We start from the raw sequence: 112,784 nt of genomic DNA on the forward strand, positions 1-112,784 counted from the left end.
TGGAGTGACTCACCTCAATACCGGAACTCCGCTTCTGTTTGCCTGAGCGACACACCCCTCGACAGCCGCCACAACGCCTTAACCGAGCGACGTTGAGGCTAGCCCCGGCGTGCCAGCGGGCGGCTCGCGGGCGAGCCGAGCCGACAGAGGTTGACGTGCGCCGATCTTGCACTTCAGGCCATCGATATGCGCGTCTTGCCACCTTCGCCGGGGGCCAAAAGTGCAAGATCGCGAGGGGTGGGGTGGGGTGGGTCAGGTTGTTGGGGGGCGGACCGGGGGGGCGGTCAGTGAGTCCACCGGGCGCGGCGGCTGAGCGGCGCCCGGTCCGGTGTCGGACGGCGGGGCGAGCGGGTCGGGCCGGGCGACCCCGCCGAGGCCGGACCGCTCGGCGGCGATCTTCTCCTGGAGGCGCAGGATGCCGTGCAGCAGCGCCTCCGGCCGGGGCGGGCAGCCGGGCACGTAGACGTCGACGGGGATGAGCTGGTCGACGCCCTTGGTCACCGAGTACGAGTCCCAGTACGGGCCGCCGCAGTTGGAGCAGGCGCCGAACGAGATGACGTACTTCGGCTCGGGCATCTGGTCGTAGAGCCGCTTGATCGCCGGGGCCATCTTGTCGGTGACCGTGCCGGAGACCACCATCAGGTCGGCCTGCCGCGGGCCGTGGGCGAACGGGATCACGCCGAGCCGCATGAAGTCGTGCCGGCCCATGCTGGTGGCGATGAACTCGATCGCACAGCAGGCCAGGCCGAAGTTGAACACCCACAGCGAGTAGCGGCGGCCCCAGTTCAGCACGAACCGGATCGGCTCCCCCAGCACTGCCGGCAGCTGCACGACCGTCCCCTTCCGCTCCCCCGCCAGTCAACCACAGCCGCCGCCGGTGCCGGCCGGGGCGACCCTTCGGTGCGCCGGCCGGCGCGGCAGGCCCTCAGGACACCGGGCGTAACAGCAGGTCCTCAGTACGCCGGGCGTTGCAGCAGGCCGACGAACTCGACCAGCAGCCGCTCCCGCACCGCCGGCGGGGCGGCGTTCAGCAGGGCGTTCACCGGCGCCATCCGGTCCGGCGCCCCGCCCCCGCCGACCAGGCCCAGGCCGGCGGCGAGTCCGGCGACCAGTTCCGGGGTGAGCGCATCGGGGGTGAGCGCGGCCGCGAGGGCGGCCAGCTCCCCGGGCAGTTCGAGCGGGCCGGCTGCCCGGGCCGCCGCCACCGCCTCGGCCAGGTCCGCGCGGAACTCCGCCACCCGGGGGGCCACCGCGGCGGTCACCGTGAGGTGCACGCTGGCCGGCAGGTCGCCGTGCGGTCGGAGATCCGGCCGACGACGGGGTTGATCAGTACGTCCCACGCCTTCGGCAGGAGCACCAGCAGGGCGCCGAGCCCCGCCGCGACGCCGAGCGTGTCGGTCAGGTACGGCAGGAGCAGCAGCCCCGGCACGGTGTTGAAGGCCCCGGTCGCCAGCGAGCCCAGCGCGAACCCGGTGTGCACCCGGCGCGGCAGCCGCCCAGACCCGTCCATGGGGCCGAATCGTACTCACGTTGTGTGCCGGGTCACACCCCCTCGTTCGGGGACCAGCAGGCTGCCGACATGTCCACCCTGGACGGGCGCAGCGGGCAGCCCTCCGCCCGCAGTCGGGCCCGCGCCTCGACCTCGTGCCCGGGCGGCAGCCGGCCCGCCGCGTTCACCACCCGGTGCCACGGCACCCCACCGCCGTGCCGGGCCATGATCGACCCGACCAGCCGGGCGGACGCCCGGCCGGAGCGCTCGGCGAGCGCGTCGGCGACCGCCCCGTACGACATCACCCGGCCCGGCGGGATGCGCTCGACGAGTTCCAGCACCGCCTCGACGTACTCATCAGGTGTCATGAGCTGCCACGATATGGGAACGCCACGGGGCCCGACGGACCCGAGCGCGCAGAATGGGCGGGTGCGCGAAGCAGTCACCTCAGCCCGGAGGATCGTCGTCAAGGTCGGCTCGTCCTCGCTGACCACCGCGGCCGGGGGGCTGGACGACGCGCGGGTCGACGCGCTGGTCGACACGCTGGCCGCACTCGCCGCCGACGGCCGCGAGGTGGTGCTGGTGTCCTCCGGGGCCATCGCCGCCGGGCTCGCGCCGCTCGGGCTCACCCGGCGCCCGCGCGACCTGGCCACCCAGCAGGCCGCCGCCAGCGTCGGCCAGGGCCTGCTGATCGGGCGGTACGCGGCCGGCTTCGCCCGGCACCGGCTGACCGTCGGGCAGGTGCTGCTCACCGTCGACGACGTGACCCGGCGGGCGCACTACCGCAACGCGTACCGGACCCTGCGCAAGCTGCTCGACCTGCGCGCGGTGCCGATCGTCAACGAGAACGACACGGTGGCCACCGAGGAGATCCGCTTCGGCGACAACGACCGGCTCGCCGCCCTGGTGGCGGCGCTGGTGCACGCCGACCTGCTGGTGCTCCTGTCGGACGTCGACGCGCTGTGGACCGGCGACCCGGCCCGGCCGGAGTCCACCCGGATCGCCGAGGTCCGCGACGCACGCGACCTGGCCGGGGTCGAGATCGGCGGCGCCGGCCGGGCCGGGGTCGGCACCGGCGGCATGGTCACCAAGGTCGAGGCGGCCCGGATCGCCACCGGCTTCGGCATCCCGGTGGTGCTCACCGCCGCGTCCCTGGCCGCCGGGGCGCTGGCCGGCAAGGGCGTCGGGACCCTGTTCCACGCCGAGCGGCAGCGGCCCGCCGCCCGGCTGTTCTGGCTGGCCCACGCCACCACGCCGCGCGGCCGGCTGCACCTCGACGAGGGCGCCGTCGCGGCGGTGGTACGCCGGCGCAAGTCCCTGCTGCCGGCCGGCATCACCGCCGTGGACGGGGCGTTCACCGCGGGCGACCCCGTCGACCTGGTCGACGCCGGGGGCGCGCCGGTCGCCCGGGGACTGGTCAACTACGACGCGGTGGAGCTGCCCGGGCTGCTCGGCCGCTCGACGGGCGAACTGGCCGCGGCCCTCGGCCCGGCGTACGAACGTGAGGTCGTCCACCGCGACGACCTGGTGCTGCTGTAGGAGGAGTGCAGGATGAGCGTGGTGGAGCAGGCGCGCCGGGCGCGGGACGCGGCGGAGGCACTGGCCGTCGCCACCCGTACGGTGAAGGACGCCGCACTGGTGGCGATGGCGGACGCGCTCGTGGCGCGTACCCCGGAGATCCTCGCCGCGAACGCGACGGACCTGGCGGCCGGGCGCGAGGCCGGGCTGAGCGCGGCCGTGCTGGACCGGCTCGCCCTCGACGCGGGCCGGGTGGCCGGCATCGCCGACGCGCTGCGCGAGATGGCCGCGCTGCCCGACCCGGTGGGCGAGGTGGTCCGCGGTTCGACCCTGCCCAACGGGCTGGAGCTGCGGCAGGTCCGGGTGCCGTTCGGGGTGGTCGGCATCATCTACGAGGCCCGCCCCAACGTGACCGTGGACGCCGCCGGGATCTGCCTGAAGTCCGGCAACGCGGCGCTGCTGCGCGGCTCCTCCTCGGCTGCCGGCTCCAACGCCGCGCTGGTGGCGGTGCTGCGGGACGCGGTCGCCTCGGCCGGCCTGCCGGCGGACGCGGTGCAGCTGCTCGACGCCTCCTCCCGCGACTCGGTCAAGGAGCTGATGCGGGCCCGGGGCCTGGTGGACGTGCTGATCCCGCGCGGCGGGGCGTCGCTGATCCGCACGGTGGTCGAGGAGTCGACCGTGCCGGTGATCGAGACGGGGGTGGGCAACTGCCACGTGTACGTCGACGCCGCCGCCGAGGTGACCAAGGCCGTCGCGATCACCCTGAACGCCAAGACGCAGCGCCTGTCGACCTGCAACACGGCCGAGTCGCTGCTGGTGCACGCGGGAGTCGCGGACGCCTTCCTGCCGCCGGTGCTGGCGGCGTTCGCCGAGGCCGGGGTGACGGTGCACGGCGACGCCCGGGTGGCGGCGTACTCGGACGCGGTGGTGCCGGCCACCGAGGAGGACTTCGCCGCCGAGTACCTGTCGGCCGACATCTCGGTCGCCGTCGTCGACTCGCTCGACGCGGCGGTCACCCACATCCGCCGGTACGGCACCGGCCACACCGAGGCCATCGTCACCGACTCGGCCGGCGCGGCCCGGGAGTTCGTGGCCCGGGTGGACGCGGCGGCCGTCATGGTCAACGCCTCGACCCGCTTCACCGACGGCGGCGAGTTCGGCTTCGGCGCGGAGATCGGCATCTCCACCCAGAAGCTGCACGCCCGGGGCCCGATGGGTCTGCCCGAGCTGACCTCCACGAAGTACGTGGTGACCGGCGACGGTCACCTGCGGGGGTAAGGAAGGCGGGCGGGCAGCCCGGTCAGCGGCAGGCGCGGATGGCGGCGAGGGTCGTGTGCACGTCGAACTGGGGCCCCTCGTCGCTCTCCCAGCCGCCGTCGCTGCGCTGGGTCTCGGCCAGCCGGCGGCGCGCGGCGACCAGCGTCCAGTGCTGCTCGTCCACGCCGACGCGGCGCAGGGTGGCGGCCAGCCAGGCGGCGTTGGCGGGGGAGATCCCCGGCAGCCGGTCGGCCAGCACCACCTGGATCCGGGCCGACTCGTAGAACATCTCCTGCCGGTGCAGCACCGCCGCGCTCAGCCAGCCCGTCGCCAGGTACGACGGCCAGCTCCCGTCCGGGTGCAGCTGGCCGGCGAGCGCCTGGGCGGCGGCGTGCACCACGCCCGCGTACGCGCCGCCGACCCGGTGGTCGAGCGGCCCGGCGGCCCGCGCGTCCAGGCCGGCGACGGTCAGCCAGAAGCCGGCGTTTGCGGTCAGGTAGAGGCGGGCCTCCGGGTCGCCCGGCCGGGCCCACTCGGGGGCGGCGTCGGCGAGGGCCGGGTCCTCCTCCCAGCCGCCGTCGGGCTGCTGGCGGGCGGCCAGCCAGTCCAGCGCCCGGCGGGCGGCCGGGCGGCCGAGGGCGCCCAGGTCGTCCAGCTCCGCGAGGCGGAAGCAGGTGGCGTCGACCGAGGCGACGTCGCCGGCCCAGACCGCCGGCCAGCCGCCGCCGGGCAGCTGGCCGACCTCGACGGTGTCGAGCAGTTCCGGGGGCGGCGCGGCACCCGTGCGCAGCCAGGAGAGCCGGGCGCGGTCCACCGCGTCGCCGTGCGCCACCACGAAGCCGATAGCGGCGTCCAAGTCGACCACGGCGGTCACGCTACCGGCGCAAACGCGTCCCCACCTCGGACGGTCGGACGACCGACAGCTGCGAAGAGGGGCCCCTCCCGTACCGGAAGGGGCCCCTTTCGGGTCAGTACGCGGGCAGGGAGGGATCGACCTGCTTGATCCAGGACAGCACGCCGCCCTGGACGTGCACCGCGTCCCGGAAGCCGGCCGCCTTGACGGCGGCGAGCGCCTCGGCGGAGCGGACCCCGGACTTGCAGTGCAGCACGATCTGCCGGTCCTGCGGCAGCCGCGACAGCGCGGCGCCGGAGAGGATCTCGCCCTTGGGGATCAGCGTGGCGCCCGGGATCCGGACGATCTCGTACTCGGCGGGCTCGCGGACGTCGACCAGGAAGATGTCCTTGCCGGCGTCCTGCCAGTCCTTGAGCTCCAGCGCGGTGATGGTCGCGTCGACCACCGCCTCCTGGGCCTCCTCGGAGACGGCGCCGCAGAAGTCCTCGTAGTCCTCCAGCAGGTCCGTGACCGTCGGGTTCTCGCCGCAGAGCGCGCAGTTCGGGTCCTTACGTACCTTGATCTTGCGGTACGTCATCTCCAGGGCGTCGTAGACCATGAGCCGGCCGACCAGCGGCTCGCCGATGCCGGCGAGCAGCTTGATCGCCTCGTTCACCTGGATCGAACCGATCGACGCGCAGAGCACGCCGAGCACGCCGCCCTCGGCGCAGGAGGGGACCATGCCGGGCGGCGGGGGCTCCGGGTAGAGGCAGCGGTAGCAGGGGCCGTGCTCCGCCCAGAACACCGACGCCTGGCCGTCGAACCGGTAGATCGACCCCCAGACGTACGGCTTGCCGAGCAGCACCGCCGCGTCGTTGACCATGTACCGGGTGGCGAAGTTGTCGGTGCCGTCGACGATCAGGTCGTACTGGGAGAAGATCTCCCGCACGTTGTCGCGGTCCAGCGCGGTGTTGTGGATCTCGACGTTGACCAGCGGGTTGATCTCACGGATCGACGCGGCGGCGGACTCCGCCTTGGACCGGCCGACGTCGGAGACGCCGTGGATGATCTGGCGCTGGAGGTTCGACTCGTCGACGGTGTCGAAGTCGATGATGCCCAGCGCCCCCACGCCGGCGGCGGCCAGGTACATCAGGGCCGGCGAGCCGAGGCCGCCGGCGCCGACACACAGCACCCGGGCGTTCTTCAGCCGCTTCTGCCCCTCGACACCCACGTCGGGGATGATCAGGTGGCGCGAGTATCGGCGGATCTCGTCTACGGTCAGCTCGGCGGCGGGCTCGACGAGCGGGGGCAGCGACACGGTGGGACTCCCCGGGATCGACGGACGGTGAACCGCGCCATTGTCACTCGTCGGGGGGCCTGTCGGCCATGAGCAGAGACACGTCGACCGACATGCGGGAGCGGGAATACGTCAGATCCCGCCGACCGGCTCGCCCTCGTACCGCCGTCCGTCGAGGTAGGGCCAGGGATTGGCGACACAGCCGTCCAGCCCGTACGTCTGCTGCTGCATCACCGGCGCGGGCGCCCCGGGCCCGGGGCAGGCCTGGTGCACCTCGCCGAGTTCGTGGCCCACCTCGTGGTTGACCACGTAGGTCCGGTAGACGTCCAGCGGGGCGCCGTAGTCGGGGACGGCCTCCATCCACCTGGCCAGATTGATGATCACCTGGCCGGGCAGCCGGCAGGAGGTGTACCCGTCGGTGGTCAGCCCGCCCAGCGCGCACATCCGCTCGGAGGTGGCCGGGGTGGCCAGGTAGACCGTGAAGTCGGCCGCCCGGTCGGCCACCCGCTGCAACCGCAGCTCGCCGGAGGCGATCCAGCTGCGCGGGTCGCCCAGCACCTCGTCGACCGTGGCCGCGAACGCGTCCGCGTCCTGCCCGACGCCGTTCTCGACGGCCACCCGGTAGCGGCGCAGCGGCCCGCCGCCGCCCCGGACCGGCGACTCCCCCTCCGCCCCGGCGAACTGCCCGGCCCCGCTGCTCGGCCAGCCGCGCGACGCCGCCCGGTCGGTCGCCCCGGCCGGGCCGCTCGCCCCGGACTGCCGCGCGACGTGGGTCGCGTGGGGGCCGGCCGGGCCGGACGCCGGCCCGCCGCCGAGGACCAGGGCCGCGCCGGCGCCGACCGCCACCAGCGCCGCGAGGCCGCCGAGCAACGTACGCCGGCCCGGCCGCCGCGCGCGGGTGCCGCCGTCCGGGGACGGACGGGCGGGACCGGACGGGCCGGGATGGGACGAGAGGCTCATGCCCTCAGCGTGCCAGGCGAACCGGGACGTATCAGGGCCGTTCCGACGCATACCGCGAAAATCACTCGGATTGGCGGCGGCCGGTGAGAGCGGGTGACCGGTCAGAGCGGCGGGCCGGTCAGAGCGGCGGGCCGGCGTACCGGCGGCCGTCCAGGTACGGCCACGGGTTGGCCACGCAGCCGTTGAGGAACAGCGTCTGCTGCATCATCACCGGCGCCGGCCGGCCCCGCTTCGGGCAGCGCTCGTGCCGGTGCCCCAACTGGTGCCCCACCTCGTGGTTCACCACGTACGTCCGGTAGACCGACAACGGCACCTTCGCCGACACGTAGTGCGGCACGGAGCTCCGCCAGCGGTCCAGGTTGATGATCACCTTGCCCGGCCCCCGGCACGACGTGTACCACCGGCCGCCGACCCGGACGTCCACCCCGACGGCCAGGCACATCCGGCCGGCCGTGCGGGCGGTGGCGAGGTAGACGGTGAAGTCGTGCCGGGCGTCGCCGGGCACCCGCTGCAACCGCAGCCGGCCGCTGTCCACCCAACTGCCCGGCCCGGTCAGCGCCTCCTCCACCGCCGTGCCGAAGGCGTGCACGTCCTCGTCCGAGCCCTCCTCGACGGCCACCCGGTAGTGCTGCAGCGTCCCCGACTCGCCCAACACCGCGCCGGCCCGGTCGTCGTACCGGAAGCGGCCCGAACCGGCCGAGGGCACCGGGCCGGGCAGCCGGAGCACCGGCGACGGTTCCACCGGGTCGGGGCTCACGGACGGCGACGCGGCGGGGGTCGGTTCCAGCGACGGGTCGCCGAACTGGTCCGCCGCGGCCACCACCTCGTTCTCGGCCGGCGGACGGTCCGCCGCTCCGGCGTCCAGCGCCGGACGGGCCAGCAGCAGCGCGGCACCGGCCAGCAGAGCCGCGGCGAGCGCAACCAGTGGAAGCACGGTCCGACGCCGCCGTCGGGCGGCCGGCCTGGTCGGTTGGTAGGTGGCCGTCGGACAGCCGTGACGGCGGCGGGGCGCGGACATCCCGGTCAGCCTGTCACGTCGCTCCGCACGGCGCTGTCCTCCGTTCCGGCGAGCTGCGTCACGCTCCCCTCCACCCCGGCGAGCCGCGCCATGCTGCCTTCCGCCCCGGCGAGCCGCGCCATGCTGCCTTCCGCCCCGGCGAGCCGCGCCATGCTGTCCTCGACTGGTTGTCCGGCGGCCTCGGCGAGCAGCCCGAGCACCGCCCGGGCCACCGTGCGGGGCACCTCGAGCTGGGCCACGTGCCCGACCCCGTCGAGCATCAGCAGCCGGCTGTCCGGGATCATCCGGGCGGCCTGCGGGGCGACGCGCACGTCGACCAGCCGGTCGTGCGTACCGCCGATCACCAGCGTCGGCACGCGCACCGCCGCGGCGAGCCGCCACAGCGACCCCGACCCGGGCAGGTACGCGCGCAGGAAGCTGGAGACCAGACCCCGGAAGGTGCGGACGTACGCGGCGGCGTGGTGGGCGGCCTGGTGGCGCACCCGGATCTCCTCCAGCACCTCCTGCCGGCGCTGCTCGCTGATCCGGGTCAGGTCGGCCACGCAGGACTCCATCACCTGCTGCGCCATCACCTCCGGGTCGAGCCGGGCCAGGTGCCACGCGGCCAGGCGTTCACCCCGCGGCACGGCCAGCAGCGGCAGCATCCGGCCCTGCAGCGAGCGGCGGAAGTCGAGGAACGGCAGCGCCGGGGAGACCAGCGTCAGGGTGCGCACCAGGTCGGGGCGCAGCGCCGCCACCCGTACGGAGATCGCCCCGCCCAGCGAGTTGCCGAACAGGTGCACCGGCCCGCGGCCGGAGTGCTCGATCCAGCGGACCACCCGGTCGGCGAAGGCCGGGACGGTGTACCGCTGCCCCGGCTCGCTGTGCCCGAACCCGGGCAGGTCGATGGCCTGGCCGTCGAGCCGGCCGGCGAGCAGCCCCGCGAGGTCGGTCCAGTTCTGCGACGACCCGCCGAGGCCGTGCACGTAGAGCGCCGGCTCCGCCCCGGCGGCGGTGGCCGGGGTGTCCCGGACGTAGGTGACCGTGCCGTCGAGGCGTACCTCCCGGCCGGGCCAGGGCGGTGGGGTGCCGTGCTCCGGAAGGAGATGCTCCGGCCCGAGGGTGGCGCGCTTCATGCCCCCAGTCTGCCCGGGCGCGACCGGCCCGGCAGGCCGCCGCTCCCGCCGCGACCCCGCCATGCTCACAGTCAGGCGAGCAGCGCCTCCAGCCGCCGGTTCACCGCCGACAGGGTGGCCCGGACGATCGCCTGCCGCGGGTCCCCGGCGACCAGCGCCGACCCGGCGAGCTGCTCGACCCAGCCGTGGCAGACCAGCAGCACCACCACGGTCGCGACCTCGCAGTTGCCGAACGGCAGCACCGCCGCGTGCTCGACGAAGCACCGACCCCGGTCGGCCACCGGCTCCCCGCCGCGCAGCAGCTGGTCCACCGCCGCCGCGGCGGCGACCGCGCAGAGCCGCAGCACGTAGCCGTCGACCGCCGGCCCGGTGGCGTACCCGGCCGCGTTCTCCGTCCCGGCGAGGAGGCGGACCTCCACGTTGGCGTCCAGGCCGAACGTGCTCACCTGGACGTGGTCGATCACCACGCGGGGCCCGGGCACGCCGCCGGTGTCCAGCGGTCGCGACGGCGCGGTCTCCGTCGTGGTCAGCTGCCCGCCCGAGTACGAGGCGGCGAGCGTCGCCGGGCTGCCGGTGGCGGCCCCGGCCGGGGCGGTCGCGACGGCGGGCGGGAGCTGACCCGGCTCCTCCACAGCGGCCCGGCCCCTGGGCACGACCCCCTGGCGGCGCCGGCGCGGCGGGTCCCCCGGGGTGTCGGCACGGCGCTCGACGCGGGTGGGCGCGTCGGTGCCCGTACGGCCCTCCCGGCTCCCGGTCCGGGCCTCGGGGCCTCGGTTGTCGGCCCGCGGCTCGGCGGTGCGCCGACGCACGGGCGGGGGCGGGCCGCTGGGCCGCCCGGGGACGTTCTGCGGGGCGGCGGCCAGCCCCATCCGCTCCTGGAGCAGTCGGGCCACCAGCCGGCTGACCTCGGCCGCGTCCGCGCCGTCGGCGAGGTCGAGCCGGAGGCTGTGCGCGCCGGCCGGCGTACGCCGCAGCGAGGCGTCCCGCACACCGGCCACGCCCCGGACGGCGTCGAGGATCGCGTTGACGTCGAACCCCTCCGGCCGCTCCTGCGGCGGGGCGGGCTCGTCGTCGCGCCGCAGGTGGGTGGCGATGCGGGCGAGTTGGGGGGCTTCGGCCGGAGGTTGCCCGGCTGACGGCTCCGGCCCGACGGGCACGTCCGGCTCGGCGGGGACGCGCTGCGGCAACGCCGCCTGGGCCAGGTCCCGCCGCTGGTCCTCCTCCGCCGGCGTGACCGGGGCGGTCGGGTCGGGCGCGGACCGGCGGGCCGCGTACGGGGGTGTGCTCGTCGGGGCGGACGCGGGGAAGCCCCGGTCGGGCCGGCCGGGGACGGGTTCGGCGGCCGGCCCGGCACCCGTGAGGGTCGGCGGGTTGCCGGACAGGTCGGTGGGCGGCGTGTCCTCGGGAACCCGGCGCAGGCGGAACGGCCGCACGGCGGGCACGTCGGCCGGGTCGACCGCGGCGGCCGGGTCGCGCACGGGCGGGGGCGGGCCGGCCGGAGCCGACGGGATGCGCCTTCCGGCCCAGGCCGGCCGGTCGACCGGCTCCGGGTCGGGCTGGGCGGCGGGCTCGTACCCGGGCCGCGAGTCGGGCTCGGTGCGGCCGACTTCGTACCCGGGCCGCGGGTCGGGCTCGGTGCGGCCGACTTCGTACGGCCGGGCGGCCTCGGCGCGCAGCGGCTGGTACGGCCGCGTCGGCTCGCCCCGGTGCGGCTCGCTCCGGGTCGGCTCGCCGCGTGCCGGTTCGTATCCCCGGCCCGGCTCGGGCTCATATGCCCGGTCCGGCTGGGATTCGTGCCCCCGGCCCGGCTCCGGCCCGTACGCCCGGTTCGGCTCCGGCTCGTACGCCCGGCCCGGCTCCGGCTCGTACGCCCGGTTCGGCTCCGGCCCGTACGCCCGGTTCGGCTCCGGCCCGTACGCCCGGTTCGGCTCCGGGGCCCACCCGGGAACCCGGTCCTCGCGGGACCGCCGGCCGACCGGCTCGCCCTCGTCGCGGGACCGCCGACCGACCGGCTCATCCCCGTCGCGGGACCGCCGACCGACCGGCTCATCCTCGTCACGGGACCGCCAGCCAACCGGCTCGTCCGCACGGGACCACCGGCTCGCCTCGTCGTCGCGGGACCGCCGGCCGACGGGCTCGTCCTCGTCGCGGGACCGCCGGCCGACGGGTGTGGCCTCCTCGCGGGACCAGGGCGGCGCCCAGGCTCCGCCCCAGCTCGGCCGGTTCCAGTCCGGGCCGGCCCAGCCCGGCTCCGGCGGCGTCGCGCGCTCGTCGGCGGCGGGCGGGTACCCGGCGCGGTCCTCCCCGGCGGGATAGGCCGGGCGGTCGTGAAGGGACGGGTAGGCGGACTCGGCGGGCGGACCGACGCGCGGGTCCGGCTCGTCGGGCGGCAGCCGGTCCGTCCAGCCGGACGCGGCGCCGGCGGACGGCCCGGGCTCCTGGCCGGACCGTTCGGCGACGGGGGCGTGCAGGCCGGGCGGCACCTCGAAGCCGGACGCGGCGGTGCCGACCGGCGGTACCTGCACGGCGGGCGGCGCGGAGGACGGGATACCCGGGTCCGACCAGCGGCCGGCACGGGACGCCGGCGGCTCCTCGGAGGCGTGTCGGGCGGGACCGTCCGCCTCGGCGACGCCGTGTGGCGGGCCGGCCGAGCGTTCCACGGCCGGGGCGGGCCGCTGGGCCGGGACGGCCAGCCGGTCGCCGTCGGTCTCGCGGACCGGCGGCGCGCTGACGGGGGTCTGGCGGACCGGCGGCGCGCTGACGGGGGTCTGGCGGACCGGCGGCGCGCTGACGGGGGTCTGGCGGACCACGGACGGCTCCTGACCGGCCCGGCTCACGCCGTTGTCGTGCGGGTGGCCGTTGATCCGGGTCGGCGGCTCCGCGTCCGGGGCGGGCAGCGGAGCGGGCAGGTCACCGTGGCGCGGCGACGAGGCCGCCCAGCCGGAGGCCGCCTCGGCCCGCCGCCACGGCAGGCCCTCCCGCGGCCCGGCGGCGTCGCCGTCGCTGGCCCACTCGGCCGCCGAGGGCGCCCACCCGTTGCCGGAACGGGCCAGGTCATCCTGCTGACCCGTCCCGTCGCCGTGCTCTCCCGGGGTGGCGGCACCGGGTTGCCCTGTTTCACTCACCGCGCGCTCCTTGGTCGCCCCCGCTGAGGCTACCGTGTGGTGACAGTGGCGATAAGTTACAGCGGCGGGCCAATTCCGGCCGGGCTCCACCGACCCCGACCGGTTCGTGGGAAAAGTGCCGGCTCGTACGAACAAACTCGGAGGTTCCCAATGTCGGCTGTGGGGAACGGCGCTCAGACCGCCGGCCGGCCCACGCGCCTGCCCCGTTCGGCGCGGCGCAAGCAGCTGCTCGCGGCGGCGCAGGAGGTGTTCGTCGCGCAGGGCTACCACGCGGCCGCGATGGATGACATCGCCGAGCGGGCGGGAGTCTCCAAGCCGGTGCTCTACCAGCACTTCCCGGGCAAGATGGAGCTCTACCTGGCGCTGCTGGACACGCACTGCGACGCGATCGTGGCCAAGGTCCACGACGCGATGCGCGGCACCAACGACAACAAGGAGCGGGTGAGCGCCTCGGTCCGGGCGTACTTCGACTTCGTCGACCACGAGAGCGAGGCGTTCCGCCTGGTGTTCGAGTCCGACCTGCGCAACGATCCGGCCGTCCGGCAGCGGGTGGAACGGGTGGAACAGGGCTGCATCGCGGCGATCACCGACACGATCATCTCCGACACCGGGGTCAGCCGGGCACACGCCGAGCTGCTCGCCTCCGGGCTCGTCGGGGCGGCGGAGACGGCGGCGCAGTTCTGGCTGGCCGGCGGGCGGCAGGTGCCCAAGGCCGAGGCCGAGGCGCTGGTCGCCGCCCTGTCCTGGCGCGGGATCGCCAGCTTCCCGCTGCAAGGTGAGTCAGCCTGAACATCCGGCCCCGAGATCGGATAGCCTTCCCACGGCGGCTTTTTCGCCCCAGTTGAGGAGGCACCGTGGAGGTCAAGATCGGCGTGCAGTACGCGCCGCGCGAGCTGGTTCTGGAAAGCGCGCAGTCGCCGGCCGAGATCGAGCAGATCGTGACCGACGCCCTCGCCAACGGGGAGGGGACGCTCTCCCTCACGGACGAGAAGGGCCGTCGGGTCGTCGTGCCGGTCGGCAAGGTCGCGTACGTCGAGATCGCCGAGGCGGCGCCGCGGGCGGTCGGCTTCACCGTCCGCTGATCCGTCCAGTGTCCGGGGCGGGCGGTCCGGACGCACCCGCCCCGGACACCGCCGCCTCGGCCGGCCCGTGCGGACACGGCGTCACACCCGCCCCCGGGTCGCCCGGTCGCCGGCGACCAGGCACCACCGTCGACCCCGGCACCACCGCCGACCCCGGCACCACCGCCGACTACCGGGCAGCAGCGACGGTCAGTTGTTGAGGCCGACGGCGGTAATCCGCTCGGTGTGCGCGGCGGTCAACCGCCCGAACAACTCCTGCGCGTCGACCCGGCCGCCCCGGGCGACGAGCGCCGTGAGCGCGCCCCGGTCGGCGGCGGCGACCCGCCCGGCCTGCGAGAGCGCCTCCCCGACCAGCCGCCGCGCCCACATCGAGAGCCGGTTCGCCGCCCGCGGGTCCGCCCGCAGCGCGGCCCTGATCTCTGCGGCCGCGAACTCGACGTACCGGGACTCGTGCAGCACGTCGAGCACCAGCCGCCGGTCCGGCTCGTCGAGCGCGTCGGCGACCTCCCGTAGGAAGTCGTCGCTGATCGCGTCCCCGACGTACGCCTTGGTGACCGCTTCCAACCAGTCCTTCGGCTCGGTCGAGTCGTGGTACGACTGCAGCGGCTCGACGTACGGCGTCATCGCCTCCTCTGGCGGCACGCCGAGCGCGGCGAGCCGGTCGGCGAGGCGCCGGAAGGTGCCGATCTCGGCGGCGGCCATCTCGCTGAGCGTGGCCCGGCGGCGCAGGTCGGGTGCGAGCCGGGCGTCGGCGGCCAGCCGGTCGAAGGCCAGCAGCTGACCGAAGGCGACCAGACCGAGCAGGTCGACCACGGCGGGGCGGTGCGCGTGGGGGTCGGACACGAGCGCAGGCTACCGCCTGCAGCAGATCCCCGAACCCGACAGCGGAGAGTGACGCAGCTCACGATCGACGGCCCGGGTCGCCGGGGCCGATCCCCGGAACAGGGACGACGTCCACGTGGTTCAGGTAGTATGTAGCAGTTGCCGTGGGCCAACGACCTGGTCGAAGTACCGATCGAAGTCCCGCTCACGGCGCGCGTGCGGCCCGGTCCGGCTCGGCGATCCCCGCCCCCGACCGTGTGGCCCGCGCCATTACCGATCGCGCCCTGAGGACAGAAGGGGCGCACCACGAGAGGGCACCCCTAAATCCATATGAGCGAGCAGATTTCCGATCGTACAGGCGGCCAGGCCCTGGCCCCGACCGCTCCGGTCCGTCCGGAGGCTCCCACCTTCGCCGCGCTCGGCGCCCGCCCCGAGACCGTCGAGGCGCTGGCCGCGGCCGGCATCACCCGCGCCTTCGCCATCCAGGAGTACGCGCTGCCGATCGCGCTGCGCGGCAGCGACCTGATCGGCCAGGCGCCGACCGGCACCGGCAAGACCCTCGGCTTCGGCGTACCGCTGCTGGAGCGGGTCTTCGCGCCGTCCGAGGGCGGCGACGGCCTGCCCCAGGCGCTGGTCGTCGTCCCCACCCGCGAGCTGGGCCTGCAGGTCGCCAAGGACCTGGACACCGCAGGCCGGACCCGGGGCGTCCGGGTGCTGCCGATCTACGGCGGCGTCGCGTACGAGCCGCAGATCGAGGCCCTGCGCAGGGGCGTCGAGATCCTGGTCGGCACGCCCGGCCGGCTGCTCGACCTGGCCAAGCAGAAACACCTGCGGCTCGACCGGGTGCACGCGCTGGTCCTGGACGAGGCCGACCGCATGCTCGACCTGGGCTTCCTCGACGACGTCGAGAAGATCCTGGCGATGCTGCCGGAGGACCGGCAGACCATGCTCTTCTCGGCGACCATGCCGGACCCGATCGTCGCGCTGTCCCGGCGCTTCCTGCGCCGCCCGGTGACGATCCACGCCGGGCACACGGCCGAGACCGGCCCGTCGCCGCAGACCACGCAGCTGGTCTACCGCACCCACTCGATGAACAAGTCGGAGATCGTGGCCCGCATCCTGCAGGCGCAGGGCCGCGGCCTCACGATGATCTTCACCCGGACGAAGCGGGCCGCCGACCGACTGGCCGAGGACCTCGACTTCCGGGGTTTCGCGGTGGCCGCGGTGCACGGCGACCTGGGCCAGGGTGCCCGCGAGCGGGCGCTGCGCGCGTTCCGGGCCGGCAAGATCGACACCCTGGTGGCCACCGACGTGGCCGCCCGCGGCATCGACGTCGGCGGCGTCACCCACGTCATCAACTACGACTGCCCCGAGGACCAGGACACCTACACGCACCGGATCGGCCGCACCGGCCGGGCCGGCGCCACGGGCGTCGCGGTGACCTTCGTCGACTGGGACGACATGCCCCGCTGGCGGATCATCGACAAGACGCTCGGCCTGGACATGCCCGAGCCGCCGGAGACGTACCACACGTCGGCGCACCTCTACACCGACCTCGGCATCTCCCGCGACGTCACCGGCACGCTGCCGACGGCGGAGCGTACCCGGGCCGGGCTGGCGGCCGAGGTCGAGGAGGACCTCGGCGGCCGGTCGCGGCACGGCGAGGGTGGCGGCCGGGGCTCCCGGCGTGGGGGACGCCGCCGGGAGCGGTCCGGCGGGACCACGGGGCCGGACGCCGAGGCGCCGGCCGAGGCGGCGGAGGGCACCCGCACGCCGCGCCGCCGGCGTCGCCGCCGGGCCGGCGACGTCGTGGCCGACGGCGAGCCGACCGCGGTGATCGCCGAGCCCGCCGCGAGCGAGGCGGCTACGGCCACGGTTGAGGGCGAGCCGGCGAAGCCGCGCCGCCGCCGGCGCCGCCGGGGTGCCGGATCCGGCGCCGGTACGCCCGCCGGAGCGACCGCCGACTGACGACCGCGCAGCACGCGTCGACATCCCCCGTCCCGGGCCACCCGGGGCGGGGGATGTCCCGTTCCCGGGGTCGGATGCCCTGGCGCTGCCGGTCCACCTGAACCCGGGAGTCGCTACGGCCCGGAGAATCCCCGCGTCGTCCCGGCCGCACGGCGGACCGGGCGGGTCCCGGCACGGGGGCGGCGCCGCGGACGGCCCGCGCGGGGCGCTCAGTGGCGGTCGCCGTTGCCGCCCCGGTCCGCCCGCCCGCTGGGGGTCCTCCGGTCGAACACCGACACCCGCTCCCCCGCGCCCCGGGTCGGCGACGGTTCGGCCTCGGGGGACACCGTCGGGAAGGGCACGATCTTGCCCGGGGCCCCCACGTCGCCGGTGCCGCCCGCGTTGCCGGCCGCGGCGAAGGCGTTCCAGGAGATGCCCACCAGCAGCCGCCTCAGTTCGGCGTGCCGGATCGCCGCGTTGTGTTGCAGGGCCAGCCGGACGCCGAGCACCACGCCCACCAGCGTCGTGGTGGCCGCGCCGGTGGCGGCGAGGACGTGCGCTCCGCCGACGTCGGCGGAGCCGACCACGAGGACCAGGAGCCAGGCCCAGAAGCCGGCGGCGAAGACGCCGGCCTTGGCCACGAAGAAGAGGCTGACCGCACCCGGACGGTACGGCACCGGACGGCGCGCGTCGGCCATGGTGCTCCTCATCGGCGCGCCCGGCACGACGGACGGCCACGGACGGTTGAGGGACGGGCACCGAGCCTAGTTGACGTACGGCAAGCACCGGCAGTGGCCGATCCGGCACCCAGGGGAGGGTCCGGCGCCCGCCCGCGTTGCCGATCGGGCGGCCGGCACGGGCGGGACGGACGCTCGCTTGCATCCGCCACCCGTGGTACTACCCTCGAAGGGCACCGCCCGGAAGGAAGACCCAGCAGGGATGACTTCGCCAAAGGTTTCGCCGCAGATGGCCTTCGCGCGTTTCGTACGACGCGCCATCGACGACGCCCGCGAGGAGCGCGGCTGGACCGTCAGCGACCTGGCGACGCACACGGGGGTGGGCCGGTCCACCGTCTTCCGGTGGCTGGCCGGCGACTGGCACGACTACCCCGAACTGGCCAAGGTGCGCGGCTTCTGCACCGCCCTCGACCTGCCGGTGACGGCCGCCTTCCGGGCGCTCGGCCTGCCCGACACGAGCCACGCGCCGCGTCGGCCCGCCGACGAGACGCCGGTCGAGGCCGACGTCCGGGTGATCCTCCAGCGGCTGGCCGACCCGGCCGTGCCGGCCGAGGAGAAGCACCACATCCGCGACCTGCTGCGGTACCTGGCCCGCCGCCCGATCCGCCGCGCCGGCTGACCCGCATTCCGGTCGGCCCGATCCCGACCCGCAGCGCAAACCCGGCGGAGGGGCCACCTCGCGCGACGGGATCGCCGGCTCGTTCGGAATGGCGAGAATGATGCGCTCGGGCGAGGGCAGTCCGTGCTGCTCGGTCGCGGTCCGCTCGATCACGCGTCGGCCGCTGCCCAAAACAGCTATGAAGAGAACATACGGAGCGAATCAACCCGCCCGGCTTAGGATGGTCCATTCCATGCCGCCGACGTGGCGGGGCAAGCCGGAGATCTTGGTAAGAATCGGCCCCTCCAGGGGCCATTTGGCACCAAGATCTGGAAGAGCCCGGAGCGCGCGGATCGAACGGCCGAAGCCGATCTCGGAAAGTCGAAGCGGGGTTGCACCCATGTCGCCGACCGGGACGGACCGGGTGGGGCCCGCCCCCACCGCAACCCACCCCCACCGTGCCTTTGTCGCGGCGCCGGAACCATGCACAAGACCGACAGCCGGTCAGGGCACGGCTAGGGTGAACTCGGCGGTCCGCACCACCCCGTCGACCTGGAAGTCCAGGTAGAGCCGGTACCGGCCCGGCCCCGGCACGGTCAGCTGGAACGTGATCCCGTCCCCGGGCGGCCCCGCCTCCGGGTGGACGTGCAGGTAGCCCAGGTCCCCCTCGCGCAGCGCCACCAGGTGCCCGTACGCGCCCAGGTAGCGCTCCAGGGTCGGGGTGGAGTCGCCGGCGCGCACCTGGAAGCGCAGCGGCCGGGTCACCCCGATCCGGGGCTCGCCGGACCAGTTCACCGTGAACCCGTCCACGGTCGTCGTCGTGGCGGGCGCCGGCAGCGGCCGGGGCGTGTATCCGCCCGGGACGGCCAGGTCGACGCCGAGGGTGAGCGCGGTCTGCCCGCCGTCGTCGGTGACCACGGTGAAGTCCGCGTACGCCCGCCAGGCCCCGCCCTGCGGCAGGGTCAACGGGATCGACCAGGTGCCGTCGGCCGCCATCGTCGGGTGCAGGTGCCGGTAGCCGGTGAGGTCCCGGCGCACCACGATCAGGTGCATCGGCTTGTCGTGCACGACCGCGAACCGGGTCACCGGCCGGCCCTGGACGTCGCGGACCTGGAACCGGAACTCGCCCGGCCGCCCGGCGGCGAAGCCGTCCGACAGCGGGGCCAGTGTCCAGCCCCCCGAACTGACCGCGAGGCCGCCGACGTCGGTCGCGCCGCCTGCGCCGGCGGGGGAGCCGTGATCGTGCGCCCCGGTGCCCGGCGCGTGGGTGTGGTCGTCGGCCGCGACGGCCATCGTGGCGGGGTCGGCCGGCGGCGGGTTGAGCCGCCCGAGCCCGAACCCGAGCAGCACGGCGAGCACCAGCCCGCCCACCACCAGCGCGAGTCGCAGCGTGCCCCGGTCCACCAGCAGCCCGGGCGCGTCCGGCGCGGGGACGGCATCGGGCGCCGCGCCCGGTCCCGCGTCCGGCGCGGAGTCCGGTCCGCGGGCCGCGTCCGGCGCGGGGGCGGTACGCGGCGCGGGGGCGGCCTCCGGTGCCGACGGGTCAGGCACCGCCGCCGCCCTGCTGATCGGTCATGGGGCCCACGGTACCGCCGGACCGCCCGCCGCCCGGGCCGCGCCGGCGGACCGTGGCGACGGTCGCAATCCGCCCGCCCCGGGAACTTTCCGGCCATCCCCGCCTCGCCCGGACGGGCCGCCCCGGAGCTTTCCCGCCCGCCCGCGCCGAGCGGCCGAGCCGGTCAGCCGGCGACGGCCAGGGCGAGCGGGAGCACGTCGGGCGCGCCGGCCCGGCGCAGCAGCCGGGCCACCATGGTCAGCGTCCAGCCGGTGTCGACCAGGTCGTCGACGAGTAGCACCGGGCCGTCGAGCCCGGCGAGGGCGTCGGCCAGCTCGTCCGGCAGGGTGAAGGCGTCGTGCAGGGCGCGTACCCGCTGGGCGCTGTTGCCGCGCGGCCCGCCGGGCCCCGCCGCGCGGGTGGGGACGACCCGGCCGAGCAACGGCAGCCGGCCGACGGCCGCGATCCGCGCGGCGAGCGAGCCGACCAGCTCGGGCCGCCGCCGGGAGCCGACCGCGACCACGCCGACGGGCCGGCGCGGCCACGGGTCGTCGCCGTGCGCCCAGGCCTTGAGCACCTCGACCACCGCCGCCGCCACGTCGTCGGGGACCGCCGCGTCGGGCGCGTCCGGCCCGACCAGCTCGCGCAGCCGGCCGCCCCAGCCCAGGTCGGACAGCCGCCCCACGGCCCGGCCGGCCAGCGCCTGCTCCGCCGGGGGTATGCGCCCCTTCAGCGGTACGCCCACCGCCTCCAGCCCGGTCGGCCACAGCTTCTTCGGCGCGATCTGGACCCCGGGCCGGCCCAGGTACGCCTGCGCGGCGGCGAGCGCCGGCCCGGACACCTCCCCGGAGAACAGGGGACCGGCGCAGCGGTCGCACCGGCCGCAGTCGCCCGCCCCGGCGTCGTCCAGGCACTCGCGCAGGTACCGCATCCGGCAGCCGGGCGTGGTCGCGTACTCCCGCATGGCCTGCTGCTCGGCGGTGCGCGCCTGCGCGACGCGGCGCAACCGGGCCTCGTCGTAGCTCCAGGGCTCGCCCGTGGCGAGCCAGCCGCCGCGCACCCGGCGCACCGCGCCGTCCACGTCGAGCACCTTGAGCATCAGTTCCAGCCGGGCCCGGCGCAGGTCGACGATCGGTTCGAGGGCCTGGGTGGACAGCGGCCGGTCGGTGTGCAGGGCGGCCAGCACGGCGCGGACCTGATCCTCGGGCGGGAAGGCGAGCGAGGCGAAGTACCGCCAGATCGCCGCGTCCTCCGCGCCGGGCAGGAGCAGCACCTCGGCGTGCTCGACCGCCCGGCCGGCCCGGCCGACCTGCTGGTAGTACGCGATCGGCGACGGCGGGGCGCCCAGGTGCACGACGAAGCCGAGGTCGGGCTTGTCGAAGCCCATGCCCAGCGCGCTCGTCGCGACCAGCGCCTTGATCTTGTTGTCCAGCAGGTCCTGCTCGGCGGCCCGCCGGTCGGCGTCCTCCGCCTGCCCGGTGTACGAGGCGACCGGGTACCCCCGGGAGCGCAGGAACTCGGCGGTCTCCCCCGCCCCGGCGACGGTCAGCGTGTAGATGATGCCCGAGCCGGGCAGCCGGTCCAGGTGGTCGGCGAGCCAGCCGAGCCGGTGCGCCGGGCTGGGCAGGTCGAGTACGCCGAGCCGCAGCGACTCCCGGTCCAGGCTGCCGCGCAGCACCAGGGCGTCCCCCAGTTGCTCGGCGACGTCCTGGGTGACCCGGGCGTTGGCGGTGGCGGTGGTGGCGAGCACCGGGGTCCGGCCGGGCAGGTTGCCGAGGAACGTGCGCAGCCGCCGGTAGTCGGGCCGGAAGTCGTGCCCCCAGTCCGAGACGCAGTGCGCCTCGTCGACGACCAGCAGGCCGGTCGTGGCCGCCAGCCTCGGCAGCACGGAGTCCCGGAAGTCCGGGTTGTTGAGCCGCTCCGGGCTGATCAGCAGGACGTCCACCGCGCCGGTGTGGATCTCGGCGGTGATCTCGTCCCACTCGTCGAGGTTGGCCGAGTTGATGGTGCGGGCCCGGATGCCGGCCCGGGCCGCCGCCTCCACCTGGTTACGCATCAGCGCGAGCAGCGGCGACACGATCACGGTCGGCCCGGCGGCTGGGCCGGTGTCTTCGGGCCTCTCCCGCAGCAGCGCGGTCGCCACGAAGTAGACCGCGGACTTGCCCCACCCGGTGCGCTGCACGCACAGCACCCGGCGCCGATCCACCACCAGCGCCTCGATGGCCCGCCACTGGTCCTCGCGGAGCCTGGCGTGCTCGCCGGCCAGCCGCCGCAGCACCGCCTCGGCCCGCTCCCGCACCACCGCACGATCCTGGCTCATCCGGCATTTCTACCAGGCGCCGGCGGGCCCACCTGTCACGAGCCGGCGGGGGCCGGCGGCAGGAAGATCAGGATGTCGCGGAGATGGTCGGTCACCGCCTGCGGAAGCAGACACCCTTCCTTGTCGATCAAGAGGGTTGCGTCATCCCGGGCGAGCGGAGTTGGCGCAAACCTCTTGATCAACATGAGCTCAGCGGCGGCCGGGGAGGGCGCGGAGGAGGGGGGACAGGCGGGACCTCAGGCTGGCCAGGCCGCCGGGGAAGAAGTACACCGCCAGGATGAAGACCGTGCCCAGGACGAACAGGGGCTGGCTCAGCGGGCGGCTGAGCACCGCCGGCAGGCTTTCCACCGCGTCGCTGGTGCCGAAGGCGGTGAGGCGGTGGTCCAGGTACATGTACAGGAGGCCGCCGAGCACCGGGCCCCACCGGGTACCCGGCCCGCCGAGCACCACCATGACCAGCAGCGACAGGGTCAGCTCACTGGACGTGATGTGCGGCGACGCGCCGCCGACGATCAGGCAGTAGACCGCTCCCCCGCTCGCCGCCAGCCCGCCGGACAGGGTGAACGCGACCAGCTTGAACCGGTACGGGTCGAGCCCGAGCACCCCGATCCGCCGCTCGTCGTCGCGCAGCCCGGCCAGCACCCGCCCGGTCGGCGAGCCGGAGACCCGGTGCACGATGAACACCACCAGCGCGAGGTACGCCAGCGCCAGCCAGTACAGGTTGACCGTGTTCGCGACCCCGACCAGCCCGGCGGGCAGCCCGGAGACGTCCAGCGGCAGCCCCTCCTCGCCGCCGGTCAGCCCGCCGAAGTCCCGGGCCACCAGGATCGCCCCGACCTGGGCGAAGGCGAGGGTCACCATGGCGAACGCGATGCCGGTGGTGCGCAGCGCCACCGCGCCGAGCAGCCCGGCCAGGATCGTGCCGCCGGTGATCGTGAGCAGCGCGGCCTGCCACAGCGGCAGTCCGGCCCGGGTGACCAGGATGTCGGTGCCGTACACCCCGGCGGCGAAGTAGAGCGCGTGCCCGAAGGACAGCATCCCGGTCCGGCCGAACAGCAGGTCGTACCCGGCGGCGAGGCCGCCGAAGACCAGGCAGACGGCGAGGGTTTGCAGGGTGCCGGGCGAGTTCAGCGGCCCCTCGAACACCCCGGGCAGCTCCACGGTCGAGTACGGCAGGATCGCCGCGACGACCAGCGCGACCAGCGGCAGGTACGGCCGCAGCCCGTGCCAGGCCCGCCGGCGCGGGGCCAGCTCGGCCGGCACCGCGGCGGGCGGGGCGGCGACGTCGGGGCTCTTGACCTCGGTCATGCGTGAGCCACCTTTCCGGCGATGCCCTGGGGGCGCAGCAGCAGCACCACGGCCAGCAGCGCGACGACGCACAGGTCGCCCACGCCGGAGGCGCCGTAGTAGTTGACGAACTGTTGCAGCAGGCCGACGGCGACCGCCGCGTACGCGGAACCGACCACCGAGCCCATGCCGCCGATCACCACCACGATGAACGCGAAGATCAGCAGCGATCCGCCCTGGCCGGGCGAGACGGTGCCGAAGTAGACGCCGCCGAGCGCGCCGGCCAGCGCGGCGGCGGCCCCGCCGATGGCGAAGACCAGGGTGAACGCCTTGCGCACGTCGATGCCGAGGGCGGTCACCATCTCCCGGTTCTCGACGCCGGCCCGGATGATCAGGCCGTACCGGGTCCAGCGCAGGAACGCCAGCAGCGCGGCCAGCACCAGCGCCGCGGCGACGATCAGCAGCAGGCCGCCGTTGGGCACCTGCGCGCCGAGCATGCCGGTGACGTCCCGCGTCCACCCGGGGCGGGGGAACGGCCGGGCGTCCGCGCCCCAGGTGGCCTGGAGCAGCGCCACCCCGGCCAGCGACAGGCCGACGGTGACCAGCACCTGCTCGATGGTGCGCGAGTACAGCGGCCGGATCAGCACCAGTTCGACGAGTACGGCCACCACCGTGCCGGCGGCCACCCCGAAGGCGACGGCGAGCACGAAGCCCAGGCCCTCCGCGCCGGCGCCGGGCAGGTTACCGGCCGCCCACCACGTCGCGTACGCGCCGACGCCGAGGAACAGCCCGTGCGCGAAGTTGAGCACGTCGGCGAGGCCGAAGACCAGCGACAGCCCGGAGGCGACGAGGAAGTACAGCGCGGCCAGGCCGAGCCCGGTCAGCGTCAGCAGCACGATCGTGCTCATTGGTGCACCTCCCCCGAGCCGACGCCGAGCAGGGACTTCGTCAGGGCCTGCTCCGACAGCAGCTCCCGGGCGTCACCGGCCCAGGCGACCCGGCCGGCGGAGAGCACCACCGCGTCCCGGGCCAGCCGGCGGACCACGGCCAGGTTCTGCTCGACCAGCAGCACCGGCACGGACTCCGCGACCCGCTCCAGCACCTCGGCCACCTCGGTCACCACCTTCGGCGCCAACCCCTTGGTCGGCTCGTCCACCAGCAGCAGCCGGTTGTCGTTGAGCAGCACCCGGCCGATCGCGAGCATCTGCTGCTGCCCGCCGGAGAGCGAGCCGGCCCGCTGCCGCCCGCGCCGGTCCAGCTCCGGGAAGAGCGAGTAGACCCGGTCGTACGCCGGGGTGGTGCCCCGCTGCTCGGCGAGCCGCAGGTTCTCCGCGACGGTGAGCCCGGCGAAGACGCAGCGGTCCTCCGGCACGTAGCCGAGCCCGCCGCGGACCAACCGGTGGGTGGGGCGGGCGAGCAGGCTCTGCCCGCCCATCCGCACGGTGCCGCGCGCCTCGCCGTTGCGGGGCGTCAGGCCGACGACGGCGCGCAGCGTCGTCGTCTTGCCGACGCCGTTGCGCCCGAGCAGCACGGTGACCCCGGTCGGCGCGACGCTGAACGACACCCCCTGGAGGATGTGCAGCCCCGCGATCCGCACCGACAGATCCTCGACGGTGAGAATGGGTTCACTCATAGCGACTCCCCCAGGTATGCCTCCTGGACGGTGGCGTTGGCCATCACGGTCTCCGGGGTGTCGCAGGCGAGCAGCGCGCCGTGGTGCATCACGGCGATCCGGTCGGCCAGCTCCAGGATCACGTCCATGTGGTGCTCGACCATCAGCACCGACCGGCCGCTGTCGCCGGTCAGCGACTTGATCACCGCGACCAGTTCGGGCACGTCCTCGGCGCTGACCCCGGCCATCGGCTCGTCCAGCAGCGTCACCCGGGGTTCCCCGGCCAGCAGCAGCGCGATCTCCAGCTTGCGCTTCTCGCCGTGGGCGAGGGTGCCGGCGAGCGCCGTACCCCGGTGGGCGAGGCCGACCCGGTCGAGCGCCGCGTCGGCGGCGGCGGCCACCTCCCGGTCGGCCGCCGCCCGCCGCCACAGCTTCATCGAGCCACCCCGGTGCGCCTGTACGGCGAGCCGGACGTTCTCCCGCACCGAGAGCGAACCGAAGACCGAGGACGACTGGAAGGTACGCCCGAGGCCGAGCCGGGCCCGCTTGTGCGGCGGGAGCCCGGTGATGTCCTCGGAGTCCAGCGTGATCCGGCCGCCGGTCGGCGGTCGCAGGCCGGTGATCAGGTTGAACAGGGAGGTCTTGCCGGCGCCGTTCGGCCCGATGACGCCGAGGAACTCCCCGGGCGCCAGGTCGAGGTCGACGCCGTCGACGATGGCGACCTCACCGATCCGCCAGGTCAGACCGCGGGTGGCGAGCACTGGTCAGCCTTTCATCTGGGCGACCGGCGGCGCCGTCTCGTCGCCGGTCAGGGTCTTCTGGGCCGTCGCCGTGTACGCGGTGCCGCCGCCGGTGAGCTTCGCCTGGAACATCGGCTGGAGCAGGGCGTGGTCCTCGGCGCGAACGGTCATCTTGCCCTTGACCCCGTCGAAGCTCCAGCCCTCCAGGGCCTTGACCATCTTGTCCACGTCGTCGCCGCCCTCCTGCACGGCGCGGACGACCATCTGCGCGGCGGCGAAGCCGTCCGGGTGGAACAGGTCGAGGGTGCCGCCGGGGATCTTCGCCTTGGCGGCCTTGGCGGCCTCGGTGTCGGCGGCGCCGTCGAACCAGTGCGACAGGAAGGAGATCTTGCTGCCCGCCGCGCCGAAGGTCGGCCAGGAGGCGCGGATGTCCAGGCCGGTGACGACCGTGGTGGAGGCGAGCACGCCCTGCTGGTCGAGGGTCTGCCACATCGCGGGGGCGGTGGTGCCGGCCCAGGCGACGAAGATCAGGTCGGGCTTGGCGGCCTTGATCTGGCTGGCGAACGGGGTGAACTCCGTGGCGCTGGCCGGCGCGCGGGCGCTGCTCACGGTCGCCCCGGCGCCGCCGATGACGGCCTTCACGGCCGCCTCGTTCGCGTCACCGAACGCGCCGTCCTGGGCGAAGACGACCACCTTCTTGCCGGTCGGGTCGCCGATGAACGACTTCGCGGTCACCACGTCCTGGTACGACTGCCGCCCGGACCGGAAGGTGTACTTGTTCGCGGCGGTCACCGCGTCGGTCGCGGCCGGGCCGGAGATGAACAGGACCTTGTTCTGGGCGGCGATCGGGGCCACCTGGAGGGCCACGCCCGACGAGGTCGAGCCGGCGATGATCTTCGTGCCCTTGCCGATCAGGTCCTTGGCCGCGGAGACCGCCTTGGCCGGGTCGCCCGCGTCGTCGACCTCGGTGACCTCGATCTTCCGGTCGCCGACCTTGCCCGTGCCGTTCGTGGCGAAGTCCAGGCCGGCCTTGAACCCTTCAATGTACTGCTTGCCGTAGCTGGCCAGGGCTCCCGACTCGGAGTAGACCAGGCCGACCTTGACCGGGGCGGCGTCGCCGCCCCCGGAGGCGGTGTCCTGCGGGCTGCCACAGGCCGTGGCGGCGAGCGCCGCGGCCATCATCGTGGCGGACAGGAACGCCCGCCGCGTCGTCCGGACCGTCATTGCGACTCCACGTGAGGACTCGGAGGGGGAACTTCATGTGTCGGCTCAACCTAGAAGTGACGTCACTCACGGGCCATGTGGCCGGAACACATAAGTAACAGTGATGGGGTGGCCCGACGGGACAACACTCGCGCGGAAGTCCCTCCGCCCGTCACCCCCGGTGGCCGATCTTCCCACCGACCGCCCCGCCCGTGTGTCCCCGCCAGCCACCGCCGCCGGCCACGTCAGGTGGGGGTCAGCGGCGGCCGGCGGGGTGGGCGCATGGGCGGGGCAGCTCCACAGGCAGCGGAACGACATGTCCGAGCCGCCAGCCCGCCACGCCCGACCCCTCCAATCCCGAGCGGCCCGCCACCCACGAGGTGGGTGGCGGGCCGGCGAGGGTGAGGAATCAGGTCTGGTCAGCGGGTGGCGAGGCCCGGGCGGGCGGCGACGTCGGTCGTACCGGAGATCTCGTTCTCGCCTCCAGGGTGTGCTCCGGCCGGTAGCCGCTGCGCTCACGGCCGGCACCACCACGGCCGCCGCGAGCAGCGCGCCGGCCAGGCAGAAGGCGAAAGGGTACGTCGCAACGCCGGGCGTTTCGGCCCCGGCGTTCGGCTGGAAAAGGAAGATTGTCCCGTGCGCCGGTTTCTTCGTCACCCCGTGCGGCTGGTGCCGTTCGGCTTCCTGGCGGCGATCCTGCTCGGCACCGGCCTGCTCATGCTGCCGGCCGCGACCAGCGAGCACCGGTTCACCCCGTTGTCCACCGCGCTGTTCACGGCGACGTCGGCGATCTCGGTGACGGGCATGGCGATCAACGACACCCCGAACTACTGGAACGGCTTCGGGCTGGTGATGATCACCGTGCTCACCCAGGTCGGCGGCCTGGGCATCCTGACCGGCGCCGCCCTGGTCAGCCTGGCGGTGTCCCGGCGGCTTGGACTGCGCAACCGGCTGCTGGTGCAGGCGGAGACCGTCGAGTTCGGCATCGGCGACGTCGGCTGGCTGCTGGTACGGATCGCGGGCACCGCGCTGGCCTGCGAGACGGTGATGACGGCGATCCTCACCGCCCGGCTCTGGTGGGCGTACCACTACCCGCCCGGGCGGGCACTCTGGTACGGCCTCTTCCACGCCGTGCAGGCGTTCAACAACAACGGCTTCACCCTCTACTCGGACGGGCTGCGTCCCTTCGCCCTCGATCCCTGGGTGACGCTGCCGCTGGCGCTGGGCGCGATCGTCGGCGGCCTCGGATATCCGGCGCTGTTCGAGGCGGTACGCCGGTGGCGGCGGCCGACCGCGTGGCAGATCGCCACCAAGCTGACCATCTGGGGCAGCGCCGTGCTGCTGGGGGTCGGCTTCGTCTACCTGCTGTTCGCCGAGTGGGGCAACCCGCGCACCATCGGCGCGTACGACGTGGCCGGAAAGGCGCTGGCCGCGTTCACCCAGATCGCGCTGAGCCGGACGGGAGGCTTCGACGTGATCGACGTGGCGCACCTGACCGAGGAGAGTTATCCGCTGCTGATCGTGCTGATGTTCGTCGGCGGCGGCGCCGCCAGCACGGCCGGCGGGATCAAGGTGTCGACGTTCTTCCTGCTCGCCTTCGTCATGTGGGCCGAGCTGCGCGGCGAGCCGGACGTCACGGTCGGCCGCCGGCGGGTGGCCGAGGCCAGCCAGCGGCAGGCGCTGACCGTGGCGCTGTTGAGCGTGGCGCTGGTGGCCGCCGGCACGCTCGGGGTGGTCCTGGTCACCACCGGAGAACGCTTCTACCAGGCGCTCTTCGAGGTGACCTCGGCGTTCAGCACCACCGGGCTGACGATCGGGCTCGTCCAGCGACTGCCCGAGCCCGGCGTGTACCTGATGACCCTCCTGATGTACATCGGCCGGGTCGGGCCGCTCACCCTCGGGTCGGCGATCGCGTTGAACACCCGGCGAAGGTTGTACCGCTATCCGAAGGAGCAACCCATTGTCGGCTAGGGGCGACCGCTACGACGGAATCGTGGTGATCGGGTTGGGCCGCTTCGGCTCCCACCTCGCGGGTTCGCTGGTCCACCTCGGCCACGAGGTGCTGGGCATGGACCGCGACGCCGAGCGCGTGCAGCGGTGGTCGTCCCGGCTCGACCGGGTGGTCCAGACGGACCCCACCGAGGAGGGGGCGCTGCGCCAGCTCGGGGTGGCCGACTTCCGGCGGGCGGTGGTCGCCATCGGCGCCTCGGTCGAGGCGAGCGTGCTGACCGTGCTGGCCCTGGCCGAGCTGGGCCTGCCGCAGATCTGGGCGCGGGCGACCTCGGAGAAGCACGCGAAGATCCTGGACTCCGTCGGCGCCCACCACGTGATCTTCCCGGAGGCGGAGACGGGCGAGCGGGTGGCGCACCTGATCGTCAGCAAGATGCTGGACTTCATCGAGTTCGGCGACGACTTCGCCATCGCGAAGATACGGGTGCCCGCACCGCTGGTCGGGCGGTCGCTGCGCGAGCTGGCGCCGGCCGACCGCTACGGGGTGCAGGTGGTCGGGGCGAAGCTGCCCGGGGAGCCGTTCCGGTACGCGGGCCAGGACATGGTGCTCACGGCCGGGAGCGTGCTGATCGTGGAGGGCAGCATCGCCCAGGTGCAGGGCTTCGCGGCGCTGAGCTGAGCCCCGTCACCGTCCCTTCCCCTTGCCGCCGCCGGACTTGCCGGTCTTCGCCTTGGACCCGCTGGAGGAGCCGACGGCCTTCGCGGTCGACGTCTTCTTCGCGGTGGGCTTCGACGGGGGCTTGCTGGGCGGGGCGGTCGTCGGCACCGATCCGGCCACCCCGGAGACCTGCACCCCGCAGGTGGCGCCGCCGAGGCGGAACTCCACCGGCAGCGGGTTGGGACCCGTGTACGTGCCGGTCAGCGCGACCTTCTGGGACGCGCCCGGCGCCAGCGCACCCGGTTGGGCGGCCGGTCGCACCTCCACGGTCCGGCCCTGCTGGCGTACCGCGGGGTCGGCCTTCGTGACGGTCTGCCGGCCGGGGAAGGTGAAGCTCATCGTCCAGTCCCGCAAGTCCCGGTCGCCGGTGTTGGTGAGGGTCAGCTCGGCGGTGAAGTCCTTGCCGGAGTCCCTGCGCAGCGCGTAGTCCACGGCGCACGGGGCGGGCTGCGGCAGCCCCATCCGGGCCTCGACGGGCCGGTCGACCCCGCCGCTGGCCGGGCTGCGGGACGTCACCCCCCACATCGCGGCGGTCACCGCGACGAGGCCGGCCGCCGCCACGCCCGCCTCGACCGTGCGCCGCCGGGCCGCCCGCCGGCGGCGGGTACGGCCGGAGAACGGCAGCGCGTCGGTGTCCGACGACCAGGGCAGGATCGTGGTGCCGGCGTTCGCCACGGCCGCCGCGTCGGGCTCCGTCCCGTCGTACGACGCGGGCGCCGGCGAGACCGGCATGATGGCCAGCATCCCGGCCGCCGCGGCGAGGGTACGGGCCACCTCGGCGGTGGTGGGCCGGTCCTCGGGGCGCTTGGCGAGGCAGCGGCGGACCAGCTCGGCGACCTCGGCGGGGAGCCCGGTGACCTCGGGCATCGGCTCGGGGTCGTTGTACATGTGCGCGCGGAGCATCTGCGTGGTCGTGCTCGCCTGCCAGGGCAGCCGGCCGACGAGCATCCGGTACAGCAGCAGGCCGACGGCGTACCCGTCCGTGGCCGGGCTGACCTGGCCGTTGTCCAGCCGCTCCGGGGCCAGGTACGCGGGCGTGCCGAGCAGGGCGCCGTCCGGGCCCTTCTCGCTCTCCCCCACCAGCGCCGAGATGCCGAAGTCGACCACCTTCACCCCGGTCGGGGTGAGCATGACGTTGCCCGGGGTCACGTCCCGGTGCACGACGCCGCGGGCGTGCGCGGTGGCCAGCGCCGAGGCCACCTCGGTGCCGATCGTCACCGCCTCCCGCCAGGGCAGCGCCCCGCCCCGGCCCAGCCGGGCGCTCAGCGAGTCGCCGTCGAGCAGCTCCATGACGACGTACGGCACGGTCAGCCCGGCCTGCTCGGACTCGCCGTAGTCGTACACGTTGGTGATGTTGGGGTGGCAGAGCCTGGCGGAGGCCTGCGCCTCGATCCGGATCCGGTGCCGGAACGCCTTGTCGCTGGCCAGCCGGGAGGCGAGCACCTTCACCGCCACCTGCCGGCCGAGCACCTCGTCGTAGCCCCGCCACACGACGGACATGCCGCCCGCGCCCAGCTGCTCGATCAGCCGGTACCGCCCACCGAGCAGCTGCGCGCCCCTACCGACCCCTGCGCCCATGGTCGGAGTTGTTGCCCGGGCCGCCCGGTCCTACACCTCGCAGGTCAGAATCGGTCAGCGAAGTCACCCGTTCAGGCGGTGGCGAGCAGCTGGTCCACCGGGGCGTAGTCGTCGGTGAGCACCAGCGCGTCCCCGACGAAGCCGGCCAGCGCGTCCCCGGAGAGCAGGCTGGCCGGCTCGGGCAGCGCCGCCACCCGCTGCCCCAGCGCGTCCAGCGGCAGCGGCGCGTCGGACGCGACGATGAGGAAGTTGGCCCCCCGCTCGCCCGCGATGGCGGCCGGCGGGGCGACCAGGGCGACGTGCCGGAACGCGGCGGCGACCGTGGCCAGCTCGCTGCGGACGAAGCGGCCGGGCGGGTAGTCGATGACGTTCTGCACGTACGTCCCGCCGGGGCGGAGCACCCGGTTGATCTCGACGGCCATCTCCCGCGTCGCCAGGTGCCAGGGCACCACGAGGTGCCCGAAGGCGTCCCCGACCACCAGGTCACGGCTGTCGGCGGCCTCCCCGCCGAGCAGCACGCGGGCGTCGCCGACGACCGCCCGCAGCTCCGGCCCGGTGCGCACCCCCAGCTCCCGGCGGTCCAGCTCGACCAGGCCGCCGTCGATCTCGAAGACCAGGTTGCCGGTGCCGGGTCGGGTGGCGGTCAGGTACCGGGGCATGGTGAAGCCGCCGCCGCCCAGGTGCAGGGCGTCCAGCCGCCGCCCGGCCGGCGCGACGACGTCGGCGGCCGCGCCGATCCACTGCGTGTACGCGTACTCCAGGTGGGTCGGGTCGGTCAGGTCGACGTACGAGTGCTGGGCGGAGTTCAGCAGCAGCGTCCGCCCGCCCGGCCGGTGCGGGTCGGCCTCGACGCTGGCGCAGTGGTACGCCGTCTCCACGTCGCACGGGTTCGGGGCGACCGTGGTCAGCCCCGCGCCGGCCAGGCCGAGCACGGCGAGGGCGGCCCTGGTCCGGGCCGGACCGCCGAGCCCGGCCGGACCCCGCCGGCGCAGGTACGCCCCGAGCGCCAGCCCGGTGAGCCCGAGCAGCGCCGCCAGGGCGAGCACGATGGCGGTGCTGGGCAGGGCCGCCACCAGCACGAACCCGGTCAGCAGGGTGGCGGTGATGCCGCCGAGGGTGCCGATCCCGGAGAGCCGGCCGACCACCTGCCCGGTGCGGCGCAGGTCGGCGAGCTGGAGCTTCACCACGAGCGGGGTGACGGCCGCGAGCAGCGCCGCCGGCACGAACACGGCGAGCACGGTGAGCAGCAGGACGGCGGTGGCCGCCCCGCCGCGTAGCACCTCCCCGGCGTACCGGACGACCGGCAGGGTGACCGCGGTGGCGATGCCGGCGAGCACCAGCGCGGGGGCGATCAGGGTGCGCGGGTCCCGCCGGTCCGCCAGCCAGCCGCCCGTCCACGCCCCGTACGCGATGGCGGCGAGCGCGATGCCGATGACCGCGCTGGTCACCTGGAGGGTGACCCCGACGTACGGGCCGACCAGGCGCAGCGAGACGGTCTCCAGCACCAGCACGGCGCCGCTGGAGAGGAAGACCAGGAACGCGGCGAGCCCGTTGGGCAGCGCACGGACGGGCGGCGGCGCGGGCCGCGGGGACTCCGTCACGACGTCGGACGATGAACTGCTCACCGTCGCGATGGTACGCAGCGGACCTGGGCGTCCAGGTCAGTACATCGACAGATGAACGTGGTTCGTGTGGTCGGCGGCGGGGCTGCCGCTGCCGCTGTACGCCCGCCACCCGGTGTTCGGCATCCAGATCTGCCGGTACCAGATCACGTAGAGCACCCCGAGCCGGCTGGCGTTGTTCTTGAAGTAGTTCGCCAGGCTGTCGCCGTACGCCTTGTCCCCGCCCGTCGCCGTCTCGTCCTTGAAGCCGTTGGTGGCGGCGGAGAAGTCGCAGGCCCGGCCCTTGGGATGCTCGCCGCTGCCGCCGCTGCGGTAGCAGGAGACGTACCGCTTGTAGCCGGCGGCCTGGGCCTGCTGGAGCGCGTGCAGGGTGCGCGGGGTGATGCAGCCGGAGGTGGTGGGGTCGTTCACGGAGCAGGACTCCGACGGCCAGGAGCCGTCCGCGTTGCGCGGGGCCGGGCGGGCCGAGGCGGAGCCGCCGCTGAACCCGGCGCCGGCGCCGGAGCTGACCCTGGCCAGCGCCAGCTCCGCCTCCCGCTTCTTCTTGGCCAGCACCGCGACCTGCTTCTGCTGCTCGCGGACCTCGATGTCGATGGCGATCTTGGCCTGGTCGGCCTCGGCGCGGGCGGCGGTCAGCTCGCGCAGCTTGCGGCCGTCCCGCTGGGCCATCACGTCCAGCTCCACCGCGCGTTGCAGGAACGCCTCCGGGGAGGCGCTCTGGATCAGCAGGGCCGGCGCGGTCACCCGCCCCAGCCGGTACGACTGCACGGCCACCTCGCCGACCTGCGCGGTCAGCCCCACCAGCCGCTCCTCGACCGCCGTCAGCTGGGCGGCCAGCGCCGTCTGCCGGCGCTTGGAGTTGTCGAGCTTCGCCTTGGCCTCGATGTGCCCCTTGGCGGCGGCCTCCAGCGCCTCGCGGAGCTGCTTGGTGCCGCCCTCGTTGGGCTCGGCGGAGGCGGGCGCCGCCGCGAAGCCGAGCACCAGCGCCACGGCGACGAGCAGCGCGGTCAGCGGCCCGGCGGGGCGACGCCGGATGAGGCTGGTCCTGGGCACTCCTGGGTCCCTTCCCTCGGCCGCCGTCCCCCGGTCGTCCACGGCGCGGCGGCGGTCCCGCCGGCGCCGGACGGCGGCCTGCTGGCGGACCGCGGGTCAGGATACCGGACCGCACGGTGTCGGCCAGGGCCCGCGAACTGGCGGAACGTCGATGTCGGCGGACGGTAGCCGGGCTGTCGCCGACCGTCGGCCGTGCCGTCCCGGCTGGAGGCGGGGCCGGTGGGCGCACCCGGACCCGGCGGCGCCCCCCTTTCAGGGCGTCAGCAGCGCCTCGTGGACCTCGGCCCAGACCTGCTCGTTCGCCGCCACCAGCAGCCCCTCGCCCTCGTCGGCCGGATGGTACTCGCGGCCGTCGAACCGCCGGGCCACCCCGCCCGCCCCACGAACCAGCAGCACCCCGGGGACGTGGTCCCAGGGCAGCGTGCGCCAGAACAGCACGAACTGCTGGTCGCCGGCGAGCATGTCCAGGTACTCCCGGCCGGCGCAGTGCTGGCCCGGCAGCAGCTCGCCGATCCGCCGCCCACCGGCCTCGGCGGCCCGGCAGGCCTCGGGCGGCAGGAACCGGGTCATCGCCGTCCCCCGCAGCTCGCCCAGCGACGGCACCCGGTCGGCGGTCCGCACCGGCCGGCCGGCCAGCAGGGCGCCCTCCCCGACGCGGGCGACGCCCAGCGTCTCCGCCAGCGGGTCGAGCACCCACCCGGCGACCGGCTCGCCGTCGGTGAGCAGCGCGACCATCAGCGCGAACGGCCGCCGGCCGGCGGCGAAGTTGGCGGTGCCGTCGACCGGGTCCACCAGCCACACGTCCCCGGCCCCGCGCAGGTGACGCAGCAGGTCCGGGTCCTGCGCGACCGCCTCCTCGCCGACCACCACCGAGCCGGGGCGCAGCCGCCGCAGCCCGGCGCCGATCAGCTCCTCGGCCCGCCGGTCGGCGACGGTGACCAGGTCGCCCGGCCCCTTCTCGCTGACGTCGGCGTCGTCCAGCCTGCGGAACAGCGGCAGCACCGCCTCCGCCGCGGCCCGGTGCAGCAGCTCGGCGACGTCGTCCAGGAGGGTGTCAGGCACGCGGCGGCAGCTTCACCACGCTGACGAAGAACTCGTCGATCTGCCGGACCACCGAGATGAACCGCTCGAAGTCGACCGGCTTGGTCACGTACGCGTTGGCGTGCAGCTGGTAGCTGCGCAGGATGTCCTCGTCGGCCTGGGACGTGGTGAGCACCACCACCGGGATGCGGCAGAGCTCCTCGTCCTTCTTGATCTCCGCCAGCACCTCCCGGCCGTCCCGGCGGGGCAGGTTCAGGTCGAGCAGGATCAGGTCGGGCAGGACGACGTCCGCGTACTGGCCCTCCCGGCGCAGGTACGCCAGCGCCTCGGCGCCGTCGGAGACGACGGTCAGCCGGTTGCGCAGCTTGTGCTCCTCGAACGCCTCCTGGGTCATCAGGACGTCGCCCGGGTCGTCCTCCACCAGCAGGACCTCGATCGGGCTCCTGCCGTCCGCCGGCGAGGTCATGCCACCGTCTCCTTCACGTCACCCACGCTGTCGCTGTCCGGGGCCCCGTCGGCCCCCTCCTCCGCCCGCGGCCCGGCCTGGCGGGGCGGCTCGGCCCCGTTCCCGCCGTCCCCGGTCGACTCGCCGTCCCCGGCCGGCTCCGTGCCGTCGCCCGACTCCGCGGCAGCCGCGGCCTCCTCGGCCGCCCGCGCCGCCTCGACGTCCTCGGGCAGGGCGGGCAGGGTGAACCGGATCGTGGTGCCCTCGGTGGCCTCGGTGTCCACCCAGACCCGGCCGCCGTGGTACTCGACGATCTTCTTGGCGATCGCCAGGCCGATGCCGGTGCCCGGGTACGCGTCCTTGGAGTGCAGCCGCTGGAAGATGACGAAGATCTTGTCGGCGAACTCCGGCTCGATCCCGATGCCGTTGTCCCGGCAACTGACCTCCCACTCGTCGCCGACCAGCCGGGCGGAGACGTGCACCCGGGGCGGGACGTCGGGGCGACGGAACTTGACGGAGTTGCTGACCAGGTTGGCCAGCAGGTTGGTCAGCAGCGGCTCCTCGCCGCGGATCACCGGCAGCTCGCCCCACGTCAGCTCCGCGTCGGCGTACTGCCGGGCGGACTCGGTCTGCCCGGCCACGTCGCCCATCACCCGGTTCAGGTCGACCTCGCTGAACCCGCTGGTGAGCCGGCCGATCCGGGAGAACGCCAGCAGATCGTTGATCAGCCGCTGCATCCGCTGCGCGCCGTCCACGGCGAAGGCGATGTACTGGTCGGCCCGCTCGTCGAGCCGCCCCGCGTACCGGCGCTGGAGCAGCTGGCAGAAGCTGGCCACCTTACGCAGCGGCTCCTGCAGGTCGTGCGAGGCCACGTACGCGAACTGCTCCAGGTCCCGGTTGGAGCGGGTCAGCTCCTCGGCCTGCTTCTGGAGCTGGCCGTTGACCCACTCGATGCTTTCCCGGGCTTCGCGGACCTCGGCCAGCTCCTTGGCGATCTTCTGGCGCATCGCGTCCACATCGCCGGCGAGCTGCTCCAGCTCCGGCGGGCCGGACCCGGTGATCCGGTGCTGGTAGTCGCCCTCGGCGACCTCGCGGACCTGCTCGGCGAGGCGGGTGAGCGGCCGCACCACGATCCGGTCCAGCGAGACCAGCAGCACCCCGCCGGCGACCACGACGACCAGCGCCGCCACGATCAGCAGCACCACCAGCAGCGTGCTGGTGCGGTAGATGGCCGCCGCGCCCTTCTCGCGCTCGTCGAGGATGCCCTGCTGAAGGCTGGTCAGCGAGGCGCGGATCACCTCGAAGCGCTGGCTCGACTCCTCGGTGATCAGCGCCCGCCCCGCCGCCGTGCCGTCCTCGGCGGTCGTCCGGATCACCGGCTCGGCGACCGCCGTGCGCCACCGCGCGGCCTCCGTCTTCACCGCGTCGAGCCGTGGGACCAGGGCGGGGTACGCGTCGAGCAGGCCGCCCATCGACCGGTACAGCTCCTGCTCCCGCGCGGTGCCCTGCGTGTACGGCTCCAGCTCCCGCCGGTCGCCGGTCAGCGTGTACCCGCGGATGGCCGTCTCCTGGTCGATCAGCACGCTGAGCAGTTCCTGCGACTGGTCGCGCAGCGGGCCGGTGCGGTCCAGCACCGCGTGGGTGTGCTCCCGGTTCTGCGCCGCCACCGTGATCTCGGCCGCCACCAGGGCGCCGAGCAGCACGCCGACGACGGCCAGCAGCGTCACGACCCGGCGGCGCAGCGTCCAGTTGTCGGGCTGCGGCGTCACCGGCCACCGCCCCGACTGGACCGTCACCGGCCACCTCCCCGCGTGACCAGGAGCATGGCCACGTCGTCGGCCAGCGGGCCGCCGTTGGCCTGCTCCGCCCGCCCGACCAGCCAGCCGGGCAGCTGGGCCAGCGGCACGGCGGCGGTGGCCGGGTCGTGCAGCAGCGCGGTCAGGCCGGGCACGTCGAGCCGCTCGTCGCCGTCGCCCACCCGGCCCTCGATCAGGCCGTCGGTGTACATCAGCAGGGACCAGTCATGGGTGTCGAGCTCCAGGTCGAAGGCCACGGGCCGGCGCGGCCGGACGCCGAGCAGCAGGCCGGCCGGCGCCGGCACCGGGGCGACCCTACCCCCGCTGAGCAGCAGAGGCGGCGGATGCCCGGCGAGCCGCACGGTCACGGCGTTGCGGGTCAGGTCGAGCCGGGCGCTCGCCACCGTGGCGAAGATCTCCTGCAGCCGCCGCTCGCTCATCAGCACCTGCTCCAGGGCGGGCAGCACCTCGTCGTCGGGCACCCCGGCCAGCACCAGCGCGCGCCAGGCGACCCGCAGCTCGACGCCGAGCGCCGCCTCGTCCGCCCCGTGGCCGCAGACGTCCCCGACGATCAGGTCGACCCGGTCCGGCCGGGTCTGCACCACGTCGAAGAAGTCCCCGCCGATCAGCGCGGCGTGCCGGCCGGGGCGGTAGAGCGTGTGCACGGCGATCTCGTCGGTCGACATCAGCGGCTGGGGCAGCAGGCCCCGCTCCAGGCGGGCCGACTCGGCCTGGCGCAGCTCCACCTCGCGCAGCCGCCGGGCGTTCTCGTCGGCCCGCTTGCGCTCCACCGCGTACCGCAGCGCCCGGGCCAGCAGCACGCCGTCCACCTGGCCCTTGACCAGGTAGTCCTGCGCGCCCTCGGCGACCGCGGCGATGCCCAGGTGCCCGTCGGAGCGGCCCGTCAACACGCAGACCGCGGCGCCGCCGGCCATGTCCAGCACCCGGCGCAGCCCGTCCAGCCCCTGGGCGTCGGGCAGGCCCAGGTCGAGCAGGACGCAGTCCACGCCCGCCACCCGCTGCCGAGCCTCCCGCAGGCTGGCCGCGACCAGCAGGTCGATCGTCGAGTTGGTCTCGGCGAGCAGCTCGCCGACCAGGAACGCGTCGCCCTCGTCGTCCTCGACCAGCAGCACCCGCAGCCGCTCGCCGGGCGGCAGCACGGCATGCGGCTCGAACCCACCGGCCGGGTGAGCCTGCGGCACGATGGCGGGGCCAGCCGGACCGGTCCCCCGGTTCGGCCTGGTCACCGCAGCGAGGCGCGGGAATTCGCTGGTGATGTCGGGCTCCTTCCAAGTGCCCTGCTGATCCTGTATCAGACAACGGTCGCACACAAACCGACGGTTCCAGCGCGGGCGGCACGCCCGGCTCACCGCCTGGCAACCAACAAAAACTACAGCGTCCAGGGGTGTCCCGCTTCCGGCCGCGGCGGTGCAGGATGGTGCCCACCCTCCGGCCCCACCCCCGAGGAGTTCCCGTGGGCGCACCGCTTCCCACCCGCGCCGCCGACCGGGCGCTGGCCCGGCCCCGCCGCCGGCCACTGGCCGCCGTCGCCGCGCTCGCCGCCCTGCTCACGGTCGCCGCCACCGTCTCGTACGACCTGGCCACCCCCGGCCCGCGCCCGACCGACGCGCGGTAACACCGGCCGTCAGCTCGGGTGCGGGGCCACCCCCGACCCGCGCCCGACCGACGCGCCCACGGGCGAGTTCAGCGCCGGCCGGGCGTACGAGAACGTGCGGGCCCTGGCCACCCGGCCGCACCCGGCGGGCAGCCCGGCGAACGACCAGGTCCGCGCCCACGTCGAGGGCGTGCTGCGCGGCCTGGGCCTGGAGACCTCGGTGCAGGACACCGTCGCCGAGGAGGCCGGCCAGCTCAGCGGGGCCGCCGCCGGCGCGACCCTGGCCCGGGTCCGCAACGTGGTCGCCCGGCTCCCCGGCACCGACCCGACCGGCCGGGTGTTCCTGGTCGCCCACTACGACTCGGTGCAGTCCGGGCCGGGCGGCAACGACGACGCCGCCGGCACGTCCACGGTCCTGGAGGTGGCCCGGGCGCTGGCGGCCGGCCCCCGGCCCCGCAACGACATCGTGTTCGTGCTCACCGACGCCGAGGAGGCGTGCCTGTGCGGGGCGTCGGCGTTCGCCTCGGCGCACCCGCTGGCCGCCGACGGCGGGGTGGTGCTCAACCTGGAGGCGCGCGGCTCCACCGGGCCGGTGATCATGTTCGAGACGTCCCGGGACAACGCCGGGCTGGTGGACGTCTTCGGCCGGGCCGCCCCGCACCCGGTGGGCACGTCGTTCGCCGTGGAGATCTACCGCGCGCTGCCCAACGACACCGACTTCACCGCGTTCCTGGACCGGGGCTTCGCCGGGCTGAACTCGGCGTACATCGACGGGGGCGCGATCTACCACACGCCGCTGGACACCCCGGTCGCCATGGACCGGGCGAGCCTCCAGCAGCACGGCGACAACGCGCTGGGCCTGGCCCGCGAGTTCGGCCGCGCCGACCTGACGGCGCTACGCTCGGGGCACGACGCCACCTACTTCCCCGTCCCCGGCGGCCTGGCCCGCTACCCGGGGTGGCTGGTCCTGCCGCTGGCGCTGCTCGCGCCGGCCGCCGTTGCGGCGCTCGGCTGGCTGGCCCGGCGGCGGGGCCGGACGACGTACGGGCGACTCGCCGCCGGGTTCGGCCTGGCCCTGGCGCCGATCGTCGTCGCGCCGCTGGCCGCGCAACTGCTCTGGGCGGGGATCACCGCCGTCCGGCCCGGCTACGCCGAGCTGCTCGACCCGTACCGGCCGACGTGGTACCGGCTCGCCGTGGTGGCGCTGGCCGCCGCCGTCCTGCTCACCTGGTACGCGCTGAGCCGCCGCCGGGTCGGCCCGGCCGCCCTGGCGATCGGCGGGCTGGGCTGGCTGGCCGTACTCGGGGTGGTGCTCGCGCTGCTGGTGCCCGGCGGGGCGTACCTGACCACCCTGCCGGCCCTGGCCGGCGCGCTGGCCGGACTGGCCGCGCTCGGCCTGCGGCTCGACGGCCCCGGCCCGGTGGTCGCGGTGACCCTGGCCGGCGCGGTCGCCGTGGTCGTCCTGCTGCCGACCGTGGTGCTGCTGTTCCCCGCGCTCGGCATGGCGATGGGCGGGGTGGCCGCCCTGTTCGCGGCGCTGCTCGGGCTGGCCGCGCTGCCGGTGGTCGACCTGCTGCACCCCGAGGCGGGCGGGCAGCGCGGGCTGGTCGCCCTGCGCGCCCGCCGGGCCGGCGCGCTGCCGGCCGTCGCCGCCGGGCTCGCGGCGGCGGTGTTCGCCGCGGTCGGGCTCTCCGTCGACCGGTTCGACGCCGCCCACCCCGTGCCCACCCATCTGATGTACGCCCTCGACGCCGGCACCGGGCAGGCCCGCTGGCTCAGCGGGGAGACCGACCCCCAGCCGTGGACCGCGCAGTACGTCGACGGCTTCGCCGACGTCGCGGACTTCCCCTTGCTCGGCGAGGCGAAGGTGCGGGTCGGGCCGGCCCAGGCGGCGAACCTGCCCGCGCCCCGGTTGGCGATCCTCTCGGACACCCCGTCCGGGGAGCGGCGGACCCTGCGGGTGCGGGTCACCCCGCAGCGGCCGGTCCGGCTCGCGTCGCTGCACGTCGACGGGGCGACCGCGGTCGAGTCGGCGACGGTGAACGGGCGGCAGGTGGCGGGCGGCCCGGCCGCCGAGAATCGCCCGTGGGGGTTCGGGGTGGTGTTCCACGCCCCGCCGCCGGAGGGGATCGACGTCACGCTGGTGCTGCGGGCCGGGAGCCGACCTATGCTGCGGGTGATGGACGCCAGCGACGGCCTGGACGCGGTGCGGGGCTTCCATCCCCGCCCGGCGGACGTCGGCGTGGTCGGCTCGCACAGCTCGGAGATGCTCGCGGTGGCCCGCACGTACCCGCTGTGAGGCGGGCGTGCCCGCCCTGCTACCCCGTCGGCCGCGAACGCCGACTAGTCAGTGCTGGTCGACTCCCCGACGACATACACACCCTTGCCCTGATGACCTTCGACCAACCCTTCCGCCTGCAGAATCAGCAGGGCGGATCGGACGGGCTCGGCGGATACGCCGTAGTGCGCGGACATCTCACGTATCGAGGGCAGCTTTGCGCCCGGGCCGTACTCACCCGACGCAACCTTGTCACGAATGTCCTGGGCGATGCGCTGACGGTCTGAGATTCGGGGCATGGCAACTCCTGGTAGGCCCCAAGATCCTCCCACGCCAACGCTCCGTCGGCCAAGACTTCGCCTGCTTAGCATGCTTGGTTCTTGCACTTTGCATGCTTTGCATTGTAGGTTTCCACCAGATGCCCGGCATCGGATCGCCTGGTAGGCAACCGGCTTCCCGGTTGGGCGTCCACCACCCGCTGGCACGGCTGGCTTCCCTGGTCAGCCGTGCCAGCACCTGACCGATCCGACCACCAACCAGAGCAGCCCTGCTGCCGTACTCGCCGAACAAGGCTGCGGTGGCAGGGCGGGGCGGTCTCCGCCGACCGGCAAGCGGCGGAGACCGCCCCCTCCACCACCACCGACGCGATCCGACGAAGGGCGGTCACCTCGTGCGCGACCTGATCCGGCGGCTGACAGGCCGACGCGAAACACCACGTCCAACACAACGCGCCAGACCACCACAGATACGGCGGCCCCTGCGACCCTCCCAGATCCGCCATCGGCACTTCAACGAACGCCGGCGCGGCCTCGACCCCGTCGAGATCCGATCGTTCCTGCACGAGGTGGCCGACGAACTGGCCGTCGCGCAGCGGGCGCTGGTCGCGGTGCAGGAGGAGAACGTACGGATCAAGAATGCCCTGCGCTCCTGGCAGAGCGCCCAGGCGGCAAACCGCCGGTACCGATGACCGACCGCTGGGTGATCCACCTGCCGATCACCGCGCCCGATCTGCTCTGGGCGCGGATCTTCGCCCGTACCGCCGCCCGGGTGCTGGCCCGGCTCAGCGCCCGCGTCGAGCCCGGCGGGGTGACCGTGTCGGCCGAGGACGAGCAGCAGCACGTACGCCACTGGGTCTTCTGCGACCGGCTCCTACCCGGCGGCGGCCGGTGTGCCCTGCCGGTCGACCACACCGCGCCCTGCTCACGGCTGCCCAAGATCCGCACAACTTCAGGGAATCTGTCCCCTGAACACGCAAGATGGCGACTTTTTCCCTGAAGTTGCTGGCCCGGCCAGCGAGGGTCGGGCCGCCGCTAATCCTACTTCCAGCGGAAGTGGACGAAGAGGCGGCCGAAGTTCTTCGAGTCCTTCTCGACGCGGTGGTAGAGCTGCTTGACGTCCTTCTGGTCGAGGAAGCGCAGCACCCGCTTCTTGAGCTGGCCGGAGCCCTTACCGGGGATGATCTCGACGAGGGTGGCCTTCTTCGCCACCGCCTCGTCCATGATCCCGCGCAGCGCGCGGTCGATGTCGTGGCCCTTGTTGAAGATGTCGTGCAGGTCCAGCTTGAGCTTCATCGTGCCTCCACCACCTGCGCAGCTCCCATGGCAGCCCATGCTAGGCGGTCCACCGCCGGCCCGGCCGACCCGCGCCACCGCGCGGGCCGGCCCAGTTCCGTCTCAATGGCCGTTGCTGACGCGGCTCTCCACCCGGCGCAGCGCCTCGGCGTAGTCGGCGTTCGTCGAGTGCATGGCCGCCGCGATGCGCAGGTGCCGCAGGGCGTCCGCCGGGCGGTTCAGGCGCTCCAGCGTACGGCCGAGCACGTGGTGCGCGTAGTGGTCGCTGGGGTCGCGGGCCACCAGCTCCCGCAACTGCTCCTCCGCCCGGTTGAGCTGGGCGGACTGGAAGTACGCCCGGGCCAGCAGCTGCCGTACGGAGGAGTTGGAGGGCTCGGCCTCGATGATCGGCTCCAGCAGCCGGGCCGCCCCGGACGGGTCGCCCATCTCGAAGTACATGGTCGCCCGTCGGTACTCCGCCAGAAGATCCATGGAGCCGCCTCCTCGTCTCGCGCCGGCACTGATCCGACGCTGACACAACACCGCGCGGACCGCGAGTGTTCCTTCGCCTACCGCAGCTCCCAGGCGCGGACGCCGCCCACTATGCCGGCGCTGTTGGGCACCACCACCACGTCGTCGCCCATCCGGGCCAGCTGGTCCGGGCGGATCAGCCGGGAGTTGCCCCCGCCCAGGTAGAGCCGGTCCCAGCGGAACACCGGGCGCAGCCCCTCCACCACCTGCCGGACCCGGCGGGACCAGAACCCGTCCCCGAGGCGGCGGCGTTCCACCTCCCCCACGTACGTGTCGTAGGTCGTGCCCCAGCGCACCGGCGCGTGCGACAGCTCCAGGTGCGGGGCGAGCACCCCGCCGTCGAACAGGGCGCTGCCCAGGCCCGTGCCCAGGGTGAGCACCAGCTCCAGCCCGGTGCCGGCGACCACCCCGGCGCCGTGCACCTCGGCGTCGTTGAGCACCAGCGCGGGCAGCCCGAACGCCTCCGCGAGGGCCGTGCGCGCGTCGTACCCGGACCACTCGGCGAGCAGGTCGGGGTCGACCCTGCTGCGCGGGCCGGACCGGGTCACGTAGTGCGGGGTGGCCACGACCACGCCGTGCCGGACCATGCCGGGTATCCCGACGGTCACCCGGTCCGGCGGGGGCAGCCGCCCGGCGAGATCCAGCAGCGTCTTGACGAACAGCGTCGGCGGCAGGGGGTACGGGGTGGGCACCCGCAGCGGCTGCGCCCGCATCGTCCCCGCCTCGTCGAGCACGGACGCCTTGATCCCGCCGCCGCCGCAGTCGATCGCGAGTGTGGTCATCACGCCCGTGAGTGTGCCTCGCTGCGGAGTGACGCACGCGACCGGTTGCCAAAAACCGGTGGACGCGGCGGATACGCTCGGCACCTCATGAGCGCCACACTGGTTGTCAAGGATCTCGCCGCCGGCCACGGCGACCGGCTGCTGTTCTCCGGGCTCGATCTGGTGGTCGCCCCCGGGGACGTGATCGGGCTGGTCGGGGTGAACGGGGCCGGCAAGTCGACGCTGCTGCGTACCCTCGCCGGGCTGCTGCCCGTCGAGGCCGGCGGTGTCACGCTGAGCCCGCCCACCGCGACGGTCGGGCACCTGCCGCAGGAGCCGGAGCGCCGGCCGGGCGAGACGGTGCGGGGCTTCCTGGCCCGGCGCACGGGCGTGGCGGCGGCCCAGGCGGCGCTGGACGCGGCGACGGAGGCGCTCACCGCCGGGGCGGACGGCGCCGACGACGCGTACGCCGAGGCGCTGGAGCGCTGGCTCGACCTCGGCGGGGCGGACCTGGACGAGCGCGCCGAGCAGGTCGCCGACGAGCTGGGGCTCGGCGTCGACCTCGACCACCCGATGACCGGCCTCTCCGGCGGCCAGGCGGCCCGGGCCGGGCTGGCCTCGCTGCTGGTGAGCCGGTACGACGTCTTCCTGCTCGACGAGCCGACCAACGACCTGGACCTGGCCGGGCTGGACCGGCTGGAGCGCTTCGTCACGGGGCTGCGGGCCGGCACGGTGCTGGTCAGCCACGACCGGGAGTTCCTGACCCGCACGGTGACCCGGGTGCTGGAGCTGGACCTGCACCAGCAGCAGGTGCGCCACTACGGCGGCGGCTACGCGGCGTACCTGGAGGAGCGGGAGGTGGCCCGCCGCCAGGCCCGCGCCGAGTACGAGGAGTACGCCGACACCCGCGCCGGCCTGGAGGCGCGCGCCCGCACGCAGCGCGCCTGGATGGAGAAGGGCGTGCGCAACGCCCGGCGCAAGGCCACCGACCCGGACAAGCACGTCAAGCACTTCCGCGGCGAGACCTCGGAGAAGCAGGCGGCGAAGGCCCGGCAGACGGAGCGGCTGATCGAGCGGCTGGAGGTGGTCGAGGAGCCGCGCAGGGAGTGGGAGCTGCGGATGGAGATCGCCGCCGCGCCCCGCGCCGGCGCCGTCGTGGCCTCGCTCCGCGACGCCGTGGTACGCCGGGGCGGTTTCACCCTCGGCCCGGTGAACCTCCAGATCGACTGGGCCGACCGGGTGGCGATCACCGGGGCGAACGGCTCCGGCAAGACGACCCTGCTCGCCGCCCTGCTGGGCCGGCTGCCGCTGGACGCCGGGCACGCCGCGCTCGGCCCCGGCGTGGTGGTCGGCGAGGTGGACCAGGCCCGGGGGCTGTTCCTCGGCGGGCAGCCGCTGCTGGACGCGTTCCGGCTGGCCGTACCGGAGATGTCGCCGGCGGACGCGCGGACGCTGCTGGCCAAGTTCGGCCTGCGGGCGGATCATGTGCTGCGGCCCGCGGCGTCGCTGTCCCCGGGCGAGCGCACCCGGGCGGCGCTGGCGCTGCTGCAGGGCCGCGGGGTGAACCTGCTGGTGCTGGACGAGCCGACCAACCACCTCGACCTGCCGGCCATCGAGCAACTGGAGTCGGCGCTGGCCGGGTACCCGGGGACGCTGCTGCTGGTCACCCACGACCGGCGGATGCTGGCCGCGGTCGAGACGACCCGCCGGCTACACGTGGACGCGGGGCGGATCGCCGAGGAGTGACGCCGTGCCGACCGGCGCCGGCGGGGTGACAATGACTCCATGCTCAAGTGGGAGTACGCGCTGTTGGTCCGCCGCCGCCAGGCGGCCAGCACCGACATCGGCTGGGAGATCGTCTTCATCTGGTACGGCCCGGACGGCTCGATGGTCGACGTCACCCCGTACGGCGACACGGCGCTGGCCCACCTGAACCGGGCCGGCGACCAGGGCTGGGAGCTGGTCGCGATGAGCGAGGATCCGTCCCTGCCGGGCAGCAGCGAGCTGCACCGGTACCACCTCAAGCGGCCGAAGATGGCGGTCGCGCCGCCCCGGCAGCGGATTCGGGGCGCCGGCCGGGCGGCCCGGCGCCTCCCCCGCTGAGGCGTTCCGTCAAGCGGCGGCCTCCCCCGCTGAGGCGTTCCGTCAAGCGGCGGCCGGCCGCGCGTCCGACGGTGACGGGCGGCGGGGGGCATACCGCGCGCGGGAGCGGGTAACGGGCGCACCGGAGGTGGCCCATGGTCGCGCTGGCCCAGACGCCGCCCTCGGCCGAGCGGCTGCGGGCGGTCGACGACTTCCTCGCCGAGGCGTGGGCGGACCAGGCGTCGCACGACGACCGGCTGCGCGACCTGGCGGTCCAGGTGCGCTTCGACCGGGGGGTCGCGCACCTGACCGGCGAGGTCGCCGACGCCGGGCAGTCGCGGCTGCTGCGGGACCGGGTCGGCCGGCTCGCCGGGGTGTTCGGCGTCTGGAGCCGGGTCCGGGTGGCCGGCCGGGACCCGGTCGTGGTGGACCTGGGCTGCGGTGGCACCAAGCAGTACCCGGGCAACCTGGGCCTGGACATCCTCCCCGCCCCCGGGGTGGACGCCGTGGCCGACCTGTCCGGCTCGCTGCCGCTGGCCGACGACTCGGTGGACGTGCTGTTCGCGGTGCACATCCTGGAGCACCTGATCGACTTCCTGCCGCTGGTGGACGAGTGCCACCGGGTGCTCCGGCCGGGCGGCGTGCTGCACGTGATGAGCCCCTGGTGGGGGCACGTGAACGCGGTCGCGGACCCGACCCACGTCCGGCTGCTGGACGTCCAGACGGTCAAGGGGATCTGCCTCCAGCGGCCGCCGGGCGCCCCGCGCTGGTACCCGCTGCACGTCGGCTGCGACGGCGCCAGCATCTTCGCGGACCTGACCCCGCTCCCACCCGACGCCACCCCACCCCCCAGCGCCCACCTCTCCCGCTTCTTCGCCTGACGGGGAGGCCGGGGGTCAGGGGGTGGTGCTCTCGCGGGGGGCCAGGCGGTAGGGGGCCGAGAGTTCCCGCGGGGGGGCCTGGCGGTCGCCGTCGAGGCGGTTGGCGAGCAGCTCGACGGCGAGCCGCGCGATCCGCTCCTTGTCGGGGGCGATGGTGGTCAGGGTGGGGATCGAGAAGCGGCCGTCCTCGATGTCGTCGAAGCCGGCCACAGCGACGTCGGCGGGTACGCGCAGTCCCGCCTCGTGCAGCGCGCGCAGGGCACCGAGGGCGAGCGTGTCGTTGAAGCAGAAGACGGCGTCGGGGCGTACCCCGGTGGCGAGCAGGTCGCGCATGGCGGCGGCACCGTCCGCGCGGTGCCAGCCCCGCGCGGGCGCGACGAGGCGCTCGTCGTACCCGATGCCGGCGTCGTCGAGGGCGGCGGCGTAGCCGGCCAGCCGGAGCCGGGCGCTGGCGCCCTCGGGGTTGCGCTGTGCGCCGATCGCGGCGATCCGGCGGCGGCCGAGAGCGACCAGGTGGGCGGTGACCTCCCGGGCCGCGGCCACGTTGTCGATCACCACGTGGTCGGCCGGGCCGTGGTCGACGCGCTCGCCGAGCAGCACCAGCGGGGTGCCGTCCAGGTCGGCCAGGTCCTCGGCGGTGAGCGCCAGCGGGTTGAGGATCAGACCGTCGATGAGGTGGTCGCCGATGCCGGAGGCGGCCTTGTGTTCCTGTTCGCGCCCGCCGCCGGTCTGGTCGATGAGCACCGTCCAGCCCAGCTCGGCGGCGGCGGTGACGACGTGCCGGGCCAGCTCCGCGAAGTACGGAATGTCCAGCTCGGGCACGGCGAGCGCGATGACCCCGGTGCGCCCCTTGCGCAGGTTGCGGGCGGACAGGTTGGGCCGGTAGTTGAGCTCGGCGATCGCCCGCTCGACCCGGGCCCGGGTGTCCGGCCGTACGTGCTGGTAGCCGTTGACCACGTTGGAGACGGTCTTCACCGAGACGCCGGCACGCTCCGCCACGTCCTTCAGCCTGTGTCGCACTTTCGCCCTCCCCGCTGGCCTGCCGGCACTTTACCGCGCCCCGGCGCTGGCGCAGCCCCTTTACAACGTTGGTTACAACGTTGTAGAAACCAGGGGCGCGGAGTGACGGTGATCACTCGGAGCACCGCACCGACAGCAGCACCACCGGGTCGCCGGCCCGGCCCGACCTCCGCCGGCGACCCGGGCCGGCCGGCGTACCCGGTCGGCGGCCCCAGCCCTGGGCGGCGCGCCGCCGCCCGGCCGACGCGACGAGAAAGGTGGCACCCCTTGCGGACCGCGCAGCTCACCATCGACCCGGCCTTCGCGATCGGGCCGGCCGACCGCCGGCTCTTCGGCTCCTTCGTCGAACACATGGGCCGCTGCGTGTACGGCGGGGTCTACGAGCCGGGCCACCCCACCGCCGACCCGCTCGGCCTGCGCGGCGACGTGCTGGGGCTGGCCCGGGAACTGGGCGTGACCGTGGTGCGCTACCCCGGCGGGAACTTCGTCTCCGGCTACCGCTGGGAGGACGGCGTCGGCCCGGCCGGCGATCGGCCGCGCCGGCTCGACCTGGCCTGGAAGACGATCGAGACCAACGCGTTCGGGCTGGACGAGTTCATGACGTGGGCCGCCGCGGCCGGCGTCGAGCCGATGATGGCGGTCAACCTCGGCACCCGGGGCGTGCAGGAGGCGTGCGACCTGCTGGAGTACGCCAACCACCCCGGCGGCACCCGGCTGTCGGACCTGCGCCGCAAGCACGGCGCCGAGCAGCCGTACGGGGTGCGGCTGTGGTGCCTCGGCAACGAGTTGGACGGCCCGTGGCAGGTCGGCCACAAGACCGCCGACGAGTACGGGCGGCTCGCCGCCGAGACGGCCCGGGCGATGAAGCTGGTCGACCCCTCGATCAGCCTGGTCGCCTGCGGCAGCTCCAACCGGGAGATGCCGACGTTCGCCTCCTGGGAGGCGACGGTGCTGGAGCACACCTACGAGCACGTGGACTACATCTCCGCGCACACCTACTACGACCCGTCCGACGGCGACCGGGCCAGCATCCTGGCCTCCGCCGTGGACATGGACAACTTCATCACCGACGTGGTGGCCACCGCCGACCACGTCGCCGCGAAGCAGCGGCACCGCCGCAGGCTGAAGATCTCCTTCGACGAGTGGAACGTCTGGTACCAGTCCCGCCTCCAGGCCGACCTGGACCGGCGCGGCTGGGTCGAGGCGCCCGCCCTGATCGAGGACGGCTTCACCGCCGTCGACGCGGTGGTCGTCGGCGACCTGCTGATCACGCTGCTCCGGCACGCCGACCGGGTCGGGGTCGCCTGCCAGGCGCAGCTGGCCAACGTCATCGCCCCGATCCGCACCCGCACCGGCGGCCCCGCCTGGCGGCAGAGCATCTTCCACCCGTTCGCCCTCACCGCCCGGTACGCCCGCGGCACGGTGCTGCGCACCGAGCCGGTCTCCCCGACGTACGAGACGAAGCGGTACGGCGACGTGCCGGTGCTGGACACGGTGGCCGTGCACGACGGGGAGAGCGGGGAACTGGCCGTCTTCGCGGTCAACCGGGGCTCGGCCGACCTCCCGGTGGACCTGGACCTGCGCGGCCTGCCGGGCCTGTCCGCCGTCGCCCACACCACCCTGGCCGCCGGCGACGACCCGACGGCGACGAACACCGAGGCCGAGCCCGACCGGGTGACGCCCCGGGAGCTGCCCGCCCCCACCGTCGACGGCGGCCGGTGCTCCGTGCGCCTGCCGGCCGTCTCCTGGAACCTGCTGCGCTTCGCGCCCGCACCGGCACAACGGCCGGGGGCCGCCGGGGCGTAGCGGCGCGAAGTCGCGACGCCGACGGCGTCCAGCGCACCGGCCCTCGAACAGGCACACTCATCCCGTCCCCAAGGAGTGATCCAGCATGATGCACAGCGAAATGAGCCGGCGCCGCCTGCTCGGCCTCGGCGTCGGGCTCGGAGCCGCGGCCACGTTGACCCTCGCCGGGTGCGGCGGCGGCAGCGACGACAAGGGCGCCGCCGCGGGCAACGGCGGCAAGGCGTACGCGGGCCCCAAGGTCGACCTGAAGCTGTGGAACGGTTTCACGGGCGGCGACGGCGACATCTTCAAGAAGCTGGTCGAGCAGTTCAACGGCGAGCACCAGAACATCGCCGTGGCGGTCACCACCTACCGGTGGGACGACTACTACAGCAAGCTGCCCGGGGCCGTCTCCAGCGGCAACGGCCCGGACATCGCCGTCATGCACATGGACCAGCTGGCCACGTTCGCCGCCCGCGGCATCATCGCCGAGCTGGACGACGTGGCGAAGGCGCTGGAACTCAGCGAGGCCGACTTCGCCCCCACGGTGTGGAAGGGCGGCCTCTACCACGACAAGCGGTACGGCATCCCGCTGGACATGCACCCGCTCGGCTTCTACTACAACAAGGCGGTCATGCAGAAGGCGGGCCTGGACCCGGCCAAGCCGCCGACGACGCGCGACGAGTACACCGCCGCGCTGACCGAGCTGAAGAAGTCCGGGGTGCAGGGCTTCTGGGTCAGCCCGTTCCAGTACACCGGCGGCATGACCTTCTACTCGCTGCTGTACCAGTGGGGCGGCACCCTCTTCGACGCCGAGGTCGCGAAGGCCACCTTCAACTCCGACCAGGCGGTCGAGGCGTGCACCTGGCTGGTCGACATGATCAAGCAGGGGCACTCGCCGGCCAACGTCGGGCAGGACGCCGACTACCTGGCCTTCAAGAGCGGGAAGAACGCCTTCAACTGGAACGGCATCTGGCAGGTCAACGACCTGAAGAAGAGCCCGGACGTGCGGTGGGGCGTCGCCCCGCTGCCCCGGATCGGCAGCCAGCCCGCCGCCTGGGCGAACTCGCACAACTTCACGATCGTCAAGCAGCGCGGCGGCGACAGCAACAAGGCCGCCGGCGCCAAGGTGTTCATCAACTGGCTCGGCCAGCACTCGCTGGACTGGGCGGCCGGCGGGCAGGTGCCCGCCCGCAAGGCGGTACGCGACAGCGCCGAGTTCACGGCGCTCACCGAGGTCAACGCGCTCGCCCCCGAGCTGGAGTACGCCGCGTTCCCGCCCGCCGCGCCGGGCCTGGGCGAGGTGATGACCACCTTCTTCACGTCCTTCAACGAGGCGGCGTTGGGCAAGAAGTCGCCGAAGCAGGCGCTCGACGACGGGGTGGCCAAGGCGAACAAGCAGCTCGAGGACAACCGCAAGAAGTACGGGAGCTGATCCCCGGTGGCGGACGTGATCGAGGTCGGGGCGGCGCGCGGTGACGCGCCGCCCCCGGCGGCCGGGCGGCGACGCCGGGCGGCGAGCCGGCGCGGGCACGCCGCCACCCCGTACCTCTTCCTCGCGCCGTACCTGGTCCTGTTCGGACTGTTCGGGGTGGCGCCGATCCTGTTCGGCGTCTGGCTCAGCGTGCACCAGTGGGACCTGCAACTGCCCAACCGGCCCTTCGTCGGGCTGGAGAACTACCGGGACCTGTTCTCCAGCGACTCGGCGGCCTACGGGGACTGGTGGTCCAGCGTGCGGGCCACCGCGACCTTCACGGTCCTGTCGGTGCCGCTGCTGCTGGTCGTGCCGCTGGGCCTGGCCCTGCTGCTGAACCGCGAGTTCCCCGGCCGGACGTTCTTCCGGACCGTCTACTTCGCCCCGTACGTGCTCGGCGTGGCGGTGATCGGCCTGCTCTGGCGGTTCCTGCTCGACGCCAACCTGGGACTGGTCAACCGGCTGCTCGGGGCGGTCGGGCTGCCGGCGGACACCCCGTGGGTGACCGACGTGCCGTGGGCGTGGGTGTCGCTGGTCGGGGTGACCGTCTGGTGGACCTCCGGCTTCAACGCGGTGATCTACCTGGCCGGCCTTCAGGACATCCCGGCGGAGCTGTACGAGGCGGCGCGCATCGACGGCGCGACCGCCTGGGACCGGTTCCGCCACGTCACGCTGCCCGGGCTGCGCCCGGTGCTGCTGTTCGTGCTGACCACCACGATCCTCGCCTCGGCGAACGTCTTCGGCCAGTCGTTCCTGATCACCCTCGGCGCGCCCGGCGAGCAGACCCGCACGGTGGTGTGGCGGATCGTGGACGAGGGGCTGCGGTACAACGACGCCGGTCAGGCCGCCGCGATGAGCATCCTGTTCGCGCTGGCGCTGGCCGTGGTCAGCATCGTGAACTTCCGCCTCCTGCGCTACCGGGAAGACTGAGGGGCCGACCATGACCACACTCCGCCGCGCCGGCCGCTACACGGTCCTGGTGCTCCTGGCCCTGGTGTTCGTGGTGCCGCTGCTCTGGATGATCCTGACGTCGCTGAAGACGTACGGCGGCGCGCAGCGGATCCCGCCGGACTGGCTGCCGAACCCGTTCTCCGGGTACGGCTACGAACGGATCCTGAACAACGCCGAGAGCCCGGTGCTGCGCTGGTTCCTCAACAGCATGCTGGCCGCCACGCTGCACGCGCTGCTGGTGCTGGCCACCGCCTCGACGGCCGCGTACGCCCTGGCCCGGCTGCGCTTTCGCGGGCGCGGGGTGGGCTTCGCCCTGATCGTGGGCACCCTGTTCGTCCCGCCCACCTCGTTGATCATCCCGAACTTCGTGATCGTGGAGCGGCTGGGCTGGCTCGACACCCTCGCCGCGGTCGTCGTGCCGAGTGCGGCGAGCGCGTTCGGGGTGTTCTTCCTGCGCCAGTTCTTCCTGTCCATCCCCGGCGAGCTGGAGGAGGCGGCCGTCCTCGACGGGGCGAACCACTGGCAGATCTTCGTCCGGGTGCTGCTCCCGCTGTCGAAGCCGGCCCTGGCCACGCTCGCGGTGCTGTCGTTCCTCACCAACTGGAACGACTTCCTCTGGCCGGTCTACGTGCTGTTCAGCCCGGAGCAGCTGACCCTGCCGCCGGGGCTGGGCCTGCTCCAGCGCGTACATCACGGACTACCCGGTGGTGATGGCGGGCGCGGTGCTGGCCAGCGTGCCGGTGCTGCTGCTGTTCGTCCTCGCCCAGCGGCACATCATCCAGGGCGTCTCGCGCAGCGGGCTGAAGGGATGACGGCCCGCTCGTGGCGGCGCGGTGCGGCGGCCCGCGCCGCCGCACCGCTCGCCGCCGTGCTGCTGGCCGCCGGGTGCGCCGGCCCGACCCCTTCGACCCCCCGGAGTGACGCCCGCATGTTCACCAACCCCGTGGTACGCACCAACGCCCCCGACCCGCAGGCGATCCGGGTCGGACAGACCTGGTACCTGTTCCACACCAACGGCGGCGGGCGCAACGTGCCCGTGCTCACCTCCCCCGACCTGGTCGACTGGGCCGCGGCCGGGGACGCGCTGCCGGAGCTGCCGGGCTGGGCGGATGCGGGGAAGACCTGGGCCCCGGAGGCGATCCAGCTCGCCCCCGGCCGCTTCGTGCTCTACTACACCGCCGCCGGGCGGGAGTCGGGGCGGCAGTGCGTCGGGCGGGCGGTGGCGAGCGCCCCGGAGGGGCCGTACCGGGACGACTCGGCGAGCCCGCTCGTCTGCCAGGCGGAGCTGGGCGGGTCGATCGACGCCAGCCCGTACCGGGACGACGACGGCAGCCTCTGGCTGCTGTGGAAGAACGACGGCAACGCCGTCGGAGTGGACACCTGGATCTGGGTGCAGCGCCTGTCGACCGACGGGCTGCGGCTGGTGGGCGAGCCGACGCTGCTGCTGAAGCAGACCGAGCCCTGGGAGGGCGCGCTGGTGGAGGGGCCGTTCTTCCACCGCCGGGACGGCCGGCTGTACCTCTTCTTCGCCGCGAACGCCTACAACCGGAAGGTGTACGCCGAGGGGTACGCGGTCTGCGAGTCGCCCACGGGGCCGTGCGTCAAGGCCGCCGAGAACCCGATCCTGCGGAGCAACGCGGTCGCGTCCGGCCCCGGGCACGCCTCGATGGTCGTCAAGGACGGCCGGACGTGGCTGCTGTACCACGCCTGGCCGCCCGGGCAGGAGGGCACGACCGACCCGGGGCGCCAGGTCTGGCTGGACGAGGTCACCTGGGTCGACGGCCGACCCGTCGTCCACGGCCCGACGGGCACCCCCCAGCCGCGCCCGTAGGGGGTGGCGGGAGGGGCGGATCTTGCGAGAACACTTGCGCCACCCCCGCCCGATGTGAAAATTTCCTACCAGCGACAGACAGTCTGCGGCGAATCTTGCCGGATATGCCCCGGTGTCCGTCGCCTCTCCCCCTGCCACGCCGAGCCCCAACGAAGGGACGCACCGGATGAAGGCAACTCGGCTCAGAGCCGCCGGGCTGGCCGTAGCCCTCCTCGGCGCGCTCGTCGCCGCCTCCCCCACCGCCGCCAGCGCGGCGGAGACCGACGCGACCGCGACCGCCCCCACCTGCACGACCGACCCGGCCACGCCGAAGCGGCAGTTCCGGGCCCTGTGGATCGCGTCGGTGACGAACATCGACTGGCCCACCAAGGCGTCGCAGACCGCGCCCGACCAGATCGCCAAGCAGAAGGCGGAGTACCTGGCCTGGCTCGACCTGGCGCAGCGGCTCAACCACAACGCCGTCGTGGTCCAGGTCCGCCCCACCGCCGACGCGTTCTGGCCCTCGCAGGTCGAGCCGTGGTCGGAGTACCTGACCGGCGTGCGCGGGCAGGACCCGGGCTGGGACCCGCTGGCGTTCGTCGTCGAGGAGGCGCACAAGCGAAACCTGGAGTTCCACGCCTGGATGAACCCGTACCGGGTCTCCATGCCGGCCCCGGGCGGCGCCGGCGCGGACATCTCGAAGCTCGCGCCCAACCACCCGGTCCGGCAGCACCCGGACTGGGTGTTCGCGTACCCGCCGGCCGGCGTCGCCGGCAGCCGGCTCTACTACAACCCCGGCATCCCCGAGGTCCGCGAGTTCGTCCAGACCGCGATGATGGACGCCGTCGAGCGGTACGACATCGACGGCGTGCACTTCGACGACTACTTCTACCCGTACCCGAGCGGCACCCACCAGGTGCCGGACGACGCGACCTTCGCGGCGTACAACCGGGGCTTCACCAACAAGGCCGACTGGCGGCGGGACAACATCAACCTGCTGGTCCAGGAGATGAACGCCAAGATCAAGGCGGTCAAGCCGTGGGTGAAGTTCGGCGTCAGCCCGTTCGGCATCTGGCGCAACAAGTCGGCCGACCCGCTGGGCTCGGACACCACCGGCAGCCAGTCGTACGACATCATCTCGGCCGACACCCGTACGTGGATCAAGGAAGAGTGGATCGACTACGTCGTTCCGCAGCTGTACTGGTACATCGGGCAGTACCCGGCGGCCGACTACGCCCGCCTGGTGCCGTGGTGGGCCGAGCAGGTCCGCGGCACCCGCGTGCAGCTCTACATCGGCCAGGCCGACTACAAGAGCGGTGAGCCGGTCTACGGGTCGTTCTGGATGAACCCGCGCGAGCTGTCGGACCACCTGACGCTCAACCGGGCGTACCCGGAGGTGCTCGGCAACGTGCACTTCTCGGCCGTCCAGGTGCGGGCGAACCGGCTCGGGGCCACCGACATCTACGCCGCCGAGCACTACTCCCGCCCGGCCCTGGTGCCGGCGATGCCGCACCTGCCGGCCGAGCCGCTGCTGGCGCCGGTCGTCACCGACGTCGAGCGGCAGGACGACGGCGTACGGCTGAGCTGGCGCCACCCCGCCGACGGGGCGGGGCCGCTCGGCACGGCCACCTCGTACGCGATCTACCGGCTCGACGGGAACAGCCCGGTCGGCGCGTGTGACCTGGCCGACGCATCCCACCTGGTCGCCACGGTCCGGGCCACCCCCGGCGCCGTGCAGTCCTGGGTGGACACCACCGCCGGGGCGGGCCAGCGGCACACCTACCACGTGACCGCGCTGGACCGGCTGTACAACGAGAGCCAGGCGAGCCCGCCGCGCTTCGTGCACTGACGCCCACGGTGAGAGGGCCCCGGGACGCCGCGTCGTCCCGGGGCTTTCGTCTGTTTCGACACATGCCCCCAAACGCTGTCCGGCGGAGCCCCTTCGACGCGGTAGGGTCGCCCGGCTCAGGCCCGCTCCGTACGGCCGGCCGGCCGTCGCCCCGACTCCGCGCGCCGGCGGAGGACGGCAGCGCCGGCCGCGCCGAACCGCGTCGAGTCCGCGCCCAGGTCGGGGTGCTCCACGCCCAGCGCCAGCGCCGCCGCCTCCTCCAGGCCCAGCTCGCTGCCCTCGCCGTACGCGACGTCGAAGGCCGCGTCGCCCAGCGTGCCGCGCAGCTCCGCCTGCTGCTCCGCCCAGTAGGGGCCGTAGATGCCCGGCGTCGAGCGCAGGCTCGCCCGGGTCGCCTCGGCCGCGCCGAACAGCCGGGCGGCGGTGCACGGGTCTCCCCCGTCGGCGCAGCGCACCGCGACCGCGTTGAGCGTGTCGCAGGCCCGCCGGTGGAAGCCGTGGGTCATCCGGGACCGCAGCGCGACCAGCAGGTGCTCGTGCGCCGCGACGAGATCGCCCCGGGCCAGCGCCACCATGCCGAGCAGCATGTCGACCGACCGGCGGCCCCGGTCCGCCGGGCGGGTCGCCTCGATCGGTCGCGCCGCGCCGAGCAGTTCCGCCGCCTCCGCCAGCGCGCCGCGCCGCCACAGCAGCTCGGCGAGGCGGAGTACGGCGAACAGCGCGTCGGACGCCACGCCCCGCTCGTGCGCCCAGTCGATGACCTCACGGCAGACCCGCTCGGCCTCGGCGAGCTGCCCCATGTCGATCAGCGGGGCGGCCCGCCCGGCCAGCACCCGGGCCAGCAGCCCCGCGTCGCCGGCCTGCCGGGCCGCCGCCTCGGCCTGCTGGGAGAAGCGCAGCTCCTCGGTGAACTCGCCGTCCGCGCCGGCGTGCAGCGAGTGCATGTGGTACGCCGCCGCCAGCTCGGCGTCCGGAATGGACTCGCCGGTCTCGGCGATGCGGCCGTAGAGCCGGAACAGCCAGAGTCGCCCCTCCCGGGCCAGCCCGCGCTCCCGCCACCACTGGTCCAGCGCGCCGGCCAGGCGCAGCCCGGCGCGGGCGCTGCCGCCGGTGGCGCACCAGCGCAGGGCGGCGCGCAACTCCTTCGCGAGGGGGTCGAGGGCGTACAGCGAGAGCGTGGCCGGACGGCCGTCCGGCCCCAGCCGGGCGCGCGTCAGCGCGTGCGTCGCCCAGGCCAGGTGCCGGTCCCGGGCCGCCCGCTCCTCGCCCGCCTGCACCAGCTGGCGGGCCGCGTACGCCCGGATCGGGTCGAGCATCCGGTAGGTGCTGCCCGAGGCGTGCGGCTCGGCCAGGATCATCGACTTGTCCACCAGCACGGACAGCGGGTCGAGCGGATCGTCGTCGAGCAGCCACTCCACCGTCGGCAGGTCGACCGGCCCGGCGAAGACCGCCAGCCAGCGCAGCAGCCGCGCCGCCCGCGCCCCCAATGTCCGGTACGACCACGTGACGGTGGCCTGCAAGGTGAGGTGCCGCTCGCTGGCCGGTCGCCGCGCCACCGGGGCGTCCGCGGCATCGCCGGACGCGGCCTCCACCAGGTCGACGGATGCCTGCGGGTCGCCCGTCCAGCCGCTCCCGGGCGGCGGGACCGGTTCCTGCCGGCCCGCGTCCAGCGTGCCGAGGACGTCGTCGAGGCGTTCCGCGAGCTGCCCGACGGAGAGCACCCGCAGCCGGGCGGCGGCCAACTCGATGGCGAGCGGCAGCCCGTCGAGGCGCCGCACCACCCGCCGCAGGTCGGCCGACTCGGCCGGGTCCGGCGCCCGCCCGCCCCGGGCCGCCGCCGTCCGGTCGAGCAGCAGCGCCACGGCGTCGCTCTCCGCGCCGTCCGGCCGGGGTTCCACGGACAGCGGCGGGATCCGCCACACCACCTCCCCCGGCAGCCCGAAGGACTCACGGCTGGTCGCCAGCACCCGCACGCCACCGCCGCCGGCGAGCAGTCGGGAGATCACCTCCGCCGACGCGGCCGGCTGGGCGTCGCAGGTGTCCAGCAGGACCAGCATCCGGCGTACGGCGGCGTACTCGACGAGGGTGTCCACCATGGGCCGGCCTGGCTCCGGGCGCAGCCCCAGCACGGCGGCGACCGCGAACGCCACGAGCCCCGGGTCGGTCACCGCGGCCACGTCGACGAACCAGATTCCGTCCGGATACTCGTCGACCAGCCCACCGGCCAGCTCGACGGCCAGCCGGGTCTTGCCGGCCCCGCCCGCGCCGAGCACGGTGACCAGCCGGTGCTCCCGCACCAGCCGCCGCAGTTCGGCCCGCTCGGCTTCCCGGCCGACGAACGAGGTGACCTGGGTCGGCAGGTTGTGCGCCGCCGCGTCGGCGGTACGCGGGCGCGGGAACTGCCGTTCCAGGCCGGGCGCGACGAGCTGGAACAGCCGTTCCCGGTCGTCGAAGCCGCGCAGCCGGTGCAGGCCGAGGTCGAGCAGGGACGCGCCCTCCGGCAACGACTCGGCGTGCCGGGCGGTGGCCCCCGAGCAGAGCACCTGCCCGCCGTGCGCCGCGGCGGCGACCCGGGCGGCGCGGTGCACCTCCGCGCTGGCGTACTCGCCGTCGCGCGGCTCGGCCCAGCCCGTGTGCAGTCCCATCCGGACCCGGGGCACGGCCTCCGGAGCCGGCCACTCGTGGGTGGCCAGCGCACGCTGCGCCGTCAGGCAGGCGGTCAGCGCCGCGGCGGCGTCCGGGAACGCGATGAAGAACGAGTCGCCCTCGGTCAGCAGCTCCGCGCCCTGCGTACCGGCCAGAGTGCGGCGCAGCAGGCGGCGGTGTTCCCACAACACCGGCCGGTACCCCGGGCCGAGCAGCTGGGCCAGACGCGTCGAGCCTTCGATGTCGGTGAACACGAAGGTCACCCAGCCCGTCGGGAGGTGGATACCTGGCGACATGCGTCGAACCTCCGCCCGTGACGTTCGATACATGCTGCACTATGGTCGCCCGGTCACGCATCGTGAGAACGGTCGGGCAGACGCCGACCCAAAGGTGCCAGTGGAGTCTGGCCCGGCGTCGCCGGCGTCGCCGGCGTCGTCATACGCCGGCGGGGTCGAACGGGCACGATGACGGACCGGCCGGGGCCCGGAGCCCCGCCGGAGGCCACCGCGTCAGGAGGCGGCGAGGGTGGGGGTCAGCAGCCGCAGCCGCCGCCGCAGCAGCCCCCGCCGGACGGGGCCGGGGCGGCGCCCGGGCCGCCGCGACCGGTCACGGCCACCGTGGACAGCAGCTTGACCGTGTCGGCGTGCCCCTGAGGGCAGGGCGCCGGCTCGCCGGCCTGCGCCATCGGACGGTTGACCTCGAAGGTGTCGCCGCAGGCGCGGCAGCGGAACTCGTACCGGGGCATGACACAAGGGTACGACCGGTCCTGACGCCGGGCGGGACATGGGCGATACTCGACGGGTGGTGGACGGCGAGGAGAGCGCGACGGATCGACCCCTGCGTCCGGCCGCGCCCCCCGAGGAACCGGGCGGCGGCCCGGCGCACGATCGGCTGCCCCGACCCCGCCGGCCGTGGCTGAGGTCGGAGCAGCCGACCGAGACGCCCGCGCCCGCCGGGGGGCCGGACGCCGCCGACGCAGCCGCGAAGCCCGAGAAGCCGGGGGACGCGGCCGTAAAGGTCAAGGCGGACGGCGTCGAGGGCACCACGGCGGACGAGACCGGGGGCGTCAAGGCGGACGCAGCCGAGGGTGCCAAGGCGGACGCCACCGGGGATGCCAAGGCGGAGGAAGCCGAGGGCGTCAAGGGGGACGAGGCAGGAGACGCCGGGACGGACGGCGTCGACGGCGGGGAGTCGGCCGGGGGCCGGCGGCGCCGGGTGCCGTTCGCCCACGCCGTACGCATGCCTCCGCCGCGGCAGGCGGTGGCCGCCGCCGCGCGGGCCACCCGGGCGTGGTCGCGCCGGCCGGCCGGGCGCCTCACGATGTCCGGGCTGTTCCTGCTCGCCCTGGTCGGGGCGACAGCGGCGGCCGGAGCGCTCGTGGTGCCGGCCACCGCGCCGAAGCCCCGCCCGGCCGCGGTCGACGCCACCGGCACCCCGGGCGGAGCCCTGCCCGGGATCTCCGGCGCGCCGGCGCCGACCGGGCTGCCCGGGTTCCCGGGCGCGACCGCCACGCCGGGCGGGCTGCCCGGCGTTCCGGCGGCGACCGGCCGGCCCGCCGACGCCCTCGCCGCGTGGGCCCAGCAGACCGGGGCGAAGGTGGGCATCTCGCCGATCGCGATGCAGGCGTACGGCTACGCGGAGCTGGTGCTCGCGGAGACCAACCGCAGCTGCCAGCTCAGCTGGACCACACTGGCCGCGATCGGGTACGTCGAGTCCCGGCACGGGCAGGCCAACGGCGCGACCCTCGGGCCGGACGCGCGGGCGCTGCCGGAGATCATCGGCGACCCGCTCGACGGCAAGGGCGGCCGGTCGCTGATCAGGGACACCGACCGGGGGCTGCACGACCGGGACACCACCTACGACCGGGCGATCGGCCCGATGCAGTTCATCCCGACGACCTGGCAGGAGATCGGGGCGGACGCGGACAACGACGGCCGGAAGGATCCGCACGACCTGGACGACGCCGCCCTGGCCGCCGGCAACTACCTGTGCAAGGGCGGCCGGAACATGACGATCCCGGGCGACTGGTGGGGCGCCATCCTGTCATACAACGACGTCCGCCGATACGCGCAGGACGTCTTCGACAAGGCCAACGAGTACGGGGTCGCCAGCCGGCGTACGTGACGTGATCGTCTGCGTACATTGGAGAACTGGACACTTCCCCCGCGCTGCCGTTGACGGCAAGCTAGACGGGTGATGGTGCGCGAGTGGGATCCCCGGACCGCGTCGTCCGTCGAGATCGCGTCGCTACTGGACACGCTGAACGCGGTGTTCGCGGCCGACCTTCCGCAGGATCCGCCCTGGCGGCAGAGTTCGCTGCGGGAGTACCTCTCCGAGGTGATGCCCGGCGAGCGGCGGATCTCATGGGTGGCCCAGGCGGGGGCGGGCGCCGAGGGCGAGCCCGGCGCGATCCTCGGCCACGTCCAGGTGCTCATGCTCGGCGACATCGGCGTCCTGGAGGTGCTGGTCCACCCGTCGGTGCGCCGCAGCGGCCTGGGCCGGGACCTGGTCCGGCTGGCCGCCCGCCGGGTCTACCAGGAGGGCTTCCAGTCCATCGGCGTCGAGGTCGTCGGCGACACTCCGGCCGTGGCCTTCTACGAGGCGCTCGGCTTCAACCGGGAGTACGTGGAGACGCGCAGCGTGCTGGACCTGTCCGCGGTGGACTGGTCGGCGCTGGCCGCCATGGCCACGGGAGTCGGCGCGGGCTACCGCGTGGAGTTCTGCCCGGGCGGTCCGCCGGACGACCTGATCGAGGCGTACGCGCGGGCGAAGGCCGAGGTGCGCGACCTCGGTGACGGCGAACTGCGCCCCAGCTCGTACGACCCGGAGCGGCTGCGGGACAGCATCGACACACTGCACCGCCGGGGCATGAAGCCGTACATCGTGCTCGCCACCCACGACCGGACCGGCGAGGTGGCCGGGCTGACCGAGCTGGTCGTGCCGGCGCAGCACCCGACCCGGGCCGACCAGTACGACACGATCGTGGTGCAGGACCACCGGGGCTACGGGATCGACCGGGCGATCAAGGCGCGGATGCTGCTGGAGCTGCGCTCGGCCGAGCCGGAGCTGACCGAGGTGCAGACCTGGAACGCCCAGGCCAACGAGGCGATGCTCAAGGTCAACGCCGAGCTGGGCTACCGCCCCGACCGGGAGTGGTGCGAGTACAGCGTGGACGTGGCGGAGCTGGTGCACCGCCTCGACGCGGGCCGCTGACGCGCGAACGGGCCGTCACCCGGTCGGCGGAACGCGCGGCGGTGGCGGCACGTGCCGGTACTTGGCCACCCGTACCTCCCACTGGCTGCGCCGGCGCATCGCGTCCCGCACCGCCCGGTTCCGGTAGAAGGTCTCCGGCGGGCGGGCCAGCCCGTAGATGTCGGCCCACCACTCCCCCGGCTCCGGGTCGAGGATGGTGTCGAGGTGCGACGGGTAGCGCCGCCCCGCCCCGTCCCGCGCGTCGTCGCGGTCGCGCATCGGCTTGAGCACCCGGCCGAACTCGTCCACGACGGCGAGCCGGAAGCCCGCCACCGCGATGAGCCGCCGCAGCATGGCGATGCTGGGCACCAGCGCGCCCGCCTCGATCCGTCCGATGGTGGACGGATGCACCCCCGCCCACCGGGCCAGCTCCCGCTGGCTGGCGTCGGCGCGGCGGCGGACGGCCCGTACGATCCCAGCCGCCGGCCAGGGAATGTCGAACGGCTCGCTCAACATCGTCGGCCGCTCGTCGCCGCCGACATCGCCTCCCGGCGCGTCAGGCCCGTCGGGCTCGTCGGGTCCGCCGGGCTCGTCGGGTCCGCCGGTTTGGTCAGGCCCGCCGGGTCTATCCGGTCCGTCCGGTCCGTCAGGCGTGAAACGCTCCGGGTGCTGTCGCCCGTCTGACTGGTCGAGCCGCTCCGGCTGGTCAGGCTCGTGGTCGAAGGCTGCCATGAGGTCCAGCCTTCCGCCGGCCGCCGGTCGTCCGCAATCCCGCCGGCCGCGCCTGTGGACAACCCGGCATCCTGTGGAAACCGCGGCAGCCGGACCCTCGGTCAACGCCCTGGCCCGCCCGGGCCCTCATGGCGCCCGGGCCCTCATGGCTCGCCCGGCCAACACATGTCTTTCACGGCCCTTTGCTCTGCACCCACCGGCGCAACCGTCACTGTCCGTGAGCTGTGCGCGGGCAGGTGCAGAGCAAAGGGGGAAAAGTCGAGTGTGGGTGGGAGGCGAGGAGAGGCAGCGCCGGACAGGCCCGCCGCTGGACGCGACCCAGGACCCGCCACCGGACCGGCCCGGACCCGCCGACAAACGCGACGCGAGGCCGCCGCCGAACCGGCCCGGACCCGCCGACAAACGCGACGCGAGGCCGCCGCCGGACCGGCCCGGACCCGCCGACAAACGCGACGCGAGGCCGCCGCCGAACCGGCCCGGACCCGCCGACAAACGCGACGCGAGGCCGCCGCCGAACCGGCCCGGACCCGCCGACGGACGCGACCGGGGCCGTCGAGCGCACCGGCCGGGACGTCGCCGGCCGCGGTCAGTAGCGCTGACGCAGGAGCTGGGCGGCCTCGACCGCCCAGTAGGTGAGGATGATCTGGGCGCCGGCCCGGCGGATCGAGGTGAGCGTCTCCAGCATGACCCGCTCCCGGTCGAGCCAGCCGTTCACGGCGGCCGCCTCGACCATCGCGTACTCGCCGGAGACCTGGTAGGCCGCGACCGGGACGTCCACCGCGGCCCGGACCGCCGCCACCACGTCGAGGTAGGGCAGGGCCGGCTTGACCATCACCATGTCGGCGCCCTCGGCGACGTCCAGCTCCACCTCGCGCAGGGACTCGCGCAGGTTCGCCGGGTCCTGCTGGTAGGTGCGCCGGTCGCCCTCCAGGGCCGACTCCACCGCGTCCCGGAACGGTCCGTAGAACGCGGAGGCGTACTTCACGGCGTACGCGAGCACGGCGACGTCGGTGTAACCGGCGGCGTCGAGGGCCCGCCGGACGACGCCGACCTGGCCGTCCATCATCCCGGACGGCCCGACCACGTGGACCCCGGCGGCGGCCTGGGCGACCGCCATCTCGGCGTACGCGGCCAGGGTGGCGTCGTTGTCCACGCCGCCGTCGGGGGTGAGCAGCCCGCAGTGCCCGTGCGAGGTGAACTCGTCCAGGCAGAGGTCGCTCATGACCACGGTGGCGTCGCCGACCTCGGAGACCACGTCCCGGATGGCGACGTTGAGGATGCCGTTCGGGTCGATCCCGCCGGAGCCGCGCTCGTCACGCGACGCCGGCACCCCGAACAGCATGATCCCGCCCACGCCGGCCTGCACCGCCTCCGCGGCCGCCTTGCGCAGCGAGTCCCGGGAGTGCTGGAGCACCCCCGGCAGCGAGGCGATCGGCCGTGGCTCGGTCAGCCCCTCCTTCACGAACATCGGCACGACCAGCTCGGCCGGGTCGACGCGGGTCTCGGTGACCAGCCGCCGCACGGCCGCGTTGCGGCGCAGCCGGCGGGGCCGGATCTCGGGGTACGGCACGGGGGCCTCCTGTCAGCGGAACCTGAGGGCGGTGGGGCCCTGCACCTTCGAGCCGCGGCGCTGCTTGGCCGGCATGGCGGCGAGCTTCTCGCGCAGCTCGACGGCGTAGGCGGCGAGCGCCTCCACCAGGTCGGGCACCGAGGCGTTCTGCGGCTGCACATCGACCCGCAGGCCGAACTCCGTCGCCGTCTCCGCCGTCTTGGGCCCGATGACGGCGACAACGGTACGCGTGTGCGGCTTCCCGGCGATGCCGACCAGGTTCCGCACGGTGGAGGACGACGTGAAGAGCACCGCGTCGAACCCGCCCGATTTGATCGCGTCCCGGATCTCGGCGGGCGGCGGGGCCGCCCGGACGGTCCGGTACGCGGTCACGTCGTCGACCTCCCAGCCGCGCTCGGTGAGCCCGGCGGCGAGGGTCTCGGTGGCGATGTCGGCGCGCGGCAGCAGCACCCGGCCCACCGGGTCGAGGATCTCGTCGTGCGGCGAGAACTCGGCCAGCAGCCCCTCGGACGACTGCTCGCCGGACGGGATCAGCTCCGGTTGGATGCCGAACGCGCGGACGGCGTCGGCGGTCGCCTCGCCGATACAGGCGATCTTGACACCACCGAAGTGCCGGGCGTCCAGGCCGTGCTCGGCGAACTTCTCCCACACCGCGCGCACCGCGTTGACGGAGGTGAAGACCACCCAGGCGTACCGGCCGTCGACCAGGCCCTTGACCGCCCGCTCCATCTGGGCGGGGGTGCGCGGCGGCTCGACCGCGATGGTCGGCACCTCGCACGGGATGGCCCCGTACGCGCGCAGCCGGGCGCTCATCACGCCGGCCTGTTCCTTGGTCCGGGGTACGAGCACCTTCCAGCCGTACAGCGGCCGGTTCTCCCACCAGCTCAGCGTGTCCCGCTCGCCGACGCCCGCGCCGACGGTGAGCACGACGCGGCCGGTGAAGCCGAGTGCCGCCGCGACGAAGGAGTCCACGGTCGACGTGGTCGTGTACTGGGTCTCCCCCGTGCCGTCGCCGGTCACGCCCACGGCGGTGGTGCCGTCCACCCCGGCGGCGAGCAGGCCGTCGCGCACGGCGGCCAGGTCGCCGGCGTCCACGGCGATCGCCAGCGAGCCCCGGTTGACGGCCGCGGCCAGCGCCTCGAAGTCCAGCGTGGTGACGTCCTCGACGTCGGCGGCGGTACGCACGCCGGGCAGCGGCAGGCCCGCGTACGTGGCCACGCCCTCGGCCTGGCCGATGCCCGGCACCACCTCGAAGTGCGCCGCGGTACGCGCGACCGCCTGTACCTCCTTGACCACCGAATCGTGGCCGAACGGGTCGCCGGCGACCAGGTGCACCGCGTTCTGGCCGGACCGGGCGGCCGAGATCAGCACCTTCGCCACGTCCCCGGGCACGCCCTCGGCGGGGGTGAATTCGGCGTCGGGCTTGGCCTGGGCGCGGACGGCGTCGAGCAGCGACTCGGGGATGCCCCGGTCGTACACCACCTGGTCGGCGTCGACCAGGGCGTCGTGCGCCCGGCGGGTCAGCAGGCCCGGGTCGCCGGGGCCGGCCCCGACGAACGCGATGCGGCCTACGGGCTTACGGGTGCGGGTCATTCTGTGCTCCCAAATTGCTGGGTCCCCGGGCCGGCGTGTCCTTCTTGGCCGAGGATCGAGTCGGCGCCGAGTTCGAGGAGTTCGGCGGCGAGTGCCTTGCCGATCTCCGCCGCGTCGGCGGGCGTTCCGGTGCGGGACAGCCGGAGGTCTCGGGTACCGTCCGGGCTGATCACCGCCCCGCGCAGGTAAATCTCATCGCCGGCGTCGCCCTCCGCGAGTTCGGCGTAGGCGGCGACGGGTGCGCTGCACCCGGCCTCCAGGGTGGCCAGCAGCGCCCGTTCCGCGCTGACCGCGGCCCGGGACGGTGCGTGGTCGAGCACCGCGAGCAGCTCGACCAGGTCCGCGTCGTCGACGCGGCACTCCACGGCCAGCGCGCCCTGGGCGGGCGCGGGCAGCATGAGCATCGGGTCGAGCGTCTCGGTGATCACGTCGAGCCGGCCGATCCGGGCCAGCCCGGCCCGGGCCAGGACGACCGCGTCGAGGTCGGCGTCCGGGCCGAGCACCCGCGCGAGGCGGGTGTCGATGTTGCCGCGGATCGGGGTGATCTCCAGCCCCATCCCGAGCGCGTGCAGTTGCGCGATGCGGCGCAGCGCGCCGGTGCCGACCAGGGCACCGGGCGGCAGTTCCGCGAGCGTCCGCCCGCCCCTGGCCACCAGCGCGTCGCGCGGGTCCTGCCGGACGGGCACGGCCGCGATGTGCAGCCCGGGGGCCGCCGCGGTGGGCAGGTCCTTGTAGGAGTGCACCGCGAAGTCGATCGTCCGGGCGGTCAGGGCGTCGCGCAGCGCGGAGACGAACACGCCGACGCCGAGCCGGTGCACGGGGGCGGCCGAGCGGTCGCCCGCGGTGACCACCTCGACAAGTTCGACCTCGCGGCCGGTCGCGGCCGTGAGCGCGGCGGCGACCTGGCCGGACTGGGCCATCGCCAGCGCGCTGCCCCGGGTGCCGAGGCGCAGGGGGGCGATCATCTCTCACCTCCGGGGTACGGGGTGGTCTCGGTGTCGACCACATCGGGGACGGTGTCGACCGGGGACGTCTGCGGAACCTGGAGGTCGAACAGCTCGCGCAGCAGCGCGGCGTACTGGTCGCCGCCCGACTCGGCGGCGAGCTGGCGGACCCGCACGGTGGGCTGGTGCAGCAGCCGCTGCACCACCCGGTGCACCGTCCGGGCGACCTCCGCGCGCTGCTCCTCGGTGAGGTCGGGGCGGCGCTGGGCCAGCCGGCGCAGCTCGGCGCTGACCACGTCCTCGGCCCGACCGCGCAGCGCGGCCACGGTCGGGGCCACGTCGGCGCCGCGCAGCCAGGTGAGGAAGGAGTCGACCTCGGCGGCCACGATCCGCTCGACGGCGGCCGCGTCGGTGGCGGCCGGCCCGTCGGCGAGCAGCGCCGCCATCCGGTCGATGTCGATCACCTCGACACCGCCCAGCTCGGCCACGCCCGCCTCCACGTCGCGCGGAACGGCGAGGTCGAGCAGGACCAGCGGACCCCGCCCGGGGTAGCGGCCGGCGAGCCCGCGGGCCACCACCTCGCGGGTGAGGACCGGTTCGGTGCTCGCCGTGGCGGCCACTACGATGTCCACTGTGGAGAGCACGTTGGTCAGCTCGGCCATCGGCGCCGCGCTGGCTCCGTACGACTCGGCCAGCCGCACGGCCCGGTCGGTCCCCCGGTTGGTCACGGTGAGTGGCCCCGCGCCGAGCCGGGAGAGCGTCGCCACGCCCAGCGCGCCCATCGCGCCGGCCCCGACCACCAGGGCGGGACGGCCGGCGAGGTCGCCGTCGAGCAGCGCGGCGGCCAGGTCGAGCGCGGCGGTGACCACGCTCTGGCCGGCCCGGTCGATGCCGGTCTCCGCGTGCGCCCGTTTCCCCACCCGCAGCGCCTGCTGCATCAGCTCGTGCAGCAGCCGGCCGGCGGCGTCGGCCCCGGTGGCCCAGTGGTACGCGTCACGGAGCTGGCCGAGGATCTGCGCCTCGCCGACGACCATCGAGTCCAGCCCGGCGGCGACCCGGAAGACGTGGTCGACGGCGGCGGCGTCGTAATGCACGTAGAGGTGGTTGGCCAGGGCGGCCGGTGGCGTCCCGGCGTGCTCGCCGAGGACGGCGCAGATGTCGCCGAGCCCGCCGTGGAAACCGGACACGGCGGCGTAGACCTCCACCCGGTTGCAGGTGGAGACCAGCACCGCCTCGCTCACGTACGGCCGGGCGATCAGGCGGTCCAGGGTGCGGGTGAGGTCGGCGGGGGCGACCGCCAGCTGCTCCAGGGCGGCGACCGGAGCGGTGCGGTAGGACGTGCCGACGACGAGGAGTTTCACGTGCCGGTCGCCTCCTGGGTGTCGGTGTCCGCAAGCCCGCCGGGCAGGGCGGTGAGGGCGGACCCGCCGGTGGCGGGCAACGCGGTCAGCGACGCCTTGCGGTGCTCGTGGAAGGACAGGATCTGCAGCTCGATGGCGAGGTCGACCTTGCGCACGTCGACGCCCTCCGGCACCGAGAGTACGCACGGCGCGAAGTTGAGGATGCTCGTCACCCCGACCTCGACCAGCTGGTCGGCGACGGCCTGGGCGGCGCCGGCCGGGGTGGCGATCACGCCGATCGCGATCGACTCCTCGGCGGCGATCCGGGGCAGCTCGTCGACGTGCCGGACGACCAGGCCGTTGATCTCCTCGCCCACCCGGGACGGGTCCGCGTCGAGCAGCGCGGCGATCCGGAAGCCGCGGCTGGCGAAGCCGTCGTAGCCGGCCAGGGCGTGACCGAGGTTACCCACGCCGACCAGCGCGACGGCCCGCCGCTGGGTGAGCCCGAGCACGAACTCGATCTGGTCGACCAGCAGGGCGACGTCGTAGCCGACGCCGCGGGTGCCGTACGAGCCGAGGTGGGAGAGGTCCTTGCGGAGCTTCGCGGAGTTGACCCCGGCGGCGCCGGCCAGGCCCTCGCTGGAAATGGTCTCGTGCCCGGACTCGGCGAGGTTGTGCAGGGCGCGGAGGTACTCGGGGAGCCGCGCGACGGTCGCCTCGGGCAGGTCCGGAAGCGCCGGTACGGCACCGGCGCGACCGGGCGCGCCAGGGTGACGGTGCTGACTCATGAGACTCCGTGCGGTGCGATCCTCGGCCAGCTCCAGTGGCCGGCCGTGTCGGGACTCCCGCTGGCGACCGAGATTGCCGGCTGAGCTAGCAGGACGCGTCGGAATTACAGAGTAGGCGCTTGTGAAGAGACGCACAAATCGCGATCTTGAAGACCGGCGACCCGCCCCCACCTGCCCCTCCGTCCCACAAGATCGTTATGCGGACCCCTGTTCGGCCGCGCGCCGATTATTGCTCAATCCCGACTTCTTTCACCAATCACACGCCCCGATGGCCGGCCCGCGGTAGGGCTGGCACCACCCGGAACGGGTGGCCGGCGGGATGGGACACGGGGCGCCGCGCTACCTAGCCTCGGACCATGACCGCCGCCACCGTGGACGACCCGCCCGCCGCCGCGCCCGCCGCCTCCCGCCAACTGCTCCGCGACTCCGGGTACGTCCTGCTCGGTTTCCCCCTGGCGCTGGCCAGCTTCGTGGTGCTGCTGGTGGGGCTGGCGCTCGGCGTGGGGCTCAGTCCTGGCTCGACCTGGCCCACGGGATCCTCAAGCTCCCCGTGGCCATCGTCACCTTCGTGGTGACCGTCACCTGGTGGGCCGGCGCCCCGGCCCGGCCCGGCCCGGTGATCATGGACCTGGCGGCGCGACACGCCGGGGCGGAGGCCGTCAACTCCATGATCACGCCGACCAGGGGCGCGTCAGGCGAGGGTGGCGGCCAGGGTCACCGCCTCCGTGAGGGTGTCCGCGACCGGGTGGCCGGAGGCGCGCAGCCGGTCCGGGTCGGTGAAGCCGCCGGTGTAGAGGACGGCCCGGCCGCCGACCGACAGGGCGGCATCGGCGTCGTCGAGCGAGTCGCCGATCAGCACCACCTCGCGGCCGTCCACCCCCAGCTCGGTAAGGTGGCGCGCCAGCGACTCCGCCTTGCGGTCCCCGCCGGTCGTGGCGCGCAGCCCGTCCACCCGGGTGAACCGGCCCGTCAGCCCGTAGGTGCGCACGGCCGGCACCAGCTCGTCGTGGAACCACATGGACAGCAGCGACTGGCTGCCGGGCCAGGCGGCCATCGCCACCGCCGCGTCGTCGGCCAGCGCGCAGGTGGTCAACCCCTCCCGGTACGCGTCGTGAAAGATCCGGTCCAGCCGGCCGAACTCCTCGTCGTCGACGGCCCGCGCCAGCACCTCGGCGTAGTAGTGGGCGACCGGCCGGCGGAACCGCACCCGGTGCTCGGCGGCGGTCACGCTCGGCCCGCCCACGCTGGCGAACGCGGCGTTGGTGGCGGTCACCACCAGGCTGAGGTCGTTGAGCAGGGTGCCGTTCCAGTCCCACACCAGATGGGGGCGCGCAGGGGTCATGGGCAGCACCATAGGGCCCGCCCGCCACCGCCCCGGGCACGGGGCGCGGGCCTGGGCGCGCTCAGAGCTGCGGGGTCGTCAGGTCCCGCAGCAGCCGGTCCTCCTCCACCCGCCAGTAGCCGTGCTCCTTGCCGTCGAGCAGCACCACCGGCAGCCGGTCGCCGTACTCGCGCTCCAGCTCGACGTCGTCGGTCACGTCCCACTCCACCCACCGGTCCCCGGTGACCGCCACCACCCGGTCGAGCGCCGCCTTGGCGTCGTCGCACAGGTGGCAGCCGGGCCGGGTGATCAGGGTGAGCCGGGCGTCAGTGGCCATCGGGTACCTCCGTGCTGGTGTCGGCCGGGAACGGCACCGGCCTGAGCTGGGTCTTGCGCACCTTCCCGATCGCCGAGTGCGGCAGCGTGTCGACGAACTCGACGGCGGTCGGGCACTTGAACCGGGCCAGGTTACGGGCGCAGTGGGCGAGCAGCTCCTCGCCGGTCACCGGACGTCCCGGCGCCGGCACCACGTACGCCCGGACAGTCTCCCCGGTCCGCGGGTGCGGCACACCCAGTACGGCCGACTCGGCCACGCCGGGATGCGCGGCGAGCACCAGCTCGACCTCGTGCGGGTAGACGTTGAAGCCGTTGACCAGGATCAGCTCGCCGAGCCGGTCGACCAGGAACAGGTCCCCGTCGGCGTCGGCGTACGCGACGTCGCCCGTGGCCCACCAGCCGTCCGCGTCCGGGCCGCCCCGGCCGTCCGGCCAGTACCCGGCGAACAGGTTCGCCCCGCGTACCACGATCTCGCCGGGGTCGGTGCCCGGCGAGCCGACGGTCAGGTCCAGCTCGTCGGCGTCGTCGTCCGGCTCGGCCACCCCGTCGCGCCACAGGTCGGCCCCGTCCGCGCCGACGAGGCGCAGCTCGACGCCGGGCAGCGGGCGGCCGATCGAGCCGGCCTTCGGCGCCCCGCCGACCAGGGTGGAGGTGAGCACCGGGGCGGTCTCGGTCAGGCCGTACCCGACGTGCACCGCGCGGCCGGTCGCCTCGGTGAAGCGCGCGGCGACGGCGGGCTCCAGCGGGGCCGCGCCGCAGACCGCCAGCCGGACCGATGCCATGGCCGCCGTCACCGCGTCCCGGTCCGCCGTTGCCCAGGCCAGGAACATCGACGGTACGCCGACGAGCACGCTCACCCGGTGCCGGGCGATCTCGGCGAGCGCGCCGGGCGACGCGACGTCCTCGACCAGCACCCCGGTCGCGCCGTGGTGGACGACGGCCCCCAGCCCCGAGTTCAGCCCGTACGCGTGGAACAGCGGCAGGGCCAGCAGCACGGTGTCCTCGGGCCCGACCACCGGCGGGGAGATCCGCGCCACCTGCGCGTGGTTGGCGGCGAGCGCCCGGTGCGGCAGCATCGCCCCCTTCGGCAGTCCCTCCGTGCCCGAGGTGTAGAGCAGGGTGGCCAGGTCGTCGCCGCCGCGTCGCGGGAACTCCGCGTCGGCGGCCCGCTCCCCGGCGCCCGCGTCCCGGGTCGGCTCTTGGCCGCCCGCGGCGGTCGGCGGGGCGGTGTGCACCGCGGCGAGCGCGGGCAGCTCCCCGGCGCAGCCGGCGACCAGGCCCCGGACCCGGTCGGTGCAGATCAGCACGGTGGCGCTGGAGTCGGCCAGGACGTGCCGCAGCTCCGGGCCGGTGAAGCCGGGGTTCACCGGCACCGCGACCAGGCCGGCGCGCAGCGTGCCCAGATAGCTGATCACGAAGTCGGGCGTGTTGGGCAGGGCGATCGCGACCCGCGCCGGGTGCCCCGCGCCGCCGGTCGGCGGGGCCGGCCGGGTGCCCGGGGCAGCCGCCGGTGGGACCCGCCCGGTCACGGAGGGTGTGTGGCCGTCCGGCGCGGCGGCGGCCAGGGCCCACGCGACGGCGGTGACGGCGGCGTCCAGTTCGGACCAGGTCAGGGTGGTGTCCCGCCAGTGCAGCGCGGGGCGGTCGCCGTGGTCGACGGCCGCCCGGCGCAGCCGGTCGGCGAGGTTCGGGGCGGAGCTGTCAGCTGCGTCCTGCACGGTCGCTGAGTCTGGCACAGCGCCGGGCCGCCGACCATGCCCGAGCGCGTCGCCGTCGGGAACAGAGCGCCGTCGCGCCCCTGGGGAGGCGGCGAAACCTCCCCCGCCGCCGTGCGCGAGGGCCGCCGGCGGGCCGGTCGACGGGCCCGGCCCGGCGCCCTGACCTGGGACTGGAACCGAACCACCCGCCGCGCCGAAAGTCAATCGCACACGACGGACAACCGGTCCGCCATCGGTGCGACGGAGCGGGAAATACTTCCGCTCTGTGTAACGGACTTGCCACGCGCGGGTGACGTTGGCCCTATCATCACTCGGGTCGGCTCACCCCATTTGCCGTGAGTCGACACCCCTCAGCCCGAGGAGGCCCCCGTGCCTGTGAGCGCATTGGACCAGCACCTCAAGGGGATCTGCCGCGCGTCGGCACGTCCCGGACGAGCCCTGCCCGACCACCGTGGACGCGCCCGCACCACGGCGTCCCGGCGGCCGGCGTCGCGCGGGACCGGGGAGGCACGATGACCAGCTACGGCTACGTTGAGCGACTGAACGGACTGACCGCGGCCGCGCGGGCCGCCCTCAACGAACGGCTCGCCGCCGGGGGCCCAGCCGACGACCTGTCGAGGCTCGCGGTGCGCGGCGACGGGACGTCCCGGCGGCTGCGCAACCGGTCGCACCACAACGAGGCACCGGCCCGCCCTACCACGCCCGGCGGCAACGGCGGCCGGGTCGCACTGCCCGGCCGGCCGACCATGCCGGCCCAGGGCCGGCGCAGCGCCGACACCCCGTCGGCCGCCGATCCGTCCACCACGGAGACGGCGGTGCTGCCGGCGGTGCCGGCGGCCGGGGCGACGGGCGGCGGGCCGACCGGCTACCCCAGCCGTCCCGACCCCTCCGACCCGGCGACCGAGGTCTGGGCCCTCGTCGAGCGCGCCCAGGCCGGCGAGGCCGAGGCGTTCGGCCTGCTCTACGACCGGTACGTCGACACCGTCTTCCGGTTCGTCTACTTCCGGGTCGGCAACCGCCAACTTGCCGAGGACCTCACGTCGGACACGTTCCTGCGGGCCCTCAAGCGGATCGGCAGCTTCACCTGGCAGGGCCGCGACCTCGGCGCCTGGCTCGTGACGATCGCCCGGAACCTGGTCGCCGACCACTTCAAGTCCGGCCGCTACCGGTTGGAGGTGACCACCGGCGACGTGCTGGACGCCGACCGCGAGGACCGCGGTCCGGAGGGCAGCCCGGAGGCCGCGGTGGTCGAGCACATCACCAACGTCGCCCTGCTCACCGCCGTCAAGCAGCTCAACCCGGAGCAGCAGGAGTGCATCGTGCTGCGGTTCCTCCAGGGCTTCTCGGTGGCCGAGACCGCCCGGGCGATGGGCAAGAACGAGGGCGCGATCAAGGCCCTGCAGTACCGCGCGGTCCGGGCCCTGGCACGGCTGCTGCCCGACGGTTTCCAACCCTGACCCCATGGCCGGCCGGGCCGGCCACCGCTTTCGTCGGCGGGGACTCGACGCCGCCGTGGGCCGCCCACCGACGCGGCGGTCACCGCCCGCACCGGCCGGCCGCCGCTCGCCGAGGTTCGGCGCGGACCGTACGCCCTTCCCCGCCGTTCGGCGCTCAGCCTCCCGCGCCGATCACTCTTCGTGATTTCGGCTCCGCCGGCCCCGTAACCGGTGCCCGGCGCGGAGCGTTGCTCCGGATGCGACCGGTGGTTGCCCCGCATCTCCCGGGTCCCACGGTCCGGGCAGCGCGCCCGCCACGGCACCACGCCCGTCGGCACACGCGCCACCGGTCGCCGGTGACGACAGCGGCCGACCGGCCGCGACCAGCGAGAGGAGGTGCCTGCGGTGGACAGCAACCTCTTCTCCCGCCGGCGCGCCGAGCGCTTCGCGCAGCTTCTCGACGAAGCCAACGGCGGCCGGCGTCACCACGTCCGGTCCCGCGGCGACGACCAGCTCGCCGCGCTCGTCGCGGTCGCCCGCCAGCTCGGCACCGATCCGCCGGCCGGGGAGGTGGACCCGGACTTCCGCGCCGGGCTGCGCGCGATGCTGCTCGCCACGGCCGAGCGGGAGGGCGTGGGCGCCGCCGCCGTGCCGGGCGGGCCCGAGCCGGCCGGCCAGCGGGGTGCCGCCGGCGCCGGCCAGCGAAGCTTCCTGCCCGCGGTGACCGCCCGCCGGGCCCGAGCCCGGGGCGCCATCCTGATCGGGGTGGCCGCCGGGGCCATCGCCGTCTCCGGCATCTCCGCCGCCAGCGAGAACGCGGTGCCCGGCGACGCCCTGTACGGGATGAAGCGGTCGACGGAACGGGCCCAGCTCGCGCTGGCCAGCTCGGACCTCAGCCGGGGGCAGCTCTTCCTCGACTTCGCCCGTACCCGGCTCGGCGAGGCCGACGAGCTGCGCGGAGACCGGCTCGGCTTCGCGGCCGTCCTCGACGACATGGACTCCGACACCCGCCAGGGCGTACGCCTGCTGACCACCACGGCCGTGCAGCGCTCCGATCCGGCCGGCCTGGACGCGGTGGACACGTTCCTCGCCGGGCAGCGCCGGGCGGTCGGCAAGCTGCTCGACGGGGCCGGCCGGGCGGAACGCGACCGCGTCCGCCGGTCGTTGGCCCTGCTGGAGGAGGTCCGGGAACGGTCGGACGGGCTGCGGGCGGCCATCGGCTGTGGGCTGCCCGCCCCGGCCGCCAGCGACACGCTCGGCCCGACCCCCGGCGCCTGCCCCGGCGGTCGCTGACCGCCAACCTGCCCCGGTTCCCGACGACCGGCAGCCCTCGTCCAGACGGTTGGGAAGGGGCCCCTGTACAACGCCAGCGTTGACAGGGGTCCCTTCCTTTCGCGGTCGCGCTTCCCCGTCGGCCCGCCGGGGCGGAGCCGGGTCCGGCTACCCTCGCGGGAGGCACGGCTCGGGGTCGTCGAACGAGGGAGGTCGCGTGGCCCGCACCCGGAAGGTCACGGTCAGCGTCGACGCCCGAGGGCACACCGCCGGCTGGGCGGAGGCCGAGGCCGAGGCCACCCCGGCCGTCCCCGACCTGAGCGCCGCCGCCTTCTTCGACGTGGACAACACGATGATGCAGGGCGCGTCGATCTACTGGTTAGCCCGGGGGCTCGCCGCCCGCAACTACTTCACCACGGGTGACCTGGCCCGCTTCGCCTGGCAGCAGCTGCGCTTCCGGGTCCTCGCCACCGAGCACGCCGGGGACATGTCGCAGGCCAGGGAGGCGGCCCTCGCGTTCGTCGAGGGCTGGCGGGTCGACGACGTGGAACGGCTCGCCGAGGAGATCTTCGACGAGCTGATGGCCCCGCGGATCTGGGCCGGCACCCGCCGGCTGGCACAGCGCCACCTGGCCGCCGGGGAGCGGGTCTGGCTGGTCAGCGCCGCCCCGGTGGAGATCGGCCGGGTGATCGCGTCCCGGCTGGGCCTGACCGGGGCGATCGGCACGGTGGCCGAGGTGGTCGACGGGGCGTACACGGGGCGGCTGGTCGGCGACCTGATGCACGGTCCGGCCAAGGCCGAGGCGGTCACCCAGCTCGCCGCGGTCGAGGGGCTGGACCTGTCCCGCTGCTCCGCCTACAGCGACTCCGCGAACGACCTGCCGATGCTCTCCGCGGTGGGGCGGGCCGTCGCGGTCAACCCGGACGCCGCCCTGTTGCGGCAGGCGCGGCAGCGGGGCTGGGAGGTGCGGGACTTCCGCACGGGCCGGCGGGCGGTCAAGATCGCCGTACCGTCGACGGCGGCGGCCGGGCTGGTCGCCGGCGCGGTCACCGCCGGTCTCGCGGTGCACCGGCGCCGCCGCGCGACGCGCCGATAGCCAGGCCCGCGGCGCCGTAGCGCGACGAGCCGGTAGCCAGGTGGTGCCGCAGCCGGCGGAGTCCCGGGCGGTCAGGGGCCGAACGGGTCCGGGCGGCGTTCGAGAAGGCTGTGCAGGGTCTGCTGGATGGTCTCCCGCACCTGGTCGGCGAGGTTGAACACGACCAGCGGATCGTCGGCCGAGTCCGTCAGGTGCGCGGTCGGGATCGGCGGGCAGAACTCGATCAGCCACTTGCTCGGCAGCGGCACCAGGCCCAGCGGCCCCAGCCACGGAAACGTCGGCGTCACGGGGAAATACGGAAGCTTGAGCAGCCGGGCCAGCGGCTTGATGTCGGCGAGCATCGGATAGATCTCCTCGCCGCCGACGATGGCGACCGGCACGATCGGGGTGCCGGTGCGCAGCGCGGCCGAGACGAAGCCACCCCGGCCGAAGCGTTGCAGCTTGTAGCGGTCGGCGTAGAGCTTGCCGACGCCCTTGAACCCCTCGGGGAAGACGCCGACCAACTCGCCGGAGCGCAGCAGCCGCTCCGCGTCCGGGTTGCAGGCGACCGTGGCCCCCGTCTTGCGGGCGATCTCGGACATCACCGGCATCCGGAACACCAGGTCGGCGCCGAGGAGCCGCAGGTAGCGGTGGGCCGGGTGCTGGTCGTGCAGCGCGGCGGAGAGGATCAGGGCGTCCAGCGCCACCGCGCCCGAGTGGTTGCCGACCACCAGCCCGGACCCGTCCGCCGGAACGTGCTCCAGGCCGGTGACCTCCGTGCGGAACCAGTCCCGGTAGAGCAGCCGCAGCAGCGGGTGGAACACGCTGTCGGTCAACTCCGGGTCGAAGCCGAACTCGTCCACCTCGTAGTCGCCGCTCAGCCGGCGGCGCAGGAACGCCAGCCCGGACGCCACCCGGCGGTCCCACACGTCGCCGGGCCCGTCCGGCACCGCCGGATCACGCGGGCCGGGCTCCGCAGGCCGCTCCGGCGCGGGCGTCGACGTCAGCGGGTCGCCCCCGTCCCGCGCGGCCGGCCGGTCGGCGGCGGCCTGCGGGGCGGGGTGGTCGGCGGCGGCCTGCGGGGCGGGGCGGTGGCCGTTGCGCCGCGCCGGCTCCGCGTCCGGCCCGGCCACGGTCAGCGGTACGTCGTACCGGCTGCCCGCCCCGGCGCGCCCGCGCTCCTCCTCCGGCGAGCTCACGACTGCTCCCGTACGGCCGCGCGCACCTGGCGGATGCCGTCGAGGACGGCCCGCTCGGCGGCGGCCAACTGACTCCGGGTCAGCACGGCACGGCCGGAGTGGGCCCGGATGAACTCGTCGAAGGCGGCGACGGTGGAGCGGGGCGTGAAGCCGAACTCCCGTTCCAGCGCGCCGATGTCGACCACCCGCCCGTGCACGAACAGGTCGACCTGGTCCAGGCCGTAGCGGCCGAAGCCGAGGCTGCGGGCCAGCGCGGCGGCCCCGGACAGGCCCGGTTCGAGCACCGGTACGCCCACCCGGCCGGCCCGCCGGATCGCCTGGGACAGGGCGAGCACCCCCGGGCCGGCGACGTTGTACGTCCCCGGGTGCTCCTCGGCGACCGACCGGTGCAGCACCTCCAGCGCGTCGTCGAAGTGGACGAACTGCAACCGGGGATCGCGCCCGAAGACCGTGGGCACGACGGGCTGGGAGAAGTAGCGGGTCAGCGTGGTGTCCGCGGTCGAGCCGATGAACGGAACGAAGCGCAGCACCGTGGCGGTGACGTCGGGGCGACGGCGGCGGAAGCCGCGGACGTACCCCTCGATGTCGAGGATGTCGCGGCCGAAGCCGCCGCGCGGCACCTCGCGCGGCTCGGTCTCCTCGGTGAAGACCGCCGGGTCGCGGAACGACGCGCCGTACGCGGCGGTCGACGAGCGGACGACGAGCTTGCGCAGCCGGGGCGCCCGCTGGCAGGCGGCGAGCAGCTGCATGGTGCCGATGACGTTCTGTTCCTTCATCGCCGCCCGCCCACCCTGCTGCGGGTCGGGGGCGGTGACCAGGGCGAGGTGGACCACGGCGTCGACGTCGAGGTCGGCCAGGAGGCCGCCGAGCGAGCCCAGGTCGAGCCGGATCCGTTCCACCCGGTCGAGCAGGCCGGCCAGCTCGGGGTTGGGGGCCGCCGGGTCGACGCCGATCACCCGCTCGATCCGCGGGTCGGCGGCGAGCCGGGCGGCGACGTGCGCACCGAGGTAGCGACCTACGCCGGTGACGACGACCACCCCCGGGGCACCGGGGGTGCCACCGGGGGTCATGTCGCGCACCTACTGCGGCAGGCGGGACCGAGCCGGGACGACCACGGCCTGATCACCTGAGCCTCCGAGGGTCGACAATGGCAAGCGACTCAGGTGCCGGGCGGGCCCGGCCCCGGTCACTTGCCGAGACGGCGACGCTGGACGCGGGTCTTGCGCAGCAGCTTGCGGTGCTTCTTCTTAGCCATGCGCTTGCGGCGCTTCTTGACCACCGAGCCCATACGACAGCCTTTCGATGCAAACGTGCGGGGCGGACCGGGTGACACCACGCCGTGGCGTCGACGACCGCTTGCGGACAACGGACCGGACCAGCTGGCGGGCGGCGGGCGCACCGGTGTGCGGTCACGGTCGGAGTATCAGGGTAGCGGGAGAGCTTCGGCGGGACCAACGCGCCCCCGTCGATGCCCGTTACGTCGCGCTCTGCCGGCTCGCCGGGCCCGGGTCAGGCGGTCTCCTGAAAGGCACCCCGGAGATACTCGTGCACCGCGTGCTCGGGCACCCGGAACGAGCGGCCGACCCGCACGGCGGTCAGCTCGCCGCTGTGCACGAGACGGTAGACCGTCATCTTCGACACCCGCATGACCGCCGCCACCTCGGCGACGGTCAGGAACTTGACCTCCGACAGCCGACCGTCGGACTGCGACCCGGCCATGGCTCACCGACCCCATCCCATGCCCGGCGCGTGCCCCGCGGACGGGATGCTCCCGCCCCGACCGGCTACGCGCGTGTTACCAGTACGGTAGCGGGACGGTTGTTACCGGCGCGATCCCTTCGTACAACTGATCATGCCCCGACGGGTAGTTTCCGTGCCCGTGACCTGGAAATATGCGCCGTCTTGCGCCGAGTATCCCAATTACGGCCCGTGGCTGTCCCCGCTCACTCGGCGCGCAGCGCCACCACCGGGTCCAGCCGGCCGGCCCGCTGGGCGGGCACCACCCCGAACACGATGCCGACCGCCGCCGAGACGCCGAACGCCAGCGCGAGGGACCACCACGTGACCGCCGCCGGGACCGGGGACAGGGCCGCCACCAGCAGCGCCGCGCCGACGCCCAGGGCCATGCCGGTCACCCCACCGACCGTGGTCAGCAGCACCGCCTCCAGCAGGAACTGCACGCCGATGTCCCGGGGGCGGGCGCCGACCGCCTTGCGCAGCCCGATCTCCCGGGTCCGTTCCCGGACCGAGACCAGCATGATGTTGGAGACGCCGACCCCGCCGACCAGCAGCGAGATCCCGGCGATGGCGGCCAGCACGCCGGTGAGCACCCCGAGGATGTCGCCGAGCACGCCGAGGATCTGCTGCTGGGTGACGGCGCTGAACTCGGCGTCCGGGTGGCGCCGGGTCAGCTCGGCGACGATCCGGTCGCCCAGTTCGCCGATCCGCTCCCGGTCCGGGGCCTTGACGGCGATGCCGTCGATCCGCTGCGTGCCGTAGAGCCGGTGCGCCGCCGTGACCGGGATGTGCACCTCGTCGTCCCGGTCGACGCCGAGGCTCTGGCCCAGTGGGGCGAAGACGCCGATCACCCGGAACCGCACCCCGGCGATGGTGACCTGCTGGCCGATCGGGTCCCGGTCGGGGAACAGGGCGTCCGCCACGGCGGCGCCGAGCACGGCGACCCGGCGGCTGGTGTCCACGTCGGAGGCGGTGAGGTAGGCGCCCCGGCCCACCGAGCGGGTGAACACCCTCGGGGTGCTCTCCAGCACCCCCTGGACGGTGGTGAAGTCGGCCCGGTTGCCGGCCCGGACGGTCTCGCCCGAGGTGACCGTGACCGCCACCCGGCCCGGGTCGCCGACCACGCGACCCACCGCGTCCACGTCGGCCAGCGACAGCCGGGACACCGCCGGGGCGGCCCCGAACTCCAGCCGCCCGGGGACCACCACCAGCAGGTTGGAGCCGAGGCCCTCGACCTGCTGTTCGACCTCCCGCTTCGCGCCGGTGCCGACGGCGACCAGCACGACCACCGAGGCCACCCCGATGATCACCCCGAGCATGGTGAGGGCGCTGCGCATCCGGTTGGCGCGCAGCGCGTCCCACGCCACCCGCCACGCCTCGGCCACCCTCACGGCCGGCCCCCGGCCTGCTCGTCGTCCCGGCCCGTGCTGCCCTCGTCGCCCGGCCCTACGGCCCGGATGTTGCCCGTCGAGGTGCCCGACCTGGGCTCCGCCAGGCGCGGAAGGCGCCCGGTGGCTCCGGCGGCGCCACCGGAGCCACCGGGCGGGTGCCCCGGGTCGCTTCCGGACGCGGACCGGGGCTCCGCGCTGGGAGCGGGCACCAGTGTGTCAGGTCCCCCGGACGCGCCCGACGGCGGTCGATCATGGGTCGTGCCCGCCGTCGTGTTCGACGCGGGTGACGCCGTCTCGTCCGAGACCACGGCCCCGTCGCGTACGGCGATCCGGCGCCGGGCTCGGGCGGCCACCTCCTGGTCGTGGGTCACCATCACCAGCGCCACCCCGGCCTCGGCGTTCAACTCCTCCAGCAGGGCCAGCACCGCCTCCCCGGTGGCGCTGTCCAGGTTGCCGGTGGGCTCGTCGGCCAGCAGCACCGCCGGGTCGGTGACCAGTGCGCGGGCGATCGCCACCCGCTGCTGCTCGCCACCGGAGAGCTGGTTGGGCCGGTGTTCCAGCCGGTGCCCCAGGCCCACCCGGCCCAGCACGGCCGCCGCCCGCTGCCGCCGCTGCCGGGCGCCGACGCCCCGGTAGACCAGCGGCAGCGCCACGTTGTCCACCGCCGAGGTGCGCGGCAACAGGTGGAACGCCTGGAAGACGAACCCGATGGTCCGGTTGCGCAGCGCCGCCAACTCGGGGGCGGTGAGCGAGCCGACGTCCCGGCCGCCGATCACCAGCCGGCCGCCGGTCGGCCGGTCCAGCCCGCCGAGCAGGTGCATCAGCGTCGACTTGCCGGAGCCGGACGGCCCGACCACGGCCACGTACTCGCCCGGCGCGATGGTGAGCGACACCCCGCGCAGCGCCGGCACGGACACGCCGTCCAGCTCGTACGTGCGCGAGACATCGATCGCCTCGATCGCCGGGCGGCCCGACCCGGCCTCGTCGGACTCGCCGGCCATCGCGCCCCTCAGGGAGGCCGTCAGCCGGTCCCTCCTCCGGCTCACCGGACCTCCTGGCCGGCGCGGACCTGGTCGGTGCCGCGCACCACCACCCGCTCGCCGGCCGCCACCCCGCCCAGGATCTGCACCAGGTCCTGCCCCTGGACGCCCACGGTCACCGCCGCCCGCTCGGCGCGGCCGTCCCGGACCACCCAGACGGCGTCCCGACCGTCGGCGGAGAACACCGCCGAGGCGGGGACGGTGACGGCGTCGGCCGCCTCCCGGACCCGCAGGTGGACGATGGCGTTCATGCCCGGCCGGGGCGTCGGGGCGGCCTCGGCTCCGCCCTCGGCCGCAGCCCCGTTCTCGGCCCCGGCCCCGCTTTCGGCCCCGACCCCGCCGAGCCGGCCGGGGCCGAGGGCCAGCCGCACCCGGTACGAGACGCCGCCGCGCGCCGAGGTGGTCGGCAGCACGTCCACCGAACGGACGGTCGCCTCGTACGTCGCGCCGGTCACCGCGTCCAGCTCGACCGTGGCGGCGAGGCCGGAACGGACCAGCAGGACGTCGGTCTCGTCGACCTCGGCGAGCAGGCCCAGCGCGCCGGTGTCCACGATGGTGAGGATCGGCGTACCGGCGGTCACCCGGCCGCCGACGGACACCGCGTCGTCCACGCCCGGCGGCGGGCCGCCCTGGGCGGGGGCGAGCGCGGACGGGTCGATCCCGGCCGCCGCGCCGCCGGACTGGCCGAGCAGCCCCGCCAGGGCCTCGGGCGGGACGCCGGAGGCCGCCCGGGTGCCGCCGGGCTGCACCACCCCGGCGATCGGGGCGCGCAGCGTCAGCGCGTCGACGGCCGCCTTCGCCAGGTCGTACGCCTGCTGGGCCTGGACCCGCTGCGCGGCGGACAGCGCGCCGACGGCGGAGCTCAGCCCGCCGATCCCCCGCTGCACCGCCCGGACGGCCTCGTCGGCGGCCCGCGCGGCGGCGGCATACTGCTTGCGGGCGGAGCGCACCTGGGCCAGCAGCGCCTCGCGCAGCCTCGGGTCGCTGACCTTCTCGGCGGCGGCCTGCGCCGCGTCGAACGCCTCGGTGGCGGCCCGGTCGGTGCCCCGCCGGCTGCCGCCCAGGTCGCCGACGGAGATCCCGCGCCCGGCCCGCTTCGCAGCGGCCAGCGCCTCCCGCGCCTGGCGCAGCCGCTCCCGCGCGGACGGCGAGTCGACCACCGCGAGCACCTGGCCGCGCTTGACCCGCTGGCCGGGCTGGGCGCGCAGGTTGGCCAGGGTGCCGTCGGCGGGGGCAGTGAGCGTGGCGGCGGCCCGGGCGGTGACCGTCGCCGGGGCGTCGACCACCTCGGTGACCGTGGACCGCTGCGCGGCGGCCGAGGCGACGGGGGATTTCTCGTCGCCGCAGGCGGCGGCGGTGGTGCCGGTGAGGACGGTGACGGCGATCAGGGCGGTGAGCAGGCGGGGCCGCGTGGCTGCGCGCAGCCGCGGCTGGTCGGTGCGACGCACCGCACCGATGCTATGGCACCAGGGCCTACTTCCTCGACATCAGCGCCCGGCCGAAGAAGGCCAGGTTGGCGGGGCGCTCGGCGAGCCGGCGCATCAGGTAGCCGTACCAGTCGGTGCCGTACGGCAGGTAGACCCGCACGGCGTAGCCCTCGCCGACCAGCCGGGCCTGCTCCTCCGGCCGGATGCCGTACAGCATCTGGAACTCGAAGCGGTCCGGCGCCCGGTCGAACCAGCGGGCCCGGTCCTCGCCGATGGCGATCAGGCGCGGGTCGTGGGTGGCCAGCATCGGGTACCCGTCGCCGGACATCAGGATGTTCATGCACCGGACGTACGACTTGTCCACCTCGCGGGCGGACTGGTACGCCACGGACTCCGGCTCCTTGTACGCGCCCTTGCACAGCCGCACCCGGGAACCGGCCGTGGCCAGCTCGCGGCAGTCCGACTCGGTCCGCCGCAGGTACGCCTGGAGCACCGCCCCGGTCGCCGGGTAGTCCTGGCGCAGCTTGGCCAGGATGTCCAGGGTCGAGTCGGTGGTGGTGTGGTCCTCCATGTCCAGGGTGACCGTGGTGCCCGCCGCGTCCGCCGCCGCGCAGATCGCGCGCGCGTTGACGTACGCGAGCTGCTCGTCGAACAGCTGGCCGAGCGCGGAGAGCTTCACGCTGACCTCGGCGGCCGGGGCGAGCCCGGCGGCGGAGAGCAGCCGCAGCGCCTTCAGGTACTCGTCCCGGGCGGCGGTGGCCTGCTCGGGGGTGCCGGTGTCCTCGCCGAGGTTGTCGAGGCTGACGGCGAGACCGTCGGCGACGAGTTCGCGGGTCGCGCGCAACGCGTCGTCGGTGCCCGCGCCGGCGACGAACCGGCGGACGACGTCCCGGGTGAAGGGCGCCGTCGCGATGAGCCGCTCGACCTGGGACGACCGGGAGGCGGCGAGGATGACGGAACGGAGCATGAGCCGAGCGTAACGCCCGGGCGCGCCCCCGCGCCGGGGGGCGGCGGCGCTCACCGGCCCGGGGCGGCGGGCGTGGCGCCCGTCCGCTACAACGATGTCGTGGAACGACACCCCCGACGCCGGCTCCGCTCGGCCACCGTGCAGCTCGGCGCGCTGACCGCGCTGGCGCTCGCCCTCTCCGGCTGCAACATGACATCCGACGACGACGATGACGACGACTGCGCGCTCGGCCCGGTCGGCGGCGGCGGGACGGTCGCGCTGGCCATGCGGGTGCCCGCCGTCGGCGACGCCCCGCGCACCGAACCGCGGCCGGCCGCCAGGGTCGTGCCCGAGCGCGGCGGCTTCGGCACCCACCTCGCCTCCTGCGGGGGCTGACGTGCGGCGCGAGGCGGTCACCCCGCGCCCCGGCTGGGACGCCGCCGTCCGCTCCCAGGGCCTGGTGTACATCGACACCGAGCTGCCCGACGGCGAGGTCATGTCGTACTGGGACGAGACGGCGGCGTACGCCTTCGAGCTGGACGAGGTGCTCCGGCTGGAGGAGGCGACGGAGGAGCTGCACCGGATGTCGCTCGCCGCCGCCGCGCACGTCGTCGCCCGCAACCGGTACGCCGAGTTCGGCATCCCCGCCTGGGCGGCCGAGGCGGTGGCCCGGTCGCTGCGCGAGGAGCCGCCGACCCTCTACGGCCGCTTCGACCTCTGGTACGACGGCAGCTGGCCGCCCAAGCTGCTGGAGTACAACGCCGACACCCCCACCTCGCTGGTCGAGGCGAGCATCGTCCAGTGGTACTGGCTGGAGGAGACCCGCCCCGAGGCGGACCAGTGGAACAGCCTGCACGAGCGCCTCGTCGCCGCCTGGGCGAGGATCGGCCGGGAGCTGCACGAGAAGCAGGTGCACGTGGTCTGGTCGAACGAGGAGGAGTCGGGCGAGGACCAGATCACCGCCGGCTACCTGGCCGAGACGGCCCGGCAGGCCGGGCTCCCGGCCGAGCTGCTGCCGATCCAGCACATCGGCTGGGACGGCCGGCGCTTCGTCGACGCCGCGGACCGGCCCGTCACCACCTGCTTCAAGCTCTATCCCTGGGAGTGGATGCTGGCGGAGCCGTACGGGCCGCTGGCGCTGGACCCGGGCACCCCGACCACCTGGATCGAGCCGGCCTGGAAGCTGCTGCTGTCGAACAAGGCGCTGCTGGCCGTGCTCTGGGAGCTGTACCCGGGGCACGAGTACCTGCTGCCGGCGTACCTGGACTCGCCGCGCGGGATGACCGAGTACGTGGCCAAGCCGCTGCTGGGCCGGGAGGGCGCCTCGGTGCGGATCGTCACCGGCGGCGGGGAGATCGCCAATCCGGGCATCTACGGCGAGGAGGGCTTCTGCTACCAGGAGTTCCGGGCCCTGCCGGAGTTCGCCGGCAACCGGGCGGTGCTGGGCAGCTGGATCGTCGACGGCGAGTCCGCCGGCGCGGGGGTGCGGGAGAGCCGGAACCTCATCACCGACGGCTACTCGCGGTTCCTGCCGCACTACATCGACGCGCCGCGAATCCCCTGAGTCGTCTACCGTTGAGGGCGTGAACTTCGACGCGTACGCCCGGACCGGCGTCGACCTGGTCAACGCCCGGCTGGACGGCCTCGACGACCTGCGTGCCCTCATCCCCGACGACAACGCGTGGATGCGCGACGAGGTGGCGGAGCGGGACCTGGCGATCTTCCGGCGCGCGCAGAAGCGCCTGCGCGACGTCTTCGAGTACGGCACCTCGGGGCGGGACGCCCAGGCGGTGGCCGAGCTGAACGCGCTGCTGGAGGCGTACCCGGTGCAACCGCGCATCTCGGGGCACGACTCCAGCGACTGGCACATGCACGTGACCAGTCGGGGCGCGTCGGTGAGCGCGGAGTACCTGGCGGGCGCGGTGTGGGGCCTGTCGGTGTGGCTCTGCGAGTACGGCAGCGCCCGGTTCGGGGTCTGCGCCGACGAGCGCTGCGGCAACGTCTACCTGGACACCTCGTCCAACTGCTGCCGGCGGTTCTGCTCGGAGCGCTGCGCCACCCGCTCGCACGTGGCCGCGCATCGCGCGCGCAAGCGCGCGGCCGTGGGCGAGCAGGCCGCCGCCCCGGCCGAGTCGCTGACGTCGGTCAGCTGACCGGCCCGACTCGCTGACGTCGGTCAGCTGACCCCGTCCACCCGGTCGGCGCGCTGGGCGCGTACCGGCGCTCAGGCGTCGACCGGGGAGGGTGCGGTGAGGTTGGCGCGGGCGAACTCCAGGGCCTCGCGCAGGTCGGCCTCGCGCACGGCGCGGCTCCGCGCGCCCCGCGTGGTCACCTCGACCGCGACCGAGCCGGCGAAGCCGCGCCCGGCCAGCGAGCGCAGCAACTCGGCGCAGGGCTGGGTGCCGCGCCCGGGCACCAGGTGCTCGTCGCGCCCCTCGCCCGTGCCGTCGCCCAGGTGCACGTGGGCCAGGCGGTCGCCCATCCGGTCGGCCATCTCCATCGAGTCGGTGTGCGACGCCGCGCAGTGCGACAGGTCGAGCGTGTACGCCGGGTAGCCGGTCTCGGTCGGGTCCCAGCCCGGGACGTACGGGACGAACTGGCGGCCGGCCATCCGCACCGGGTACATGTTCTCCACCGCGAAGCGCAGCCCGGGGAACTGCCCCGCGATCCGGTCCAGCCCCTCGGAGAAGTTGCGGGCGTAGTCGCGCTGCCAGGTGAACGGCGGGTGCACCACGACGGTGGGCGCCTCGAGGGTCTCCGCCAGCTCGGCCGCCTTCCGCAGCCGCTCCCACGGGTCGGGGCTCCACACCCGCTGGGTGACCAGCAGGCACGGCGCGTGGACGGAGAGCACCGGCACGTCGTAGTGCCCGGCCAGCCCGCGCAGCGCGCCGGCGTCCTGGCTGACGGCGTCCGTCCAGACCATCACCTCCACGCCGTCGTAGCCGACCGCCGCGGCCATCTGGAACGCCGCCGCGGTCCGCTCAGGAAAGACCGAGGACGTGGACAGGAGCACCGGGACGCGGGAAGTCACACCTGCCAGGGTAGCCCGCCCGCGGTGCGGCATCGTGACGAGCAGTCGCAAAACCCCCGTAACGCCTCGGAATCACATCGATTCGAGCTGATCCAGCCGGCGCAGGATGACCCCCTCGCGCAGCGCCCAGGGGCAGATGTCCAGCGACGTCAGGTCGAGTCGGCGCATGACCGCCTCGGCGACCAGCGCGCCGGCCAGCAGCTGGTGGGCACGCCCGGCGCTCACCCCCTCCAGCTCCGGCAGCTGCCGCGGCGGGATGTGCCGGACGAAACCGAGCACCTGTCGCAGGCCGTCGCGGGTGAGGCTGCGCCGGGCCCACAGCCCCGCCCGGGACGGGGCCGCCCCGGCCAGCCGGGCCAGCGTGCGGAACGTCTTCGAGGTGGCGACCGGGCGTTCCCAGCCCACGTCGGCCATCTTCCCGACCACCGGGTCGAGCAGCTCGTCGACGTACGCCCGCAGCTCCTCCACGGCCTCGGCCGACGGCGGCACGGCGCCGGCCGGGTCGACCCGGAGCCGCTCCCGGCTCAGCCGCCCGGCGCCGAGCGGCAGCGACACGGCGACGTCCGGCTCCTCGTCGATGCCCGCCGCGATCTCCAGCGACCCGCCGCCGATGTCCAGCGCCAGCAGCCGCCCCGCCGACCAGCCGAACCACCGCCGCACGGCGAGGAACGTCATCCGCGCCTCGTCCGCGCCGGAGAGCACCTCCAGCCGTACGCCGGTCTCCTCGCGCACCCGGGCCAGCACCTCACCGGCGTTGGTGGCGTCCCGCACGGCGGAGGTGGCGAACGCCAGCAGGTCGTCCACGGCCAGGCCGGTGGCCGCCTCCCGGGCCTCGCCGACCGCCCCGACCAGGCTCTCCGCGCCCGCCTCGGTGAGCGCGCCGTCCGGGCCGATCTGCTCGGCCAGCCGGAGCACGACCTTCTCCGAGTGCGCCGGCCACGGGTGCGCCCCGTGGTGCGCGTCGACCACCAGCAGGTGCACCGTGTTCGAACCGACGTCGAGAACCCCCAGCCGCATGGTGACGACACTAGGGCCTCGCCGAATGGGCGGCTCGCCGGTGGGAGCCCGGCACCGGGCGTACGCTGGGCCGGGTGACGGGCCAGATTGAGCTGCGGGTGCTGGTGGACGACCCCGACGATCCGCGCAGCCGCGAGGTGGAGCTGGACTTCCCCCGGGAGTGGATCGAGTTCGTCGACCCGGCCGACGAGAAGCATGTCGTCCGGGCGGACCTGACCTGGCTGCTGTCCCGGTGGACGTGCCTGTTCGGCAGGGGGTGCCACGGCATCGTCGCCGGCCGGGCGGCCGACGGCTGCTGCTCGCACGGGGCGTTCTTCACCGACTCCGACGACGAGAAGCGGGTCCGGGCCGCGGTGAAGCGGCTGACCCCCGAGACCTGGCAGCACTACCGGCGCGGGTTCAAGAACTGGACCGAGAACGACACCGTCGACGGCAAGACCCCGGCCCGGCGCACCGCCACCCGGGACGTCGACGCCCCGTGCGTCTTCCTCAACGAGGCCGGCTTCCCGGGCGGGGCCGGCTGCGCCCTGCACGCCCAGGCGCTGCGCGACGGGGCGCACCCGCTGGAGTACAAGCCGGACGTGTGCTGGCAGCTGCCGATCCGGCGCGACCAGGACTGGCAGAAGCGGCCGGACAACACGAAGGTGCTGGTGTCCACGCTGTCGGAGTTCGACCGGCGGGGCTGGGGCGCCGGCGGGCACGACCTGGACTGGTGGTGCACCTCGTCGACGGACGCGCACGTCGGCGCCGAGCCGATGTACGTCTCGTACGGCCCGGAGCTGACGGCGCTGATCGGCGCCCCCGCGTACGAGAGGCTGGCCGCCCTGTGCGCGGCGCGGCTGCGCCAGGGCCAGATCGCCCCCCACCCGGCCACCGAGGGCTGAGCCCCCCCCCCGGTCTAGGGCAGGACCCACGCCCGCCCGGCCTAGGGCAGGACGACGATGCCGTCGTCGTCGCTGTACACCTCCGCCCCGGGCGTGAAGACGCAGTTGCCGAAGAACACCGGGTAGAGGTCGGCGGTGGTGGGGGTCTCCATGGTGGTGGGTCCTCTCATGCGGGGTTGGTTTCGGGATCCGCGGGCGGCGACCGGTGCAGGCCGGTGGCGGCGACCGCCGCGCCGGCCAGTCCCGCCGCGGTGCAGGCGAGCACCCCGGCCGCCCCGGCGCCGGCCGCCAGCACACCCGCGGCGCTGGGGATCAGCACCTGGCCGAGCCGGTTGCCGGTGAGCCGCAGGGACATCGCCCGGCCGCGCAGCCCGGGCGGCGCGGCCTCGGCGAGGAACGACATGGTCAGCGGCTGACCGGCGCCGAGCCCGAGACCGGCGACGGTGACGACCACGGCCATCGCCCAGAACGGCAGCGGCGGCAGCAGCACCGCCAGCCCGGCCGCGGAGAGCGCGACGGTGCCGATGAGCAGCGCCCGCCGACCGAACACCGCGACCAGCCGGCCGAGCCCCAGCCGGGACGCCATCGAGGCGACCGCCCGCAGCCCGAGCAGCACGCCGATCGCGCCGGCGGCGATGCCGCGTTCGGCGCCGAGGGCGGGCAGGTAGACCAGGGTGATGTCGACCGCCGCCAGGACGACGCAGCTGACCGTGAGGGCACGTACCAGCCCCGGCTGGCGGAGCAGGTCGCGCATCCCGCCGCCGCCCGGCCCGGCGGCGGCGTGGTGGTGCCCGGACGGGCGGAGGAACGCGGCGGCCACCAGCAGCGGCAGGGCGAGCGCGGTGGCGCCGAGGAAGATCGCCCGGGTGTCGGGGATCGGGCGGTCCCCGCCGAAGACCACGATCAGACCGGGGCCGAGCGCCTGGCCCAGCGAGGCGGCGAAGGTGTAGTAGCCGAACGCCGCGTCGTACCGGTCGGCCGGGGTGCGGTTGGCGACGAGGGCCTGCTGCGCCACCACCGCGCAGAGATGGGCGGTGCCGAGCAGCATGCTGGCCACCACCAGGCCGGCCACCGAGCCGGCGAGCAGCACGAAGCCGAGGCCGGCGGCGGCGAGCAGGACCGACCCGGCGAGCGCCACCCGGCGCTCGCCGAACCGGTCCACGGCGTGTCCGCTGGGCACGGCCGACACCAGCGGTACGACGGCGAAGCTGGCCCCGAGCACGCCCAGCCAGGCCCCTGGCACGTCCAGCTCCAACGCCCGGTACGCGGACGCGGGCCGGAGCATGAAGGTGACCGCCTGCACCACGATGGTGTGCGTGAGCAGCAGCGCGGTCTGGCCGCGCCCGGGGATTCCCGAGCCCCCGAGCGCCACTCAGTCGGCCTTCACCGCGAGCACCGGGCAGGGCACCCGGAGCAGGATCTCCTGCGCGGCCGATCCCATGATCAGCTTGCCCACGGGAGTGCGGTGCCGGATGCCGATCACCACGAGCGACACGTCCTCCGCCTCGACGATGTCGACGATCTCCTCGGCGGCGTCCCGCCCCCGCACCAGCTGCCGGATCGTGTGCGGCACCCCGGCGGCGGTCAGTTCGCGGGCCACCCGGTCCAGGTCGTGGTCCTGGACCAACCGCGGGTCCACGTAGGCGTCCCCGCGCGAGGTGTTCACCACCAGCAGCGGCTCGTCGCGGAACCTCGCCTGCTCGATCGCCGCCCGCAGGGCGGCCTCACCGAGGGCCGAGGGCACGTAACCCACCAGCACGGTCACAGTGCCACCTCTATTCGCGACTGCGGGGCTCGCAAGATCGGCTCACTCCTCGCGCTCACGCTGTCACCTCAATTCGCGACTGCGGGGCTCGCAAGATCGGCTCACTCCTCGCGCTCACGCTGTCACCAGCCTCTCCCGAAGGGGACGTACGACGAACCGGCGGAGCAGCGGCCAGAGCAGCGCGATCACGATCGTGGCGTAGATCAGCCAGGACACCCATCCGCCGATCAGGCCGTGCAGCTCACCGCCGGAGAGCTGCAACGCACGCCGCCCCTGCAACTCGGCGCGCGGGCCGAGGATGAGGCCCACGATCAGCGGCAGGACCGGCAGGCCGAAGCGGCGCATGCCGAAGCCGAGCAGGCCGAGGGTGAGCAGCAGGAACAGGTCGAACGGCTGGGCGTTGACCGCGTACGCGCCCATCGTCGCGAAGAAGATGATCCCGGCGTAGAGGTACGGGCGCGGGATCCGCAGCAGGCGCGCCCAGGCTGGGGCGAGCGGCAGGTTGAGCACCAGCAGCAGCAGGTTGCCGACGAAGAGGCTGGCGATCAGCGTCCAGACGAGGGTGGACTCCCGCGTGAACAGCAGCGGGCCGGGCTGGATGCCGTACTGCTGGAAGGCGGCCAGCATCACCGCGGCGGTGGCGTTGGTGGGCAGGCCGATGGCCAGCATCGGCACCAGCGTGCCCGCGGCGGAGGCGTTGTTGGCCGCCTCCGGCCCGGCGACGCCCTCGATCGCGCCCCGGCCGAACTCCTCCTTGTGCTTGGAGAGCTTCTTCTCCGTCGCGTACGACAGGAAGGTCGGGATCTCCGCCCCGCCCGCCGGCAGCGCGCCGAACGGGAACCCGTACGCGGTGCCGCGCAGCCACGGCTTCCACGACCGCTTCCAGTCCTGCTTGCCCATCCACGGCTGGCCGACCGGGATCACCTCGCCCGCCTTGCGGCGCAGGTGCGCGGCGATCCACAACGCCTCGCCGACGGCGAAGATGCCGACCGCCACCACGACCACGTCGATGCCGTCGGCGAGCTGCGGGATGCCGAAGGTGAGCCGCTGCTGGCCGGTCTGGTCGATCCCGATCACGCCGATGACCAGGCCGATCAGCAGCGAGGCGAAGCCACGCACCCGGGACGCGCCGAGCACCGCGGTCACCGCGATGAACGACAGCAGCATCAGCGCGAGGTAGTCCGGCGCGCCGAGGCTGACCGCGAACGCCACCACCGGCGGCATGACCAGGACGAGGGCCAGGGTGGCGATGGTGCCGGCGACGAACGAGCCGATCGCGGCGGTGGCCAGGGCCTGGGCGGCGCGGCCCGCCTTCGCCATCTTGTTGCCCTCGATCGCGGTCACCACCGACGACGACTCGCCGGGGGTGTTGAGCAGGATCGAGGTGGTCGAGCCGCCGTACATGCCGCCGTAGAAGATCCCGGCGAACATGATGAATGCCTGGGTGGGCTCCATCCCGTAGGTGACGGGCAGCAGCAGCGCCACCGTCATCGCCGGCCCGATGCCCGGCAGCACGCCGACGGCGGTGCCGATGGTCACGCCGAGCAGCGCGATCAGCAGATTCATCGGGGTCACCACGTTGGCGAACCCGTCGAGCAGATTGCCCAGGTTGTCCATCACAGGATCCCTTGCAGCACGCCGGCGGGCAGGTTGACCCCGAGCCCGATGGCGAACGTGTAGAACGTGACCAGCGACAGCGCGACGGCGATCAGCAGGTTCCGGACGTAGTGGCGGTTGCCCAGCGCGTACGCGGACCCCCAGAAGAGGATGGTCCCGCTGATCACCCAGCCGAGCCGGTCGATGAGCACGGCGTTGACCAGGAACGCGCCGATCAGCAGGAGCACGGTCCGCCAGTCGATCGGGGTGGTCAGGTCGACGTCCTCGCCGGCCTCCGGCTCGCCGACGCCGCCCCGGTACACGTCCACCGCGTAGATCGCCGCGACGATGAGCAGCAGCACGCCGAGCAGGATCGGCACCGGCTTCGGGCCGATCGGGTCGGCGGCGTTCACCGCGTGCCCGATGCGCGTCGCCTCGACGATGACAAAACCGCCGACGAGGGCCAGGAACGCGCAGACGCCGTACTGGGCGCGGTCGGTGTGCCGGGCCGGCTCCGTCGCCGCCGCCGGTTCCGCGGGGCCGGCCGGCGGCACGTCCACCGGCCGGTCCGACTCGTCTTCGGGGTACGGTCGGGGCGGCGCCTCGCCGCCCCGGCCCGGTCGGGTCGTCATCCCGGTCACGCCAACCCGAGCTGCTTGAGCAGTTCGGCCACCGTCTTGTCCTGCTCGGTGAGGAACGTGCCGAAGGCGTCGCCGGTGACGAACGCGTCGGTCCAGCCGCGCTTGGCCAGCTCGGCCTTCCACTCGGCGGAGTCGTGCATCTTCGTCAGCACGTCGATCCAGACCTTCTTGTCCGCCTCGCTGATGCCGGGCGGGGCGACGATCCCGCGCCAGTTGGTGAACACCAGGTCGATGCCGGACGCCTTGAGCGTCGGAACGTCCTTGAGCGCCTCGATCGGGGCCTCGCTGGTGACCGCGAGGACGCGGAGCTGGCCGGCCTCGACCTGGTCGAGGAACTCGCCGAAGCCGCTGGCGCCGAAGGCCACCTTGTTGCCGAGCAGGGCCGGCAGCAGCTCGCCGCCGCCGTCGTACGAGACGAAGTTGACCTGGCGGGGGTCGATGCCGACGGTCTTCGCGAGCTGCATCGGCAGCAGGTGGTCCGGGCCGCCGGGCGACGAGCCGCCGCCGACGGCGAGGCCCTTCGGGTTCGCCTTCCAGGCCGCGACCAGGTCACCGATGGTCTTGTACGGGGAGTCCTTCGGCACCACGATGGCGCCGGCCTCCTCGATCATCTTGGCCAGCGGGGTGGTCTGGGTCAGTGTGGCCGCCGACTTCGAGGTGTACGAGGCACCGACGACGCCCAGGCCCATCTGCATGGCGAGCTTGCCGTTGCCCTTCTCGTTCACCGTCCGCTGGAGGCCCACGGTGCCGCCCGCGCCCGGCAGGTTGAACACCTGCACACCGGTGGCGATCTTCGCGTCCTCCATCACCTTCGCGGCGGTCCGGGCGGTGGTGTCGTATCCGCCGCCAGGGGTGTTGGGGACCATGATCCGCAGTCCGGCGACCGGCTTGCCGTCGCCGGCTCCGTCGGTGTTCTTGTCGGCGGTGGCGCCGCATCCGCCGAGGGCGATCGCCGCGGCGGCGGCAACGCCCATGACCAGCGCGTTTCTCCGAGTTGCCATCTTGTTTCTCTTCCGTTTCGGTGGTGTCCGGCGGCAAGATAGTGGCTTCCCGGCAGGCCCCGCGTCTGCCTTCTGTTCCCAGCGGAAGTTGAGGTCTTTGTGGTCGCGGTCACGTCCCGGCGCCGTACGCTCGCCGGGCAACTGCTCGTCCTCCAGCTCGCGATCATCGTCGTGGTGCTGGTGGCGGTGGCGGCCGTGTCGCTGGCCCAGTCCGCGGCCACCTTCAACCGGGTCGAGGGGCGCCGGGTCGCCGCCCTCGGCGAGCAGCTCGCCGCCAGTCCGCTGCTGCGCGAGCCGCTCGGCCAGCCGGGCGCCGGGGAGCTCATCGCCCCCCTGGTGCAGACCACCGCGAACCAGTCCGGCGTGACCTCGGTGACCGTGGCGGACGACCGGGGCCGGGTGGTCACCTCCACCGACCCGACCCTGGTGGGCGGCCCGCTGGCGGTCGGCGACCCCGCCGTCCTGCGGGGGCGGAGCTGGTTCGGGGAGCTGGAGGTCGGCGGGTCGCGCCAACTGGTGGCGCAGGTGCCGGTGCTCGGCGACGACACGGAGACGAGGAAGAACGCCGGCCGGCACCTGGGCGTGGTGGTGGTCGGCGAGGCGTCGCCGACCTGGTCGCAGCGGCTGGTCGGGGCCTCCTCCTACCTGCTGACCTACCTGGGCATCGCCAGCGGGCTCGGGCTGGTCGGGTCGTGGCTGCTGGCCCGGCGGATCAAGCGGCAGACCCTGGGCCTGGAGCCGCGGGAGATCGCCGGGCTGGCCGAGCACCGGGAGGCGCTGCTGCACGGCATCGCCGAGGGGGTCATCGCGCTCGACCCGCACCACCGGGTCACCCTGGTGAACGCGGTCGGCCGCCGGCTGCTCGACCTGCCCGAGCACTGCCTCGGCCGCAGCCTCGCCGACCTGCGGATCTCCGGGCGGCTGCGGGACGTGCTGGCCGGCACGGGCAGCGCGGAGGCCCGCGACGAGGTGGTCGTCCGGGGCGGCCGGGTGCTGGTGATGAACCGGATGACGGTGGTCAAGGACGGCCGCCGGCTCGGCTCGGTGACCACCCTGCGGGACCGCACCGAGCTGGCCCGACTCGAGCAGGAGCTCGGCTCGTTCCGCAGCACCACCGAGCTGCTGCGCGCGCAGACCCACGAGTTCGCCAACCAGCTGCACACCATCTCCGGGCTGATCCAGATCGGTGAGCACGACGAGGTGGTCCGGTACGTCGACGCGCTGAGCCAGCGCCGCGCGTCCCTGGACCTCACCGTCACCAGCCGGATCCACGACACGGCGGTCGCCGCGCTGCTCATGGCCAAGTCGGCCGTCGCGGCCGAACGCCGGGTGGAGCTGCGGATCTCCGAGCGGACCGGGCTGAACCGGCTGCCGCCGGAGCTGTCGGCGGACGTCGCCACCGTGCTCGGCAACCTGGTCGACAATGCGGTCGAGGCGGTGGCGGGCGCCCGGGAGGCGGGCGGCGACCCGTCGGAGCGCCCCGCCTGGGTGGAGGTCGAGCTGCGCCAGGACGCCTCGTCGGTCGAGATCGTGGTCCGGGACTCCGGGCCGGGGGTCGCCCCCGAGCTGGCCCAGGAGGTGTTCACCCACGGCTTCACCACGAAGGCGGCGCAGGGCGGCGAGCGCGGCATCGGGCTGGCGCTCACCCGACTGGTGTGCAAGCGCCACGGCGGCGAGGTGGCGGTGCGCAACACCGAGGAGGGCGCGATGTTCACCGCCCGACTGTCGGCGCCCGCCGCGCTGGAGGGAGTCCGATGATCGACGTACTGGTCGTCGACGACGACTTCATGGTCGCCCGCATCCACCGTGGGTTCGTCGAGCGCGTCCCCGGCTTCCGGGTGGTCGGCACGGCGAGCACCGGCGAGCAGGCGATCGCGGCGGTGGACGAGCTCCGTCCCGACCTGGTGCTGCTCGACCTGTACCTGCCCGACATGTTCGGCCTGGACGTGGTGACCCGGCTGCGCGCCGCCCGGCACGACTGCGACATCCTGGTGATCAGCGCGGCGCGGGAGGCCGAGGCGGTCCGGCGCGCGGTCCGCTACGGCGCGGTCAACTACCTGCTCAAGCCCTTCCACTTCGACGAGCTGCGGACCCGGTTGGAGCAGTACGCGGCCCGGCGCAACGCCATGCGCGCCGCGGTGGTCAGCGACCAGGCCGACGTCGACCGGGTGCTCTCCCGCACCGCCGCGCACATCCCGACCTCCGCGCTGCCCCGGGGCCTCAGCCCCGAGACCGCCGAGCTGGTGGAGCGCGCCCTGCGTCAGCACGCCGGCACGCTCTCGGCCGCCGAGTGCGCCGACCGGGTGGGCATCTCCCGGGTCAGCGCGCGCCGCTACCTGGAGCACTTCTCGGACACGGGGCGGGCCGAGGTGACGCTGAAGTACGGTGTGGCCGGCCGTCCCGAGCGCCGCTACGCCTGGGTGGCCTGACCGGACGACCGTCGGCCGCCGGCCGGGGACCCGACGCGCGCAGGCGTCCAGGATCCGGAACCGGTACGCCTCCCCGCCTCCGGCGACCGGGCGCTCCGCGGGTGGCGTCCGCGGGCCCGTCGGAGGCCCCGCGCCGAGGTGACCGACGCGGTCCGCGAGCTCAGGCGAGCGCGGCGTCCACCAGCGCGCGGGCGCTGCGCTTGGCCGCCTCGGCCACCGCCGGGTCGCCGTCGAGCACCCCGCCGGCCAGGCCGCCGTCGAGCAGCAGGGTGAGTTGCCGGGCCAGCAGCGCCGGGTCGGCCGCCCCGGCCCGCCGGGCCAGGTCGGTCACCCACGCTCGGACCACGTCCTTGTGTTCGACCGTACGGGCGTGCACGGGGGTGCCGGCGGGCGACTCGGCGGCGGTGTTGAGGAACGCGCAGCCGTGGTAGCCCTCCCGGCGGCAGGCGCCGACGAGCGCGTCGAACATGCCGACGAGTTGCTCGCGCGGATCGTCGCCGGCGTCCCGGGCGGCGGCCCGCAGCGCCCCGAACCATGCCTGGTCGACCTTGTCCAGGTACGCCAGCACCAGGTCGTCCTTGCTCGGGAAGTGCTTGTAGAGCGTCGCCTTGGCCACGCCTGACTCGGCGATCACCGTGTCCACCCCGACGCCGCGCGGACCGTACGCGTAGAAGAGCCGGAACGCGGTGTCGAGGATGCGCTCCCGCGCGGAGCCGGACATACGGGGCCGATCGCCGCAGCCAGGTCGGGTGATCCGCCGCCATGTCGCCGACATGGCGGCATCCGGACCGCTCGGACGCCCCCATGTCGCCGACATCGAGTCGATCAAGACGCGGCGGCCACCCTCGGACCGGGGTGGGGCCCGCCGTGACCACCCCACCGCGATCAAGCCCGTCACGGCTCGAACTTGTAACCCAGCCCCCGAACGGTGACGATGAACCGCGGCGCGGACGGCTCCGGCTCGACCTTCGAGCGCAGCCGCTTGACGTGCACGTCCAGGGTCTTGGTGTCGCCCACGTAGTCGGCGCCCCAGACCCGGTCGATCAACTGCCCCCGGGTGAGCACCCGGCCGGCGTTGCGCAGCAGCAACTCCAGCAGCTCGAACTCCTTCAGCGGCAACTGCACGGGGGCCCCGTCAACCGTGACCACGTGCCGCTCGATGTCCATCCGCACCGGGCCGGCGGCCAGCGTCGGCGCGCCCGACTCGGCGGCCTCGGTGCTCTGCCGGCGCAGCACGGCCCGGATCCGGGCGACAAGCTCCCGGGGCGAGTACGGCTTGGTCACGTAGTCGTCGGCACCGATCTCCAGGCCGACCACCTTGTCGATCTCGCTGTCCCGCGCGGTGACCATGATGATCGGCACGTGCGAGCGCTGGCGGAGCTGCCGGCACACCTCGGTGCCGGACATCTCGGGCAGCATCAGGTCGAGCAGCACGATGTCGGCGCCCGCCCGGTCGAACTCGGTGAGGGCGGACGGGCCGGTGGCCGCGACCGAGACCTCGAAACCCTCCTTGCGGAGCATGTACGACAGGGCGTCGGAGAACGACTCCTCGTCCTCGACCACCAGAACGCGGCTCAACACATTTCCTTTCATGACGGTCAGGCCGGACCGGCCTCGATCGAATCGGACGACGATGTCGGCGGGAGGTCGTCCGGGGTGCGGGCGGGCAACCGGATGGTGAACGTCGACCCACCACCAAGAGTGCTCGACACCTCGACCCGTCCGCCATGGTTGCTCACGATGTGTTTGACGATGGCCAGGCCCAGCCCGGTGCCGCCCGTGGCCCGGGAACGGGCCTGGTCGGCGCGGTAGAACCGCTCGAAGACCCGTTCGAGGTCCGTCGGCGCGATGCCGATCCCCTGGTCGGCGACGGCGATCTCCACGTGGTCGTCGTCGGCCCGGGCGGTGATCCGGACCCTGGTGTCCTCGCCCGAGTAGTTGACGGCGTTCTCGACCAGGTTCGCCACCGCCGTGGCGATCTGGGTGTCGCTGCCGTACACGGTCAGGCCGCGCTCCCCCTCGGTCACCACCTCGACCCGGCGGGCCGCCGCGGTGGTGCGGGTGCGGTCGACGACCTCGGCCACGACCCAGTCCACGGCGACCGGCTCCGGCGCGGGCTGCGGTTCGGCCCCCTGGAGCCGGGTCAGCTCCAGCAGCTCCTGCACCAGCCGGCCCAGGCGGGTCGACTCGTGCTGGATGCGCTCGGCGAACCGGCGTGCGGCGACCAGGTCCTCGGAGAGGTCGGGCGCCCCGCCGGCCGGCTCGGTGGCGTCCAGCAGCGCCTCGGCGAGCAGTTGCAGCGCGCCGATGGGCGTCTTCAGCTCGTGGCTGACGTTGGCCACGAAGTCCCGGCGTACCCGGGCCAGCCGGTGCGACTCGGTGACGTCGACGGCCTCCACGGCCACGCACCCGCCGCCGATCGCCATCGCTCGCAGGTGCACGCCGAGCGGGTCCGGGCCGGCGTTGTCGCGGCTGCGCGGCAGGTCCAGCTCGATCTCGCGCCGCACGCCGGTCCGCCGCACCTGCCCGGTGAGGGTACGGATCAACGGGTGCGCGGCCATCGAGCCGGGCGTCGGTCCGGTGCGGAGCAGACCCATCGCCCGCGCTGCCGGGTTGACGAGGACGGGCACGTCGTCGGGGCCGAGCACCACGACGCCCGCCCGCAGCGAGTCCACCGTCCTGCGTCCGAGGCCGGAGAGAACGGCCTGCTGATCGTCGACCACCGCGGGCCTCCCCTTGGCTCCGAGCCGGAGCCCGGCCCCGCCACCGCCACCGGGTGCGCGGCGTCGCCACGCCCGCACGAGGGCGGGCAGCAGCGACCCCACGGCCAGCCCGGCCGCCAGGGCCAGGACCGCCGCCATCGTCACCGCCCACTCCACGCGGCGATCGTAGGGTCATGGTTAACCTTGGCTCCGCCCATAACGGGACGAACCATCCTCGCTTCCGGCAATGTTCACTCTCCGGTCCCGCGTCGTTCACCGCCGTTCACCTCGGCTCACCTCCCCCGGCCTACGGTGGTCGCACACCTGCTCAACCACCGCGCCGGGCCCCGACCGACCGGGCCCGGCGGCCACCGACCACAGGACGTGATGATGCGCGACGAGTTCCGGGCCGACCTGCACACCGTCAGCCAGCTGCTGGTGGACATGGCGGAGGGGGTCCGCGCCGCGATGCGCGAGGCGACCCGCGCCCTGCTCACCGCGGACCGCAAGGCCGCCGAGACCGTGATCGAACGGGACACCGAGATCGACGAGGAGTACCGGCACGTCGAGGAGCGGGTCTGCGACCTGCTCGCCCGGCAGGCCCCGGTCGCGTCCGACCTGCGGGCGATGATCACCGCCCTGCACGTCGCCGCCGACCTGGAGCGGATGGGCGACCTGGCGGACCACGTGGCCAAGACGGCCCTGCGCCGGCACCCGTCGCCGGCCGTCCCGGCGGAGCTGCGGCCGGTCTTCACCGACATGGCGGGCATCGCGGACCGGATGGCGGCGAAGATCGGCTCGGTGCTGGCCAAGCCGGACGCCGGCCTCGCCGCCGAACTGGACCGCGACGACGACGCCATGGACGACCTGCACAAGAGCCTGTTCGGGGTGCTGCTCGGCGACGACTGGCCGTACGGGGTGGAGACGGCGATCGACGCCACCCTGCTCGGCCGCTACTACGAGCGGTTCGCCGACCACGCGGTGAACTGCGGTGAGCACGTCGTCTACCTGATCACCGGGCAGCCCGCCCCGTCGGCGGGCTGAGCACCCGAGGCGAGGGCCCCCGCCGCGGCGGGGGCCCTCCGTCGCGTCAGCGGCCCTGGTTGGCGACCGCGGCGGCGGCCTCCTTGGCGGCGGCCGGGTCCAGGTACGTCCCGCCCAGGGTGAGCGGGCGCAGGTGCCTGTCCAGGTCGTAGCGCAGCGGGATCCCGGTCGGGATGTTCAGCTTGGCGATCGCCTCGTCGCCGATCTGGTCGAGGTGCTTGACGAGGGCGCGCAGCGAGTTTCCGTGCGCGGCGACCAGCACCGTCCGGCCCGCCAGGATGTCCGGCACGATTGAGTCGTACCAGTACGGCAGCATCCGCTCGACGACGTCCTTGAGGCACTCGGTACGCGGCATCAGTTCGGTCGGCAGCAGGGCGTACCGGGGGTCGCCGACCTGCGACCACTCGTCGTTGTCGTCGATCGGCGGCGGCGGGGTGTCGTACGAGCGGCGCCAGAGCATGAACTGCTCCTCGCCGTACTCGTCGAGGGTCTGCTTCTTGTTCTTGCCCTGCAGGGCGCCGTAGTGCCGCTCGTTGAGCCGCCACGACCGGCGCACCGCGATCCAGTGCCGGTCGGCGGCGCTCAGCGCCAGCTCGGCCGTGCGGATCGCCCGGCGCAGGACGCTCGTGTGCACCACGTCCGGCAGCAGGTTGTGCTCGCGCATCAGCTCGCCGCCGCGCCGAGCCTCGGCCTCCCCCTTGGCGGTCAGGTCGACGTCGACCCAGCCGGTGAAGAGGTTCTTGGCATTCCAGTCGCTCTCGCCGTGCCGCAGCAGGACCAGCGTCCCGACGGTGGGCCCTTCGCTTGCAGTCATGCCGATCATCCTGCCGCACGCCGCGCGCGGACACGCGGGGACCGGTCGTGACGACCACCACGTGGAAATGCCGGTGACCGGCGTTCCCGCCCGACATTAGGTTGTAAGGCATAGGGAATACATCGGTCATTACCGAAGCGGGGGCGGGCGTGCGCACGATGCGGGGCTGGTTCCGGGACACCACCGGCGGCTTACCGAGAACCTTCTGGTACCTGTGGACCGGCACCCTGATCAATCGGCTCGGCTCGTTCGTCCTGGTCTTCCTGGCCATCTACCTCACCCAGGAACGCGGCTTCGACGAGCTCCAGGCCGGCATGGTGCTCGGCCTGTGGGGCGTCGGCGGGGCGGTCGGCACCACGCTGGGCGGGACGCTCACCGACCGGTGGGGCCGGCGGCCGACGCTACTCACCGCCCACCTCGGCGCGGCGAGCATGATGCTCACCCTGGGCTTCGCCCGGGACCTCTGGGCGGTCGCGGTCGGGGCGCTGCTGCTCGGCCTGTTCGCCGAGGCGGCCCGCCCGGCGTTCGGCGCGATGATGATCGACGTGGTGCCGGAGCGGGACCGGCTGCGCGCGTTCTCGCTCAACTACTGGGCCATCAACCTCGGCTTCGCCAGCGCGGCGATCCTCGCCGGGCTCGCCGCCGAGGCCAGCTACCTGCTGCTCTTCGTGGTCGACGCGGCCACCACCGTGGTCACCGCCGCGGTCATCTTCCGCAAGGTGCCGGAGACCCGGGCCCCGGCCGTGGCCGTACCGGCCGGCGCCGGGGCGGTCCGCCCGCGGGGCGCGCTGCGCACCATCCTCACCGACCGGGTCTACCTGGGCTTCGTCGCGCTCAACCTGCTCGCCGCGCTGGTCTTCCTCCAGCACATCTCGATGCTGCCGATCGCGATGGGCGAGGACGGGCTCGCCCCGACCACGTACGGGACGGTCATCGCGCTCAACGGGGTGCTGATCGTGGCCGGGCAGCTCTTCGTCCCGCGGCTGATCCGGGGGCGCAGCCGCTCGCACGTGCTCGCCCTGGCCGCCCTGGTGATGGGCGTCGGCTTCGGCCTGACCGCGTTCGCCGACGCCGCCTGGCTCTACGCGGTGACCGTGCTGATCTGGACCGTCGGCGAGATGCTCAACTCGCCGTCCAACTCCACCCTGATCGCGGAGCTCTCCCCCGCAAACCTGCGGGGCCGGTACCAGGGCGTGTTCTCGCTGTCCTGGCAGATCGCCGGGGCGACCGCCCCGATCCTCGGCGGCCTGGTCCGCCAGCAGGCCGGCAACGCGACGCTCTGGCTGGGCTGCGCGGCGGTCGGCGCCCTCGTCGCCGTCGCGCACCTGGTCTCCGGGCCGGCCCGGGAGCGGCGGGCCGTCGCGCTGCGCCCGGCCGCCACGCGGGTCGAGCCCGTCGGCGAGGTGCGGCCCCCGGCGCCGCAGGTGGCCGAGGTCGCGGCCAGCGCGCCCGCCGCGCCGATCGAGCCGGCCACCCCTGGGTACGCCCCGGACGCCACCGACCCGGGCCGACGCCCGGTCGCCCCCGCCGGGGCGCGATAACCGGCGACACGCTGGCGCGCCGCCCCGGCGGTTCCTGGTGCCGGATCAGGCCTACGTTCGCCCGGTCGTTGCGCGCCGTCGCACTAGGCAGCCTCGAGGACGAAGAACAGGAAGCACAGGATGTACCCCGAGGGGGAGGTCACGAGGTCGGGGAACGCCTCGCGGGCACCGGGTGCGGGAGGTGGTTCGCTCACGACGGCGATCCGGAAGCCGGCTGCGGTGAACTCCCTGGTTATCGCGTGCAGTGGTCGGTGCCAGTACGTCAGCACGGCGGGCTGGCCGCTGAAGGTGCACTCGTCGGACCACTGTTCGGTCGCGAAGTAGTCGCCTTCGGGCCTGATCAGGTGGTAGACGAAGGGGTGGTTGACGGCCACGATGAGTCGGCCGCCGGGTACGAGCACGCGCCGCAACTCGGCGAGCGGCGCCTGCCAGTCCTCGAGGTAGTGAAGGACCAGGCACGCGATGACATCGTCGAACGCGGCGTCGGGGAACGGCAGCGGATCGCCGCCCAGTCCGCCCTGATACAGGGCCGTGCCATCGCCGAGCCGCTGCCGGGCCAGGTCCAGCATCTTGGCGCTGGGCTCGATGCCGGTCACGATGGCGCCGCGCTCGCCCAGTGCCGTGAGCAGGGGGCCGGCTCCGCAGCCGACGTCGAGAATCCGCCGCCCGGCCACGTCGCCAGCCAGGTCCAGCATCGCGGGCCGGGTGTAGTAGCCGTTGATGAGGTTGGACTCGGTCTCGGCCGCGTACGCCTCGGCGAAGCTGTCGTAGTCGCTGGCCACAGACTGGCCGGCAGGCCCGGACGAGCGGTCAAGATCAGAAGACATGCGGCCAATCCTGGCAGGTCTGATTGCTCCGGGGTACGAGCAGGGACGAACGTCGCCGCACGCACGCGGCCGCTGCCACGCACTGAGCCGCTGCCGCGGGATTGCCGGCCCCAAGATTCGAACAACTTCCCCGAAACTGCACCATCAGGGCGCCGGCAGACCACATCTTCGGTGAAGAGGCGGCCTTGAAACGGGCCCACACTCGGGGCCGGCCCGGAGACGACAGCCTGGGAGCGCGCCGGAGGCGGAGACGCAAAGCGCCCACCTCGGCCCTCGGGCCGTGGTGGGCGCTCGCACCGTGCCCCGGCGGCGGCGGGCGACACTCACCCCCGTAAGCGTCGCCCGCTCGCGCCGCCGGTCCAACGGATGGCACCGTCCCCCAACGGTGTGCTCCACCCGTCCCCACGCCTCGCCCGTGCACGGATCTGATCGATCCGCCGCTCCCCCGAACGTTTCCGAGCGTAGCGTGGTGCAATAAAGTTAGTTCGCCCTGATTACGGATTTCAACCCGGATCGCTGTCTCGCCGGTCACAGCACCGCCGTCCGATACCGGTCACCGCCTCATCGGGCTCTTCGTTGGCCAACAGCGTCTACCCGCCCCGCATTCCCGCAAACGCTCAGGCGTCCTCACGATGCGGGGACTCCGTACGGAAGAAGTTGCTCTGCCGGCCGTCCCGCATCTGCTCCTGGTAGATGAGGTTCACCTGGCGCTCGTCGAACGTCCGGAACCAGTCGTCCCAGCTGACCTCGCGGACCCGGCTGCTCTCCCGGTAGCCCGGCATGTTGAACGTCAGCACACCCGGGCGACCTTCCCGCTCCGTGCCGGCGATCGTGGCCGGACGGGCGTTGCGCTCCTGCGCCCAACGCCGGATCACGTCGTGGTTGGTCGTCACCAGGCTGCGCCCCGGACGCTCCGGCCGGTCCTGGAGCGAGGTGATCACCTGGGAGGAGCGCACCGACCGGGACGACGTCGGGCCGGTCCTGGTGCCCGTACGCGCCGGTGCGGTCGCCGTCCTCCGGGCCGGCGCGGCGGCGGCCCGCCGGCCGCGTCCGGCCGCTGTCGCCTTCGCCGTGGCGGCCTTCTTCGCCGGGGCGGCCGCCCTGGCGGGGGCCTTCTTCGCTGCGGCCTTCCTCGTGGGTGGCGCCTTCTTCGCCGCGGCCCTCGTCGCGGGCGCCACCTTCTTCGCCGCCGCCTTCTTCGCTGGTGCCTTCTTCGCTGGTGCCTTCTTCGCGGGCGCCGCCCGTTTCGCCGCCGCGGCCTTCTTCGCTGGTGCCGCCCTCTTCGCCGCCGCGGCCTTCCTGGCGGGCGCCTTCTTCGCCGCCGCCTTCGTGGCCGGAGCCGCCTTCTTCGCCGCGGCCTTGCGGGCCGGGGCCGGCGCGGCCTTGGCGCGCGCCGTCGTCGTCTTCCGGGCGCCCCCGGCGGCCTTCCGCGCGCCGGCCGCGGCCTTCTTTCCGGTGGCCCGGCCGGCGGGCCCTGTCGCGCCCCGCGCCGCGCCGCCCGCGCGGCCCTCGGCGCGCAGCGTCCGGGCCAGGGTCTTCACCAGTTCCGGCTTGCGCAGCGCGGAGATCCCGGAGACGCCGCGCCGCCGCAACTGGCCGCGGATGTCGTCCACCTTCATCCGGGAGATCTCCGACTCGGAGATCTGCGGGGTGTCCGGGGTCTGGTTGCCCACCTGCCGTCTGGTCGCGGTCGCAGCCCCGCCGCGACCTGAGCTGTTCCGCTGAGCCATGGGACGCTCACGCTCCTCGACAGTCCGTCCTCGGCGCGCGGTCGATCCCAGTGCCGCACCGCGCGGTGCGGCATACCCGTCAGGACGACTCCGAACCTCCATCCGGTGCCTTACCTGCCGCTGCCGCCTTCGCGGCGGACGATGTCTCGAAGAGGTGGGCGAACGCGGCCAGGTTGGCCGTCGACTCGCCCCGGCTGACCCGCCACTCCCACTCCCTCCGGATGGCGGTGCCGAAGCCGATCTCCAGCATGGTGTCGAAGGACTCGTCGGCGTACGTCAGCACGGCGCCGAGCAGGCGGTCCAGTTCGTCCTCGTCCAGCCCCGCGAGGTTGACCCGGCCGGTCAGGTAGACGTCGCCGACGGCGTCGATCGAGAAGGACACCCCGTACATCCGGGCGTTGCGCTGCAACAGCCACGCCCACAGCTCCTCGCGCCGCTCGTCCGGCTGGCGCATCACGAACGCCTCGATCCGCAGCGCGTGCTCGCCGACGATCAGGTTGCAGACCGTCTTCAGCTTGTGCGTGCCCGGCAGGGTGACCGCGTACGACGCCTCGCCCGTGGACTCGACGGCGAGCTCCCGCTCGGCGCAGACCGACTCGATCAGGGCGGCCACTTCGCTCTTCCGGCTCATCCGGCCCACTCTACGAGCGCGCCCTGTCGTGCGCCCCGCTCACCAGGAGTGCGCCCCTCACCAGGAGCAGGTGAGGGCCGGGCCGCCGGCGAGGCTGCTGGCCAGCCGACCCCGGTGCTCGGCGATCGCCTCGCCGTACACGGCGAGCAGGCGGGTGACCGTGCGGTCCCAGGAGAAGCTGCGGGCGTGCTGCTGGGCGCCCCGGCCCAGCGCGGCCCGGCGTACCGGGTCGGGCAGCAGGCGCGCCAGCGTACGGGCCCAGTCGACCGGGTCGTGGCCGTCGATGAGCACGCCGCTGACCTGGTCCTGGACGGCGGTCACCAGGCCACCGACGGCGGCGGCCAGCACCGGTGTACCACACGCCTGGGCCTCCAGCGCGACCAGCCCGAACGACTCGTTGTGCGACGGCACCGCGACCAGGTCGGCGGCCCGGTACACGGCCGGCAGGTCGTCGCCGGTGCACGGCGGCAGGAAGCGCACCCGGTCGGCGACGCCCAGCGAGGCGGCCAGCTCGATCAGGGCGGTGGGCCGGTCGAGCCCGCTGCCGCTGGGGCCGCCGACGATGACCACGGTCAGCTCGTCGGCGAGCCGGGGATCGCGCTCGCGCAGCGCGGCGGCGGCGCGGATCAGCACGTCGGGCGCCTTCAGGGGCTGGATGCGGCCGACGAAGGCCACCACGTACCCCTCGGTGGGCAGCCCCAGCCGGTGGCGGGCGGCGAGCGCCGCGGCGCGCCGGTCCCCGGCGGCGGGGCGGAACCGGTCCAGGTCCACGCCGGGCTCGACCACGGCGACCCGGGCCGGGTCGGCGTCGTACCGGTGCAGCAGGTCGTGGGCCTCGACGCGGGTGTTGGCGACCAGCCGGTCGGCCTCGGCCACCACCTGTTCCTCGCCGATCACCCGGGCCTTCGGCTCGGGCCGGTCCCCGGCGGCGAGCTGCGCGTTCTTCACCTTGGCCAGGGTGTGCGCGGTGTGCACCAGCGGCACCCCCCAGCGCTCCTTGGCCAGCCAGCCGACCTGCCCCGAGAGCCAGTAGTGGGAGTGGATCAGGTCGTAGTGGCCCGGCGGGCGGACCGCCTCGGCGCGCAGCACCCCGGCGGTGAACGCGCAGAGCTGCCCGGGCAGCTCCTCCTTGGTCAGCCCTTCGAGCGGGCCGGCGGTGACGTGCCGGACGTGCACGCCCGGGGCCATCTCGACCACCGGCGGCAGGTCGCCGGAGGTGGCCCGGGTGAAGATCTCCACCTCGACATCGGCCTGGGCCAGCCGGCGCGCGATCTCCAGGATGTAGACGTTCATGCCACCCGCGTCGCCCGTCCCGGGCAGGTGCAGGGGCGAGGTGTGGACCGAGACGGTGGCGATGCGCCGTGGCCGCGGCCACGGCCGGGCACCCCGCTGACGACCGACACCGGTGTGCAATTCCGCCACGTCCGCTCCCTCTGTCACGGTTGCTGCCGTCCCGCACGACCGGCGCTGTCTCGGTCAACTCGCGCGCCGGATGTCATCTTCCCCATCGGGCACGGGAAATGCGTGCCGGCGGCCCTCAGGCGTGACGGACCTCATCACGCCCGTTCCTGGCGCACCTTCCGGGCCACCGGCGCCCGGGTGCCCCGGCCCGGCGGCGTCCGGCTGCCCGGCCCGGCGGCGTCCGGCTGCCCGGCCCGGCGGCGTCCGGCTGCCCGGCCCACCGGCGTCCGGCTGCCCGGCCCACCGGCACCCGGCTCGCCGGCCCGGCGGCGCCCGCCTCGGCCAGCCGGGCGACAATGGCCCGATGACCTCTGTCGCGATCGTCACCGGCGCCTCCAGCGGGATCGGCGCCGCCACCGCCCGCCGGCTGGCCGCCGAGGGGTTCCACGTGCTCGCCGCCGCCCGCCGCACGGACCGGCTCGCCGAACTGGTCGCGAAGGTCGAGGCGGCCGGCGGGGCGGCCACCGCCGTCGCGTGCGACGTCACGTCCGACGAGTCGGTCGCCGGCCTGGCCGCGGCCGCCGCGGCCGCCCCCGGGCCGGTCACCCTGCTGGTGAACAACGCCGGCGGCGCGCGCGGGCTCGACCCGGTGGAGTCCGGCTCGGTCGGCGACTGGCAGTGGATGTACGACGTCAACGTCCTCGGCACGCTCCGGGTCACCCAGGCGCTGCTGCCCGCGCTGGAGGCGTCCGGGGCCGGGACGATCGTGATCGTCTCCTCGACCGCCGGCCTCGTCGTGTACGAGGGCGGGGGCGGCTACAGCGCCGCCAAGCACGCCCAGACCGCCGTCGCCGGCACGCTGCGCCTGGAGCTGTGCGGCCGGCCGGTGCGGGTGATCGAGATCGACCCGGGCATGGTGCGGACCGACGAGTTCGGCCTGGTCCGCTTCGACGGCGACGCCGATCGGGCGGCGGCGGTCTACGCCGGGGTGGCCGAGCCGCTGGTCGCCGAGGACGTCGCGGACTGCATCGCGTGGTGCGCCACCCGGCCGCACCACGTCAATGTCGACCGGCTCGTGGTGCGCCCGCTGGCCCAGGCCGCCCAGCACAAGGTGCACCGGGTGCCGGACAGCCGGAGCTGATGAAGCCCCAGGGCGTCGTCACCCGCGGGACGACGAACCTCAACCGGCTGCGCCGGGTGGACAACTGGATCGTCGAGACCTGCGGCGATCGGCTGCGGTCCGCGGCCGACCCGCTGGTGGTGGACCTGGGCTACGGCGCCACCCCGGTCACCGCCGTGGAGCTGCGGGCCCGGCTGGCGGCCGGGGTCCGCGCCGACGTGCGGGTCGTCGGGCTGGAGATCGATCCGGTACGCGTGGCCGCCGCGCAGTCCGCCGCCGACCCGCCCCGGCTCACCTTCGCCCGGGGCGGGTTCGAGCTGGCCGGGCTGCGTCCCGCGCTGGTTCGCGCGTGCAACGTGCTCCGCCAGTACGACGAGGGCGAGGTCGCGGGCGCCTGGCGGGCGGTCACGGAGCGGCTGGCCCCGGGCGGGTTGCTGGTCGAGGGCACGTGCGACGAGCTGGGCCGGCTCGGCGGGTGGCTGCTGATCGACGCGGACGGCCCCCGTACGCTCACCCTGGCCGCGAAGCTCACCGCCCTGACCGGCCCCGCCGAACTGGCCGAACGGCTGCCGAAGGCGCTGATCCACCGCAACGTTCCCGGCGAGCCCGTCCACGACCTGATCCGCGCCCTGGACGACGCCTGGCGTGCCGCCGCCCCGTACGCCCCCTTCGGACCGAGGCAGCGCTGGCTGCGCACGGTCGCGGCGGTCCGCGAGGCGGGCTGGCCGATCGTGGACGGCCCCCGCCGCTGGCGCCACGGCGAACTCACGGTCCCCTGGCCCACGGTCGCCCCCCGCTAGATCCCCCGCAATCTTGCACTTTGTGCCCCCGGTTCGCGGCTTTCGCCCCTTATCTCGGGGCGGAAACTGCAAGATCGCGGAGAAAGGGGGTCAGATGGTGCAGTTGATCAAGACGGGTTCCGGGTGGAGAGTTACGCCGAAGCGGGCATGGACGCCGTCGCGGATGTCCCGGGCCAGGGCGACCAGGGCCGCCGTGCTGGCCGTGCCGCTGCGGTTGGTGAGCGCCAGAGTGTGCTTGCTGGAGATGGCGACCCCCTCCGGGCCGGCATACCCCTTGGGGAAGCCGGCGTGCTCGATCAGCCAGGCCGCGCTGAGCTTCACCGTGTCGCCGGCGCCGGGCCAGTGCGGCACCTTCTCCAGGCCGGCGATCCGCCCGCGGAACAGCTCGTACGACTCCCGGTCCAGCACCGGGTTGGTGAAGAACGAGCCCACCGACCGGGTGTCCGGATCGGCCGGGTCGAGCACCATGCCCTTGCCGGCCCGCAGCCGCAGCACGGTGGCCCGGGCGTCCGCCAGGGGCACCCGGTCGCCCACCTCGACGCCGAGCGTCCGGGCCAGTTCCGCGTAGCGGACCGGGCCGGACAGCGGCGAGCGAACGAGCCGGAAGTCGACCGACAGCACCACCCAGCGGCTGCTGTACTTGAAGACGCTCGACCGGTACGCGAACCCGCAGTCGGCCGCGTCGATCCGGCCCACGGCGCCGTCGGTGCGGTCGTACACCTGGACGCCGGTGATCGTCTCGGCCACCTCCTGGCCGTACGCGCCGACGTTCTGGATGGGGGTGGCGCCGGCCGAGCCGGGGATGCCGGACAGGCACTCCAGCCCGGACCAGCCGTTGGCGACGGTGGCGGCGACCAGGTCGTCCCAGGGCTCGCCCGCCTCGACCCGTACCGTGACCTCGTCGCCGTCCTCCGCGACCACCCGCAGCCCCCGAGAGCGCACCAGGACGACCGCGCCGGGGAAGCCGGCGTCGCCGACGACCACGTTGCTGCCCCCGGCGAGGATCAACACCTCCTCGTCCCGCAGGCGCGCCTCCTGCACCTTTTGTACGATCTCCTCGGCGCTGGCAGCGGTCTCGAGCCGCCCCGCGGCGCCACCGAGGCGCAACGTGGTGTATTCAGCCAGCGACACAGGGTGATCGGTGTGGCCTTCGGCGGCGGGCTGGGCACTAACGTCTGACACGCCTTTCACCCTAGGCTGAGGGGAAGCCGCGGCACCCACTGGTGGCCCGGTCGCCCGGGAGGATCGCGATGAGCAGACTGCACGGCACGAAGGATTTCTGGATCGGCGCGCTCCGGGCGGAGGGTCCCGTGTTCGCCGCCGCCGTCGCGGAGGCGCCTCCAGAGACACCCGTGCTCTCCTGCCCCGGCTGGACGGTCGCCGACCTGACGCGGCACCTCGGCGGCGTCTACCACTGGGTCCACTCGGTCGCCGGCGCCGGCGGGACCACCCCGCCGGACCGCCGAGGGCTGGGCGAGCCGCCCGCCGGCGTCAGCCCGCTGGAGTTCTGGCAGCAGGGGTACGACCGGCTGATGGCTCTCCTCGACGGGCTGGACCCGGAGGCGCCGGCCTGGAACTGGGCGCCGCAGCCGAAGAAGGCCGCCTTCTGGCCGCGCCGGATGGCCCACGAGACGGCCGTGCACCGCTGGGACGCCCAGCTCGCCGTCGCCGCCGGCGAGCCGATCGAGGCCAAGCTCGCCGCCGACGGGGTGAGCGAGGTGCTGGACACCTGGCTCCCGGCCGGCCGCCGCAAGGTCGCGGGGCAGTGGCACGGAGTGGTGCACCTCAGCGCGCCGGACGCGGCCCAGGACTGGTACCTGCGGCTGCGCGGCGAGGGCGTCGCGCTGCTGGACACCGCCACCATCCTCGACCACGACGAGCACCGCGCCCGGGTCGAGGTCACCGGCACGGCCAGCGACCTGCTGCTGGCCCTCTGGGGGCGGATCAGCTTCGACACCCTCGGCGTGAGCGGCGACCGGAGCCTGCTCGACGGCCTGCGCACCGGCTGACGCCGCCCGCCCGGCCCGCCGAGCGGCGGGCGCGGGGCGGTCGCGCGTGTCGACAAAGCCCCTGCTCCGCCGAGGGCAAGAGGGCCCTTCCTTTCCCCCTGGAGGGTGCGTGAGCGAGCTTCGATTTCCCGACCGGTTCGTGTGGGGCGCGGCCACGGCGGCGTACCAGATCGAGGGCGCGGCCCGCGACGACGGCCGCGGGCCGTCCATCTGGGACACCTTCAGCCGTACGCCGGGCCGGGTGTTCGCCGGGCACACCGGCGACGTCGCCTGCGACCACTATCACCGGTACGCCGACGACGTTGCCCTGATGGCCGAGCTGGGGCTGGGTGCGTACCGGTTCTCGATCGCCTGGCCCCGCGTCCAGCCGGACGGCACCGGCCCGGTCAACCCGCGCGGCCTGGACTTCTACGACCGGCTGACCGACGCGCTGCTGGCCCGGGGGATCGACCCGATCGTCACGCTGTACCACTGGGACCTACCGCAGGCCCTCGGTGACCGGGGCGGCTGGACCGCGCGGGAGACCGCCGAGCACTTCGCCGCGTACGCCACGGCCGTGCACGCCCGGCTCGGCGACCGGATCCGCACCTGGACCACGCTCAACGAGCCGTGGTGCTCGGCGTACCTGGGGTACGGCAGCGGCGTGCACGCGCCCGGGGAGTCCGACGCCGGGGCGGCCTTCACCGCCGTACACCATCTGCTGCTCGCGCACGGCCTGGCGGCCCGGGCGCTGCGCGCGGCCGGCGCGGAGGTCGTCGGGATCACCCTGAACCCGGCGGACGTGCGCCCGGCGGACCCGGACAGCGCGGCGGACGCCGCCGCCGTCCGCCTGGTCGACGGCCTGCAGAACCGGATCTTCCTGGACCCGCTGACCGGCGCCGGCTACCCGGACGACGTGCTGGAACACGTGAGCCGGCTGGTCGAGCCGACGTTCGTGCGGGACGGGGACGAGAAGACGATCGCCGCCCCGATCGACCTGCTCGGGATCAACTACTACACGCCGTTGTACGTCGCGGGACGCCCGGACGGGGCCGGCGACGACGCGTTTCCGGGCACCGAGCGGGCGGTGGAGTTCCTGCCGCCGACCGGCCCGCTGACGGAGATGGGCTGGATGATCGAGCCGGCCGGGCTCACCCGGCTGCTGGTGCGGATCGCCACCGACTACCCGGGCCTGCCGATGCTGATCACCGAGAACGGCGCGGCGTTCCCCGACGCGCGGGGGCCGGACGGGGGCGTCGACGACACCGACCGGATCGCCTACCTCGATGGGCACCTGCGCGCCGCGCACGCCGCGATCGCCCGGGGCGTGGATCTGCGCGGCTATCTCGTATGGTCGTTGCTGGACAACTTCGAGTGGGCCGAGGGGTACCGCAAGCGGTTCGGGATCGTCCACGTCGACTACCTGACCCAGCGGCGCACGCCAAAGTCCAGCGCCCGGTGGTACCAGGAGGTGATCTCCCGGAACGGGCTGTGACGAGGCGGTGAGCACGGGCGATGACGACGGCGCAGCGGCCGACCCTGGAGGCGGTGGCCCGGCTCGCCGGGGTGTCCCGGGCGACCGTCTCCCGCGTGGTGAACGGTTCCACCACGGTCGCGGAGCCGATCCAGGAGGCGGTCCGCCGGGCGGTGGCCGAGCTGGGGTACGTACCGAACCTGGCCGCCCGCAGCCTGGTCACCCAGCGGACCGACTCGATCGCCCTGGTGCTGCCCGAGGCGGCCACCCGGGTCTTCTCCGACGACCAGGTGTTCCCGGGCATCATCCGGGGCGTCAGCCAGGAGCTGGAGGCGGCCGACAAGCAGCTCGTGCTGATGCTGGCCGGCTCGCCGGCCGGGCACGCCCGGGTGGAGCGGTACACGAGCGGGCGGCACGTCGACGGGGTGCTGTTCGCCTCGCTGCACGGGGCCGACCCGCTGCCGGCGAAGCTGGCCCGGCTGGGCATCCCGGTGGTGTGCAGCGGCCGGCCGCTGGACGGCGCCGAGTTGCCCTACGTCGACGTCGACCACGTCGGCGGGGTCACCCGGGCCGTCCGGCACCTGATCGACTCCGGGCGGCGGCGGATCGCCAGCATCGCCGGCCCGCGGGACATGGTCGCCGGAATCGAGCGGCTGGTCGGGTACCGGGAGACGGTCGCCGCGGCCGGCCTGCCGGAGCTTGTCGCGTACGGCGACTTCACCCGGGAGTCCGGCACCGCCGCGATGCGGCAACTGCTCGCCGAGCACCCCGATCTGGACGCGGTGTTCGCCGCGTCGGACCTGATGGCGCACGCGGCCCTGCGCGCGCTGCGGGAGGCGGGGCGGCGGGTGCCGGACGACGTGGCGGTGGTCGGGTTCGACGACATCGAGACGGCGGCGTACACCGACCCGCCGCTGACCACGATCCGGCAGCCGATCGTGGAGCTGGGCCGGGCGATGACCCGGCAACTGCTCCGGATCGCGGCGGGCGAGACGGTGGAGCAGGCGCTGCTGCTGCCGACGGAGCTGGTGGTCCGCGACTCGGCGTAAATGGCGTCGCGGCGGGGCCGCCGGTGCGGCTAGCGTCGCGCGGATGAGCGATCCCGTGACACACGTCGATGCCGGGGGCGGACCGGTGATCCGCGCCGCCCGGCCCGCGGAGGTGGTCGGTGAGGTGGTCGGCTGGATGTCGGCGTACCGCGCGGGCCGGACGTCCGAGGCGGGGTTCGGCGAGGTGTCGCTGCTGCACGTCCACCCCGCGCATGGCCGCAGCGGCATCGGCACGGCGCTGCGGTCGCCCTGCACCGGGCCGCCGCCGGGGGCGTCCGCGTCGCGTACACCT

General features: G+C 74.4%; 102 protein-coding genes and 6 pseudogenes (1 of these 108 running past the window's edge). 40 read left to right on the top strand and 68 right to left on the bottom strand.

The features are described 5' to 3' along the window. Positions 1–252: 252 nt before the first annotated feature. The 4 genes and pseudogenes from ACGFIZ_RS14395 to ACGFIZ_RS14410 all read right to left on the bottom strand — a co-directional run bounded on the left by ACGFIZ_RS14395 (position 253) and on the right by ACGFIZ_RS14410 (position 1,857). Positions 253–831 carry an NADH-quinone oxidoreductase subunit B gene (locus ACGFIZ_RS14395; RefSeq protein WP_393419288.1) on the bottom strand — a complete coding sequence of 193 codons (579 nt, stop codon included), beginning with the start codon at positions 829–831 and terminating at the stop codon, positions 253–255. 122 nt (positions 832–953) lie between these two features. Then, positions 954–1,286: pseudogene (locus ACGFIZ_RS14400) on the bottom strand (aspartate aminotransferase family protein); the annotation flags it as partial. Positions 1,287–1,291: 5 nt separating this feature from the next. Continuing rightward, positions 1,292–1,510 (bottom strand): annotated as a pseudogene (locus ACGFIZ_RS14405) (MFS transporter); the annotation flags it as partial. A gap of 32 nt (positions 1,511–1,542) precedes the next feature. Next, positions 1,543–1,857, bottom strand: a complete 315-nt coding sequence (locus ACGFIZ_RS14410) for an MGMT family protein (protein ID WP_393419290.1) — start codon at positions 1,855–1,857, stop codon at positions 1,543–1,545. Between the two features lie 61 nt (positions 1,858–1,918). Between ACGFIZ_RS14410 and proB the strand changes: the two genes are divergently transcribed. Together proB and ACGFIZ_RS14420 are read left to right on the top strand one after the other, a co-directional pair. Beyond that, positions 1,919–3,028 (top strand): glutamate 5-kinase, encoded by a 1,110-nt coding sequence (gene proB, locus ACGFIZ_RS14415; protein WP_393419292.1) that lies wholly within the window; start codon positions 1,919–1,921, stop codon positions 3,026–3,028. Positions 3,029–3,040: 12 nt separating this feature from the next. Next, positions 3,041–4,285 carry a glutamate-5-semialdehyde dehydrogenase gene (locus ACGFIZ_RS14420; protein ID WP_393419294.1) on the top strand — a complete coding sequence of 415 codons (1,245 nt, stop codon included), beginning with the start codon at positions 3,041–3,043 and terminating at the stop codon, positions 4,283–4,285. 22 nt (positions 4,286–4,307) lie between these two features. On the opposite strand, the gene ACGFIZ_RS14425 is transcribed toward ACGFIZ_RS14420, so the two are convergent. The 6 genes and pseudogenes from ACGFIZ_RS14425 to ACGFIZ_RS14450 all read right to left on the bottom strand — a co-directional run bounded on the left by ACGFIZ_RS14425 (position 4,308) and on the right by ACGFIZ_RS14450 (position 12,611). Further along, positions 4,308–5,129, bottom strand: coding sequence for a prenyltransferase/squalene oxidase repeat-containing protein (locus ACGFIZ_RS14425; RefSeq protein ID WP_393419296.1), 822 nt, complete (start codon positions 5,127–5,129; stop codon positions 4,308–4,310). A 103-nt stretch (positions 5,130–5,232) separates the two neighbouring features. Next, positions 5,233–6,414, bottom strand: coding sequence for an adenylyltransferase/sulfurtransferase MoeZ (moeZ, locus tag ACGFIZ_RS14430; protein ID WP_393419298.1), 1,182 nt, complete (start codon positions 6,412–6,414; stop codon positions 5,233–5,235). Between the two features lie 111 nt (positions 6,415–6,525). Next, positions 6,526–7,353, bottom strand: a complete 828-nt coding sequence (locus tag ACGFIZ_RS14435) for a DUF3152 domain-containing protein (protein ID WP_393419300.1) — start codon at positions 7,351–7,353, stop codon at positions 6,526–6,528. Positions 7,354–7,471: 118 nt separating this feature from the next. Continuing rightward, the gene (locus ACGFIZ_RS14440; protein ID WP_393419302.1) at positions 7,472–8,287 is read right to left on the bottom strand and encodes a DUF3152 domain-containing protein; all 816 of its coding nucleotides are present in this window, start codon (positions 8,285–8,287) and stop codon (positions 7,472–7,474) included. A 260-nt stretch (positions 8,288–8,547) separates the two neighbouring features. Beyond that, positions 8,548–9,486, bottom strand: a pseudogene (locus ACGFIZ_RS14445) (alpha/beta fold hydrolase); the annotation flags it as partial. Between the two features lie 71 nt (positions 9,487–9,557). Continuing rightward, the gene (locus ACGFIZ_RS14450; protein ID WP_393419304.1) at positions 9,558–12,611 is read right to left on the bottom strand and encodes a hypothetical protein; all 3,054 of its coding nucleotides are present in this window, start codon (positions 12,609–12,611) and stop codon (positions 9,558–9,560) included. A 150-nt stretch (positions 12,612–12,761) separates the two neighbouring features. Here ACGFIZ_RS14450 and ACGFIZ_RS14455 point away from each other — a divergent pair, with 150 nt between their 5' ends. After that, a complete protein-coding gene (locus tag ACGFIZ_RS14455) occupies positions 12,762–13,400 on the top strand; it encodes a TetR/AcrR family transcriptional regulator (RefSeq protein ID WP_347667618.1) in 639 nt (212 codons plus the stop codon). A 65-nt stretch (positions 13,401–13,465) separates the two neighbouring features. Beyond that, the gene (locus tag ACGFIZ_RS14460) at positions 13,466–13,693 is read left to right on the top strand and encodes a DUF3107 domain-containing protein (protein WP_347667617.1); all 228 of its coding nucleotides are present in this window, start codon (positions 13,466–13,468) and stop codon (positions 13,691–13,693) included. A 189-nt stretch (positions 13,694–13,882) separates the two neighbouring features. On the opposite strand, the gene ACGFIZ_RS14465 is transcribed toward ACGFIZ_RS14460, so the two are convergent. Further along, entirely contained in the window at positions 13,883–14,536 is a 654-nt protein-coding gene (locus ACGFIZ_RS14465) for a ferritin-like fold-containing protein (protein ID WP_393419306.1), read from the bottom strand. A 309-nt stretch (positions 14,537–14,845) separates the two neighbouring features. Between ACGFIZ_RS14465 and ACGFIZ_RS14470 the strand changes: the two genes are divergently transcribed. Beyond that, complete coding sequence (locus ACGFIZ_RS14470) at positions 14,846–16,483, top strand: DEAD/DEAH box helicase (protein WP_393419308.1); 1,638 nt, start codon at positions 14,846–14,848, stop codon at positions 16,481–16,483. Positions 16,484–16,692: 209 nt separating this feature from the next. Here ACGFIZ_RS14470 and ACGFIZ_RS14475 read toward each other — a convergent pair whose 3' ends face one another. Further along, entirely contained in the window at positions 16,693–17,160 is a 468-nt protein-coding gene (locus tag ACGFIZ_RS14475; RefSeq protein WP_393419310.1) for a hypothetical protein, read from the bottom strand. A gap of 241 nt (positions 17,161–17,401) precedes the next feature. Between ACGFIZ_RS14475 and ACGFIZ_RS14480 the strand changes: the two genes are divergently transcribed. Continuing rightward, positions 17,402–17,818, top strand: coding sequence for a helix-turn-helix domain-containing protein (locus ACGFIZ_RS14480; protein ID WP_393419312.1), 417 nt, complete (start codon positions 17,402–17,404; stop codon positions 17,816–17,818). Positions 17,819–18,301: 483 nt separating this feature from the next. Here ACGFIZ_RS14480 and ACGFIZ_RS14485 read toward each other — a convergent pair whose 3' ends face one another. The 8 genes from ACGFIZ_RS14485 to ACGFIZ_RS14520 form a co-directional block, all read right to left on the bottom strand. Further along, the gene (locus ACGFIZ_RS14485; protein ID WP_393419314.1) at positions 18,302–19,348 is read right to left on the bottom strand and encodes a hypothetical protein; all 1,047 of its coding nucleotides are present in this window, start codon (positions 19,346–19,348) and stop codon (positions 18,302–18,304) included. A gap of 188 nt (positions 19,349–19,536) precedes the next feature. Beyond that, entirely contained in the window at positions 19,537–21,672 is a 2,136-nt protein-coding gene (locus tag ACGFIZ_RS14490) for a DEAD/DEAH box helicase (RefSeq protein ID WP_393419316.1), read from the bottom strand. Between the two features lie 35 nt (positions 21,673–21,707). Continuing rightward, a complete protein-coding gene (locus ACGFIZ_RS14495; protein ID WP_393419318.1) occupies positions 21,708–21,857 on the bottom strand; it encodes a hypothetical protein in 150 nt (49 codons plus the stop codon). A gap of 4 nt (positions 21,858–21,861) precedes the next feature. Next, positions 21,862–22,980, bottom strand: a complete 1,119-nt coding sequence (locus ACGFIZ_RS14500; RefSeq protein ID WP_393419320.1) for a branched-chain amino acid ABC transporter permease — start codon at positions 22,978–22,980, stop codon at positions 21,862–21,864. Continuing rightward, positions 22,977–23,867 (bottom strand): branched-chain amino acid ABC transporter permease, encoded by an 891-nt coding sequence (locus ACGFIZ_RS14505; RefSeq protein ID WP_393419322.1) that lies wholly within the window; start codon positions 23,865–23,867, stop codon positions 22,977–22,979. The genes ACGFIZ_RS14500 and ACGFIZ_RS14505 overlap by 4 nt, the downstream gene beginning before the upstream one ends. Beyond that, positions 23,864–24,592 (bottom strand): ABC transporter ATP-binding protein, encoded by a 729-nt coding sequence (locus ACGFIZ_RS14510; protein ID WP_393419324.1) that lies wholly within the window; start codon positions 24,590–24,592, stop codon positions 23,864–23,866. Before ACGFIZ_RS14510 ends, ACGFIZ_RS14505 begins: the two co-directional genes overlap by 4 nt. Then, entirely contained in the window at positions 24,589–25,332 is a 744-nt protein-coding gene (locus tag ACGFIZ_RS14515; protein ID WP_393419326.1) for an ABC transporter ATP-binding protein, read from the bottom strand. The genes ACGFIZ_RS14510 and ACGFIZ_RS14515 overlap by 4 nt, the downstream gene beginning before the upstream one ends. A 3-nt stretch (positions 25,333–25,335) precedes the next feature. After that, complete coding sequence (locus tag ACGFIZ_RS14520; protein ID WP_393419328.1) at positions 25,336–26,535, bottom strand: substrate-binding domain-containing protein; 1,200 nt, start codon at positions 26,533–26,535, stop codon at positions 25,336–25,338. Positions 26,536–27,150: 615 nt separating this feature from the next. Between ACGFIZ_RS14520 and ACGFIZ_RS14525 the strand changes: the two genes are divergently transcribed. Together ACGFIZ_RS14525 and ACGFIZ_RS14530 are read left to right on the top strand one after the other, a co-directional pair. Next, on the top strand, positions 27,151–28,485 hold the full coding sequence (locus ACGFIZ_RS14525) for a TrkH family potassium uptake protein (protein ID WP_393419330.1): 1,335 nt from the start codon (positions 27,151–27,153) through the stop codon (positions 28,483–28,485). A gap of 25 nt (positions 28,486–28,510) precedes the next feature. Beyond that, entirely contained in the window at positions 28,511–29,143 is a 633-nt protein-coding gene (locus tag ACGFIZ_RS14530) for a potassium channel family protein (protein WP_393419528.1), read from the top strand. Between the two features lie 6 nt (positions 29,144–29,149). On the opposite strand, the gene ACGFIZ_RS14535 is transcribed toward ACGFIZ_RS14530, so the two are convergent. The 7 genes from ACGFIZ_RS14535 to ACGFIZ_RS14565 form a co-directional block, all read right to left on the bottom strand. Further along, positions 29,150–30,760, bottom strand: coding sequence for a protein kinase (locus ACGFIZ_RS14535; RefSeq protein WP_393419332.1), 1,611 nt, complete (start codon positions 30,758–30,760; stop codon positions 29,150–29,152). A 71-nt stretch (positions 30,761–30,831) separates the two neighbouring features. Continuing rightward, positions 30,832–32,385 carry a fused MFS/spermidine synthase gene (locus ACGFIZ_RS14540; protein WP_393419334.1) on the bottom strand — a complete coding sequence of 518 codons (1,554 nt, stop codon included), beginning with the start codon at positions 32,383–32,385 and terminating at the stop codon, positions 30,832–30,834. A gap of 36 nt (positions 32,386–32,421) precedes the next feature. Continuing rightward, positions 32,422–33,435, bottom strand: a complete 1,014-nt coding sequence (locus tag ACGFIZ_RS14545; protein ID WP_393419336.1) for a coiled-coil domain-containing protein — start codon at positions 33,433–33,435, stop codon at positions 32,422–32,424. A gap of 252 nt (positions 33,436–33,687) precedes the next feature. Next, positions 33,688–34,497: an inositol monophosphatase family protein gene (locus tag ACGFIZ_RS14550; RefSeq protein ID WP_393419338.1), complete on the bottom strand. Its 810-nt coding sequence runs from the start codon at positions 34,495–34,497 to the stop codon at positions 33,688–33,690. Beyond that, positions 34,490–34,942: a response regulator gene (locus ACGFIZ_RS14555; RefSeq protein WP_347667597.1), complete on the bottom strand. Its 453-nt coding sequence runs from the start codon at positions 34,940–34,942 to the stop codon at positions 34,490–34,492. The genes ACGFIZ_RS14550 and ACGFIZ_RS14555 overlap by 8 nt, the downstream gene beginning before the upstream one ends. Beyond that, complete coding sequence (locus ACGFIZ_RS14560) at positions 34,939–36,690, bottom strand: ATP-binding protein (protein WP_393419530.1); 1,752 nt, start codon at positions 36,688–36,690, stop codon at positions 34,939–34,941. The genes ACGFIZ_RS14555 and ACGFIZ_RS14560 overlap by 4 nt, the downstream gene beginning before the upstream one ends. 23 nt (positions 36,691–36,713) lie before the next feature. After that, positions 36,714–37,919 (bottom strand): PP2C family protein-serine/threonine phosphatase, encoded by a 1,206-nt coding sequence (locus tag ACGFIZ_RS14565; protein WP_393419340.1) that lies wholly within the window; start codon positions 37,917–37,919, stop codon positions 36,714–36,716. 272 nt (positions 37,920–38,191) lie between these two features. Between ACGFIZ_RS14565 and ACGFIZ_RS14570 the strand changes: the two genes are divergently transcribed. Continuing rightward, positions 38,192–38,353 carry a hypothetical protein gene (locus ACGFIZ_RS14570; protein WP_393419342.1) on the top strand — a complete coding sequence of 54 codons (162 nt, stop codon included), beginning with the start codon at positions 38,192–38,194 and terminating at the stop codon, positions 38,351–38,353. 94 nt (positions 38,354–38,447) lie between these two features. Beyond that, positions 38,448–40,631 carry a M28 family peptidase gene (locus tag ACGFIZ_RS14575; RefSeq protein ID WP_393419344.1) on the top strand — a complete coding sequence of 728 codons (2,184 nt, stop codon included), beginning with the start codon at positions 38,448–38,450 and terminating at the stop codon, positions 40,629–40,631. A 44-nt stretch (positions 40,632–40,675) separates the two neighbouring features. Here ACGFIZ_RS14575 and ACGFIZ_RS14580 read toward each other — a convergent pair whose 3' ends face one another. Then, the gene (locus ACGFIZ_RS14580; protein ID WP_393419532.1) at positions 40,676–40,981 is read right to left on the bottom strand and encodes a winged helix-turn-helix domain-containing protein; all 306 of its coding nucleotides are present in this window, start codon (positions 40,979–40,981) and stop codon (positions 40,676–40,678) included. Positions 40,982–41,280: 299 nt separating this feature from the next. Between ACGFIZ_RS14580 and ACGFIZ_RS14585 the strand changes: the two genes are divergently transcribed. Next, complete coding sequence (locus ACGFIZ_RS14585; RefSeq protein WP_393419346.1) at positions 41,281–41,577, top strand: DivIVA domain-containing protein; 297 nt, start codon at positions 41,281–41,283, stop codon at positions 41,575–41,577. After that, entirely contained in the window at positions 41,574–41,885 is a 312-nt protein-coding gene (locus ACGFIZ_RS14590) for a hypothetical protein (RefSeq protein WP_393419348.1), read from the top strand. Before ACGFIZ_RS14585 ends, ACGFIZ_RS14590 begins: the two co-directional genes overlap by 4 nt. Positions 41,886–41,926: 41 nt before the next feature. Here the strand turns inward: ACGFIZ_RS14590 and ACGFIZ_RS14595 are convergent, their stop codons facing one another. The 3 genes from ACGFIZ_RS14595 to ACGFIZ_RS14605 all read right to left on the bottom strand — a co-directional run bounded on the left by ACGFIZ_RS14595 (position 41,927) and on the right by ACGFIZ_RS14605 (position 43,476). After that, positions 41,927–42,181 carry a Smr/MutS family protein gene (locus tag ACGFIZ_RS14595; protein WP_013736060.1) on the bottom strand — a complete coding sequence of 85 codons (255 nt, stop codon included), beginning with the start codon at positions 42,179–42,181 and terminating at the stop codon, positions 41,927–41,929. A 102-nt stretch (positions 42,182–42,283) separates the two neighbouring features. Next, positions 42,284–42,652 (bottom strand): tetratricopeptide repeat protein, encoded by a 369-nt coding sequence (locus ACGFIZ_RS14600; RefSeq protein WP_393419350.1) that lies wholly within the window; start codon positions 42,650–42,652, stop codon positions 42,284–42,286. A gap of 77 nt (positions 42,653–42,729) precedes the next feature. Then, positions 42,730–43,476 carry an ROK family protein gene (locus ACGFIZ_RS14605; protein ID WP_393419352.1) on the bottom strand — a complete coding sequence of 249 codons (747 nt, stop codon included), beginning with the start codon at positions 43,474–43,476 and terminating at the stop codon, positions 42,730–42,732. Between the two features lie 84 nt (positions 43,477–43,560). Between ACGFIZ_RS14605 and ACGFIZ_RS14610 the strand changes: the two genes are divergently transcribed. From ACGFIZ_RS14610 to ACGFIZ_RS14620, 3 genes are all read left to right on the top strand, one after another. Then, positions 43,561–45,198, top strand: coding sequence for an ABC-F family ATP-binding cassette domain-containing protein (locus tag ACGFIZ_RS14610; protein WP_393419354.1), 1,638 nt, complete (start codon positions 43,561–43,563; stop codon positions 45,196–45,198). A gap of 39 nt (positions 45,199–45,237) precedes the next feature. Next, complete coding sequence (locus ACGFIZ_RS14615; protein WP_393419356.1) at positions 45,238–45,555, top strand: hypothetical protein; 318 nt, start codon at positions 45,238–45,240, stop codon at positions 45,553–45,555. 134 nt (positions 45,556–45,689) lie between these two features. Then, positions 45,690–46,415 carry a methyltransferase domain-containing protein gene (locus ACGFIZ_RS14620; protein ID WP_393419358.1) on the top strand — a complete coding sequence of 242 codons (726 nt, stop codon included), beginning with the start codon at positions 45,690–45,692 and terminating at the stop codon, positions 46,413–46,415. A gap of 15 nt (positions 46,416–46,430) precedes the next feature. Here the strand turns inward: ACGFIZ_RS14620 and ACGFIZ_RS14625 are convergent, their stop codons facing one another. Further along, positions 46,431–47,435 carry a LacI family DNA-binding transcriptional regulator gene (locus ACGFIZ_RS14625; protein ID WP_393419360.1) on the bottom strand — a complete coding sequence of 335 codons (1,005 nt, stop codon included), beginning with the start codon at positions 47,433–47,435 and terminating at the stop codon, positions 46,431–46,433. Between the two features lie 267 nt (positions 47,436–47,702). Here ACGFIZ_RS14625 and ACGFIZ_RS14630 point away from each other — a divergent pair, with 267 nt between their 5' ends. The 5 genes from ACGFIZ_RS14630 (at position 47,703) to ACGFIZ_RS14650 (ending at position 55,304) form a co-directional block, all read left to right on the top strand. Continuing rightward, on the top strand, positions 47,703–49,241 hold the full coding sequence (locus tag ACGFIZ_RS14630; protein ID WP_393419362.1) for an alpha-N-arabinofuranosidase: 1,539 nt from the start codon (positions 47,703–47,705) through the stop codon (positions 49,239–49,241). Positions 49,242–49,326: 85 nt separating this feature from the next. Further along, positions 49,327–50,655: an ABC transporter substrate-binding protein gene (locus ACGFIZ_RS14635; protein WP_393419364.1), complete on the top strand. Its 1,329-nt coding sequence runs from the start codon at positions 49,327–49,329 to the stop codon at positions 50,653–50,655. 6 nt (positions 50,656–50,661) lie between these two features. Beyond that, the gene (locus tag ACGFIZ_RS14640; RefSeq protein WP_393419366.1) at positions 50,662–51,624 is read left to right on the top strand and encodes a carbohydrate ABC transporter permease; all 963 of its coding nucleotides are present in this window, start codon (positions 50,662–50,664) and stop codon (positions 51,622–51,624) included. Between the two features lie 10 nt (positions 51,625–51,634). Beyond that, the gene (locus ACGFIZ_RS14645) at positions 51,635–53,476 is read left to right on the top strand and encodes a family 43 glycosylhydrolase (protein ID WP_393419368.1); all 1,842 of its coding nucleotides are present in this window, start codon (positions 51,635–51,637) and stop codon (positions 53,474–53,476) included. Positions 53,477–53,642: 166 nt separating this feature from the next. Next, positions 53,643–55,304: a glycoside hydrolase family 10 protein gene (locus tag ACGFIZ_RS14650; protein ID WP_393419370.1), complete on the top strand. Its 1,662-nt coding sequence runs from the start codon at positions 53,643–53,645 to the stop codon at positions 55,302–55,304. 116 nt (positions 55,305–55,420) lie between these two features. Here ACGFIZ_RS14650 and ACGFIZ_RS14655 read toward each other — a convergent pair whose 3' ends face one another. Both ACGFIZ_RS14655 and ACGFIZ_RS14660 read right to left on the bottom strand, forming a co-directional pair. Next, on the bottom strand, positions 55,421–58,246 hold the full coding sequence (locus tag ACGFIZ_RS14655) for an ATP-binding protein (RefSeq protein ID WP_393419372.1): 2,826 nt from the start codon (positions 58,244–58,246) through the stop codon (positions 55,421–55,423). 236 nt (positions 58,247–58,482) lie between these two features. After that, positions 58,483–58,695, bottom strand: coding sequence for a zinc ribbon domain-containing protein (locus tag ACGFIZ_RS14660; RefSeq protein WP_347667578.1), 213 nt, complete (start codon positions 58,693–58,695; stop codon positions 58,483–58,485). Between the two features lie 56 nt (positions 58,696–58,751). Here ACGFIZ_RS14660 and ACGFIZ_RS14665 point away from each other — a divergent pair, with 56 nt between their 5' ends. Together ACGFIZ_RS14665 and ACGFIZ_RS14670 are read left to right on the top strand one after the other, a co-directional pair. Beyond that, positions 58,752–60,074 carry a lytic murein transglycosylase gene (locus ACGFIZ_RS14665; RefSeq protein WP_393419374.1) on the top strand — a complete coding sequence of 441 codons (1,323 nt, stop codon included), beginning with the start codon at positions 58,752–58,754 and terminating at the stop codon, positions 60,072–60,074. A 72-nt stretch (positions 60,075–60,146) separates the two neighbouring features. Further along, entirely contained in the window at positions 60,147–61,163 is a 1,017-nt protein-coding gene (locus ACGFIZ_RS14670) for a GNAT family N-acetyltransferase (protein ID WP_393419534.1), read from the top strand. A 15-nt stretch (positions 61,164–61,178) separates the two neighbouring features. On the opposite strand, the gene ACGFIZ_RS14675 is transcribed toward ACGFIZ_RS14670, so the two are convergent. The 6 genes from ACGFIZ_RS14675 to ACGFIZ_RS14700 all read right to left on the bottom strand — a co-directional run bounded on the left by ACGFIZ_RS14675 (position 61,179) and on the right by ACGFIZ_RS14700 (position 68,109). Continuing rightward, the gene (locus ACGFIZ_RS14675) at positions 61,179–61,658 is read right to left on the bottom strand and encodes a multiprotein-bridging factor 1 family protein (RefSeq protein ID WP_393419376.1); all 480 of its coding nucleotides are present in this window, start codon (positions 61,656–61,658) and stop codon (positions 61,179–61,181) included. Positions 61,659–62,460: 802 nt separating this feature from the next. Next, positions 62,461–63,444, bottom strand: coding sequence for a porphobilinogen synthase (gene hemB, locus ACGFIZ_RS14680; protein ID WP_393419378.1), 984 nt, complete (start codon positions 63,442–63,444; stop codon positions 62,461–62,463). 12 nt (positions 63,445–63,456) lie between these two features. Beyond that, entirely contained in the window at positions 63,457–65,037 is a 1,581-nt protein-coding gene (locus ACGFIZ_RS14685) for a uroporphyrinogen-III synthase (protein ID WP_347667575.1), read from the bottom strand. Continuing rightward, entirely contained in the window at positions 65,034–66,002 is a 969-nt protein-coding gene (hemC, locus tag ACGFIZ_RS14690; RefSeq protein ID WP_393419381.1) for a hydroxymethylbilane synthase, read from the bottom strand. Before hemC ends, ACGFIZ_RS14685 begins: the two co-directional genes overlap by 4 nt. Further along, positions 65,999–67,342 (bottom strand): glutamyl-tRNA reductase, encoded by a 1,344-nt coding sequence (locus ACGFIZ_RS14695; RefSeq protein WP_393419383.1) that lies wholly within the window; start codon positions 67,340–67,342, stop codon positions 65,999–66,001. Before ACGFIZ_RS14695 ends, hemC begins: the two co-directional genes overlap by 4 nt. Next, a complete protein-coding gene (locus ACGFIZ_RS14700; protein ID WP_393419385.1) occupies positions 67,339–68,109 on the bottom strand; it encodes a redox-sensing transcriptional repressor Rex in 771 nt (256 codons plus the stop codon). The genes ACGFIZ_RS14695 and ACGFIZ_RS14700 overlap by 4 nt, the downstream gene beginning before the upstream one ends. Positions 68,110–68,465: 356 nt before the next feature. Between ACGFIZ_RS14700 and ACGFIZ_RS14705 the strand changes: the two genes are divergently transcribed. Next, the gene (locus tag ACGFIZ_RS14705) at positions 68,466–68,684 is read left to right on the top strand and encodes a hypothetical protein (RefSeq protein WP_393419387.1); all 219 of its coding nucleotides are present in this window, start codon (positions 68,466–68,468) and stop codon (positions 68,682–68,684) included. A gap of 116 nt (positions 68,685–68,800) precedes the next feature. Here the strand turns inward: ACGFIZ_RS14705 and ACGFIZ_RS14710 are convergent, their stop codons facing one another. From ACGFIZ_RS14710 to ACGFIZ_RS14720, 3 genes are all read right to left on the bottom strand, one after another. Next, positions 68,801–69,451 (bottom strand): HAD family hydrolase, encoded by a 651-nt coding sequence (locus ACGFIZ_RS14710; protein WP_393419389.1) that lies wholly within the window; start codon positions 69,449–69,451, stop codon positions 68,801–68,803. A gap of 61 nt (positions 69,452–69,512) precedes the next feature. Beyond that, complete coding sequence (locus ACGFIZ_RS14715; protein WP_347667570.1) at positions 69,513–69,767, bottom strand: glutaredoxin family protein; 255 nt, start codon at positions 69,765–69,767, stop codon at positions 69,513–69,515. Beyond that, complete coding sequence (locus ACGFIZ_RS14720; protein WP_393419391.1) at positions 69,757–71,484, bottom strand: AMP-binding protein; 1,728 nt, start codon at positions 71,482–71,484, stop codon at positions 69,757–69,759. The genes ACGFIZ_RS14715 and ACGFIZ_RS14720 overlap by 11 nt, the downstream gene beginning before the upstream one ends. 512 nt (positions 71,485–71,996) lie before the next feature. On the opposite strand from ACGFIZ_RS14720, the gene ACGFIZ_RS14725 reads away from it, so the two are divergent. The 3 genes from ACGFIZ_RS14725 (at position 71,997) to ACGFIZ_RS14735 (ending at position 75,288) form a co-directional block, all read left to right on the top strand. Next, positions 71,997–72,941 (top strand): ECF subfamily RNA polymerase sigma factor, BldN family, encoded by a 945-nt coding sequence (locus tag ACGFIZ_RS14725; RefSeq protein WP_393419393.1) that lies wholly within the window; start codon positions 71,997–71,999, stop codon positions 72,939–72,941. A 384-nt stretch (positions 72,942–73,325) separates the two neighbouring features. Continuing rightward, positions 73,326–74,213: a DUF5667 domain-containing protein gene (locus ACGFIZ_RS14730; RefSeq protein WP_393419395.1), complete on the top strand. Its 888-nt coding sequence runs from the start codon at positions 73,326–73,328 to the stop codon at positions 74,211–74,213. 79 nt (positions 74,214–74,292) lie between these two features. Next, on the top strand, positions 74,293–75,288 hold the full coding sequence (locus ACGFIZ_RS14735; RefSeq protein WP_393419397.1) for an HAD family hydrolase: 996 nt from the start codon (positions 74,293–74,295) through the stop codon (positions 75,286–75,288). 71 nt (positions 75,289–75,359) lie between these two features. On the opposite strand, the gene ACGFIZ_RS14740 is transcribed toward ACGFIZ_RS14735, so the two are convergent. From ACGFIZ_RS14740 to ACGFIZ_RS14775, 8 genes and pseudogenes are all read right to left on the bottom strand, one after another. Next, positions 75,360–76,217 carry a lysophospholipid acyltransferase family protein gene (locus ACGFIZ_RS14740; RefSeq protein WP_393419536.1) on the bottom strand — a complete coding sequence of 286 codons (858 nt, stop codon included), beginning with the start codon at positions 76,215–76,217 and terminating at the stop codon, positions 75,360–75,362. 245 nt (positions 76,218–76,462) lie between these two features. After that, complete coding sequence (locus tag ACGFIZ_RS14745; RefSeq protein WP_347667565.1) at positions 76,463–77,536, bottom strand: NAD-dependent epimerase/dehydratase family protein; 1,074 nt, start codon at positions 77,534–77,536, stop codon at positions 76,463–76,465. A gap of 116 nt (positions 77,537–77,652) precedes the next feature. Then, a complete protein-coding gene (locus ACGFIZ_RS14750; RefSeq protein WP_007465623.1) occupies positions 77,653–77,754 on the bottom strand; it encodes a 30S ribosomal protein bS22 in 102 nt (33 codons plus the stop codon). Positions 77,755–77,975: 221 nt separating this feature from the next. Further along, on the bottom strand, positions 77,976–78,185 hold the full coding sequence (locus tag ACGFIZ_RS14755) for a helix-turn-helix domain-containing protein (RefSeq protein ID WP_145773774.1): 210 nt from the start codon (positions 78,183–78,185) through the stop codon (positions 77,976–77,978). Between the two features lie 224 nt (positions 78,186–78,409). Beyond that, positions 78,410–79,594, bottom strand: coding sequence for an ABC transporter permease (locus tag ACGFIZ_RS14760; RefSeq protein ID WP_347667563.1), 1,185 nt, complete (start codon positions 79,592–79,594; stop codon positions 78,410–78,412). Between the two features lie 95 nt (positions 79,595–79,689). Continuing rightward, positions 79,690–80,595, bottom strand: a pseudogene (locus ACGFIZ_RS14765) (ABC transporter ATP-binding protein); the annotation flags it as partial. 41 nt (positions 80,596–80,636) lie between these two features. Further along, positions 80,637–82,091, bottom strand: a complete 1,455-nt coding sequence (locus tag ACGFIZ_RS14770) for an efflux RND transporter periplasmic adaptor subunit (RefSeq protein ID WP_393419539.1) — start codon at positions 82,089–82,091, stop codon at positions 80,637–80,639. A 16-nt stretch (positions 82,092–82,107) separates the two neighbouring features. After that, positions 82,108–83,028 carry a proline dehydrogenase family protein gene (locus ACGFIZ_RS14775; protein ID WP_393419400.1) on the bottom strand — a complete coding sequence of 307 codons (921 nt, stop codon included), beginning with the start codon at positions 83,026–83,028 and terminating at the stop codon, positions 82,108–82,110. A gap of 99 nt (positions 83,029–83,127) precedes the next feature. Here ACGFIZ_RS14775 and ACGFIZ_RS14780 point away from each other — a divergent pair, with 99 nt between their 5' ends. From ACGFIZ_RS14780 to ACGFIZ_RS14790, 3 genes are read left to right on the top strand one after another with little or no spacing between them, the layout of a single operon-like run. Then, positions 83,128–83,403, top strand: coding sequence for a hypothetical protein (locus ACGFIZ_RS14780; protein WP_393419402.1), 276 nt, complete (start codon positions 83,128–83,130; stop codon positions 83,401–83,403). Between the two features lies 1 nt (position 83,404). Further along, entirely contained in the window at positions 83,405–84,571 is a 1,167-nt protein-coding gene (locus ACGFIZ_RS14785) for a glutathionylspermidine synthase family protein (protein WP_393419404.1), read from the top strand. A 19-nt stretch (positions 84,572–84,590) separates the two neighbouring features. Continuing rightward, positions 84,591–85,160: a CGNR zinc finger domain-containing protein gene (locus ACGFIZ_RS14790; RefSeq protein WP_393419406.1), complete on the top strand. Its 570-nt coding sequence runs from the start codon at positions 84,591–84,593 to the stop codon at positions 85,158–85,160. Positions 85,161–85,231: 71 nt separating this feature from the next. On the opposite strand, the gene ACGFIZ_RS14795 is transcribed toward ACGFIZ_RS14790, so the two are convergent. Together ACGFIZ_RS14795 and ACGFIZ_RS14800 are read right to left on the bottom strand one after the other, a co-directional pair. After that, complete coding sequence (locus ACGFIZ_RS14795; RefSeq protein ID WP_393419408.1) at positions 85,232–86,038, bottom strand: sugar phosphate isomerase/epimerase family protein; 807 nt, start codon at positions 86,036–86,038, stop codon at positions 85,232–85,234. Between the two features lie 72 nt (positions 86,039–86,110). Then, positions 86,111–87,055 carry a Ppx/GppA phosphatase family protein gene (locus ACGFIZ_RS14800; protein ID WP_393419410.1) on the bottom strand — a complete coding sequence of 315 codons (945 nt, stop codon included), beginning with the start codon at positions 87,053–87,055 and terminating at the stop codon, positions 86,111–86,113. Between the two features lie 74 nt (positions 87,056–87,129). On the opposite strand from ACGFIZ_RS14800, the gene ACGFIZ_RS14805 reads away from it, so the two are divergent. Further along, positions 87,130–87,939 carry a hypothetical protein gene (locus tag ACGFIZ_RS14805; protein WP_393419412.1) on the top strand — a complete coding sequence of 270 codons (810 nt, stop codon included), beginning with the start codon at positions 87,130–87,132 and terminating at the stop codon, positions 87,937–87,939. Between the two features lie 41 nt (positions 87,940–87,980). Here the strand turns inward: ACGFIZ_RS14805 and ACGFIZ_RS14810 are convergent, their stop codons facing one another. From ACGFIZ_RS14810 to ACGFIZ_RS14835, 6 genes are all read right to left on the bottom strand, one after another. Next, the gene (locus tag ACGFIZ_RS14810) at positions 87,981–88,109 is read right to left on the bottom strand and encodes a hypothetical protein (protein ID WP_393419414.1); all 129 of its coding nucleotides are present in this window, start codon (positions 88,107–88,109) and stop codon (positions 87,981–87,983) included. Then, the gene (locus ACGFIZ_RS14815; protein WP_393419416.1) at positions 88,106–89,311 is read right to left on the bottom strand and encodes an MFS transporter; all 1,206 of its coding nucleotides are present in this window, start codon (positions 89,309–89,311) and stop codon (positions 88,106–88,108) included. The genes ACGFIZ_RS14810 and ACGFIZ_RS14815 overlap by 4 nt, the downstream gene beginning before the upstream one ends. Then, on the bottom strand, positions 89,312–89,704 hold the full coding sequence (locus tag ACGFIZ_RS14820; protein ID WP_393419418.1) for a universal stress protein: 393 nt from the start codon (positions 89,702–89,704) through the stop codon (positions 89,312–89,314). Positions 89,705–89,818: 114 nt separating this feature from the next. Next, positions 89,819–91,321, bottom strand: coding sequence for a tripartite tricarboxylate transporter permease (locus ACGFIZ_RS14825; protein ID WP_347667549.1), 1,503 nt, complete (start codon positions 91,319–91,321; stop codon positions 89,819–89,821). Beyond that, positions 91,321–91,932: a tripartite tricarboxylate transporter TctB family protein gene (locus tag ACGFIZ_RS14830; RefSeq protein WP_393419421.1), complete on the bottom strand. Its 612-nt coding sequence runs from the start codon at positions 91,930–91,932 to the stop codon at positions 91,321–91,323. Before ACGFIZ_RS14830 ends, ACGFIZ_RS14825 begins: the two co-directional genes overlap by 1 nt. A 5-nt stretch (positions 91,933–91,937) precedes the next feature. Then, complete coding sequence (locus ACGFIZ_RS14835) at positions 91,938–92,942, bottom strand: tripartite tricarboxylate transporter substrate binding protein (RefSeq protein WP_347667547.1); 1,005 nt, start codon at positions 92,940–92,942, stop codon at positions 91,938–91,940. A gap of 99 nt (positions 92,943–93,041) precedes the next feature. On the opposite strand from ACGFIZ_RS14835, the gene ACGFIZ_RS14840 reads away from it, so the two are divergent. Then, positions 93,042–94,700: an ATP-binding protein gene (locus tag ACGFIZ_RS14840; RefSeq protein WP_393419423.1), complete on the top strand. Its 1,659-nt coding sequence runs from the start codon at positions 93,042–93,044 to the stop codon at positions 94,698–94,700. After that, on the top strand, positions 94,697–95,371 hold the full coding sequence (locus ACGFIZ_RS14845) for a response regulator (RefSeq protein WP_393419425.1): 675 nt from the start codon (positions 94,697–94,699) through the stop codon (positions 95,369–95,371). Before ACGFIZ_RS14840 ends, ACGFIZ_RS14845 begins: the two co-directional genes overlap by 4 nt. Positions 95,372–95,531: 160 nt before the next feature. On the opposite strand, the gene ACGFIZ_RS14850 is transcribed toward ACGFIZ_RS14845, so the two are convergent. The 3 genes from ACGFIZ_RS14850 to ACGFIZ_RS14860 form a co-directional block, all read right to left on the bottom strand. Then, entirely contained in the window at positions 95,532–96,092 is a 561-nt protein-coding gene (locus ACGFIZ_RS14850; RefSeq protein WP_393419427.1) for a TetR/AcrR family transcriptional regulator, read from the bottom strand. Positions 96,093–96,265: 173 nt separating this feature from the next. Beyond that, positions 96,266–96,949, bottom strand: coding sequence for a response regulator transcription factor (locus ACGFIZ_RS14855; RefSeq protein ID WP_347670190.1), 684 nt, complete (start codon positions 96,947–96,949; stop codon positions 96,266–96,268). A gap of 20 nt (positions 96,950–96,969) precedes the next feature. Then, positions 96,970–98,250 (bottom strand): sensor histidine kinase, encoded by a 1,281-nt coding sequence (locus ACGFIZ_RS14860; RefSeq protein ID WP_393419429.1) that lies wholly within the window; start codon positions 98,248–98,250, stop codon positions 96,970–96,972. Between the two features lie 213 nt (positions 98,251–98,463). Between ACGFIZ_RS14860 and phoU the strand changes: the two genes are divergently transcribed. Next, positions 98,464–99,117, top strand: a complete 654-nt coding sequence (gene phoU, locus ACGFIZ_RS14865) for a phosphate signaling complex protein PhoU (protein ID WP_393419431.1) — start codon at positions 98,464–98,466, stop codon at positions 99,115–99,117. A gap of 46 nt (positions 99,118–99,163) precedes the next feature. Here the strand turns inward: phoU and ACGFIZ_RS14870 are convergent, their stop codons facing one another. Beyond that, the gene (locus ACGFIZ_RS14870) at positions 99,164–99,931 is read right to left on the bottom strand and encodes a phosphoglyceromutase (protein WP_393419432.1); all 768 of its coding nucleotides are present in this window, start codon (positions 99,929–99,931) and stop codon (positions 99,164–99,166) included. 149 nt (positions 99,932–100,080) lie between these two features. On the opposite strand from ACGFIZ_RS14870, the gene ACGFIZ_RS14875 reads away from it, so the two are divergent. Continuing rightward, entirely contained in the window at positions 100,081–101,472 is a 1,392-nt protein-coding gene (locus ACGFIZ_RS14875) for an MDR family MFS transporter (RefSeq protein WP_393419434.1), read from the top strand. An 83-nt stretch (positions 101,473–101,555) separates the two neighbouring features. On the opposite strand, the gene ACGFIZ_RS14880 is transcribed toward ACGFIZ_RS14875, so the two are convergent. The 4 genes and pseudogenes from ACGFIZ_RS14880 to mshA all read right to left on the bottom strand — a co-directional run bounded on the left by ACGFIZ_RS14880 (position 101,556) and on the right by mshA (position 106,082). Next, on the bottom strand, positions 101,556–102,299 hold the full coding sequence (locus ACGFIZ_RS14880) for a class I SAM-dependent methyltransferase (RefSeq protein ID WP_393419436.1): 744 nt from the start codon (positions 102,297–102,299) through the stop codon (positions 101,556–101,558). A gap of 617 nt (positions 102,300–102,916) precedes the next feature. After that, positions 102,917–103,426, bottom strand: a pseudogene (locus ACGFIZ_RS14885) (hypothetical protein); the annotation flags it as partial. Positions 103,427–104,108: 682 nt separating this feature from the next. Further along, positions 104,109–104,660: a YbjN domain-containing protein gene (locus ACGFIZ_RS14890; protein WP_393419438.1), complete on the bottom strand. Its 552-nt coding sequence runs from the start codon at positions 104,658–104,660 to the stop codon at positions 104,109–104,111. Between the two features lie 57 nt (positions 104,661–104,717). Further along, positions 104,718–106,082, bottom strand: a complete 1,365-nt coding sequence (gene mshA, locus ACGFIZ_RS14895) for a D-inositol-3-phosphate glycosyltransferase (protein ID WP_393419440.1) — start codon at positions 106,080–106,082, stop codon at positions 104,718–104,720. 343 nt (positions 106,083–106,425) lie between these two features. Here mshA and ACGFIZ_RS14900 point away from each other — a divergent pair, with 343 nt between their 5' ends. Next, on the top strand, positions 106,426–107,202 hold the full coding sequence (locus ACGFIZ_RS14900; protein ID WP_393419442.1) for an SDR family NAD(P)-dependent oxidoreductase: 777 nt from the start codon (positions 106,426–106,428) through the stop codon (positions 107,200–107,202). After that, positions 107,202–107,981 (top strand): class I SAM-dependent methyltransferase, encoded by a 780-nt coding sequence (locus ACGFIZ_RS14905; RefSeq protein WP_393419444.1) that lies wholly within the window; start codon positions 107,202–107,204, stop codon positions 107,979–107,981. Before ACGFIZ_RS14900 ends, ACGFIZ_RS14905 begins: the two co-directional genes overlap by 1 nt. Positions 107,982–108,071: 90 nt before the next feature. On the opposite strand, the gene ACGFIZ_RS14910 is transcribed toward ACGFIZ_RS14905, so the two are convergent. Next, a complete protein-coding gene (locus ACGFIZ_RS14910; protein WP_393419446.1) occupies positions 108,072–109,163 on the bottom strand; it encodes a UDP-N-acetylmuramate dehydrogenase in 1,092 nt (363 codons plus the stop codon). Between the two features lie 68 nt (positions 109,164–109,231). On the opposite strand from ACGFIZ_RS14910, the gene ACGFIZ_RS14915 reads away from it, so the two are divergent. The 4 genes and pseudogenes from ACGFIZ_RS14915 to ACGFIZ_RS14930 form a co-directional block, all read left to right on the top strand. Then, positions 109,232–109,990, top strand: a complete 759-nt coding sequence (locus ACGFIZ_RS14915) for a maleylpyruvate isomerase family mycothiol-dependent enzyme (protein ID WP_393419448.1) — start codon at positions 109,232–109,234, stop codon at positions 109,988–109,990. 109 nt (positions 109,991–110,099) lie between these two features. After that, positions 110,100–111,464 (top strand): GH1 family beta-glucosidase, encoded by a 1,365-nt coding sequence (locus tag ACGFIZ_RS14920; RefSeq protein ID WP_393419450.1) that lies wholly within the window; start codon positions 110,100–110,102, stop codon positions 111,462–111,464. A 20-nt stretch (positions 111,465–111,484) separates the two neighbouring features. Then, complete coding sequence (locus ACGFIZ_RS14925) at positions 111,485–112,492, top strand: LacI family DNA-binding transcriptional regulator (protein WP_393419452.1); 1,008 nt, start codon at positions 111,485–111,487, stop codon at positions 112,490–112,492. A 246-nt stretch (positions 112,493–112,738) separates the two neighbouring features. After that, positions 112,739–112,784, top strand: a pseudogene (locus tag ACGFIZ_RS14930) (GNAT family N-acetyltransferase) (its annotated part continues 95 nt past the right edge of the window); the annotation flags it as partial.

Source organism: Micromonospora sp. NPDC048830, assembly GCF_043198215.1.
GTDB lineage: Bacteria > Actinomycetota > Actinomycetes > Mycobacteriales > Micromonosporaceae > Micromonospora.

Excerpts from the sequence above, each read along its gene's own strand:
- ACGFIZ_RS14410 (WP_393419290.1), bottom strand. The coding sequence starts at position 1,857 with ATGACACCTGATGAGTACGTCGAGGCGGTGCTGGAACTCGTCGAGCGC.
- ACGFIZ_RS14420 (WP_393419294.1), top strand. The coding sequence starts at position 3,041 with ATGAGCGTGGTGGAGCAGGCGCGCCGGGCGCGGGACGCGGCGGAGGCA.
- ACGFIZ_RS14435 (WP_393419300.1), bottom strand. The coding sequence starts at position 7,353 with ATGAGCCTCTCGTCCCATCCCGGCCCGTCCGGTCCCGCCCGTCCGTCC.
- ACGFIZ_RS14455 (WP_347667618.1), top strand. The coding sequence starts at position 12,762 with ATGTCGGCTGTGGGGAACGGCGCTCAGACCGCCGGCCGGCCCACGCGC.
- ACGFIZ_RS14470 (WP_393419308.1), top strand. The coding sequence starts at position 14,846 with ATGAGCGAGCAGATTTCCGATCGTACAGGCGGCCAGGCCCTGGCCCCG.
- ACGFIZ_RS14475 (WP_393419310.1), bottom strand. The coding sequence starts at position 17,160 with ATGGCCGACGCGCGCCGTCCGGTGCCGTACCGTCCGGGTGCGGTCAGC.
- ACGFIZ_RS14480 (WP_393419312.1), top strand. The coding sequence starts at position 17,402 with ATGACTTCGCCAAAGGTTTCGCCGCAGATGGCCTTCGCGCGTTTCGTA.
- ACGFIZ_RS14490 (WP_393419316.1), bottom strand. The coding sequence starts at position 21,672 with ATGAGCCAGGATCGTGCGGTGGTGCGGGAGCGGGCCGAGGCGGTGCTG.
- ACGFIZ_RS14495 (WP_393419318.1), bottom strand. The coding sequence starts at position 21,857 with ATGTTGATCAAGAGGTTTGCGCCAACTCCGCTCGCCCGGGATGACGCA.
- ACGFIZ_RS14500 (WP_393419320.1), bottom strand. The coding sequence starts at position 22,980 with ATGACCGAGGTCAAGAGCCCCGACGTCGCCGCCCCGCCCGCCGCGGTG.
- ACGFIZ_RS14505 (WP_393419322.1), bottom strand. The coding sequence starts at position 23,867 with ATGAGCACGATCGTGCTGCTGACGCTGACCGGGCTCGGCCTGGCCGCG.
- ACGFIZ_RS14510 (WP_393419324.1), bottom strand. The coding sequence starts at position 24,592 with ATGAGTGAACCCATTCTCACCGTCGAGGATCTGTCGGTGCGGATCGCG.
- ACGFIZ_RS14520 (WP_393419328.1), bottom strand. The coding sequence starts at position 26,535 with ATGACGGTCCGGACGACGCGGCGGGCGTTCCTGTCCGCCACGATGATG.
- ACGFIZ_RS14535 (WP_393419332.1), bottom strand. The coding sequence starts at position 30,760 with ATGGGCGCAGGGGTCGGTAGGGGCGCGCAGCTGCTCGGTGGGCGGTAC.
- ACGFIZ_RS14555 (WP_347667597.1), bottom strand. The coding sequence starts at position 34,942 with ATGACCTCGCCGGCGGACGGCAGGAGCCCGATCGAGGTCCTGCTGGTG.
- ACGFIZ_RS14580 (WP_393419532.1), bottom strand. The coding sequence starts at position 40,981 with ATGCTAAGCAGGCGAAGTCTTGGCCGACGGAGCGTTGGCGTGGGAGGA.
- ACGFIZ_RS14590 (WP_393419348.1), top strand. The coding sequence starts at position 41,574 with ATGACCGACCGCTGGGTGATCCACCTGCCGATCACCGCGCCCGATCTG.
- ACGFIZ_RS14595 (WP_013736060.1), bottom strand. The coding sequence starts at position 42,181 with ATGAAGCTCAAGCTGGACCTGCACGACATCTTCAACAAGGGCCACGAC.
- ACGFIZ_RS14600 (WP_393419350.1), bottom strand. The coding sequence starts at position 42,652 with ATGGATCTTCTGGCGGAGTACCGACGGGCGACCATGTACTTCGAGATG.
- ACGFIZ_RS14610 (WP_393419354.1), top strand. The coding sequence starts at position 43,561 with ATGAGCGCCACACTGGTTGTCAAGGATCTCGCCGCCGGCCACGGCGAC.
- ACGFIZ_RS14615 (WP_393419356.1), top strand. The coding sequence starts at position 45,238 with ATGCTCAAGTGGGAGTACGCGCTGTTGGTCCGCCGCCGCCAGGCGGCC.
- ACGFIZ_RS14620 (WP_393419358.1), top strand. The coding sequence starts at position 45,690 with ATGGTCGCGCTGGCCCAGACGCCGCCCTCGGCCGAGCGGCTGCGGGCG.
- ACGFIZ_RS14635 (WP_393419364.1), top strand. The coding sequence starts at position 49,327 with ATGATGCACAGCGAAATGAGCCGGCGCCGCCTGCTCGGCCTCGGCGTC.
- ACGFIZ_RS14645 (WP_393419368.1), top strand. The coding sequence starts at position 51,635 with ATGACCACACTCCGCCGCGCCGGCCGCTACACGGTCCTGGTGCTCCTG.
- ACGFIZ_RS14650 (WP_393419370.1), top strand. The coding sequence starts at position 53,643 with ATGAAGGCAACTCGGCTCAGAGCCGCCGGGCTGGCCGTAGCCCTCCTC.
- ACGFIZ_RS14655 (WP_393419372.1), bottom strand. The coding sequence starts at position 58,246 with ATGTCGCCAGGTATCCACCTCCCGACGGGCTGGGTGACCTTCGTGTTC.
- ACGFIZ_RS14660 (WP_347667578.1), bottom strand. The coding sequence starts at position 58,695 with ATGCCCCGGTACGAGTTCCGCTGCCGCGCCTGCGGCGACACCTTCGAG.
- ACGFIZ_RS14670 (WP_393419534.1), top strand. The coding sequence starts at position 60,147 with ATGGTGCGCGAGTGGGATCCCCGGACCGCGTCGTCCGTCGAGATCGCG.
- ACGFIZ_RS14675 (WP_393419376.1), bottom strand. The coding sequence starts at position 61,658 with ATGTTGAGCGAGCCGTTCGACATTCCCTGGCCGGCGGCTGGGATCGTA.
- ACGFIZ_RS14685 (WP_347667575.1), bottom strand. The coding sequence starts at position 65,037 with ATGACCCGCACCCGTAAGCCCGTAGGCCGCATCGCGTTCGTCGGGGCC.
- hemC (WP_393419381.1), bottom strand. The coding sequence starts at position 66,002 with ATGATCGCCCCCCTGCGCCTCGGCACCCGGGGCAGCGCGCTGGCGATG.
- ACGFIZ_RS14700 (WP_393419385.1), bottom strand. The coding sequence starts at position 68,109 with ATGAGTCAGCACCGTCACCCTGGCGCGCCCGGTCGCGCCGGTGCCGTA.
- ACGFIZ_RS14705 (WP_393419387.1), top strand. The coding sequence starts at position 68,466 with ATGACCGCCGCCACCGTGGACGACCCGCCCGCCGCCGCGCCCGCCGCC.
- ACGFIZ_RS14710 (WP_393419389.1), bottom strand. The coding sequence starts at position 69,451 with ATGACCCCTGCGCGCCCCCATCTGGTGTGGGACTGGAACGGCACCCTG.
- ACGFIZ_RS14715 (WP_347667570.1), bottom strand. The coding sequence starts at position 69,767 with ATGGCCACTGACGCCCGGCTCACCCTGATCACCCGGCCCGGCTGCCAC.
- ACGFIZ_RS14725 (WP_393419393.1), top strand. The coding sequence starts at position 71,997 with ATGACCAGCTACGGCTACGTTGAGCGACTGAACGGACTGACCGCGGCC.
- ACGFIZ_RS14745 (WP_347667565.1), bottom strand. The coding sequence starts at position 77,536 with ATGACCCCCGGTGGCACCCCCGGTGCCCCGGGGGTGGTCGTCGTCACC.
- ACGFIZ_RS14750 (WP_007465623.1), bottom strand. The coding sequence starts at position 77,754 with ATGGGCTCGGTGGTCAAGAAGCGCCGCAAGCGCATGGCTAAGAAGAAG.
- ACGFIZ_RS14755 (WP_145773774.1), bottom strand. The coding sequence starts at position 78,185 with ATGGCCGGGTCGCAGTCCGACGGTCGGCTGTCGGAGGTCAAGTTCCTG.
- ACGFIZ_RS14775 (WP_393419400.1), bottom strand. The coding sequence starts at position 83,028 with ATGCTCCGTTCCGTCATCCTCGCCGCCTCCCGGTCGTCCCAGGTCGAG.
- ACGFIZ_RS14800 (WP_393419410.1), bottom strand. The coding sequence starts at position 87,055 with ATGCGGCTGGGGGTTCTCGACGTCGGTTCGAACACGGTGCACCTGCTG.
- ACGFIZ_RS14810 (WP_393419414.1), bottom strand. The coding sequence starts at position 88,109 with ATGAGAGGACCCACCACCATGGAGACCCCCACCACCGCCGACCTCTAC.
- ACGFIZ_RS14825 (WP_347667549.1), bottom strand. The coding sequence starts at position 91,321 with ATGGACAACCTGGGCAATCTGCTCGACGGGTTCGCCAACGTGGTGACC.
- ACGFIZ_RS14830 (WP_393419421.1), bottom strand. The coding sequence starts at position 91,932 with ATGACGACCCGACCGGGCCGGGGCGGCGAGGCGCCGCCCCGACCGTAC.
- ACGFIZ_RS14835 (WP_347667547.1), bottom strand. The coding sequence starts at position 92,942 with ATGGCAACTCGGAGAAACGCGCTGGTCATGGGCGTTGCCGCCGCCGCG.
- ACGFIZ_RS14845 (WP_393419425.1), top strand. The coding sequence starts at position 94,697 with ATGATCGACGTACTGGTCGTCGACGACGACTTCATGGTCGCCCGCATC.
- ACGFIZ_RS14850 (WP_393419427.1), bottom strand. The coding sequence starts at position 96,092 with ATGTCCGGCTCCGCGCGGGAGCGCATCCTCGACACCGCGTTCCGGCTC.
- phoU (WP_393419431.1), top strand. The coding sequence starts at position 98,464 with ATGCGCGACGAGTTCCGGGCCGACCTGCACACCGTCAGCCAGCTGCTG.
- ACGFIZ_RS14870 (WP_393419432.1), bottom strand. The coding sequence starts at position 99,931 with ATGACTGCAAGCGAAGGGCCCACCGTCGGGACGCTGGTCCTGCTGCGG.
- ACGFIZ_RS14880 (WP_393419436.1), bottom strand. The coding sequence starts at position 102,299 with ATGTCTTCTGATCTTGACCGCTCGTCCGGGCCTGCCGGCCAGTCTGTG.
- ACGFIZ_RS14890 (WP_393419438.1), bottom strand. The coding sequence starts at position 104,660 with ATGAGCCGGAAGAGCGAAGTGGCCGCCCTGATCGAGTCGGTCTGCGCC.
- ACGFIZ_RS14900 (WP_393419442.1), top strand. The coding sequence starts at position 106,426 with ATGACCTCTGTCGCGATCGTCACCGGCGCCTCCAGCGGGATCGGCGCC.
- ACGFIZ_RS14905 (WP_393419444.1), top strand. The coding sequence starts at position 107,202 with ATGAAGCCCCAGGGCGTCGTCACCCGCGGGACGACGAACCTCAACCGG.
- ACGFIZ_RS14915 (WP_393419448.1), top strand. The coding sequence starts at position 109,232 with ATGAGCAGACTGCACGGCACGAAGGATTTCTGGATCGGCGCGCTCCGG.
- ACGFIZ_RS14925 (WP_393419452.1), top strand. The coding sequence starts at position 111,485 with ATGACGACGGCGCAGCGGCCGACCCTGGAGGCGGTGGCCCGGCTCGCC.